Raw genomic sequence first — 111360 nt, forward strand, 5'->3', positions numbered from 1 at the left:
CCGACGGAGGCGGAAATCCGCGCCGGCATCTCCGGCAACATCTGCCGCTGCACCGGCTACCAGAACATCGTCAAGGCGATCCAATACGCCGCCGCCAAGATCAACGGCGTGGAATTCCAGGAGGCCGCGGAATGAACGACCTGACTCCCACGCGGGAACAACGCGAAGCCGCGCTCGAAGGCATGGGCTGCCGGCGCAAGCGCGTCGAGGACATTCGCTTTACCCAGGGCAAGGGCAACTACGTCGACGACGTCAAGCTGCCGGGCACGCTGCACGGCGACTTCGTGCGCTCGCCGCATGCGCATGCGCGGGTGAAGGCGATCCACACCGAGGAGGCGCTGAAAGTGCCCGGCGTGCTCGCGGTCATCACCGCCGAGACGCTGAAGACCGTCAACCTCGCCTGGATGCCGACCTTGGCCGGCGACGTGCAGATGGTGCTCGCCGACGGCAAGGTGCTGTTCCAGAACCAGGAGGTTGCCTTCGTCGTCGCGACCGACCGCTATGCCGCCGATGACGGCGTCTCCAAGGTGGTGGTCGAATACGAGCCGCTGCCGGTGCTGGTCGATCCGTTCAAGGCGATGGACCCGGACGCCCCCGTTCTGCGCGAGGATCTCGCCGGCAAGACCACAGGCGCACACGGCCCGCGCAAGCATCACAACCACATCTTCGAATGGAGTGTCGGTGACAAGGAACTCACCGACGCCGCGTTCAAGAAGGCCGACGTCACCATCAAGGAGATGATCTCGTATCACCGCACCCATCCGTCGCCGCTCGAGACCTGCCAGTGCGTCTGCTCGTTCGACAAGATCAAGGGCGAGCTGACGATCTGGGGCACCTTCCAGGCGCCGCATGTGATCCGCACCGTGGTGTCGCTGATCGCCAAGATCCCCGAGCAGAAGATCCACGTCATCGCGCCGGACATCGGCGGCGGCTTCGGCAACAAGGTCGGCGCCTATCCCGGCTATATCTGCGCCGCGGTGGCCTCGATCGTCACCGGCAAGCCGGTGAAATGGGTCGAGGACCGCATCGAGAACCTGACCGCGACGGCGTTCGCGCGCGACTATCACATGACCACCGAGATCGCGGCGACCAAGGACGGCAAGGTCACCGGCCTGCGCGTCCACGTGCTCGCCGATCATGGCGGCTTCGACGCCTGCGCCGACCCGTCGAAATGGCCGGCCGGCTTCTTCAACATCGTCACCGGCTCCTATGACTTCCCGGTCGCGCATCTCTCCGTCGACGGCGTCTACACCAACAAGGCGCCGGGCGGCGTCGCGTATCGCTGCTCGTTCCGCGTCACCGAGGCGGCCTATTGCATCGAGCGCGGCATGGACATTCTGGCGCAGAAGCTCGGCATGGACCCGGCGGAGCTGCGCCTGAAGAATTTCGTCAAGCCGGAGCAGTTTCCCTATCACTCGGCGCTGGGCTGGGAGTACGATTCCGGCGACTACCACACCGCCATGCGCAAGATGATGGAGAGCGTGGACTACGCCGGTCTCCGCAAGGAGCAGGCCGAGAAGCGCGCGGCGTTCAAGCGCGGCGAGACCCGCGAGATCATGGGCATCGGCGTCTCCTTCTTCACCGAGATCGTCGGCGCCGGTCCGTCGAAGAACTGCGACATCCTGGGGATCGCGATGTTCGATTCCTGCGAGATCCGGCTGCACCCGACCGGCGCCGGCATCGCGCGGATGGGCACCAAGAGCCAGGGCCAGGGGCACGAGACCACCTGGGCCCAGATCATCGCCAGCGAGATCGGCATTCCCGCCGACAACATCATGGTCGAGGAAGGCAACACCGACACCGCGCCTTACGGCTTGGGCACCTACGGCTCGCGCTCGACGCCGGTGGCAGGTGCGGCCATCGCGATGGCGGCGCGCAAGATCAAGGCCAAGGCGCAGATGATCGCGGCCTACAAGCTCGAGGTCCATGAGGACGATCTCGAATGGGACATCGACGGCTTCCGGGTCAAGGGCCTGCCCGAGAAGGTGATGTCGATGAAGGACATCTGCTGGGCGGCCTACAACTCGGTGCCGCCCGGCATGGAGCCGGGGCTGGAGGCGGTGAGCTACTACGATCCGCCCAACATGACCTATCCGTTCGGCGCCTATCTCTGCGTGATGGACATCGATGTGGATACGGGCGTGTACAAGGTCCGACGCTTCTATGCGCTGGATGATTGCGGCACCCGCATCAACCCGATGATCATCGAGGGCCAGATCCATGGCGGCCTCACCGAAGCCTTCGCCATCGCGATGGGCCAGGAGATCCGCTACGACGCCGAGGGCAATGTCGTCACCGGCTCGTTCATGGACTTCTTCATGCCGACCGCGGTGGAGACGCCGCATTGGGAGACCGACTTCACGGTGACGCCTTCGCCGCACCATCCGATCGGCGCCAAGGGCGTCGGCGAAAGCCCCAATGTCGGCGGCGTGCCGGCGTTCTCCAATGCGGTCAATGACGCGTTCTCGTTCCTGGGCGCGACGCACATCCAGATGCCCCACGACTTCTGGCGCAACTGGCAGGCGGCGAAGAACCTGGGCGTGGTGGCGTAGGCTATATCCAAGTGCACCTTCGTCGTTGCGAGGAGCGAAGCGACGACTTGTCCGCCATAGCCCGAAGGGCGACGGCGGAAGCAATCCAGAGTCCCGCCCATCACCCTGGATTGCTTCCGCCTACGCCCTGCGGGCTTCGGCGGACACGTCGCTTCGTTCGCAATGACGCGGAGAGAGTGGAGCTATAACGGCATCGGCAGTGCGCTCCCCTCCCCCTTGCGGGGAGGGATTGGGGGTGGGGGTCTCCGGCGGCGGTGTCGCCTGATGCTACCCCCCACCCTAGCCCTCCCCCACAAGGGGGGGAGGGAGCGTACTGGCTTCGCGGTGAGATCGAGAATCAAACGCTGATGAAAGCCCGCGACGACATCGCACAATCGCTCTCCGCTTGCGGCTATATCGCCGACGGCGAACTGGCGACCGCGATCGCTCTGATGCAGCTCCTCAGGCGGCCGCTGCTGCTGGAAGGCGAGGCCGGGGTCGGCAAGACCGAGGTCGCCAAGGCGCTCGCCTGCGTGCACGGCACCGAGCTGATCCGTCTGCAATGCTATGAGGGTCTCGACCAGAGCTCGGCGCTGTACGAGTGGAACTACCAGCGCCAGCTGCTCGCGATCGAGGCGCATCGCGGCCAGCCGGACACCATCGAGGACCAGATCTTCTCCGAGAAATATCTGCTGGAGCGGCCGCTGCTTGCGGCGATCCGCCGCGCCACGCCGCCGGTGCTGCTGATCGATGAGATCGACCGCGCCGACGACGAATTCGAGGCGTTCCTGCTGGAGCTCCTGTCGGACTTCCAGGTCTCGATTCCCGAGCTCGGCACCATCAAAGCAATCAGCATCCCGCACGTGGTGCTGACCTCCAACGGCACCCGCGAGCTGTCCGACGCGCTGCGCCGGCGCTGCCTCTATCACTACGTCGACTATCCCGACGTCGATCGCGAGGCGCGCATCATCCTGGCGCGGATCGACGGCGCCTCGGCGCAACTGGCCCTGCAGATCGCGCGCCTCATCGACTCCTTGCGCAAGGAGGAACTGCGCAAGGTGCCCGGCGTCGCCGAGACGCTGGACTGGGCGGCGGCACTGGTCGGGCTCGACGTGCGCGATCTCAAGGACCAGCCGGAGATGGTGCATGACACCTTGATGTGCCTGCTCAAGACCCATGAGGACCGCGCGCGGATCACGCGCGAGGTCACGGCGCGGCTGCTGGGGAAGGTCGCATGAGCTGCTGTGGCACCACGCCCGACCACGAGGACATGAACGCGGTCGCGCGGCTGGTCGCGGGACGCCTCGGTGCATTTCTCAAGACGCTGCGCGACAACGGCTTTGCGGTCGGCCTGTCGGAGGGGCAGGACGCGGCGGCCGTGATGAGTGCGGGCTATGCCGATAAGCCCGGCCTGTTGCGCTCCGCCTTCAAGCACCTGCTTTCGGCGCGCAAGAGCGAGTGGGATCGCTTCGACGGCCTGTTCGACGCGTTCTGGCTCGGCAAGCGCGTGCGCTCGCGCTCGCTGGTCGCCGGCGCGACGGCGAGAGCGAACAGCCCGTCGCTGAAGAGTCTGCGGGATGCGAATGCCGGTCAGCCGGAGCCTCACGGCGCGACCGATCAGATTCCCTCTGACGAAACCCCACGCGACGCGGGCGGCGAGGGCCTGCGCGAAGGGGCATCGCGCGTGGAGTCCATCAGCGATACCGACTTCCGCAAGCTCGCAGATCCCGACCAGGTCGCGCTGGCGCACGAGGCCGCGGCGCGGCTCGCCCGGGCGATGCGGACACGGCTGACGCGCCGCGATCAGTTGCGGCGCAAGGGCGAGCGGCTCGACCTGCGCCGCACCATCCACCGCAACATCAGCCATGGCGGCGTGCCGATTGCGCTGGTGCACCGGCGACGCAAGCACAAGCCGCTGCGGCTGGTGGTGCTGCTCGACGCCTCCGGCTCGATGAGCCCCTACACCGCGGTGTTCCTGCGCTTCATCCACGGTGTGCTCGACGCCTTTCATGAGGCCGAAGCGTTCCTGTTTCACACCCGGCTTGCCTATGTCTCGGATGCGATGAAGGAGAAGGATGCCGCGCGGGCGCTCGACCGTCTCTCGATGATGGCGCAGGGCGCCGGCGGCGGGACGCGGATCGGCGAGAGCCTGCAGACCTTCAATCGCTGGCACGCGCCGCGCGTCATTCATTCGCGGACCTGCGTGATGATCGTCTCCGACGGCTACGACACCGGTGACCCAGCCTTGCTCGGCCGCGAGATGGCGCAGCTGTCGCGCCGCTGCCGCCGCATCGTCTGGCTCAATCCGATGCTCGGCTGGGACGGCTATGCGCCGGAAGCGCGCGGCATCAAGGCCGCGCTGCCCTTCGTCGATCTCTACGCGCCCGCGCATACGTTGAGCTCGCTCGCGGCGCTCGAGCCGTATCTGGCGAGGTTGTGAGATGACGAGGGTGAGCCGCTCTGAAGTGTTGTTGACGCAGACTGTCTCGGCATCGGCGGTCGGCTCCCTCCCCCACAAGGGGGGAGGGAACATACCTTCTCTGTCGAAGCAGTGTGCTTCCGACAGTCCGCAGAGGAGGCAATCATGACCGCCTCTTCCGAACTGCTCGATCTCGCCGCTCAGCTCACGGCCAACGACGAGAGCTTCGTGCTCGCGACCGTCGTCCGCACGGTGTCGGTGACCGCCGCGAAGGCCGGCGCCAAGGCGATCATCCGCCCCGACGGCAGCATCGTCGCGGGCTGGATCGGCGGCGGCTGCGCCCGCGGCGCGGTGCTGAAGGCGGCGCGCGAGGCGCTCGCCGACGGCATCCCGCGCATGGTCTCGGTGCAGCCTGAGAACCTGCTCGCCGAGCTCGGCGTCAAGCCGGGCGAAACCAGGGAGGGCGTGCGCTTCGCCGCCAACATGTGCCCGAGCAAGGGCACCATGGACATCTTCGTCGAGCCGGTGCTGCCGCATCCCGCGCTGGTCATCCTCGGCGCGAGCCCGGTCGCGATCGCGCTCGCGGCGCAGGCGCGGCCGCTCGGCTATCACGTGACGCTGGCGGCGCCGGCGTCCGATCTCGTCACGACACCGGAGGCCGATGTGCTGATCGATGGCTTCGCGCTGGATCAACCGGCCGGGAGCAGCCGCTTCGTCGTGGTGTCGACGCAAGGCAAGGGCGACGAGGCGGCCTTGCGCGCCGCGCTCGCCTGCGATGCGGCCTACCATGCCTTCGTCGGCAGTCGCCGCAAGATGGACAGCCTGCGCGACAAGCTGATCAGGGCCGGCATCGACGCCGCGCTGCTCGACAAGGTCAAGGCACCGGCCGGCCTCGATCTCGGCGCCATCACGCCGGAGGAGATCGCGATGTCGATTCTGGCCGAGATCACGCTGACGCGCCGGCGCGGCCAGCGCGGCTGAATTCCGTCATGGCGCGAGCGGCAGGTCGAACGAAACCCTGAGCCCATCCGGCGCGAAGTCGCGCGTGACCTCGCCCTTCAGCGCCGCGCCGAGAATGCGCTCGAACAGCAGCGAGCCGAAGCCGTTGCTCGCAGGTGGTGAGACCTGCGGCCCGCCGTTCTCCTCCCAGGACAGCTTGAGCCGTCCGTCGGCATGGGTCCAGCTCAGCGTCACCCCTCCTGCATCGTTCGACAGCGCGCCGTATTTCACCGCGTTGGTGACGAGCTCGTGCAGCCCCATCGACAGATACAGCGCGACGCCCGGCGGAAGCGGCACGCCAGGACCGTCGACCGTGACACGGTCGCCTTGCAGCGGCGCCAGTTCGGCGCAGACCAGCTCATCGAGCGCGATCGCCTCGCGGCCGCGATCCAGCGCCAGCGCGTGGCTGCGGGTCAGCGCGGCAATGCGGCCGCGCAGCACCTCGCCGAACGCGGCCAGCGCCGAATCGGCGCGGATGCTGAGCGCGATCACGCTGTCGACCAGCGCCAGCGTGTTCTTGACACGGTGATTGAGCTCATGGACGAGCACGCGATGGTGCTGCTCGATCGTGCGCCGCCGTGCATTCTCGGTGCGCAGCGCGATCTCGTCCATCACGATCTCGCTGAGCTCGGTGAGCTGGGCGATGTCGTCGTCGCTCCACGGCCGCGGCTCGTGATCGATGGCGCAGAGCGCGCCGATCACCTCGCCGCTCGGCAGCCGCAGGGGGACGCCGAGATAGGCGATCACGCCGAGAACCGGCACCGCGAGATTGTCCTTCACCAGCGGATGCTCGTTGGCGTCGTTGATCACCAGCGGCTGTGCCGAGGTCACGACGTGCTGGCAGAAGGAGTGGCTGAGCGGCGTCTCGCGCAGCGACGCCCACGGCTCGCACAGGCCGACCGAGCTCTTGAAGAACTGCCGGTCGCGATCGACCAGCGCGATGATCGCCGCCGGGGCCTGCAGCAGCCGCGAGGTCAAGCGGGTGACGCGATCGAAGCCCGGCTCCGGCGGCGAGTCGAGCAGCTCGGTCTGCAACAGGGCAGTCAATCGGTCTGGCGCGGAGGCGTCGCGATCGGACGTCATGCAGCTTTCGTCGGTCGGGCGTTCAGCCAGTGACAGGTTGCAAGACGGACCGGACGGAGCGCAAATCCGGAGCCGGTCGATCGTGCGGCGCAGTGGTATTCGGCTGGAACGAAGCCGGCGCAGAGACGAGATGAAGCCATCAACGCGGCCATCGCCGCGCCTCAGGGGCGGGGCGAATCCCGGTTCCACGCAGGTAACCAAGTGGCAGACTATGGCCTGACCAAGGCAAGCTTGGCATTCCGCCGCAGGTACTCTTTGGTATGCATTATACCCGTCAGCCCCCCTTGACCGCACCCGCCGTCAGGCCGGCCACGATCTGCCGCTGCGCGAACACGGTCAGCAGCAGCACCGGCAGGGTCACGATCAGCGCGGCCGCCGCGAGCGGCCCCCACGAGAGCTGATCGAACGAGATCATGTTGTAGACCGCGACCGGCAAGGTGCGGGTCTCGCGCCCGGCCAGCACGATGCCGAACACGAAATTATTCCAGGAGAAGATCACCGCGAGGATGAAGGCGACCGCCAAGCCCGGCTTCGCCACCGGCAATGCCACGTGACGGAAAACCTGCCAGCGCGTCGCGCCATCGATACGCGCGGCTTCCTCGAGCTCGATCGGCGTGGTCTCGAAATAGCCGATCATGATCCAGATCACGATCGGCACGGTGACGACGAGATGGATGATGATCTGCGGCCATAGCGTGCCGAGCAGGCCGAGCCACTGAAACAAGAGGAACAGCGGAATCAGATAGGACAGGCCCGGCGTGATGCGCGCGATCAGGATCACGATCGCGGACTTGTGCGCGGCCATGCGGGCGATGCCGTAGCCGGCGGGCACGCCGACCAGCATCGCGAGCGCCGTCGCGCCGCCGGTCACCACCAGGCTGTTCTTGAAATAGGTGAAGAAGCGGTTGGACGACAGCACGTCGGCATAGTTCTTCCAGGCGAAATGCTCCGGCCAGAACACCGGCGGATACGCGGCGTTGTCGACCTCGTACTTCACCGACAGCGAGATCATCCAGAGGAAGAACAGGATCGCCGGCGAGACGATGAGGAAGACGCCGAGCGCGAGCCCGAGCCGGCCGAGGATGGTCTGCGCGCTCATGTGTCGCTCCCCAGTGCATTCCACTGTGCGCGGCGGCGCAGCACCAGCAAGAGCGCAGTCAGCGCGATGATCAGCGCGAAGAACACCACCGCGATCGCCGACGCATAGCCGAGGTCATAATAGACGAAGGCGACGCTGTAGAGATAGAGGTTGATGGTCTCCGACGCCGAGCCGGGCCCGCCTTGGGTGATCGCGAAGATGATGTCGAAGCTCTTGATCGCGTCGATGGCGCGGATCATCGCGGCGATGAACAGGAACGGCATGATCAAGGGCAGGGTGATGTAGCGGAACATCTGCCAGGTGCTGGCGCCGTCGATCTGTGCGCTCTCATACGGCTCCGTCGGCAGCGAGGCGATGCCGCCGAGCACGATCAGCATCACCAGCGGCGTCCACTGCCAGGTCTCGACCAGCACCAGCGAGGGGATCACCGTACCCGGATGGAATACCCAGAGCTGCGGCGGCAGGCCGACCAGCGACAGCAGGTAGTTGAGGATGCCGAGCTGCGGATGGAACATCATCGTCCACACCAGGGCGATCGCCACCGGCGTCGCCATCATCGGCATGATGAACAGCGCCCGCAGCAGTCCCCGGCCGGGGAAGCGGGCATGGAAGATCACCGCCGCGAAGGTGCCGAGCACCAGCGGCAGCAGCACTGATAGAGCCGTATAGGACAGCGTGTGCCCGACCGACTCGACGAAGCGGGGATCGGCCGGCAGCCTGAGATAGTTCGACAGCCCGACGAATGTCGTTGGCGAACCGACCTTCCACTCCTGGAAGCTCATCCAGATCGTGAACAGCCAGGGGAAGATGATCACCGCCAGCACGGTGACCAGCGCCGGGATGACGAACGGCCAGTACGACGGCGGCCGCAACGCACGTTCCGGCGCAGCCGCCTCCGCTGCCGCGCCGGCCTGTTCGACGATCGTGCTCACGCTTTCTCGCTGCGCTCCAGGATCGGGCGGAACTGCTCGTGCGCCTTCTTCAGCTCGGTGGCGGGATCGGCGCCCGACAGCGTCGCGGTCAGCGCCGCACCGACGAGATCGCGGAATTCGGCGACCGGGATGATCACGGGCAGACCGAGCTTGGAGATCTTGCCGGAGTCGATCGCCGACTGCAGCCACTCCTTCGGCATCTTCACGCCGCTCTGGACCCCGGGGTCGTTGAGCACCGAGTTGCGGAACGGCACACCGCCGCCGGCCTGCACCAGGCGGGCGCCCTGCGGCTTCGACACCAGCCATTGGCACAGCAGCCAGGCCGCTTCCTTGTTCTTGCTCGCGGCCGCAATGCCGATGCCGTCGCCATAGGTCGCCGAGTACTGCCCCTTCGGTCCCGCGGGCACCACGGTGTAGCCGACCTTGCCGACCACGCGCGAGGCGTTGGGATCCTCCAGCGGCGGCGCCCAGCCGACGCCGTCGATCCACATCGCCGAGCGGCCTTGCGTGAACGAGGCCATCGACTCCATCCAGTTGAAGCCGGCCACGCCCGGAGGCGCGCAGGTCGTCAGCAGCTTCTGATACAGCTTGGTCGCCTCGACGGCCTCCGGGCCGTCGGTCAGGATGTTGCCCTTGGCATCCAGGAACTCGCCGCCATAGTTGAGAAAGAAGTTCGTCCAGAGGGTCATGTTGGCGTTGCGCAGGCCGCGGCCGACGAAGCCGAAGATGCCGTCCTTGGCATCGGTCAGCTTCTGCGCCGCCGTGACCATTTCGTCGAGCGTCTTCGGCACTTCGACGCCCTTCTTCGCGAACAGCTCCTTGTTATAGTAGAGGATGAAGTAGTCGACCGACCATGGCAGCGAGAACATGCGGCCCTTGTCGTTGCTGGCGTAACTGAGGCCGGCGGCGGAGAAATCGCTCTGCACGAGGTCCGGCGCGGTGAGGTTCGGGTCCTTCATGAAGTCGGTGATGTCGGCGAGCCAGCCGGCCTTCTCGAACTGCCGCTTCTGCACGTGATAGCTGAGATGGACGACGTCGAAGCTCGGCTTGCCCGACGACAGTTCGATCACGACCTTCTGTCGCTGCTGCTGCTCCGGGATCTGCTCGGATTCCACCTCGATGCCGGTCAGCGCGGTGAATTCCTTGATGTTCTTCTGCAGATTGTCGCCGCGCGGCCCCTTGGCCAAGATCACCTCGAGCTTGGTACCGGCATATTTCTTCCACTGCGGCTCCGACCAGGCGGGCTGGCCGGTGAGCGCAAGCGCGCCTGCTGCTGCCGTACCCGCAAGCATGTTGCGGCGCGTGATCGCGGTCATCATATCCTCCCAGAAGACTTCTTGTTTGGTCGTGAAGTGTAGCGCGATCCAGCGGCGCTGCAACAGCATGGTGCCCGTTCGACTGGGGATGCGACGACAGCGCGTGGTGCGATGCGGCAATCCGTTATGCGCCCGATGCGGCTGTGAAATCCGTCCGCTCCAGCAGCCACGACAGTGCAAAGCCGGCGACGAGCCCCCAGAACGCGGCGCCGATGTTGAGCAGGGGCACGTCGGCAACGGTGACGAGGAAGGCGATCAGGGCGCCGAGCGAGAAGTTCGTTCTGAACGCGGTCACGAACGCCGTTTGCAGCACGCGCAGCATGGCGAGGCCCGCCAGCGCGGTGATCAATGATTTCGGCGCGATCAGCAGCAGCGTGGTGAAGGTCGGCGCCAGCAGGCCGAAGCCGAGCGCCAGCACGCCCACGACCATCGCCGCGGTATAGTGGCGCTTGCGCTCGCCGCCGGAGACGACGATCGCGTTGGTCGGTCCGGTCAGGCAGGTCGACACGCCGCCCACGACAGCCGCGAGCGCCGAGCCGATGCCGCAGGCGACGGTCACCACATTGACCGGCGGCTTGTGCCCGGCGGCGGTCAGCACCGCAAAGCCCTGGCCGTTCTGCACCACCAGCACGGTGACCGCGAGCGGCACGATCAGCTCGATCATGGCCGCGAGCGACCAGGATGGCGTGGGGATCACCGGATGGATCAGCGCGATCTGCACCGACGCATTCTGATCATACTTGCCGAACAGGAGAGCCGCGAGCGTGCCGATGACGAGCGCGCCGATGATCGGCGGGCAGCGCCGGCCGAGCGCCGGCAGCGCGGTCAGCAGCAGCCAGAGCACGACCATCGGCCCGGCGATGGCAAAGTCGGCGAACACGGCGCGGACGAGATCGAGGCCGAAGCGCAGGAATACGCCGGCGACCATGCCCATCACGATCGGCATCGGCACCAGTTGCATCGCGCGCTTGACCCAGCCGGTGAGCCCGAGCACCAGCATCAACAGCGCCGTGCCGTAGAACGCGCCGACCACTTGCGGGAAGCTCAGATGCGTCAGCGACTGGCCGACCAGGACGGTGCCCGGAATGGTCCAGAACAGCACCAGTGGCTCGCGATAGCGCCACGACAGCGCAAGCGTGATCAGGCCGTTGATGAAGAACACGCCGAAGATCCACGACGCGATCTCCGCCTGCGACAGCCCGCCATTGGCGCCGACCGACAGGATGATGGCGACCGGTCCGGTGATCGCGAACAGCCAGCCGATGAAGCCGTGCGAGGCGTAGAGCGGACCGAAGTCGTCGGCGATCCGGGCGGCGCTGGGCGGCGGGCCCGCGGGGCGTTCGATGGCGCTGAACATGAGGGCGGGGCTCGGGGCTGGGGTTCTTGTTTCCTCGCATCTCCAGGGGATGTTGGCCGAACAGGACGGCCTGTGCAAGGCACGGGGCTGATCGGCGGATTACGCTTCGCTAATCCGCCCTACAGGTTCGAGCGTAGGGCGGATTAGGCGAAGCCGTAATCCGCCGCAAATCTTGAATTCATGCATCCGCTGCGAGTAGGCTTACGTTGGTTTCGACTCGAAGCTCGATCCATGCCCAACTATCGACGCGCATTCGTTCCAGGCGGTTGTTGGTTTTTCACGCTGAATCTGCTCGATCGGCGTCAGAGCTTGCTGATCGATCACATCGACGTCCTGCGCTCCGCGGTCGCCGCCACGAAGCGGCGTTTTCCTTTCGAGATCGATGCCTTCGTGGTGATGCCCGATCATCTTCATGCCGTCTGGACCTTGCCGCCCGATGACGCCGACTTCTCGATGCGCTGGCGGCTGATCAAGAACCGCTTCGCGCGGGCGCTTCCAAGGACAGAAAATCTCAGCCCCACTCGTGTGGTGCGGCAGGAGCGCGGCATCTGGCAGCGCCGATTCTGGGAGCATCTTATCCGCGACGAAGAAGATTATGCCCGTCACGTGGAGTATTGTTACATCAATCCGGTGAAGCATAGCTTCGTCAGCCGCGTCGCGGACTGGCCGCATTCTTCGTTTCATCGCGATGTGCGCGCAGGAATGTTTCCTGCGGACTGGGCGGGTGATGTCGAGGTCAGCGGAACGTTCGGAGAGCGTTGACGGAGTCAAGTTTGTCTCGAAATCCCGTGCTGTGTGGTGGCGGATTACGCTTCGCTAATCCGCCCTACGCTCGACCCGTAGGGCGGATTAGGCGCAGCCGTAATCCGCCGTATGTATCCGCGCTAAAGGGGCAATCTTCTGCCCGTCGACCAAATCACCTCATTGCTGCAAATCCTGTCCACCCCTTCGGATAAAAATAAATCGCTTGACGATTTCGCAAAATCAGCATTATGGTCCCGCTCGTTCCGTTGCGTCGGAGGGGACGTACCGCGGTCGTCATGGACGTCGGCAACGGAATGCGATGGGCGGGTCGGGTCGCAGCGTGATTCAGTTCGCGTCGACGAACGATGCGGCCCGCACGGTCAAGTCGCGCGGTCCTGGCACCCCGAAGCTGGTGTCCCGCGTAACGCGCGCAAGCGCGTTGCGCGCACGGTGGCCAACAAGCCGGCGCACCGGGGAGAACGCGAAGCAGCCGTCAAAACCGTCGCGCAGGGAGGGCCGGGTGTGTTCGGCCAGACCTGTGGTACCTGCCGCCTGCATTTTTTTCAGCAGGCGGGCCACGGGCGCGGCCAGCGCCCGGCCTTCCCTGCGCCCTTCATCTCGTGAGGGCGGCACGATGAGCAAAGCTCGGACGCAAAATGCGTCGCGAGATCGCGGAGCTGCATCGCCAGATGTCGGCAGACAATGTTGCCATGAAAGACACCGCGGGCGTCGTTGCGAGCGCAGCGACTTGTCCGCCGGAACTCGGAGAGCGTAGGCGGAAGCAATCCAGGATCTCTCCGTTGAGGCACCCTGGATTGCTTCGTCGCTGCGCTTCTCGCAATGACGGCGTATGGGGCAAGCTGCCCACCCTCCCCTGGAGGGGGAGGGTCGCCTCACGACGAGCGAAGCGAGACGTGAGGCGAGGTGGGGTGATCTCTCCACTTGCACCAGAGCCTGCGGAGAGATCACCCCACCCCGCTCGCCCGCTTCGCGTGCGATCGACCCTCCCCCTCCAGGGGAGGGTGGGCCAAATCGAGTTCTAGCGCGAGAAGGATGAGGCGACGTTCGCAGACAACCGAGGTCAGTCGAACAGGCTCGACACCGATTCTTCCGCCGCCGTCCGCCCGATCGCCTCGGCGATCAGCGGGGCGATCGCCAGCGTGCGGATGTTGGGGGCGTTGCGGACCGCTTCGGTCGGCATGATGGAGTCGGTGATGACGAGCTCCTTCAGCCGCGACGAGGTGATGCGGGACGCGGCACCGCCGGAGAGCACGCCATGCGTGATGTAGGCGTAGACGTCCTTGGCGCCGTATTTGAGCAGCGCATCCGCCGCGTTCACCAGGGTGCCGCCGGAATCGACGATGTCGTCGATCAGGATGCAGGTGTGGCCGGAGACGTCGCCGATCACGTTCATGACCTCGGACTCGCCGGGACGCTCGCGGCGCTTGTCGACGATGGCGAGCGGCGTGTTGATGCGCTTGGCCAGGCCTCGGGCGCGCGCCACGCCGCCGACGTCCGGCGAGACGACCATGAGGTTGGAGAGATCGAAGCGATCCTTGATGTCGCGCACCATCAGCGGCGAGGCAAAAAGGTTATCGGTCGGGATGTCGAAGAAGCCCTGGATCTGGCCGGCGTGCAGATCCAGCGTCATGACGCGGTCGACGCCCGCATGGGTGATCAGGTTCGCGACGAGCTTGGCCGAGATCGGCGTGCGCGAGTTCGATTTGCGATCCTGCCGCGCATAGCCGAAATAGGGCACCACGGCGGTGATGCGGCGCGCGGAGGCGCGGCGCAGCGCATCGGTGATGATCAGGAGCTCCATCAGCAGGTCGTTCGCCGGATAGGACGTCGATTGAATGATGAAGACGTCGGAGCCGCGGACGTTCTCCTGGATCTCGACGAAGATCTCCATGTCGGCGAAGCGCCGGACCACCGCTTTCGTCAGCGGCAGCCCGAGTTCAGCGGCGATGCCGGCGGCGAGAGCCGGATTGGAGTTGCCGGCGACGAGTTTGATGGAGCCGTTCTTGGCCGACATCGTGAATTCTCCTCGCGTCTCGCTGGAGACCTTGTTCAGCATATCGGGCTATCCATGGAACCGGCAGTTTTGCACGGGCGAGGTGATATCAAGGACACCGCGCGCATGGCAACCCGCCGCGGGTGTTTTTCCCGGCCAAAAACGGCGCAAAATGCGCCTCTTTGCCTAATGGTCGGTGTAGCCGAGGGCCGCGACGCTGGTGCCGCCGGACGCCGGCGACGCGGGCTCGGCCACGGCGACCGCGGGGCCGCGGGTGGCCGGTGCCGCCGGTGGCGCGCCGTCGGCGGGCGCGGTGCCGTTCAGCATGTTCGAAAGTCCGCTGAAGCCGGCCTGCGCGATTTTCCGAAGGACCATGTCGTCGACATTGTTCCACGGATCGCGGCCGCCGCGTCCGACCGGCTCTTCGCCCGACAGCCGCAGCGCGCGCTGCTGATTGCGATCGTAGACGTCGAACACCCAGGCGATCACGCTCTTGCCGCTGACGACCTGGGCGGAGAGATAGGTGCGGACACGATAGGCCGCCGGAGCCTCGCGCGACACGATGGCGAGGCTACGCAGCTTGGACTCGCTGTCGAGCACGCTGACCATGCGGTCGAAGATCTGCGGCGGCGGGCCGTCGATCTGCTCGAAGGCGATCGTGGCGCTATCCGATGCAGGCGCCATCGCATAGGCGTTGGACGCACCACCGCTGCTGGTCGCGCAGCCGCCGAGCGTTGCAGCGGACGTCATCAGCAAAACGGCAACGCAGGCGTGCTGCGCAGCGCGGCTGATCCGTCGAAGTGGTGTCGGCGCTCCCCTCATCGTCGGGAGCGATATCGTTAAAATCGATTAACGTCTAGGTCGCGGCTGCCACAGATTAGGACAGAGTGCACTCAGTTGTACAGAAAGGGTTAAGCAATCCACATGCGGCCACAATGGCGCCCCGCTTCAGCCTTCGAGCATGATGGCATGGACGTGCCGGCCATAGTCCGGCTCCCTGCGATGCACAGAGCGGCGGTAACTGAAGAAGCGCTCATCGGCATAGGTGTCGAGGCCGAGGTCGTCGATCAGCAGCACGCCGGCGTTTTCCAGCCGCATCCGGATGAAGCCGGCGAGGTCGAACATTGCGTGGCCGTCGCGCGTCGAGGGCAGGAAGAAGCGCGCGTGCTCGGCGTCGTCGTCGAGGAAGCGCGTGACGAACTCGGCGCCGACTTCATAGCTCGGCTGGCGGATCAGGGGGCCGACGGCGGCGACGACCTGCCCGCGCTCGGCGCCAAGCTCCTCCATCGCCTGCAGCGTGGCTTCGAGCACGCCGGTGAGCGCGCCTTTCCAGCCGGCATGGGCGGCGCCGATGACGCGCCTCTCGGGGTCGGCGAACAGGATCGGCCCGCAATCGGCCGTGGTGACGCCGATCGCGAGATTCGGCGTTGCGGTCACCAGCGCGTCGGCCTTCGGCCTGACCGGGCTGTCCCAGGGCCCGGTCGCGACCACGACGTCGGGCGAATGGATCTGGTGCAGGCTGAGGAACTGGTCGGGCGCGACGCCGAGATGGGCGGCCATGCGGCGGCGGTTTTCCCGGACGTTCTCCGGCACGTCATTCGATCCGAGCCCGCCATTGAGGCCGGCATAGATGCCGTCGGAGACGCCGCCCTCGCGGGTGAAGAAGGCGTGGCGCAGGCCAGGGATCGCGGACATCACATCCGATGATACCAGCATCACGCGCCTCCCGTGTTCTCGTTGGTGTGTTCGTCGCTGATGCCCGCCAGCACCGGAATGGCCGGATCGGAGATGCCGAGCACCTTGAACAGCGACCCCATTCCGCCGCGGCCGCCGCCGGTCAGGCGCTTCAGCCCGCTCGCGATGTCCTGCGAGACTTCCGGCGACGCCTTCTGCATCAGGGTCAGCGCGCGGGTTTCGATGCCGAGCCGCTGCAGGAACTCGCCCTGCGTGACCGGGCCGTGAACGCGCGCGCCGACGGCTTCCGCGGCCCGCGCCAGCGCGTCGAAATCGACATGGGCGGTGATGTCGGCAAGCCCCGGTGTCTTGAGGGGATCAGCGAAGCTATGACGGGCGATGGCCTGGAAGGTGTCGCCGACGTCGCTGCGCACATGGCCGTAATCGATGATTACGGCGGCGCCGCGCTGGTCGCGGATGCGCCTGGCGATGGCCATCATCTCCATGTTCGGCCGCCATTCGAAGATCGCGCCGGCCGGCGCGGCGCGCACCAGCGGCGGCAGCAGCAGCTCGAAGCCGGGCGTCGGATCGGCGGCCGCGCCGTAGACGAAGTTCTCCTCCTCGTCGAGCTCGACGACGCGCTCGTGCCAGCCGGTCTCGCGCCTGATCATCTGGTGGATCGGCAGCACGTCGAAATACTCGTTGGCGAAGATGACGCTGGGGCCCTCCGGCACCTCGTCGAAGCTCTCGTGCCAGTTGACGTTGCGCAGGCCGGTCAGCGTCGCCTTCTGCTTTTCGCGCAGGACAGGATTGACCTCGACCAGGTGGACCGAGATCGTCTGGTACAGCGGCGGCAGCACGCGCAGCGCCCGCAGCGCATCCGACATCATGGTGCCGCGGCCGGGGCCCAGCTCGATCAGCCGGAATTGCTGCGGCGATCCCGTCGCCTTCCAGATCGAGGCCGCCCACAGCCCGAGCAACTCGCCGAACATCTGGCTCACTTCGGGGGCGGTGGTGAAGTCGCCCTCGCGTCCGAGCGGATCGCGCGAGATGTAGTAGCCGTGCTCCGGATGCATCAGGCACAGCTCCATGTAGCGCCAGACCGGCATCGGGCCGGACGCCTTGATCAGCCGCTTGATCTCGGTGTGGAGCGGAGAGGTTTCGATCACGGATTGGCCTGCAGCGGGGGAGTGGCTTGATGTGTCCCGTGCTTGCGCAGCGCCCGCGCCACCAGGATGGCGCCGATGATCAGCATCGGCACCGACAGCACCATGCCCATGGTCAGGCCACCCCAGAGAAAGCCCAATTGCTTGTCGGGCTCGCGGAACAGCTCGCTGGTGATGCGCGCCGCGCCATAGAGGGTGATGAAGCTGCCGAGGATCAGGCCGGCCCGTTTCAGCGCGCCGAACCGGATCATGATCGCCAGCACGATGAACAGCACGATGCCTTCGAGGCCGGCCTCGTAGAGCTGGCTCGGATGGCGCGGGAGATGGGTCGGATCGCGCGGGAAGATCATCGCCCAGGGCACGCTTGCATCGGCGGCACGGCCCCACAGCTCACCATTGATGAAATTGGCGATGCGGCCGAGCAGCAGGCCGATGGGCGCGACCGCAGTGGTGACGTCGCCGAGCGAGAGGATCGGCAGGCCGTTGCGGCGGGCGAACCAGATCACGGCGAGCACGCAGCCCATGAAGCCGCCATGGAACGACATGCCGCCGTTCCACAGCTCGAAGATCTCGAGCGGATGATCGATGAAGAACGGCAGGTTGTAGAACAGCACGTAGCCGGTGCGGCCGCCGAGGATGATGCCGATCGTGACCCACAGGATGAAGTCGTCGAGCTGGACCAGCGACACCGGCGCCGGGCCGCCCCACAGCCGCTCCTTCTTGAGCAGCGAGCGAGCGTAGAGCCAGCCGATCACGATGCCGCAGATATAGGCCAGCGCGTACCAGCGGATCGCGAACGGGCCGATCGCGATCGCAACCGGATCGAACACGGGGAAATCGATGAGGAGAGGCGTCATTCACTGGCTTTCGTGGACACGGCGTCCCGCTTCCGGAAGCCCCCGGGCGATGCGGGCTTCGAACGAGCCCCGCCACATGAACGGGCGCGGCGCGATGTGATCTCAGGGCTGCTCATACCAGCGCCGCGGGCCGGCGCAACAAGTACGATGACAAGGAAACCAAGGCATGACAAGACGGCCCATCTTGCGGGCGGCGACAGGGATCGCCATTCTGTCTTCCATTATCTTGCTCGTCGCGGGACGCGGAGTTTCTCACATGACCCAGACCAACAACCGGTTTTTCGACGAACTCGGCCGCCTGATGAACGATGCCGCAGGTGCCGCCCAGGGCATGAAGCGGGAGGTCGATTCCGTCATCCGCAACCAGGCGGAGAAGATCCTGAACGACCTGGACATCGTGAAGCGCGAGGAGTTCGAGGCGGTCAAGGACATGGCCCGGCTCGCCCGCGAGGAGAACGAGGCGCTGAAGGCGCGGATCGCGGCGCTGGAAGCCAAGCTGGGTGGTGCGGCCGGCACGCCGCCGGGCGCCGGCAGCGCGGATGGCTGACGCCGCGGCCGGGTCGCCCTGGGACGGGAGGGGCAGGCGGCCCCTTCATTTCCTTGTCATTTCCCGGGTTTGCCGCTAGAACGCCGCCACGTCCGCGGCCCCCGCACCCCTGGAGGCTTGCCGAAGGACGTCCAGCAACGGGCCGCATTGCGGCCTTTAACTTTTTAAAACAAGGACTTAACACGATGGCGACCGTCAGAGAACTGAAGGCGACCGCCCGTCCGTCAGTCGGCAAGGGGGCCGCACGGGCAGAGCGTCGCGCCGGGAGAGTGCCCGGAGTGATTTATGGAGACAACCAGCCCCCGCTGCCGATCTCGGTGGAAGACCGCGAGCTGCGCCAGCGCATCCTCGCAGGCCGGTTTCTGACCACGATCTTCGACGTCACCCTCGACGGCAAGAAGCACCGGGTGATCCCGCGCGACTTCCACCTCGATCCGGTCAAGGACTTCCCGATCCACGTCGACTTCATGCGGCTCGGCCAGGGCGCGACCATTCGCGTCAGCGTGCCGCTGCATGTGGTGGGCTCGGAAGGCGCGCCGGGCGTCAAGCGCGGCGGCACGGTCAACATCGTGACCCACACGCTCGAGCTCGAGTGCCTCGCGGAGAACATTCCGCAGTACATCGAGGCCGATGTCAGCGCGCTCGAGATCAACCACTCGCTGCACATCTCCGATGTCAAGCTGCCGACCGGTGTGAAGACGCTCTCGCGCGACGACGCGACGCTCGTCACCATCGTGCCGCCGTCGGGCTATGGCGAGGAGCAGAAGGCGGCTGCTGGCGCCGCAGCGGCGCCCGCTGCTGCTGCTCCGGCTGCCGCTGCGAAGGCTCCCGCGGCCGCTGCCAAGGCGCCGGCTGGCGGCGACAAGAAGAAGTAAGCCGTTCCGCTTCTGGGAAGCACGGGCGGGTCCCGTGCTTCTCGAAGCGACGGCGGGGGCGGATGCCGCGTCATGCTGCTGTTTGTCGGCCTCGGCAATCCCGGCGCGAAATATGCGCGCAACCGGCACAATATCGGCTTCATGGCCGTTGACGAGATCGCGCGGCGTCACCGCTTTTCGCCGTGGCGACGCAGGTTTCAGGGCGAGACCTCGGAAGGCACGCTCGACTCCGAGCGCGTCATCCTGCTCAAGCCCACGACCTATATGAACGAATCCGGCCGCGCCGTGCAGGAAGCGGCCAGCTTCTTCAAGCTCGGCGTCGGCGACGTCACGGTGTTTCAGGATGAGCTGGAATTGTCGCCGGGCAAGCTGCGCGTGAAGGTCGGCGGCGGCATTGCCGGCCATAACGGGTTGCGCTCGATCTCGGCGCATCTCGGCAACGACTATCGCCGCGTCCGGCTCGGCATCGGTCATCCCGGCGTCAAGGAATTGGTGCACGGCCATGTGCTGTCGGACTTCGCCAAGTCCGACATGCCCTGGGTCGAGGCGCTGTGCGAGGCGGTGGCCGACAATGCGGGTTTGTTGACGGGCAAGCGCGACTCCACCTTCGCCAACAAGGTGCATCTGGCGCTGCAGGCCAAAGGTTTTCTGGACAAGGGCGATGCCGGCGCCGCGTAAGGCGCCCCGGGCCCTCGCCTCAAGAGGATGCGAGACGGATCATGGGATTCAAATGCGGGATCGTCGGCTTGCCCAACGTCGGCAAGTCGACGCTGTTCAACGCGCTGACGGAGACGGCGGCGGCGCAGGCCGCGAACTATCCGTTCTGCACCATCGAGCCGAATGTCGGCGAGGTCGCGGTGCCAGACCCCAGGCTCGAGAAGCTTGCGGCGATCGCCAAGTCGGGCCAGATCATTCCGACGCGGCTGACCTTCGTCGACATCGCCGGCCTGGTGCGCGGCGCCTCCAAGGGTGAAGGCCTCGGCAACCAGTTTCTCGCCAACATCCGCGAGGTCGACGCGATCGCGCATGTCGTGCGCTGCTTCGAGGATTCCGACATCACCCATGTCGAGGGCAAGATCGCCCCGCTCGCCGACATCGAGACCATCGAAACCGAGCTGATGCTGTCCGATCTCGACAGCCTCGAGAAGCGGGTCGACAACCTCGCCAAGAAGGCCAAGGGCGGCGACAAGGACGCCAAGGAGCAGTACGAGCTGGTCACCCGTGCTCTGGTGCTGCTGCGCGACGGCAAGCCCGCGCGGCTGCTGGAGCGCAAGCCGGAGGAGGAGCGCGCCTTCGGCATGCTCGGACTGCTCACCTCCAAGCCCGTGCTCTACGTCTGCAATGTCGAGGAAGGCTCGGCCAAGGACGGCAACAGCTTCTCAAAGGCGGTGTTTGAGCGCGCCAAGGAGGAGGGCGCGGTCGCCGTCGTGATCTCGGCCAAGATCGAGTCCGAGATTGCGACGCTGTCGCGCGAGGAGCGAGTGGATTTCCTGGAGACGCTCGGGCTCGAAGAGGCAGGTCTCGATCGGCTCATCCGCGCCGGCTATCAGCTGCTCGACCTGATCACCTACTTTACGGTCGGTCCGAAGGAAGCGCGCGCCTGGACCATTCACCGCGGCACCAAGGCGCCGGCGGCGGCCGGCGTCATTCACACCGATTTCGAGAAGGGCTTCATCCGCGCCGAAACCATCGCCTATGCCGACTATGTCGCGCTCGGCGGCGAGGCGGGCGCCCGCGAGGGTGGCAAGCTGCGCCTCGAAGGCAAGGAGTATGTCGTCGCCGACGGCGACGTCATGCACTTCCGCTTCAACAACTAAGGCCGTGCGGGGCGGCTACATCCGCCCCTGCTCGCGGATCGCGCCGAGATGCTCGTTGATGCGGAAGACGATCAGCACGAACTCGGCGATGATGCGCGAGAACACCATGCCGACGATGATGCCGGCGAGCGACGACAACAGCATCAGGAAACCGCCGAACGGGCTGATCGCCATTTCGGAGAGGCCCGTGAAAATGCCGCGAATTCCCGACAGGATGATCAGCGCAATCACGAGCCAATAGAACGTCTTGATGATGGTGGGCGTGATGAAGCGGTCCCACTGGAACAAATCGCGAAATTCCAACATCTTGATCCCCCGGCCACGTCCGAATCGGTCGTCAAATCCGTCTTTAAGTCGTGTTCGAATTGCGCGCCAGACGGCATCGGCGGCAGCCGAATTCGTTCCGGTATATGGCGCCTTCTGGCACTCTCTTGCGACTGGACCGGGCGTCAGCCATGCGAGCGGCCCGGTTGTGATTGCTGCAAAGTGCGGCCACAATCGGGCTTCTTTCAGCCATTCCCAACCTCATGACCCTCACCTTCGAAGATTTTCCGCAAGGCCCGTTCGTCAGCTTCGGCCCGCGACACGTCACCCGCGACGAGATCATCGCCTTCGCGTCTGAGTTTGATCCGCAGCCGATGCATCTGGACGAACTGGCTGCCTCGCAGTCGATGCTCAAGGGTCTGTCCGGCTCGGGCTGGCACCTCTGCTCGCTGATGATGCGCATGATGTTCGACGGCTTCATCGGCCGCACCGCTTCGCTCGGCTCGCCGGGCGTCAACGAGGTCCGGTGGCTGTCGCCGCTGCGTCCTGACGATGAGCTGATGCTCGATGTGGAGGTTCTGGAAGCGCGGGTGTCGCGGAGCCGTCCGTCGACCGGGATCGTCACCTTCAAATGCAGCGTGCGCAACAAGGCTGGCATGAGACTTTGCGAGATGGTTTCTCCCATCATCGTCGAGCGCCGTGAGAGCCGCGGGCAGGTGGGCTGATGCGCTTTTTCGAGGATCTTCAGGTCGGCCAGCGCCGCGAGCTCGGCTCCTACACGTTCACTGCCGAAGAGATTAAGCGCTTTGCCATTCAATTCGATCCGCAGCGCTTTCATCTCGACGAGGAAGAGGGCCGCCGGTCGCTGTTCGGCGGGCTCGCGGCATCGGGATGGCACATCGGCTCGGTCTGCATGAAGCTGATCGTCGCGGACAATCAGCGACTGCTGGAGATCGCGCGCACGCGTGGCGAGCCGATCGCTCTCGGAGGTCCTTCTCCCGGCTTCCGTGATCTGCGCTGGCACAAGCCGGTGCTTGCAGGAGATACGATCAGCTTCTCGAGCGAGATTGATTCGCTTCGCGAGTCGGCCTCGCGCCCGGAGTGGGGCATCCTGCAGGCGCGCAATACCGGCATCAATCAGCGCGACGAGCTGGTGTTCTCTGTGCTTGCGTCGGCCTTCGTCCCTCGACGGAACAACGGTTGAGGCGAAAAGGTCACGCTTCGTAGGATTGTCGGCGCGGAACGAACTTCGCGCTAACGCATTCTGAACTCCGACTCTATAAGACAGCCAATCAGGGATCAGGATGTGGGGGATGAGTATGGCAGATCGCGGTGGTCTGAAACTCCTCGGCTTTATCTTTGCCAGCGTGACGCTCGCGGTGATGCTCGCGACGGGAATGGTCGTGAAGGGCTACGCGGACGGATCGTATTCGCTCGAGACGTCAGCGACGATCAACGAGTGACGGTTTAACTACTTGTTAACCAGAACGGACCACGCGGTCCTGTTCGTAGAGGCGATCTAGCGGCTCCAGATGAGCACCATGATCGCCATCGCCACCACCAGCAAACCGACGAAACTGACCATGATGGTCCCGATCCGCTGAGGCTTGGGCCGCAGAGGAATCGGATCGGTGTTGTGCGGCCGGATCGTTTCCATGAGAGCGACATCCCCCTGACGCAACCTGCCCGCCACGAGAGCGGCGGAAGTTGGTCGCGGGAGGGCCGGAGCGCGTTCAAGGACGCGGCGCTGCAAAGACGAAAACCGCCGCGCGATGCCTCGCACGGCGGTCCTCTTCAAGATCCGGCAAGAACGTTCAGCTGCTGCGCAGGCCGTCGGCGGCGCGCTTCCACTGCGTGACGTTCTCGGCGATCGCCCGGGTCGACTTCATCGCCGCCTGGCTGAGCTGCGCATAGCTCGCGATCTCGCGCTGCACCCGCTGGCCCTCGGCATGCAGCAGTTCGCGCAGGCTCTCGAGCTCTCCGATCAGGTTCTCGATCTCCGACAGCGAGGTGCCGGCGACGCGCTGGATCAGCGTGGTGACGCTGTTCACTGCTGCATCGGCATCGATCGAGGCCTCGGCCGTGGCGGCCGCATTGGGGCGGCGCAGATAGGCGATATCGTTACGGACGAAATCACGAATGCCGGCCTCGACTTCGGAGACCGCGGCCAGATCCGTATCCAGCTCGGCTTCAGTTCCATCGATCTTGTCCGGACGAATGACATTCATCGGCTAATTCCTCATTTCGCGTTCAAGCGAGCGCGGTGTCCCCGCACGACGAACTTCTCAAAGCCTATCAGTGCGGCCAAATTGGGCCGCACCGCGGCGAAGCTGCGGCGAACGTTCGATCATTCGTGGCGGGCTGCCGCAATGGTGAACGTCACCAGCTCCGCTTGAAGCCGGCCGAGATGCTCTTGCTGGTGCCGCCCTGCGCGGTCTCGCTGACTGAGCCGGAGATGCTGAGACCATCCGACAGCTTCTGCTCCGCGCCGACCTTGCGCAGCCATTTGTCGTCGCTCGACGACAGGGTCTGGCCGGCGGTGACGCTGGTGCCGGTGTCGCCGATCGAGAGCTTGGCGGACTGCTCGGTGTCGAAGCTGCGGCTGGTGGTCTTCGGCGCCGCGCCGGGAATCGGCACCATGCCCTGCTGGGTGACGTTGTAGCCGTTCTGCAGGGTCAGATTGTAGTGATCGATCGGCACCGCCTTGGTGATGGTGGTGCCGAGCCGGCTGTGATCGGATCCGGGATCGACGCGGGCCTCGATGGCGGTCTTGTCCCAGATCGAGCCGGCCCCCGGCGCGGTGACGGCCGCCCAGGCCGAGCCGCCGGATTCCGGAGCATTGCCGCCGTTCTCGGCCTTCTCCGCCAGCAATTCCGACATCGTGGTCGGCTGCCGCGCGACCGTCATGTCGGCGCCGACGCGGGCGTCCCAGAACGGCGATACCGACTGCTTGACCGACACGCCCGAGGCGAGGCTGCCCTTGTTCTGGTTCGACCAGTCGAGCGCGGCGGCCTTCTCTGCGGCGGCCTTGCGCTTCGCCGCCGCGGCGGCTTCGGGACGGTCGAGGAAGGTGGTGTCGTCGATCGCGAGCTGGCTCCAGTCGAGCTTCTCGACGTCGATGTCCTTCATCGGGTCGGCCGCTGCCTGGTCCTCGGACTTGTCCTCGTCCTCCGGCTCCGGCGCGATCTGCTGCCAGGGTGTGATCTGCAGCGGCTGCGGCGCCTGCATCAGCGTCTGGGCCGGCGCGGCGGACGCAAGAAGGCCGAAGCCGGCCGTGAAAACCGCCAGCGCGCAACCATACGATGTCATGAGAGCAACCCCCGCCGCCCGAACCTGTGTGCCGGAATATGGTGGAATCTTGGCGCAAAATTATGGCTGCGCCAGTCACGATCTGTTGGGTTGCCGGTGAGTGTGACCACAATCCAACACGCCGGCGGGCTCAGGCGAAGCTGCCGATGCGCGGCAGGTCGATGGGGCGGCCGAGCGTCTGCTCGACCAGATCGAACGTATCGATCAGGATCCGCAGCCGCGCGAGCTTGCCGGCGCGGAATTGCATGAATTGCGCGAGCCGCGCCGTGATCGGCTTGTCGGAATCCTGCGCCGTCATCGCGCAGCGGACCATGGTCGCCGCGCTGGTCTCGTCCAGCATCAAGGTCTCGCGCTCCAGCCGGCGGATGCTCACATTGTCCGCGATCTGCCTGACGGCGTCGAGCACGGCGGCGCGGCCGTGCCGCGCGCCGAGGAAGGGAAACATGTCGATCGGGCCGTAGATGGCCCAGTCGATGTCGTCATCGAGAAGCTCGGCGAAATCGTCGAAACGGCGGTCGTTGATCGCGCCATGCAATGCGCGCGACAGACGCCAGAGGCTGTGCTCCGTCATCGGCTCGGGATCCTGAACTGGCTTGCAAGGAGGCGCGCCGGCCTCAAGGCGACGTCGCAACGGACGTCGCGCCGGGGCGCCGAATCTATCTCTCTTGAGCCTCACATAAATCAACCACCTGCGCGCGCAACGGCTGTTTTTGCATTGCACAAATGCGCGCGACCGCCGGTCGCCGCGCCCTAACGCCCTTCATGCTGCATGCGCTGCTGCGCGATCGCGACCTCGTGGTCGCGGAAGGCGGCCATGCCGAACAGGGTGGCGCCGGCGAGGCCGCCGATCAGGGCGCCGAGCGGCATGAAGGTGAAGAACACCAGCATGCCCGCATAGCCTTCGAATTCGCTGGTGTTGAACAGCTCGATCCAGGCCAGTCCAAGCCCTACTCCGATCGTCGCGCCGCCGACGACGCCCATCACCAGTCCGGCCATCGCCAGGAATGCTATTCTCATGTCACCGATGCCCCGTATACCACCGCTCATGGGGTGCGGAGCCCGGGCCACAGGTTCAAGGCGACGAGGCCGCCGGTGGTGACGTTTGCGTGATCGGCTGGTCCAGGCCCTGGTCCGCCACGGCCGTGCCGGCCTCAGGGCCGGGCGGCGCCCGCGATCAGCAGCCGGCTGAGATCGCATTCCAGCACCTGCTGCACCAGGTCGTAGGTGTCCATGATCTCGCGGATGCGGGCGATGCGGCCGTCGCGCAGCGTGTAGAAGGCGGCGAGGTCGTATTGCACGATGCGGTCGTTGTCGCGCTTGCGCAGGAAGATGCGCAGATCCACGGCGACCTGGTCGCCTTCGCAGATCATGGTCTTGATCTCGTGCCGGACCTCGGCATAGCGGCTGCGCGCCGTCTCCCACATCTGCCGCACCTCGGCCTTGCCCCGGCGGCCGCCGAGATGGGGGAAGATGTCGATCGGCGCCGAGGCGAAGTGCTCGAGGTCGTCGGTGCAATGCGCCAGCACGTTGTCGAAATCGCCGGCGGCATGGGCCTCGAGCAGCTTGCGCACGCGCTGCTTGTTGATGTGCTCGATCATCCTGTCTCCACTGACGGGAATGTCCGCGTCGGCGATCTCGTTCTGGAGATGCCGGCGGACGGCCGTCAACCACCTGTGTGACCGTCGGCCGGCTCAATGCGCCGGTACGGTGAACGGAAGCTTGGCGAGTGATCGCGTCACGATCATGTCTCAGCCCACTCTCGGCTCATCTCTCAGCTCATTTCTCAGCTCTTGGGTCATCACCGCGCGCGATAAGGTTCGCGCAATGCGTCATGCCGGTTGCGAGGCGGGAACCGCCCCGCCGCGTCGCCGTTACCTCGCACCATTCTTGCGGAGCTCGATCATGACGATGTCGATCACGAAGACCATGCTGGCCGCCTCCGTCGCAGCGCTGGCGCTGCTGTCGACGCAGGCCGCCGAGGCCAAGGGGTGCATCAAGGGCGCCATCGTCGGCGGCGTGGCCGGCCACTATGCCGGTCATCACGGCGTGCTCGGCGCCGCCGCCGGCTGCCTCTATGGCCGTCACCGCGCCAAGGAGCAGGAGCGTCAGCAGCAGCAGGGCCAGGTGAACGGGCAGGGCCGGACCTAATCGATGCCGCGCGTCGACCGTCCTCGGCGTGCCCTCATCCCAGCCGGCGGCGATGGCCTCGCGTGACGGGGCTCACGGTCCTCCTCCGGCGTGCCGGTTAGACGGGAGCGGTCTGGTCCTCGCCGAGGACCGCCGCAACCGGATGTCCGGGCCATGCTCACCGTCGCCTCTCCCAGCACCTCCGCGCCGAAGGCGCCGCTGCTCAACCTCTTCGAAGGCATGGCGCTGACCGCGCTGTTCCAGGCCATTCCAACCTATGCCGGCGCCGCGCTGATCCTCAAGCTGGCGCACAGCACGGCGCTGCGGCCCGGCATCATCGGCTTCGTCGCGAGCGCGACCATCATCCACGTGCTGATGACTTCCGCTGCGGGGCCGCGCTTTCAGCGCGTGCTCAAGCAGGCCTACGCGGCTGATTTCTACGACGCGACGCTGGGCCTCGCCGACAAGGTGCTGCGCTGGCGCACGCAGCCCGAGGCATCGCTGCAGCTCCTGGGCTCGACCGTGATGCTGGCGCTGCTGTCGGTCGCGGTGCTGGCGATGGGATGAGCCGGCATCGCCTCCTCACGATGGATGGGCGCGGCGCTGTCGCTCGTCGCAGCTTGCCTAGGACGACGGCGGAGGGGAGAACTCATTTACGATTCAAACAGCCGAAGAGAGTCCGGGACATGACGGCGCGGTCTCGCGGCATGGGATGCCCGAGTGATGCGATCCGCGTGGCCCTCGTGAGTGCAGAGGGCGCAGGGAATGCCGGGTGAAGGCCTCACCCATGGCCCGCCTGCGAAAAAAATGCAGGCGGCAGGTACCACAGGCAAAGCCGATTCAACCGGCATTCCCTGCGCGACGGTCTTCACGCTTATACGCAGTCTCCCTGGTGCGCCGGGCTTGTTGGCCACCATCCCCAGCGCCATGCGCTCGCATTGCGCCGGGTTGATACCAGCGTCGGGGTATCAGGACGCTGCGACTTCACGTCCGCAAGCGATCGTTCGTCGGCACCCTCGTCGAAGAGAATGCTGCGATCTCTCGCGGCCATCGCATCCCCGCCTCGCGTGTCGTGACGATCGCGCGCTACGCCCCTCTGCGGTGAGGCGGGATGCGAGGAGATAATCATGATTTCTGATAATTCGCAAGAAGTTTATTTTTTCCGGAATATGCGCGCTTCATCTCTCGCGTTGTCTGGCGGGCCGTCTGATGGATTTCGTGAAGGGCACCCTAATTTGGGTCCGACGCCGCGAGAAATTCTTCCGCTTTGGCTCGGCTCGAGAACCGCCCGAGCTCTTCATAGGACGGCTCGTCCTCGGCGTCATCAGCCGATCGCAGGACGACAAAGCAATCCTCATTTCTCAAAATCAGCTCTGTCAGGTCCTCGCTCCGGGACGGAGACATGTCGCGGGCGCCGCAATGAGGACACTCGTCGTCGCACATGCACGACCATTCATCGGTCCAGGCCTGCGCGCAACGTTCACAGCGATAGAAGTTCAAGAACCAGGCCATTGCCGGACCTCATGTCTTCAAACGATAGCGGCCGCGCGCTACGAACTCCAGGAATCCCTGATCGCGCAGGACCTGGAGCTGCTGGCGGATTTTTGGCCGGACGTTCTGGTTGCCGGGATAGAGCAGGCTGAGATGGCGGTCGAAAGCGTAGACATCATCGAGCGTGAATTCCGGCTTGCCGAGCGACTCGACGCATTTCAGCACCTCGATCAGCCATCCGCGCGCATCCAGGGATTCCTTGCGGAGGAAGAGCGTCCGGCTCCATTCCTGCAGCACTAGCTCCTTGGCGCGGACGACGCCATTCTGCACGATGTGAATCTTGCCCGACTCGGGAACGCGATCGAGAAGAATGTTCGAGCCGACCCACCCCGCGCGCCGCGCGGTCGCCGCGAGCGGCTTGCGCTGCTCGATGATATCGCGGACGAAGAAATGCTTCGGCACGACGAAGAGGTTGATGACCGACCGGGTGTCACGGTCATAGTTCATCAGCAGGAGATTGGGATTGTTGCTGGCGGCCAGCCGCTCGCACTTCGTCCCATAGGCGCCTTCGGCGACCTTGGCGCCGAATGCCTTCTTCTGGCTCTTCAGCTCGAATTCTTCGCTGCAGGCTTTACAGAGAAAATCCGCCAGCGGGCTGTTGTTTGGAAACTGCGTCATGTTCGACTGGCCGCAGTTCGGACAATAGACTTGCGCGCCAACCCACGCCTCGGTCCACGCCCGCGCCTTCTGCGTGCCGCTGGTGTAGGCGGTCTGGGATTCTTCGAAGCCGAGTTTCATGTGAGCAGAGTAGCTCAACATCATATGTATTCCAGTCGAGATCGCGGGACCGGAGGTCATTGCGAGCGAAGCGGCGAAGCGAAGCAATCCAGATCAGGCCAAGTGCATGGACTGGATTGCTTCGTCGTTGTCGCTCCTCGCAATGAGGCGGCGAGAAGGTTTACACCTCACCGCTTCTTCCACCCGCCGCGCTTTCCCGGCGCGCCACCGGTCGAGCGCGGAGCCGGGCCGAATTCGGGGCCGGACTCGCGGGAGTTGGTGGGCTGGATGATCTTGCTGCTGCTGCCGAATGGCTTTGGCGGCAGCTTGGCGTTGGGGCGGTAGGGCAGGGATTCCGGGCCGTGCATCTCGTCGAGATGCGGCTTGTGGACTTTGGAGCCGGTGCTTGGGCCGCCGCTGATGATGTCGTCGAGGGACGGCGCGAGCGGGTCGCGGGGCTTCACCCCACCCCGGCCGCCTTTGGCGGCCGACCCTCCCCCTCCAGGGGAGGGTGAAGAGGAGCCGCCAGCGCGTGCCGCAGCGCCACGGCCCTTCATCGCCGTGGTCGGGAGATTGGCGGCGTCGCCGTATTTCTTGGCGCCGGCGTAGCTGCCCGCCTTGCTCTGCACGGTGCGCTGCTTGGCGGTGGGGTCGTCGACGACGGCGAGCTCGGTGGCGCGGAGGCGCTTGACCTCGTCGCGGAGGCGGGCGGCTTCCTCGAAGTTCAAATCGGCGGCGGCTTCGCGCATCCGGGTTTCGAGATCGGCCAGCACCGCCTCGAAATTGTGGCCGATCGAGATGACGTCGTCGGTGGTGGTGCCGCCGCCGGTCTCGATCAGCACGTGGTCGCGCTCGTAGACCGAGTTGAGGATGTCGCCGATCGACTTCTTGACGCTCTCCGGCGTGATGCCATGGGCCGTGTTGTACTCCACCTGCTTCTCGCGGCGGCGGTTGGTCTCGGCGATGGCGCGCTCCATCGAGCCGGTCATCTGATCGGCGTAGAGGATCACCTTGCCGTCGACGTTGCGCGCGGCGCGGCCGATGGTCTGGATCAGCGACGTCTCGCTGCGCAGAAAACCTTCCTTGTCGGCGTCGAGGATCGCGACCAGCGCGCATTCGGGAATGTCGAGGCCCTCGCGCAGCAGGTTGATGCCGACCAGCGCGTCGAACGCGCCGAGGCGCAAGTCACGGATGATCTCGATGCGCTCGATGGTGTCGATGTCCGAATGCATGTAGCGGACGCGGATGCCCTGCTCGTGCAGATATTCGGTGAGGTCCTCGGCCATGCGCTTGGTCAGCACCGTGATCAGCGAGCGGTAGCCGGCCTGCGCGGTGGCGCGGACCTCGCCGAGCAGATCGTCGACCTGGGTGCGCGCGGGGCGGATGTCGACGGGGGGATCAATCAGTCCGGTCGGGCGGATGACCTGCTCGACGAACACGCCGCCGGCCTCGTTCAGCTCCCAGCCGCCGGGGGTCGCCGACACCGCCACGGTCTGCGGCCGCATCATGTCCCATTCCTCGAAGCGCAGCGGGCGGTTGTCCATGCAGGACGGCAGGCGGAAGCCGTATTCGGCCAGGGTCGCCTTGCGGCGGAAGTCGCCGCGGAACATGCCGCCGATCTGCGGGACCGTGACGTGGCTCTCGTCGGCGAACACCAGCGCATTGTCGGGGACGTATTCGAACAAGGTCGGCGGCGGCTCGCCGGGCAGCCGGCCGGTGAGATAGCGTGAGTAGTTCTCGATGCCGGCGCAACTGCCGGTCGCCTCCATCATCTCCAGATCGAAGGTGGTGCGCTGCTCCAGCCGCTGCGCCTCGAGCAGGCGGCCCTGCGCATGCAGCTGGTCGAGCCGCATCTTCAACTCGGATTTGATCGACTTCATCGCCTGCACCAAAGTCGGGCGCGGCGTTACATAGTGCGAATTGGCGTAGACCTTGATGAACTCCAGTTCGTCCTGCTTGTGGCCGGTGAGCGGATCGAACTCCTCGATGTTCTCCACGGTGTCGCCGAACAGGTTCACGCGCCAGGCGCGGTCCTCATAGTGCGCCGGGAAGATGTCGATGACGTCGCCCCGCACGCGAAAGGTGCCGCGGGTGAAATCGTGCTGGGTGCGCTTGTATTGCAAAGCGACGAGGTCGGCGATGAGCTGGCGCTGGTCGATGCGCTCGCCCTTCTTCAGCGCGAAGGTCATCGCGGTGTAGGTCTCGACCGAGCCGATACCGTAGATGCACGACACCGAGGCGACGATGATGACGTCGTCGCGCTCGAGCAGGGCGCGCGTCGCGGCGTGGCGCATCCGGTCGATCTGCTCGTTGATCGAGGAATCCTTCTCGATGTAGGTGTCGGTGCGCGGGACGTAGGCCTCGGGCTGGTAGTAGTCGTAATAGGAGACGAAATACTCGACCGCGTTGTCGGGGAAGAAGCTCTTGAACTCGCCATAGAGCTGCGCGGCGAGCGTCTTGTTCGGCGCCAGGATGATGGCCGGGCGCTGCGTCGCCTCGATCACCTTCGCCATGGTGTAGGTCTTGCCGGAGCCGGTGACGCCGAGCAGCACCTGGGTGCGGTCGTTGCGCGCGATGCCCTCGACCAGCTCCTTGATCGCCTGCGGCTGGTCGCCCTTCGGCTCATAGGCCGACTTGATCTCGAAGCGGACGCCGCCTTCCGACTTCTCGGGGCGCGGCGGCCGGTGCGGCGTCCACACTTTGACCGAGCCGTCGTCCTTGCGGAACTCGGGACGGCCCTCGCGGATCAGCGACTCCAGCGCTTCCGCCGTGGCCTTGACGCCGAGCGCCTCCATCTTGTTGCGCGGCGGCCGGGCGAGCGCCTCCTCGTCGTCCTCGGCGGTGGGCAGGCCGAGCTGCCGCGCCAGTTCCGGATCGAGCGTCGGGATGGTGGCGGCGGTGCCGTAATTGGCTTGCGGCGCTTCGGCGAGTCCGGAGGCTGAGGCGGCGTCATCCGCCCCGAGGGGGTGATGCTGCGGAGGGAGGCCCCCACCCTGGCCCTCCCCCGCACGCGGGGGAGGGGACGCTAGCGGCGCAGTCTCGGCATCATCGCTGGCGCCGGCACGCGGCGCCTGCCGCCTGGAGCCCTCCCCCGCGTGCGGGGGAGGGTTGGGTGGGGGCGGGCCATGCGACGGATCGTTGTTTGACGATGAACGTCCACCCACCGGCTGCGGATTCGGCCGCAGCGGCATGGACCGCGCCGAGGCATCGCCCGTCGCAACCTCAGCGCTCTTGCCGCGCGTCGACGCCCGCGCGCGGTGCGCGGCGGCCTCGCCGCCGCTGCGGCGGTCCCAGGAATTGTCCGGCGGCGGCTTCAGTCCCGTTGAGGAACCGATGCCGCTCTCGCCGCGGTTGATGGCGGGATTGAGCAGCTCGGCGAGCGCGGGCGCGATCGGCTGCACGTCGGGCCGGTGCGCTTTCGATTTCGGGGTTCGGCCTGGCTTCTTGGGAGTGTCGGGGGTCTTCGCCATGGCCCGAATATGGGACGGATGGCGCCGAGTTGAAAGAGTGATCGGGCGCCGCGCACCAGCCTTGCTGACAGCATGGTGGCAGCAGCAGGCATCGAGACGCACTGCTCCCGAAAGGCCACACGAGATCAGCGGGCGACTCGCGAGCCATGGCGCGCACGATGGCGTTGCCGCGACGCCACGCTGCCGTTCAATGCCGCGTCGGCTGCTCGACGATGTCGAGATGCACGCCGTGGCAGGCGACGCATTGCAGGGCCCAGTACTCGGAACCGCCGCGGCCGTTGATGACGCTCAGGACGCTCAGCTCCGCATCGCAGTCCGGGCATCGCGTACGCACCGAAAAAGCGAGGTGTTTGACGGCAGGCTCAGCCATGAATTGCAGTCCGCATTACGAATACACTCGGCATTTCGAATTGGCGTTTGATGTTGGCTTGGAACCGTCTGGCCGCGCGAGGGGACTCTCGGGGACTTCACTCTCGGAGATTGTTCCACGTCGCGCTATCCGTCTTTTCCCGGGGGTCGGTCGATATCCTCCGTCGCGTGCTTCAAAGTGCTGCGATTCGGTCTGCAGTTGTCAGCGCCACCGCTTGCGAAAGCGGTCGATATGGCTTTTCGCGTCGGCAATCGCCATGTCCGCATCGGACCAGGCGAAGCCGACTTCGAGCGAGGGGAACGAAACGCCATTGATCACCACCGGGGTCATGTCCGCGCGGCGGATCCGCGCGTGCCACAAGCCGCGTCCTGCTTCGAACGGCTCGATGGCGAAGTCCTCGTACAAATACGTCATTGCGCAGTCCTGGATGTCCCGAATGGCAACGACAGCATGAATTGGTCCGGGCATTTGTGAACGGGTTCACACGTCAGCGTCTTTTTTGATGGCGTCCCTGCGCTGGGAATTCCGGGTCGCGGGCTGTGACGCCGCGCGCATGATCCAGCGTCGGAACGCGGCGAAATCACGTTGGCCGGCCTGGAAATGGCGGTAGACAAGATACCAGCGCTCGCCTTTTGGGACGGTCAATGCAAACGGTGCAACCAGGCGTCCCGCCGCGAGGTCGTCGTCGATATAGGGACGGATGCCCATGGCGACGCCGAGCCCGTCGATCGCGGCCTGCAGCGCATGTCCATAGTACTGGAACTCGGTGCCGCGCGCGCTGACGCGCGTGACGCCCGCGGCCTTCAGCCACAACGCCCAGTCCTCGGCGGCATGCGACACCCGCAGCAGGCTCGAGCCCTTGAGATCGGCAGGCTTCTTCAAGGTCGCGGCGAGCCGCGGCGTGCACACCGGCACGAGATCCGCGGCGAACAGCGGCTCGGCGACGAGGCCCGGCCAGGCGCCGTGGCCGAGCTTGATGCCGCAGCTCCAATCGTCGCCGAACGGCACCGCCGCCCCGCCGGTGGTGATGCGGACCTCGATGTCCGGCTGCTCGGTGCTGAAATCGGCCAGACGCGGGATCAGCCATTTCATCGCGAACGTCGGCCCGACGCCGAGCGTCAGCACCCGCATCGATGACGGCGCCATGATCTGCGCGGTCAGGCTCGACAGCGCGTCGAAGATCGGCGTCAGCCCGCTCTGATAGGCGCGGCCGGCGGCGGTGAGCGCCAGGCGGTTGGCCTTGCGCTCGAACAGCACGACGCCCAGCCGCTGCTCGAGCAGATTGACCATGCGGCTGATCGCGGCCGCGGAGACGTTGAGCTCGCTGCCTGCCGCGGCGAAGCTGCCGGTGCGCGCCGCCGCCTCGAACGCCTTGATGCCGTTGAGGAACAGCAGCCGTCTCATCGCGCCCTCAGGAAAACTGATGGAGGGCAAGATAACTCGGTTTGTGCGGATATCGCCAGTGCGACAAATTGCATGGCGAGGAGATCAGCCATGACACCCGCCCTGATTGCAGCGCTCGGATTGCTGATGGTGGCGACGGCGTTCCTGTCGGGCCTGTTCGGCATGGCCGGCGGGCTGATCCTGATCGGCGTGCTGCTGGCGATCATGCCGCTGCCGGCGGCGATGGTGCTGCACGCGGCGACGCAGATGGCGTCCAATGGCTGGCGTGCGGTGCTGTGGCGCCGGCACATCCGCTGGCGGCCGGTCGCGGTGTATCTCGTCGGCTGCGCGCTGGCGCTCGGCCTGTGGGCGCTGGTGCGCTACGTGCCGGACAAGCCGGCGGCGCTCCTGCTGCTCGGCGTCACCCCGTTCATGGCGCGGCTGATGCCGGCCGGCCTCAAGCCCGATCCGGACAGCGTCTGGCAGGGCGCGATCTACGGCACGATCTGCATGGGGCTGATGCTGATGACCGGCGTGTCGGGGCCGCTGCTCGACACGTTCTTTCTCGGCGCGCGGTTCGACCGCCGCGCGATCGTCGCCACCAAGGCGACGTGTCAGGTCGCGAGCCACCTCACCAAGCTGATCTATTTCGGCGGCATCATCGACCAGGCCGCGGGCCTCGATCCGGTGCTCGCGCTCGTCGCCGTCGGCGCGTCGATGCTCGGCACGAGCCTGGCGCGGCGGCTGCTCGAGGCGATGAGCGAGCAGCAGTTCCGCACCTGGGCCAACCGCATCATCACGGCGGTGGCGAGCTACTACATCCTCTATGGCGGCTGGCTGCTGCTGGCCGCGCAGAGCTCGGCGGCGGCAGAGTGAGGCGAGCATGGCCGTATCGGCAGACCCCCTGGTGCTGGACTTCGTCGAATGGGTCGCGCGCGCGCCGCGCAGCCATGCCGAAGTGGTCGCGACCTGGCGAACGAGCTGCCCGCGGCTGACGGTGTGGGAGGACGCCGCCGATCTGGGCTATGTCACGCGCGAGGCGATCGCGGGCGCCGGCCTCTTCATCATCGTCACCGATGACGGTGCGCGGCTGCTGCGCGACAACGGCCGCGTCGTGCGCTAGAACGGTCCGGATTTGGAGGAAGGACCGGGAATGGCCGTGAAACTGTATGAACTCGTCGGGACCGATGCGAGCCGACCGTTCAGTCCCTATTGCTGGCGCACGCGGATGGCGCTGGCGCACAAGGGGCTGAGCGCTGATACGATTCCGTGGCGCTTCACCGAGAAGAGCGCGATCGCGCCGCATGGATCGGAGAAGGTGCCGGTCATGCTCGACGGCGACCGCGCGGTCGCCGATTCCTGGGCGATCGCCAACTACCTCGAGGACACCTATCCGGACCGGCCCTCGCTGTTCGGCGGCGCCGGCGGCCGCGCGATGGCGCGCTTCCTCAATGCCTGGGGCGATATCGCCATCGTCGGCGGCATCTTTCCGCTGATCATCGCCGACATTCCGAAGAACCTCGCCGCCGAGGATGCCGACTATTTCCGCAAATCGCGCGAGGCGCGGTTCGGCAAGAGCCTCGAAGAGGTCATGGCCTCGCGCGACCAGGCGGTCATCGGCTTCCGCAGGTCGCTGGAGCCGCTGCGGCAAACCCTGAAGACGCAGGCCTTCATCGGCGGCGATACGCCTGACTATGCCGACTACATCGTGTTCGGCGGGTTCCAATGGGCGCGCGTGGTGAGCCCGTTCCGGCTGCTCGAGGAGAGCGACAGCGTCCATGCCTGGCGCGAGCGGCTGCTCGATGCATTCGATGGGCTGGCGCGCAAGTCGCCGGGCCATCCGGTCTAGCAACGCGGCGGCCGGCGCTCGCGCCAGGCCGCCAGCCCATCGGTGAGATCGCGGCTGCCGACCAGGCTCGCGAACTGTTCGCTCTCGACCTGTAGCCCTTCGCCGATCGCCATGTTGAGCCCGCGCGTCGCGGCGGTGATGATGCCGGCGACGGTGTCCGGCCCGTGGCGGATGATGCGCTGTGCCAGCGCGCGCGCCGCCGGCAACAGCTCGTCGTGCGGCACGACGGCGTTGACGAGGCCGATCTCCAGCGCGCGCTGTGCCGGGAAAGAATCGCCGGTCAGCAGCAGCTCGAGTCCGCGCTTGCGGCCGACCAGCCGCGGCAGCCGCTGCGTGCCGCCGAAGGTCGGCGGCATGCCGAGCCTGATCTCGGGCTTGGCGAAGCTGGCGCGCTCGCTCGCGACCGCAAGATGCACGGCCTCGGTGATCTCGCAGCCGCCGCCGAAGGCGAGCCCGTTGACGGCGGCGATGACCGGCTTGCGGAACGCCTCCAGCCGCGCCGTCATCGCCTGGCCGCGCCGAACGAAGTCGCGCAGCGCGGCAGCGCGCCCCTGGCGGACGCTTGCGGTGAATTCGTCGATGTCGGCGCCGGCCGAGAAGGCGCGTTGTCCCGCGCCGGTGAGGATCACGGCCCTGACGCCGGCATCGGTCTCGATGCGGTCGAGCGCGCCCATCAATCGATCGATCAGCGCGTAGCTGAGCGCGTTCAGCCGCTGCGGCCGGTTCAGCGTGATCACGGCGATGCGGTCGGAGATGTCGAGCAGGATGAGGTCGGTCATGGTGTCTCGCAGGCTGGCGGTTGGAGCAGGTGAAGACTAGGCGCCGCGGCAGCCGAAGTATATTCACTGGTCAGTATACATTGACCGAGCGCCGCCATGCCCCGTTCCTCCGATCCCACGCCCGCCCGCATCATCGCCGCCGCGAGCAGGCTGTTCTATGCCGAGGGCATCCGCGCCGTCAGCGTCGACGCGGTGGCGGAGAAGGCCGGGGTTACCAAGAAGACGCTGTACTATCATTTCCGCAGCAAGGACGATCTGGTCGCGGCCTATCTCGCCGCGCGCGACCAGCCGAACCTGACGCTGTTCAAGCGCTGGTTCGACGAGACCGAGGGCGGGCTGCCCGACAAGATCGCCGGGATCTTCAACCAGCTCGCGCGCGCTGCGCGACATCCGAAATGGCGCGGCTGCGGCTTCTTGCGCACCACCGCGGAGCTCGCCAATCTGCCCGGCCATCCCGCGATCAGGATCGGCGCCGCCCACAAGAAGAAGTTCGAGGCCTGGCTCCAGGCGGTCTTCGAAGAGCAGGGAATTGCCGAAGCCGGCGGGCTCGCGCGGCAGATGCTGCTGCTGCTCGACGGCGCCTTCGCGGTCGTGCTGCTGCATCGGGACGCCAGCTACATGGAAACCGCGGGCGCGGCGGCGCGGACGCTGGTCGCGGCGGCGCTGCCAAAGGGAAGGCGATATGCTTCCCGCAGGACCGTCAGCCGGCGCAGCCGCGTCCCCTGACCTGCTCGCCGCGAACGATCGTTGCGACCATCCGGCTCGCCATGCCGTCGAAATCGGATGGCTTGATGTAGCCGGCGGCGTAGGCTTCCTGGGTGAGCCGTTCGATCCTTCGATCCTCGGCGGTGGTCCATACGCCCGCGATATAGGCGGCGCCGGCCGGACCATAGGTCTCGGGATAGCGCTCGTTCTGGTTCTGCCGGTGATAGTAGTAGTGGTTGAGGCCGCTGATGAAGCTGTCGCGCTTGGCGCCGCAGCGGTCGCTCCAGGCGAGGTCGAGCGACTTCAGCGCGTCTTCGCGCTGCGAACGCCGGGCGTCCTCGGTGTATTTCTCGTGGTCCTGAAACTCCGCGCCGGTGACGGGCGGAAACGCCGCCGCGGTCGGCGCTTCGGTCAGGAACAGGCGTCCGCCAACCTGCCAGACGACGATGGCCGCAATGATGAAGATCAGCCGGTTCATGGCAGCGCTCGTTTGCTATCGCCGGTCCCGTTGCGCCTGCCGCGTCCGGCACACCGCCGACTCGTCGGACCAGAAGGCGGGTCCGGCGAATTGCGGGACCTCCTCGCGCACATCGGCCGGAAAGTCCGCCTTGGTGATCCCCTTCTCCTCGAAGGCTTCGAACAACGCCTCCTTCACGCGCTGATCGAGCGGCGTGCCGACGCTGTCGGCCGCCTCCTGCAGCGATTTGTCGGTGCAGATCTTTGCGCCCCAGAACTGCCGCTTGCAATCCAGCTTGGCAACATAGGCGCGGGTGTAGGCCGTCAGTGCGTCCACCAGGTTCTGCTTCATGGTCTTGTCGCACGGCGACAGCTTGTAGGCTGTCGCGGCCTGCAACGCGTCCATCCGCAACGCGTCGAGCTTGGGATTCTTGTCGCTCTGCGAGGTGTGCTGCGCGAGCCACGCCTTGCGGTCGAACTCCTTTGCCTCCGGGCCGCCGAAGGTCATGTCGACCGTCGGGGATAGGGGAGCCACGACAGCCACGCCCCCCGGCGCCGGCGCAGCAAGGTTTGAGACCGTTTCAATCGAAGCTGTCCGCATCATGCCCCGCCACGGTCCATCCGGAAGCGGAAATCCCCTGACCGCCCAACTCACTCCTGCGAACGCAGCCAAAAATGCCGCACCTGCGGCGCCAATGAATCGCAACATGAAATAAGCCCATCCGCCAACGCCTGCACGGTAGTGCGTGCGGGTTAATGCATCCGATAGGCCGCCGGCGGCGCGCAACGACGTGAACCGATCGTGACCGTGTTCGGCCGCGTTTGAAGAAAATGGCTCATGAGAAGGCTGCACGGCGATTCACAGCCTGCCGAGGTGACGTCACGTCCTGAGGGGCAACACCGAACGGCGCGCGAGCAGCGCGATGGCGGCATCGAGATCCGGCAGCACGGCCGCCGCATTCGCCCGCGAATGATCGTTCGGCGGCACGATGTCCGGCACCATCAAGGTGATCGCGCCGGCGGCGTGCGCGGAGGCGACGCCGGGATTGGAATCCTCGATCGCGACGCAGGCCGGCGCGTGCGTCCGCAGCCGTTCCGCGGCAAGCAGATAGAGGTCCGGATGCGGTTTGGCGCGGGCCACGTCGTCGCGCGTCAGGACCGCATCGAAGCGGTGATCGATGCGGGCGAGGCGGAGATGCTCCGCGGCCGTGCGGCGCGAGGACGAGGTGACGACGGCCTTGGGCAGGCCGACCGCGTCGATCGCATCGAGCAGCGCGATGACGCCAGGCTTCAGCGGCATGCCCGCCTGCAGGATCTCGACCGTCTTGGCCGCGAACAGGCGGTTGACTTCGGCCAGCGGAAAATCGTCGCCGAAATGGTCGCGCAGGGTCTGCTCGTTGTCGGGTCCGGGAATGCCGATCATCGCGTGACAGAGCTCGACGACGCCGTCGCTGTAGCCGAGCGCATTCAGCGCCGCGATCGCAGCTTCGAGATAGACCTTCTCGGTGTCGAGCAGCGTGCCATCCATGTCGAGCAGGACGGCTTCGACGTGCCAGCGCGTCACGAGCCCGGCTCCGGTTTGCCGGCCAGTCTCTTGAGGCAGTTGGCGCACAGGCAGTCCTTGAAATTGCTTTGTCCGGTCTTGGGCAGCGGCAGGCGCACGGTCTCGTCGAAGCACCAGCAGGAGCCGCCCGGATCGCAGCTGAACGCCGTGCCGCACGACTCGCAGATGAGTTGCCGCGCGGTCATGTCCGCTAAACGATTTGTCACCTTCGGAACCACGTCCGACCAGCCCTTTTCATGTCCGGTTCATCTGCAGGGGCAAGTATAGTGCGTGACAATCTGCCGCGCCATCGCAGTCTGCGGTCGCGGCAACACAGCGTTTCGGGAGCTCCCGCGATGACGGGCTCGAGGATGTGGCATGGCGCGTGATGCTCGAGCGGCTCTTGTCGCATTGAATCGCTTCGGCTTCGGCGCGCGTGGCGGTGCCTCGGGCGATCTCGTCAATGCGGCGTCGGACCCGCGCGGCTTCGTCAACGCCGAGCTCGGCCGTCCCGATGGAGCGCTGCTGGAGGCGCCGGGTCTGCAGCCGACGGCAGCACTCGCCGCTGCCGTCTTCACCTATCAGGACGAGGTCAAGCGGGCCCGCGAGGCCGCGAAGCCGGAGGCTGCGCCGCAGGATCCGTCCAGCCCCACGCGCGGCCTGTCCACGAACGGCGCGGACAAAGCCATGGCCGCAACGCCCTCGGCGGCCCCAGCGGCCGGTGCCGACCCCGCATCCGCGATGCAGGGAGCGCCGGCAAAGCCCGCGCAAGCCCAGCAGCCGCCCAACGTCGTCCAGAAGACCTTCCGTGCCGAAGCGCTGGCGCGGCTGCAGCGCGCCGTGCTCGCCGATTGCGGCTTCACCGAGCGGCTGGTGGCGTTCTGGTCGAATCATTTCTGCATCTCCGCCGGCAAGGGCGAGTTGGCGCGGATGTGGGCCGGCGCGTTCGAGCGCGAGGCGATCCGGCCGCACGTGCTCGGGCGCTTCGTCGACATGCTGAAGGCGGTCGAGCAGCATCCGGCGATGCTGTTCTTTCTCGACAACCAGGAATCGCTCGGACCGGACTCGCGTGCCGGCCAGAACCGCAAGCGCGGCCTCAACGAGAATCTCGCGCGCGAGATCATGGAGCTGCACACGCTGGGTGTCGGCGGCGGCTACAGCCAGGAGGACGTGACCTCGCTGGCGCGCATCATCACCGGCTGGAGCTTCGCCGGCCGCAACACCCGCAACGCGGCGCCCGGCAGCTTCGTGTTCAATGCCAATGCGCATCAGCCGGGGCCGCAGACGTTGCTCGGCAGGGTCTATGCGGATGATGGCCTCGCCCAGGGCGAAGCTGCGCTCGCCGACATCGCACGGCATCCGTCGACCGCGAAGTTCATCGCCGCCAAGCTCGCACGTCATTTCATTGCCGACGATCCGCCGCCCGCGCTCGTCGCGCGACTCGAAGCCGTGTTCAGGAGGAGCGATGGCGACCTCAAGGCGCTGACCTTGGCGCTGGTGGACTCCGACGATGCCTGGTCGGCGCCGCTCACCAAGATCCGCTCGCCCTATGAGTTCCTGGTCGCCGGCGGCCGGCTGCTGGCGCGCGTGCCGGAGGATCCCGGCTTCTATCTCACTTCCCTGAACACGCTGGGCCAGCCGTTGTGGACGCCCGCGGGACCAAACGGATTCGCTGATACCAATGCGGTGTGGGCCGCGCCGGAAGGCATGAAGCTGCGGCTGGACATCTCGTCGCAGCTCGGCGGCCGACTCGGCAACAATCTCGATCCGCGCGAGCTGCTCGAGCTCGTCGCCGGCGATGCTGCGTCGACCGAGACACGCCGCACGATCGAGCGCGCGGAGTCGCGCCAGCAGGCGCTGGCGCTGCTGTTGATGTCGCCGGAATTCCAGAGGAGATGACGATGGACCGGATCGCGACCTCGCTGTTGACCTCGCGACGCCACTTGCTGCTGGCAGGCGCGTCCTTCGCCGCGTGGGGCTATTTGCCGAAATTCGCCCGCGCCGCCGACCAGCGCGATCCGCGGCTGATCGTCGTAATCCTGCGCGGCGCGCTCGATGGCCTCGCCACCGTCGCGCCGGTCGGGGATCCCGACTACGCCGGACTGCATGGCGCGATCGCGCTGACGACGGCGGGACCAACTCCGGCGCTGCCGCTCGACTCGTTCTTTGCGCTGCATCCGTCGATGCCGGAATTCGCGCGCATGTATCGCGACAAGCAGGCTGCCGTGGTTCACGCGGTCGCGACACCGTATCGCGAGCGCTCGCATTTCGATGGCCAGGACGTACTCGAAAGCGGCTTCGCCGGTCCCGGCCGCGTGCAATCGGGCTGGCTGAACCGCGCAGTCGAGGCGCTGCCGCGCGGCCCCCGCGTCACGGGCGCGCTCGCGGTCGGTCCGACGGCACCGCTGGTGCTGCGCGGCGCAGCGCCCACCGTCGGCTGGGCGCCGGTAACCTTGCCGCAGGCCGATGACGACACCGCGACGCGGCTGGTCGACCTCTATGCGCATCGCGATCCCGCATTGGCGGCTGCGCTGTCGCAAGGGCTGAAGCTCGAGAAGGTCGCGTTCGGTGACGACATGAAGCCCAAGCCGGGCGGCAACCAGATCGCGGCGATGCGCCAGGTCGCGCGCGGCGCGGCGAAGCTGATCGCGGCGGATGATGGTCCGCGCATCGCGGCGCTGGCCTTCGACGGCTGGGATACGCATGCCAATGAAGGCGGCGCAATCGGCCGGCTGGCGCAGCTGTTGTCGGGTCTCGACGGCGCGCTCGCCGAGTTCGAGAGCGGTCTTGGCCCGCGCTGGCGGGATACGGTCGTGGTGGTCGCAACCGAGTTCGGGCGCACGGCGAAGATCAACGGTACCCAGGGGACCGATCATGGCACCGGGACGATTGCGCTGCTCGCCGGCGGCGCGGTGAAGGGCGGGCGGGTGATCGCCGACTGGCCGACGCTGAAGATGGCGAGCCTCTACCAGGGACGCGATCTTGCGCCGACGACGGATCTGCGCGCGGTGTTCAAGGGCGTACTCGCCGATCATCTCGGCGTCGGCGAGCACGCGCTCGGCGGCGCGGTGTTTCCGGACAGCGCGGCCGTGAAGCCGATCAAGGGGCTCGTGGCCTAGGGCTCGCTTGCGCCCTGTCCTGATCGGGGCTCTGAAGCATTCCACATCGCGGCATCAGCGGCCACCGCCGCTGGCGCATTGCACCGCGAAGTCTGCTACTCCTCGACCTGCGGCATTCACCCCTCAGGAGATCAGCATGTTCATCGCCATGAATCGTTTTCGCGTCGCCAAGGGCTCGGAGGCCGCCTTCGAGCAGGTCTGGCTGTCGCGCGACAGCCATCTCGACAAGGTGCCGGGCTTCGTCGAGTTTCACTTGTTGAAGGGACCGGAAGCGGAGGACCATACGCTGTATGCCTCGCACACGATCTGGGCGTCGAAAGCTGCGTTCGAGGACTGGACCAGGTCCGAAGCCTTCCGCGCCGCGCACCATCGGGCCGGCGACACCAAGGTGCACTATCTCGGCCCGCCGCAGTTCGAGGGGTTCGAGGTCCGCCAAACGGTGGGCAGCAAGACGTAGGACAAGGACAGAGTCCACCATTCAGACGAGATCCGTCTCCGCGGCCCGTCTTGGCTGAGCACGGCCGAGCGGACGCTTGATTTGCGCTGAACGACACGGCGGCCGACAGGACCCGGACGGTCGCCGGTCGTGCGCCCTCGGAAGCTGCTCGCGCCGGGCCTCGCCGGGCAAGCCGTACCGCCGAACCTGCTGACATCAACAAGGACGACGCCCCAGTGAAGCTCCGGCTGAGTCGCGGAGATGCGACGGTGTGCCGACGCTGACCAGTCGTCGCCGTCGGCAGACGCGCATGCGACCTCAGGCGCTCTCGGGAACTGGAGCCTCACGAGGCTGTTATCGCGTGTCTGAAACAGGAAGCCGAATGTCCGGCAGGGCGGGCAGCGCCAGCCAGCGCCCTCGGTCGTTCTGTTCTAGCGAAGGCCCGGATGGTTGCTCGGATCGAGGACGAACCTTCCGGCATATGACCACCGGCGCCGGCGACATCGTCAGAAGCTTCCCTCCGTTGCAACGCGCCACCTTCGTCGACGTTGACAGCCTGACCGCTTGAGCGACGCGCGCCGCCCTTCCTCGTTCGGAGAGAGATTCGATGATCATCAGACAGCCGCTCAAGGTCCGCACCCCAGAGGAAGTTCTCGGGCTGATCAGCGCGCTGGCCGTCGCCATTTTTGCGGTCATCATCATCGCGCTGCTGTATTTCGGTCGCGATATCCTGGTCCCCGTGGCCCTGGCCATCCTGCTCAGCTTCGTATTGGCGCCATTGGTCGCGCAACTGCAGCGGCTTCGTGCCCCGCGCGGACTGGCCGTCGTCAGCGTGGTCGTTCTCGCATTCGTCGTGATCTTTACACTGGGCAGCCTGCTCGCCACCCAGCTCACCCAGCTTGCCAGTGAGCTGCCGAACTATCAATCGACGATGAGCAACAAGATCCAGTCGTTCCGCGACACCAAAGCCGGCAGAGGGACGCTCGAGCGTGCATCGGACATGCTCAAGGATCTGGGCAAGGAACTCGACAAACCGAATGAGCCGGAAGCGGCTCGGCCGCCGAGCGGACTGCGAACGAATTCCTCAGTCCCTGTGACCCCGATCCCGGTGGAGGTCCGGCAGCCCGATCCCGGAGCGCTAGACAGTCTCCGCACGCTGATTTCGCCGCTCATTCATCCGCTGGCGACGACCGGCATCATCATCATCTTCGTGATCTTCATATTGCTTCAACGCGAGGACCTGCGGAATCGGCTCATTCGCCTTGCGGGCTCATCCGACCTGCAGCGCACCACGGCGGCGCTCGATGATGCGGCTTACAGGCTCAGCCGGCTGTTCCTCACCCAGCTCGCCCTGAACGGCGGATTCGGCGTCGTGATCGGCGTCGGCTTGTGGTTCATCGGCATCCCCAGCGCCCTCCTTTGGGGGATCCTCGCCGCAGCGCTTCGGTTCGTGCCCTATATCGGCGCCGTCATCGCCGCGGCGTTTCCGCTTGCTCTGGCGGCAGCGGTCGACCCTGGCTGGTCGATGCTGATTTGGACCTTGGCCCTGTTTCTCGTGGTCGAGCCGTTGCTCGGCCACGTCATCGAACCGATGGTCTATGGGCGCAGCACGGGCCTGTCCCCCGTGGCGGTGGTCGTTTCAGCCGCGTTCTGGACCGCGCTGTGGGGCCCAATCGGGTTGGTGCTCGCGACGCCGCTGACGGTCTGCCTGGTCGTCATCGGACGACATGTGGAGCGCCTGGAGTTCCTCGACGTCATGTTCGGTGATCGTCCAGCGCTGTCTCCTCCCGAGATCTTCTACCAGCGCATGCTTGCGAACGATCCGACGGAAGCGGCCGAGAAGGCAGAGGAGTTCTTGAAGGAGCGCTCGTTGATTGCCTATTGCGACGAGGTCGCGGTGAAGGGACTGCAATTGGCCCAAGCCGACGCCGACCGAGGGGCGCTCGCCTATGATCGCCTTGCAACGATCCGTGACGCCGTCGCCGAGTTGACCGCCGATCTTTCCGATCAAAATGATGGTCCGCTGGCGAAACGCGAGACCACCAGCGATCCGGAAGCTGCATCGGCCGTCGACAGCTCGGCCAGCAGTGGGGCAATCGACACGATACCCATCCTCAGCAAGGACAATCTCGCCGAAGGATGGCGGAGCGAGCAGCCGGTCCTGTGCGTGGCCGGGCGAACCCCGATCGACGAAGCGGCGGCGGTGATTCTCGCGCAACTGTCGTCGGTGCACGGGTTGGGCGCGAAGGTCTCAGGAGCGGAGGCGCTCTCGACGGCGAACGTCATCAAGCTCGAGCCCGCAGGTGTTGCGATTGCCTGCCTGATCTATATCGGCAATTCCGGCGTTGCACATATGCGCTACTCCGTTCGTCGCTTGAAGCGACGACTCCCCAAGGCAAGAGTGATGTTGGTCTGCTGCGCGGCCGACGTCGATCAGGAGGCCGCGAAGGTGCTGCAGGAAGCCACCAAGGCCGATCTGGTCGCGGCGAGCATGGGTGAGGCTGTCAGAATGTGCGTCGAAGTCGCGCAGGCGAAGGCTTCTCAGCAGGTCCCATTGAAGCAGCAGAACACGACGACCAACGTAGCGTGAGACGCGCCACGTCCAACGACCAAGGCCAGACAAAAAAATGCGGCCCCGGTCAGAGACGGCGACTGACGGGGACCGCTGAAACGCGTGACCGGTGACGGGGGATGATCAGGCGCTCGATGGAGCGTAGGCCTGCCCCGTGACGGCGGCGTGACACCGCCCGTTCACAGCGCCTTGCGGTAGACGATGAAGCCCGAGCGCTCGGCGATCTTGTTGTAGAGCACCTGTGCCGTGGTGTTGGTCTCGTGCGTCTGCCAATAGACCCGCGGCGCACCGGCCTGACGCGCTTCGCGGTAGACCGCCTCGATCAGCGCCCGTCCGACGCCCTTGCCGCGGGCGGCCTCGCTCGTGAACAGGTCGTTGAGATAGCAGAGCGGCCCGATCGTGGTGGTGGCGCGATGAAACAGGTAGTGCGCCAAGCCGATCAACTCGCCACCGCTCTCGGCGACCAGGGCATGGACCGGCTCGTCGGCATCGAAGAAGCGCGACCATGTCATCGCGGTCACCTCGGCCGGCAGCGCCGTCGGCCCCGAACGGCCGTAGAAGGCATTGTAGCCGTCCCAGAGCGGCAGCCAGTGATCATGGTCGTCGCGCGCGATGGCGCGCACAGTGAGTGCTTCGTGCATGAAGGCTTCGCCGTCCGTTTGAATCTCGACGGACCTTCGATACGCGCAGCCGCGTTGGCGATCAATCCGGGACGGGCTGCACCGGTTCGGCGGCGGGCGGCCGTACCAGCTCGACCTAGACGGACCGATCTTCCTCGGTCAGCGGCGAGAGCGAGAGCTCGCCCCGCCGCTCGATCAGGATCAGCAGTGACGCCGCCAGCAGGATCGCGAGTGCCAGGGTCACGGCAACGATTACGACCGTTGATTTCATCGCCATTTTGTGCGCGAGACAATCATCGCCTGTTGTCGCGAAAACCGCGAAGGGTTGTCAAAATGGCTTCCTGTTAAGCGGGCATCGACAAGACGGCGCGGATCGACACCACCGCGATGGTGACGCTGACACCCAACGAGAGCGTGCTGGCCGCGATCGTTGCGACCACGGCGGTGGTCAGGCTGGGCGAAAGGGTGAGCGTTGCGTGGTCGTGAAAGCCGCTGACGGGCGTACGGAGCCCTCTACGGTGGTTCGACTCCTGCGGCGACGCATGGCCGCGGACCCAACTGAACCTCGGAACGGAAGCAAGACGCCACCCGGACATGAAGTCGAAATCCCTTACCCATACATCCGCGAGCGAATCACTCGCAGAGGTAAATTCTAAGGTCGCGCTGGGCAGGATTGCGGCGGCAAATCGGAAAAAAAGGCAGGAACATGGCGCTGGCGGTGTTTGTTCCCGCCGATGCGTGTATTTTCCCCGCTGTTCTACGGACAGCCAGTAGTTTTACGGTGAATGCCTCACCCGTAGTCGGCGGCGATGCCGGCTGAATCGATCAGTGCCGGCTGCCAATCCATCGCGACGAAACCGGGTGTCTGTTCGACGCGGCGCAGCCAGTTGCGGATCTTCGGGAAGGTCGACAGATCGAAGTCGCAGCGATCGGCGACGTGGGTGTAGCCGTAGAGCGCGATGTCTGCGACCGTCAGCTGCTTCGCGGCAAAGTAGTCGTTGCTCTTGAGATGATTCTCCATCACCTGGAGCGCGGCGTAGCCGCGCTCCATCCAGTCCTCGAGCGCATGTGTCTGCAGGTCGCGCCCGCCCTTGACCAGCAGCAGCCAGAAATAGGCGGCGCCGATGTTCGGCTCCAGCGCATGCTGCTCGAAGAACATCCACTGCAGCGCTTCGGCGCGCTCGATGCGCTGCTCCGGCACCAGCGGCGTGCCGCCGGCGACATACCAGAGGATCGCGTTCGATTCGGCGATGAAGCGGTCCTCGCCGACCTCCAGCAGCGGCACCTGGCCGCTGGGATTCTTGGCGAGAAAATCCGGCGTGCGGCTCTCGCCGCGCAGGATGTCGATCTCGATCGCCTGATAGGGCGCGTTCAGAAGCGCGAGCGCAAGGCGGACCTTGTAGCTGTTGCCTGACCGCTGCATCGAATAGAGCTTGTACATCCGGCCGATTTCGAGTTCGAGGAATCAAAGGTTGGACGCATCGCACATCCAGACGCCAGATCGTCCCGCAATGCGGCCAGACAATGATGCCGATGGGCGCAGGCTGCAAGAGCCGGCGGATGGAAAAAGTCGAAATGCGCTACTGCACTGCACTCTCGAATAACAACTTTCCAATAGATTCAAACAATCGAGATCACGCCTGCGCGATGCGCGCGTGTCCACCGATCTCGACGGCGCGATCGGTGAGTGCGCGGCGCAGGGTCAGCGCGAACAGGGCCATCAGAACGATGAGGCCCAGCGGTATCGTCGTCAGCCCGGCGACGCTGCGCGAGAGCAGCGGCACGATCCAGGCGGCCGCGAGCACGCTGAGCTCGTAGTCGCGAAAGCCGTTCGCGAGGCCGTGCCGGACGAAGAAGATGATCGCGACCGCGACGACGACGAGGTCGTAGTCGAGCACATAGGGCGTCGCCAGCAGGCTCGCGCTCGCCAGTGCCGAAGCCTTGAGATCGAACGCGGCCTCGCTCTGCCACAGCCATGCAAGTCCGGCCGCGAGCGACAGCGCCAGCAGGCTCTGCAGCGCATAGGCGGACCTGATATCGGCGCCCCAATGACGCGCGGCCGAGAACACCGACTGGATCTTCTCCCAGCCGGTGCCGCCTTGCTCGAGCACGACGCTCTGTGTGAAGGTCATCGACTGGAAGAAGGCGTGCCAGACGTCGCTGCCGAGCGCGACGAAGCTGATCGCGACCAGCGCGGCCACCGTGGCGGCTGCCGCAGCAATCGTCGGCCAGCGCGTGCCTGCGAGCAGCGCCACGGGAATGAGCACGCCGAATTGCGGCTTGTAGGCGAGCAGGCCGATCAGGACGCCGGCCGCCCACGGCCGGCCGCGCTCCATCAGCAACAGCGCGCCGCCGAGCAGCGCCGCGGTGAAGAACGCGTTCTGGCCGTGACCGATGTTGACGAAGACGGCGGGAAAGGCGATCGCGACCAGCAGCGTCTCGGAACGCGGCAGGATCGCGCGCATGACCGCGAGGTATGCGAGCAGGCTCGACACGACCCAGAGCGCGAGCCCTCCGGCATAGGGCAGCAGGGCGGTGATGGCGGCGATCGCGAAGAAGAAGGGCGGGTAGTGCCAGCCGAAGAACGGCACGTCGCGGCCGTCGAACACGGCCTTTTCCGTCGCATGCTGCAGCGGCGGATCATAGGCATCGGCCGCCTTGCCCTGAAGGGTCAGCACGCCTGCCGCATAGACGTTGGAGAAGTCGGTGCCGATCGGCTTGCCGTTGCGGTCGACCAGGCCATCGGACAGCGCGATCCAGCCGGCGATTGCCGCGATCGTGACCGCGAGCAGCATCCAGCTGTAGGACTTGATCCGCGTGGCCGTCAGCCAGTCGCCGGATCGCAGGGCGTACCCGATAGTGGTCATTTCGGCCTGAGACTCTGGACAATCGTCGGTCCACGCTAGCGGGGCGGCTTTAACGTTCTCTAAAGTCTTGGGAGCCATGTGCCCAAGCTTCTTGCGATGCAGCGCTGGGGGCCCTACAAATGGGCGTTTCCCTGACATGACTGGTCGTGGCCCCGAGGGGGTGATCCACGACGCCTGCATAGGAGCTGATGATGTCCTTTCTCGCCGCTGCGCTCGACCGTGTGAAGCCGTCCGCGACCATCGCGGTCACGGATAAAGCGCGCGTCCTCAAAGCGGCGGGCCGCAATGTCATCGGCCTCGGCGCTGGCGAGCCGGATTTCGACACGCCGGACAACATCAAGCAGGCCGCGATCAAGGCGATCCAGGACGGCAAGACCAAGTATACCGCGGTGGACGGCATTCCCGAGCTGAAGGAAGCCATCATCGGCAAGTTCCAGCGCGAGAACGGCCTCACCTATAAGCCGAACCAGGTGATCGTCGGCGTCGGCGGCAAGCAGGTGCTGTACAATGCGCTGATGGCGACCATCAATCCCGGCGACCAGGTGATCATCCCGGCGCCGTACTGGGTCAGCTATCCCGAGATGGTGGCGCTCGCCGGCGGCGAGCCGGTGCCGGTGGTCTGCACCGCCGCCCACGGCTTCAAGCTGCAGCCGGAGGCGCTGGAGAAGGCGATCACGCCGAAGACCAAGTGGCTGATCCTGTGCTCGCCGTCGAACCCGACCGGCGCGGCCTACACCAAGGCCGAGCTGAAGGCGCTCACCGAGGTGCTGGTCAAGCATCCGCATGTCTGGATCATGACCGACGACATGTACGAGCACCTCGTCTATGACGACTTCGTGTTCACCACGCCGGCGCAGGTCGAGCCCTCGCTGTTCGACCGCACGCTGACCGTGAACGGCGTCTCCAAGGCCTATTGCATGACCGGCTGGCGCATCGGCTATGCCGGCGGCCCGGCGCACCTGATCAAGGCGATGGCGACGATCCAGTCGCAGTCGACCTCGAACCCGTGCTCGATCGCGCAATGGGCGGCGGTGGAGGCCTTGAACGGTCCGCAGGACTTCATCCCGGCCAACAACAAGGTGTTCAAGGAGCGCCGCGACCTCGTGGTGTCGATGCTGAACCAGGCGAATGGCATCGAATGCCCGCGGCCGGAAGGCGCGTTCTACGTCTATCCGTCCTGCGCCGGGACGATCGGCAAGACCGCGCCGTCGGGCAAGGTGATCGACAATGACGAGGCCTTCGTCACCGAGCTGCTGGAGACCGAGGGCGTCGCCGTGGTGCAGGGCTCGGCCTTCGGCCTCGGCCCGGCCTTCCGCATCTCCTACGCGACCAAGACCTCCGACCTCGAGGACGCCTGCAAGCGCATCCAGCGCTTCTGCGGCAATCTGAGGTAATCGGGCAACATCCCTCTCGAAACACCAGAAGCCAATTTCCAGGCCGAAAGGCGCCATGTTTTGAACATGGCGCCTTTCTTTTGTCGGCCGACAAGTCTGGTGGCGTAGGGTTGGAGTTCGATGCGGCTGCTTCTGCTGTCGATCGCGTTGATGGTGATGATCGTGCCGCTCGCGCAGGCCCATCAGGGGCGGCCGATGCGCGCCGGCGTGCTCGAATGCGAGGGACGAAAGACCTCCGGCAAGCTCGTGATGTCCCAGTCCCGCCTGCGCTGCGTGTTTCGCAGTCAGGGCCGCCAGCCGGAGCGCTATGTCGCCAGGGTCCGGCGTTACGGCCTCGATCTCGGCCTGACGGATGTGACCAGGATGGCGTGGGCGGTCAGCGCACCGGTCAACGATTTCGGCCGCAGCGAGCTGCGCGGGCGCTATGGCGGATTGTCCGCCAATGCCGCGGCTCTGGTCGGCTTCGGCGGCAGCTTCCTGGTGCGCGACACCGATCGCGCCGCGGCGCTGCAGCCGATCAGCCTGCAGGGGCAGACCGGCTTGAACCTCGCTGCCGGAATCACCGAGGTCGAGCTGGTGCCGCTGCTGCCGATCCACCCGAGCCCGAGCCGTTCATCGTCCTACTTCTCGCGTTTCTATCGCTGAGGCGCTCGATCGGAGAGACTCGGACACGTTCAGGCGAACGCGTCGCAATCGCTGCCTGCGTCGGCGCGCCGGCTCGTGCCGACGGCGCGCCGAATCTGGTGCGACTGTAAGGCTTGTGGCATAGATGTGGTGCCCTGTGATCGTGCGTCCGATCGACGGGTCTGCATCACACGTTCATTTCAGCCGGAGTTTTATTCATGCGCTCGACCATCCTCGCCGGGCTCGCCGCTGCGGTCGTCCTCTGCACCGGCACCGGCGCTGCCCAGGCGCAAGATCGCGTGCGGGTCGGTGTCCTCGAATGCCGCGGCGGCGCCAGTGTCGGCTTCATCGTCGGCTCGGTGACCCATCTCGGCTGCGTGCTGCGCGCCGACGGCCTGCCCGAGGACCGCTACGTCGCGACCATCCGCAAGGTCGGCCTCGATCTCGGCATCACCCAGGAATCGCTGCTGGCCTGGGTGGTCTATGCACCGGTCGCGCGGCTCGGGCCGGGCGATCTCTCCGGCGACTATGCCGGCGCCCAGGGCTCGGCCGCGGTCGGCGTCGGTGTCGGCGGCAACGTGCTGGTCGGCGGCTCCGCCAACTCGATCGCGCTGCAGCCGCTCAGCGTCCAGGGCCAGGTCGGCCTCAGCGTCTCGGCTGGGTTGCAAAGCCTCGAATTGCGCCCGGGGCGGTGATCTTCCCTTTGCCGTGAACAGCGCTCTTCCCGCCATCGAGCGGGAAGACGGCGCGATCCCCCGCACTGCAGCAACGTTTTTCGCAGGCCGCCTGCTTGCCAAAGCGGCAGCCGAGGCAGAGCATTCGGCTTTGCCGACCCAATCAAGGGCCGAGCTCCACAACGAGGAGGCGGCGAATGGGACAAGACCTGAGAAGTCCCCGAGGTCCACGGTGCATCGCGCTGGTGGGCCCTTTCCAAAGCGGTAAAACCACTCTCTTGGAGGCGATCCTGGCGCGGACCGGCGCGATCCCGCGCGCGGGCAGCGTCGACGCCGGCACCTCCGTCGGCGATGCCAGCCCGGAGGCGCGTCAGCACAAGATGAGCGTCGCCATGACGGCGGCGACCACGACCTTCATGGGCGACAGCTACACCTTCCTCGACTGTCCTGGCTCGATCGAGTTCATCCACGACATGCGCGCCGCGCTGCCGGCGGTCGATGCCGCCATCGTGGTCTGCGAGGCCGACGAGAAGAAGCTGCCGCAATTGCAGATCATCCTGCGCGAGCTCGAGGAGCTGCGCATTCCGCGCTTCCTGTTTCTCAACAAGATCGACCGCGCCAATGCGCGGATCAGGGAGACGCTTGCCACATTGCAGCCGGCCTCGCGCGTGCCCCTGGTGCTGCGCCAGATCCCGATCTGGAACGGCGAATTGATCGAAGGGTTCGTCGACCTCGCGCTGGAGCGCGCCTTCATCTATCGCGAGCACAAGGCGTCGGAAGTCATCGCGCTCGAAGGCGGCGATCTCGACCGCGAGAAGGAGGCGCGCTTCTCGATGCTGGAGAAGCTCGCCGATCACGACGATTCGCTGATGGAGCAGCTGCTGGAGGACATCCCGCCGCCGCGCGACGCCGTGTTCGACGATCTGGCGCGCGAATTGCGCGAGGGATTGATCTGCCCGGTGCTGCTCGGATCGGCGTTGCGCGAGAACGGCGTGCTGCGGCTGATGAAGGCGCTGCGCCACGAGGCGCCCGGAATCGCCGAGACCGCGCAGCGGCTCGGTGTGAAGGACACCAAGGAGGCGCTCGGCTATGTCTTCAAGACGCTGCATCTGCAGCATGGTGGCAAGCTGTCATTGACGAGGGTGCTGTCCGGCCATCTCGACGACGGCGCGACGCTGCATGCCGCCTCGGGCGAGGCGGCGCGCGTATCCGGCATCCTGGCTGCCACCGGCGCCTATGACAGCAAGCGCGCGGGCGCCCAGGCCGGGGACACGGTGGCGCTCGGCAAGCTCGATGCGGTCAAGACCGGCGATACGGTTGCGACCGGCAAGACGGCACCACCGCCGCTGGCAAAGGTGGAGGCGTGCCCGCCGGTGCTGGCGCTCTCGATCGCCGCCGTGGACCGCAAGGACGACGTCAAGCTCGGCCAGGCCTTGCAGCGGCTCCACGAGGAGGATCCGTCGCTGACCATGGTGCAGAACCCGCGCACCCACGACACGGTGCTGTGGGGGCAGGGCGAGATGCATCTGCGCGTCGCGCTGGAGCGGCTGCGCGACCGTTTCGGCGTCAACGTCAAATCGCACCAGCCCGCGATCGGCTACCAGGAGACCATCCGCAAGCCGATCACGCAGCGCGGCCGCCACAAGAAGCAGTCCGGCGGGCACGGCCAGTTCGGCGACGTGGTGCTCGACATCAGGCCGCTGCCGCGCGGCGAAGGCTTCCGCTTTGCCGAGAAGGTGGTCGGCGGCGCGGTGCCGCGCAACTACATCCCGGCGGTGGAGGAGGGCGTCGTCGACGCAATGGCCCGCGGCCCCCTGGGCTTTCCGGTGATCGACGTCGAGGTGACGCTCACCGACGGCTCCTATCACAGCGTGGATTCGTCCGACCTCGCGTTCCGCACCGCGGCGCGGGTCGGCGTCGGCGAGGGGCTGCCGCAATGCCAGCCGGTGCTGCTGGAGCCGATTCACACCGTCGAGATCGTCTGCCCGACGGAGGCGACCGCCAGGATCAATGCGATCCTCTCGGCGCGGCGCGGCCAGATCCTGTCCTTCGATACCCGTGACGGCTGGCCGGGCTGGGACTGCGTCCGGGCGATGATGCCGGAGGCGGAGATCGGCGAGTTGATCGTCGAATTGCGTTCGGCGACGGCCGGCGCCGGCAGCTTCACCCGCCAATTCGACCACATGGCCGAGGTGACCGGCCGCGCCGCCGACCACATCATCGCCTCCCATCGCGACGCCGCCTGAGCCGAACGCTCCGCGCCGAACAGCGCCGGCCCGTCATCCTCTCTCGGGATGGCGGGCCGGATCGCGTCGGGACCTTTGCTCGCGCGCGCAGGGAACAAACGGCGAGGGCCGGGTTCCAGCTTGCGTCCGAGATCAGTTTGTGATGTATTTTACATCATTGTCTTTGTCTCAGACATCATTTATGGTGTCTGCCACGTGAGGCCAGCGTGATCACGTCGTTCCAGATGCGGGCAGCGCGAGCGCTGCTCGGGATAGATCAGAGAACCTTGGCCGAGCTGGCCGGCGTGTCGCTGCCGACGATCCAGCGGATGGAAGCCTCCACGGGCAACGTCCGCGGCGTGGTGGACTCGCTGACCAAGGTCGTCGATGCGCTCAATCGCGCGGGCGTGGATCTGATCGGTGAGCATTCCCGCAGCGAGAACGGCGGGCGTGGTGTTCGCCTGAAGGACCCGGGGCCGCCCCGCCGCATGGGCCGTCAAACTGACATCGCGCGCGATGACGCAAGCTAGGCTCATCGCGCGGGCACGGGGCCCCTGGGCGCTTCGTGTGGGACGCATCGTCGGCTGCGCCGCGGCCCGATGAGGCGACGGGAGCGTGATGGGCATGAGCATCGCAAACGAACACCGTTCGCACGGGCGGGTCGGACATCATGAGCCGACCTTCGCCGAGCTTTATTCCCCCAAACTCCTGACGGTCTTGCGCGAGGGCTACGGCCTCAGCGACTTTCGCGCCGACGCGCTGGCGGGCCTGACGGTGGCGATCGTGGCGCTGCCGCTGTCGATGGCGATCGCGATCGCCTCCGGTGTCTCGCCGGGGCGTGGTCTCTACACCGCCGTGATCGGCGGCTTCCTGGTCTCGCTGCTCGGCGGCAGCCGCTTTCAGATCGGCGGTCCCGCGGGTGCCTTCATCGTGCTGGTCGCTGCGACGGTCGATCGCCAGGGTCTCGATGGCCTGCTGATCGCGACGATGATGTCCGGCGTGATGCTGGTGATCGCCGGATATCTGCGGCTCGGCACCTACATCAAGTTCATTCCCTATCCGGTCACAGTCGGCTTCACCGCGGGCATCGCCGTCATCATCTTTGCCAGCCAGCTGAAGGATCTGTTCGGTATCACGCTTGCGGGCAAGGAGCCGGGCGAGCTGCTTCCGAAGCTCACGGCGCTCGCGCATGGCGCGCCGACCGCGAGCATGTCTGCGGTCGTGACGGCCGCGCTGTCGATCGCGATCATCATCGGCCTCAAGCATCTGCGGCCGACCTGGCCCGGCATCCTGATCGCGGTGGTGGTCGCGGCCATCATCACCTTCGCGCTGCAGCTTCCGGTCGAGACCATTGGGACGAAATTCGGCGGTATCCCGCGCGAGCTGCCGGCGCCGGCGTTGCCGGCGTTCTCGCTCGCCAAGGTCCAGGCGGTGTTCCCCGACGCGATCGCCTTCGCACTGCTCGGAGCCATCGAATCGCTGCTGTCGGCCGTCGTCGCCGACGGCATGACCGGCCGTCGCCATCGCTCCAACTGCGAGCTGGTGGCGCAGGGCTTTGCCAATGTCGGCTCGGCCTTGTTCGGCGGCATCTGCGTCACCGGCACCATCGCGCGCACCGCCACCAATGTTCGCGCCGGCGCCCGCGGACCGGTGTCGGGCATGCTGCATTCGCTGTTTCTTTTGGTGTTCATGCTGATCGCGGCGCCGCTGGCGAGCTACATCCCGCTGTCGGCGCTCGCCGCGGTGCTCGTCGTTGTCGCCTGGAACATGGCCGAGAAGCACGAGTTCGCCACCCTGATCCGATCGTCCTGGGGCGATGCCACGGTGCTGCTCGCGACCTTCGGGCTGACGGTCTTCCGCGATCTCACCGAGGGCATCCTGGTCGGCTTTGCGCTCGGCGCCGTGCTGTTCATCAACCGGATGGCGCAGATGACCGGCGTCGAGGACGGGTCGCCTCTGGTCGCAAAGGACCGCGCCGACTTCGAGGATGAGGCGCGGGTGCCGTACAATCCGAAGCTCAGCGCCGACAAGGACGTGCTGGTCTATCGCATCACCGGTGCGTTCTTCTTCGGCGCCGCCTCGACCGTCGGCACCGTGCTCGACTCGATCGCCGACCGCCGCAAGGCCTTCGTGGTCGATTTCGCAGCGGTGCCGTTCCTGGATTCGACGGCCGCCAACGCCATGAGCCGCGTTGCCGCCAAGGCCAAGCGCCAGGGCATCCGCCTGTTCATCACCGGGGCGTCGCCGACCGTGCGTCGGGCGCTGCTGACCCATGGCGTGCGGCCGCCGCTGGTGCGCTACCGCGAGACCATCGAGCGCGCGGTGGCCGACATCAAGGGCAAGGAGACGGCACCGGCGGACGTCGCCGATGGGCTCGCCGCGAGCTGACACGCGACCTCAACGCCGCGTCGCCGTTTGGGCCATGGCGCCTGGGGGCGACTGCCGAGCCCCAGCATTGACTCCAGCCGGAGCTTGTCCGATGTCACGGCCATGACCCTTGCCGCCAAACCCCGCGCTGCGTGCCTGATCGGCTGGCCTGCCGCGCATTCACGCTCGCCCTTGATCCATCATCATTGGCTGCACGAGCTCGGCATTGCCGGCGGCTACACCATCGAGGCGGTGCCGCCGGAAGAGCTGGCGGACTTCGTCATGCATCTCGACCGTCGCGGCTTCGTCGGCGCCAACGTCACGATCCCGCACAAGGAGCGCGTGCTGGAGCTGAGCGAGCCGGACGCGCGTGCCCGCGCCGTCGGCGCGGCCAACACGCTCTGGTACGAGGACCGCATCCTGCGGGCCACCAACACCGACGTCGAAGGCTTCATCGGCAATCTGGACGCCGCTGCCCCAGGCTGGGACCGCACCGACGAGGCGCTGGTGCTCGGCTCCGGCGGCTCGGCGCGGGCCGTCGTGTTCGGCCTGCTCGAGCGCGGCATCGGCCGCGTCCACATCATCAACCGCACCGCGGCGCGCGCACAAGCCCTGGCTGATCAGTTCGGCAGCCATGTCGTTGCCGAAGGCTGGGACCGCGTCGGCGCGCTGCTGCCGCGCGCGGGCCTGTTCGTGAACACCACCTCGCTCGGCATGCACGGTCAGCCGCCGCTCGAGCTCGACGTCGAGCTGTTGCCGCAGCAGGCCGTCGTCGCCGACATCGTCTACGTGCCGCTGGAGACGCAGTTGCTCGCGGCGGCGCGGGCGAGGGGGCTGCGCACTGCCGATGGACTCGGCATGCTGCTGCACCAGGCCGTGCGTGGCTTCGAATTGTGGTTCGGCCGCCGTCCGCAGGTCACGCCCGAGTTGCGCGCGCTGGTCGAGGCCGATCTCACAAGGGCTTGAGCGCGGAATAAGCGCAGATGGTCGGCGTCTCATTGATCGAGCGTCCGCGTAGCCCCGCATTGGACGCGGATGATCTTCTCTCGCCCTCGGAGCCATGCATGTCCGCTCGTCTCATCCTGTTCCGTTCCGTCGCTTCACTCGCCATGGTTGCGACTGTATCCGCGCTCGCCATCGCCCAGCAGGCGCCGGTGCCGACGCGCGTGCGCGGCGCCATCGAAAGCGTCGACGCCAATACGATGACGGTGAAAGCCCGCAGCGGCGAGATCTTCAAGCTGCGCATGGCCGGTGATCTGCGCGTCTCGGGTGTCGTCAAGGCGCAGCTTTCCGACATCAAGCTGGGCTCGTTCATCGGCGCCACCACGGTGCCCGGCCCGGATGGCGCGCCGAAGGCGGTCGAGATCCACATTTTTCCCGAGGACATGCGCGGAACGGGCGAAGGCTCGCGGTCGTGGGACCTGAAGCCGAACTCGAGCATGACCAACGCCACCGTGTCCGAAAGCTCGGTCTCGACCGACGGTCACTCGCTGCTCGTCAAGTACAAGGGGGGCGAAAAGCGCGTCGACATTACGCCGGACACGCCGATCGTCACCTTCGTGCCCGGCGACGAGTCCGAGCTGAAAGCCGGCGCCAAGGTGATCGCCACCGTCAAGCAATTGCCTGACGGTTCGCTCGAGACCAGCCGCGTCAGCGTCGGCCGCGATGGGCTGACGCCGCCGATGTGACCTGCCTTTCTCTGTGTGCTCAACTGCGTCTCCGTTGCCGGTGTCGTCCCTGCGAACGCAGGGACCCATACCCCCAGGGAGGAGTTTAGGGCGCAGTGGCAATTGGGCTTTTGCCCAACACGACGGCCGCGGAGTATGGGTCCCGGATCAGCGCCGCGCCGCGCTGACGCGCGTCACGGCTTGTCCGGGACGACAGCTTTTGCATGGTGGAAGTCGGGGGCGCGTAAGCTGATTAGTCCGAGCACCTTGCTCGCCGATTCTCGAGCTAATCCGCCAGCACCTTCCGGTCGATCTCGGCCACCGTGTTGACGCCGCACAGGCCCATCGTCGTCAAGAGCTCGTTGCGGATGATGTCGATGGCCTTGGCGACGCCGGCCTGGCCGCCGGCGCCGAGGCCGTAGGCATAGGCGCGGCCGAGCATGCAGGATTTGGCACCGAGCGCGAGCGCGCGCATCACGTCCTGGCCGGAGCGGATGCCGCCATCGAACATGATCTCGATCTTGTCGCCGACCGCCTCCGCGATGCCGGGCAGCACGTGGATCGAGGACGGCGCGCCGTCGAGCTGGCGGCCGCCGTGGTTGGACACGACCATTGCCTGCGCGCCGGTCGCGGCCGCGAGCTTGGCGTCCTCGATGTCGTGGATGCCCTTGATGATCAGCTTGCCCGGCCAGATCGAGCGGATCCAGTCGACGTCCTTCCAGTTCAGCGAGGTGTCGAACTGCGCGGCGGTCCAGGCCGAGAGCTTGGTGAGATCCTCGGTGTTCTTCACGTGGCCGGCGATGTTGCCGAAGGTGCGGCGCTTGCCCTGCAGCACGCCCTGCACCCAGGCCGGCCTGATCGCGAAGTCGAACAGCTTCGACAGCGTCCATTCCGGCGGCACGCTCATGCCGTTCTTGATGTCCTGGTGGCGCTGGCCGATCACCTGCAGGTCGACGGTCAGGCATAGTGCGCTGCACTTCGCAGCGATCGCGCGCTCGACCAGGGCCTTGATGAAGCCGCGGTCCTTCATGACGTAGAGCTGGAACCAGAACGGCTTCTCGACGCTGCCCGCGATGTCCTCGATCGAGCAGATCGACATCGTGCTCTGCGTGAACGGGATGCCGGCGGCCTGCGCCGCGCGGCAGGCGTGAATCTCGCCGTCGCCGTGCTGCATGCCCAGGAGGCCGACCGGCGCCAGGATCAGCGGCATCGACGAGGGCTCGCCGAGGATCGTCGTCGACAGATCGCGCTTGGAGACGTCGACCAGGATGCGCTGGCGGAACTTGATCTTCTGCAGATCCTCGCGATTGGCGCGCAGCGTCTCCTCGGCATAGGAGCCACGATCGGCGTAGTCGAAGAAGGCTTTGGGCACGCGGCGCTTGTGCAGCAGGCGCAGGTCTTCAATGCAGGTGACGTGTTTCATCGCGGTCTTCGGCTCCCCACCGGCGTCTCGTTTCTTAGGGCTGGGGCAGTCATCTAGCATCTTTGCGGCGGCTGCCAAATCCAACTTGGGAACCGCCACGGCGTCTGGGCAAAGCAGGGCGAACTGCGAGCGTCCCGCAACAACATGACGTCAGGGCTGCCGGAGCGAGCACCTTCCTGCTGCGGCGGGGCTCCGACGGGTGAGCCCTCCAGAGCCGTCAGGTCGAATGAAAAATTAGTCTTAACAACGGCTTACAGAGGTCATGGCGGTTTCGTGGTAATGATTCATCACATTTTTTGAAGCCATCTTAGCCTTAAGGCGACTATAACCCGCGGGCTGACCGGCAGGGCGGGTCCTGTGATTCGCGCCCGCCGGTAACGAAATCCAGAAGCCGTTGCTGGGGGTCATATGAGCCGTAACTATTTCGGGACCGATGGGATTCGTGGCCGCGCCAACGGCCTGATCACGCCGGAACTCGCGCTCAAGGTCGGGCAGGCCGCAGGTCTTCTGTTCCAGCGCGGCGAGCATCGCCACCGGGTGGTGATCGGCAAGGATACACGCCTTTCCGGGTACATGATCGAATACGCCATGGTGGCCGGCTTCACCTCCGTCGGCATGGACGTGCTGCTGGTCGGCCCGATGCCGACGCCCGCGGTCGCCATGCTCACCAAGTCGATGCGCGCCGATCTCGGCGTCATGATCTCGGCCTCACACAATCTGTTCGAGGACAACGGCATCAAGCTGTTCGGGCCGCAGGGTTTCAAGCTGTCCGACGATGTCGAGAGGCAGATCGAGCAACTGCTCGATGAATCGCTCGACAAGAAGCTGGCGCAGAGCGCGAGCCTCGGCCGCGCCCGCCGCATCGACGGCGTGCACGATCGCTACATCGAATTCGCCAAGCGCACCCTGCCGCGGGATCTCTCGCTCGACGGTCTTCGCGTCGTGGTCGATTGCGCCAACGGCGCGGCCTACAAGGTCGTGCCCGAGGCGCTGTGGGAGCTCGGCGCCGACGTGATCTCGATCGGCGTGGAGCCGGACGGCTTCAACATCAACAAGGAATGCGGCTCGACCTCGCCGGAGGCGCTGTGCCGGAAGGTACGGGAAATGCGCGCCGACATCGGCATCGCGCTCGACGGCGACGCGGATCGCGTGATCCTGGTCGATGAGCGCGGCCACATCGTCGATGGCGACCAGCTGCTTGCGGTCATCGCGCAGAGCTGGAAGGAGGACGGCCGCCTGGCGCGCGCCGGTATCGTCGCGACCGTGATGTCCAATCTCGGTCTCGAGCGCTTCCTGCAGGGGCAAGGCCTCGAACTGGTGCGCACGCCGGTCGGCGACCGCTACGTTCTCGAGCGCATGCTGGCCGACGGCTACAATCTCGGCGGCGAGCAGTCGGGCCATATCATTCTCTCGGACTACGCGACCACGGGCGACGGCTTCGTCGCCGCGCTGCAGGTGCTGGCGACGGTGCAGAGACTGCGCCGTCCGGTGTCCGAGGTCTGCCACCGCTTCGATCCGCTGCCGCAGATCCTCAAGAACGTGCGCTATCGCAGCGGCAAGCCGCTCGACGCGGACGAGGTGAAGTCAGCGATCGACACCGGACAGAAGCGCCTCAACGGTCATGGCCGACTGCTCGTGCGCTCCTCCGGCACCGAGCCGGTGATCCGCGTGATGGGCGAGGGCGACGACCGTGAGCTGGTCGAGGAGGTCGTCGACGAGATCGTGGCCGCGGTGGGCAACGCGGCCGCTGCCGCAGCCTGATCACCAGCGATCATATTTTCGATTGTGGCCTGTCATCGTCAGATGACAGGCCTTTTTGTTGGCTCACCATCTTCTCGCGTCCGAGCGCGTCGCCAGGATGCATATGATCGCGTCGTTCAACGACTTCGTGCGGCGGGTCGGAATTTGGAGGGCATGACTTTGTCATGAGCCGGGTCGGTCGACTAATTAGTTCGTGTTGCCCGCATCGCCCGGCGCAGCCGCTAACGATTTGTTAGGATGAGTTGTCCGGTCATTAACGGTTCATGCGTGCTCATGGAATGTCAACCTTAATTATTAGGGTTAAGCGCTGCTTAAGCATTTGGTGCGATTGTTCGGCCGTCAGTTGTGATGTGGGGCCAGGTTCTCGATTGCCTCACCGGCCAAAGGGACGAAGCCAATGCGTAGCGTTATGTCTTTGATCGCCGCCGGAGCGGCCTCTCTGTTTTCCACTCTCGCCTTTGCGGCCGACATGCCCATCATGCCGCCTCCGGTCTACGCGCCGCCGCCGGCGGCCGATTTCGGTGGCTGGTATCTGCGCGGCGACATCGGTTTCAGCAATCAGAAGGTCAAGGACGTCCATTATTCGCGCGAATCCGCCTACACGCCGATGACGTCCTTCAACCAGACCTCGGCGTTCGACACCGCGGGCATCTACGGCGTCGGCGTCGGCTATCGCTTCAACAGCTGGTTCCGCGCCGACGTCACCGGCCAGTATCGCGGCAATTCGAACTTCAAGGCCACCGACCGCTTCAACGCGACGGCGGGCGGCGTGCCCTATAGCGGCATCGACAATTACAGCGGCAGCAAGTCGGAATGGCTGGTGCTCGCCAACGCCTATGTCGATCTCGGCACCTGGTGGTGCGTGACGCCATTCATCGGCGCGGGCGTCGGCGGCGCGCGGGTGACGGTCTCGAACTTCACCGACACGGGCATCAACAACCTGCCGTTCACGACCACGAGTTTCGCGACGGCGCCGACCTCCTCGAAATGGAATTTCGCATGGGCGGCCCATGCCGGTCTGGCTTACAACGTCAATCCGAACCTGGTGCTGGAGCTGGCCTACAGCTACGTCGATCTCGGTCAGGGGCAGACCGGTGTTCTGTCCGACTACGTCGGCAACACCACCGGCAACGTCTTCAAGTTCAAGGACATCACCTCGCACGACCTGAAGCTCGGCGTGCGCTGGAATTTCGACAATCCTCCGCCGCCGCCGATGCCGGCGCTGATCCGCAAGGGCTGAATCGAGCGCTCGCCCTCACCGCAAATCGAACGAACGGCGCGGGCCTCCCGCGCCGTTTCGCGTTTCGGATCGAGCGAAGCGCGCGCGTCTTCGCTGAAAGAATTTCCATGCAGAGCGCTGCGACAACGAATGATTAAGGTTAACGCGCGATGATCGGAACAGAGAGTCAAGTGCTGATTGGAGCGTGCGATGCGTAGCCTTGTGGTGGCGGTTTCGGTGTGCGGCATGATCTCCGCGGCCCAGGCCGCGGACTTGTCCGACCTTCCGATCCTGCGCGGCGGCCTGACCGAGGGCCTGAACAATTCGCGGGTCAACTGGGACGGCTACTATGTGGGCGTCCAGGGCGGCTACGGCTCGTCCGATGAGAATTTCAACGGCTCGACCAAGAACATGACGGCGGCGGTGCTGGCCAACACGCTGATCGAGAGCCAGATGCAGGTATCGTCCTGGAACCCGAATCTGGGCAAGCAATCCTCGCGCGCATCGGGCTTCGGCGCCTTCGTCGGCTACAACAGTCAGTGGGACGACGTCGTGCTCGGCGTCGAGGCGAGCTATCTGCACGGCAAATACGGCGGCATGGCCTCTTCGAGCCGCACGCTCGTCAGCACGGCTGCACTGACCGACGGCAACTTCCACGCCGTGACGTCGACGCAGTCCTCGCAGATCTCGATCACCGACATGGCGACGATCCGCGGTCGTGCCGGCTATGCGATGGGTTGCTTCCTGCCCTACGCATTTTTCGGCCTTGCACTCGGCAACGCAGATATCGGCCAGTCCGTGACGGTTCAGGACCGGGTCAGCACGACATTTCTCGGCACCTACACGCCGCTTGCGCCGCTCAGCGCCAACAACCTTCAGCACAATCACCTGATCTACGGCTACAGCGCCGGTCTCGGCGTCGACGTCAATCTGGTCGGCGGCCTGTTTGCGCGGGCCGAATACGAATACGTCCGCTTCACCTCGACGGTCGACACCAGCATCAATACGGTGCGCGCGGGCCTCGGCTACAAGTTCTGAGCTGATTGCAAGCCTGTCCTGTATGCCGATGTCCGTCAGCATCCGTCCTGCGCAGCGCGACGACGTCGCTGCCATTGTCGCCATGCTCGCCGACGATCATCTCGGCCGGGCGCGCGAGCGCCTCGAGCAGCCGTTGCCGCAGTCCTACTACGACGCGTTCGAGACGATCGCGCGGGATGGGAACATCACCCTGATCGTTGCCGAGGAGGCGGGCCGGGTGGTCGGCTGCCTGCAACTCTGCATCCTGCCCGGGCTCAGCTCGCAAGGCGCGTCGCGCGCGCTGGTCGAGGATGTTCGGGTCGCCACCGACCGCCGCAGCCGCGGCATCGGCGAGCAGCTGCTGCAATGGGCGATCGCCGAGGCGCGCAAGCAGCGCTGCAATCTGGTCGAGCTGATGACGCATCAAAGCCGCACCGACGCGCAACGCTTCTACGGGCGGCTCGGCTTCGCCAAGAGCCATTTCGGCATGGTGATGCGGTTCTGATCAGCGCGGCAGGCGGTAGGCCGCGACGGCGTTCGGGCCGAACGCCTTGTCGCGGATGTCCGAGCCGAGCTGTGTCAGGCAGCGCTCGAGCGCCTGCTTGATTTCACGGTAGCTGCCGGCGAGCAGGCAGACCGGCCAGTCCGAGCCGAAGATCAGCCTGTCGGCGCCGAAGCAGCGCGCCACATGTGTCACGTACGGCTGCAGCCGCTCCGCGTCCCAGTCGGTCCAGACGGCTTCCGTGGCGAGCCCCGACACCTTGCACCAGACATTGCTGCAAGCCGCGAGCTCGGCGATGCGATCGGCCCAGTCCTGATCGAAGCCGGTTGCGATCGGCGGCTTGGCGGCGTGGTCCAGCACGAAGCGCGCTCTTGGAAAGGCGCGCACCGTCGCAATCGCCGCTGGCAGCTCTCGCGTGCGCACCAGCAGATCGTACGTCAGGTCGTGCGCGAACACGCTGTCGAGGCCGCGCCTGACGTCGCCGCGAAAGATCCACGCCGGATCGGCCTCGTCATGGACCTGGTGGCGGATGCCGACCAGCCTGTCGCCGCCGGGCAGGCCGCGCAGCCGGTCGATCGTCGACCCTACCGACGGATCGCTCAGGTCGACCCAGCCGACGACCCCGCCGACGAATGGCGTCGCATGGGCGATGCGCAGGAATTCCTCGGTCTCGTCGAGCGACGAGCGGGTCTGCACCAGGATGCTGGCGTCGAGAGCGTTCTCGGCCAGCAGCGGGGCGAGGTCGGCGGGACCGAACGGACGGCGGATCGGCGCCAGCGCGTCGCCGGCCATCCACGGATAGTCGGCGCGACCGGGATCCCAGAAGTGCTGATGCGCATCGATGACACGGCTCATGGCGCGTCTCCCGGCAGCGGCGCCCGGGCATCGACGAGATTGCTGGCACGCAGGTCGCGCCAGAAGGCGGGCGGGATCGGAGCTTGCGCCATCGCGATGTTATCGGCCGCCTCCTGCGCATTGCGGGCGCCCTGCAGGCCGACGGTCACGGCGGGATGGGCCAGGCAGAACTGGATCGCGGCAGCCTTGAGCTCGGTGCCGTGCTGTCTGCACAGCGCATCGAGCTGGCGCGCCCGCGCCACCAGCGCGGCATCGGCATCTTCGTAGTTGAACTTCGCCGGCCCGTGAGGGTTGGCGAGAATGCCGCTGTTGTAGATGCCGCCGAGAATGATGGCGATGTTGTTCTCGCGGCAGATCGGAAAGAGCGTCGTCAGCGCGCCCTGGTCGAGCAGCGTGTAACGGCCCGCCAGGAGAAAGCAGTCGACCGGAACGGCCTGCGCAAAGCGCGTCAGCATCTCCGACTGGTTCATGCCGGCGCCGATCGCCCGGATGCTGCCGTCGTCGCGCAGCCGCTGCAGCGCGCGAAAGGCGCCGGCCACGGCCTCGTCATAGTGATCGTCGGGATCGTGCACGAGCAGGATGTCGATGCGATCGAGGCCGAGCCGGACCAGGCTCTCCTCGACCGAACGCATCACGCCGTCATAGGAGTAATCGAACCGCGGCCGCAGCGGCGGCGTGCCCTTGTAGTGCGGATCGTCGCCCGAGGCGGTCGGGTCCGGCCGCAGCAGCCGGCCGACCTTGGTCGAGATCACATAGCTGTCGCGCGGCTGCCGGCGCAGAAATGCACCGAGCCTCTGCTCGGCGAGGCCGAAGCCGTAGAGCGGCGCGGTGTCGTAGAAGCGCACGCCGCGCGCCCACGCCGCGGCGATCGTGGCTTCGGCATCGCCGTCGCTGACCGGTTCGAAAAGACCGCCGAGCGGCGCCGTCCCGAGACCGAGTCGGGTGATGTCGAGCGGGCTCCTCCCGAGACGGACGCGTTCCATTCTTCTATCCTTGTTGTTCGGCGCGTGCAGATCGCGTCATTGTGCATGGATGCGTTCGACGAAACAATGACGTCGCATGGTGCAGTACAACGAGGAGGAGGGGACGATGTCGGCGATCAATCCACTGACGGCCTTCGGTGTCGTGCTGGCGACGGCAGCCACCGACGCGGTCTACGTCATGTTCACGTCGGCGGTCGTTGCCAAGCGACGGCTGTCAGCGGCGACCTGGAGCTCGATCTGGTACATGCTGTCGTCATTCGCGGTGATCAGCTACACGGAGAACTGGATCTACGTCGCATTCGCGGCGGTCGGCTCCTGGATCGGCGCCTACGGCTCGATGACCTTCCTGCATCGTCCGCCGGCCGGTCAGGCACCGGTCGGCGCCGCGCCGGAATGAATTGCATTCGCTTGCATGCCAGCACGACCGCGTGAACGCAGACAGGCGGCGCGCGAAGTTCCTTGACGCGGAACGACCCTTCCCGTATTCACGCCAGCGGGACACCTCCCCCCAACGGGAGGCTTACTATCTGGAAGGATAGACGATGACTGCAGCGAAACCATCGCAGCGGCCTGCCGTGCCGCACTTCTCCTCCGGCCCCTGCGCCAAGCGCCCCGGATGGACCTCCGAAAACCTCAAAGACGCTCCCCTCGGCCGCTCGCATCGCGCGAAGATTGGCAAGGCGAAGCTCAAGCAGGCCATCGAGCTGACGCGCGACGTCCTCGAAGTGCCCGCCGACTACAAGATCGGCATCGTGCCCGCGTCCGACACCGGCGCGGTCGAGATGGCGCTGTGGTCGCTGCTCGGTGCGCGGCCTGTCACCACGATCGCCTGGGAATCCTTCGGTGAGGGCTGGGTCAGCGACATCGTCAAGGAGCTCAAGCTCAAGGATGTCACCAAGCTGCACGCCGGCTATGGCGAGATCCCGGATCTGTCCAAGGTCGATCCGGCCAGTGACGTCGTCTTCACCTGGAACGGCACCACGTCAGGCGTGCGCGTGCCGAATGCCGACTGGATCAGCGCGAGCCGGGAAGGCCTGACGATCTGCGACGCCACCTCGGCCGCATTCGCGCAAGCCCTCGATTGGCCGAAGCTCGACGTCGTCACGTTCTCCTGGCAGAAGGCGCTCGGCGGCGAGGCCGCGCATGGCATGCTCATCCTCTCGCCGCGCGCGGTGGCGCGTCTCGAGACCTACAAGCCAGCCTGGCCGCTGCCGAAGATCTTCCGCCTCACCAAGGGCGGCAAGCTCAACGCCGGCATTTTCGAGGGCGAGACCATCAACACGCCCTCGATGCTGTGCGTCGAGGACTATCTGGACGCGCTGAACTGGGGCAAGTCGATCGGCGGCCTCAGGGCGCTGATCGCCCGCGCCGACGCCAACACCAAGGTCCTCGCCGACTGGAAGGCGCGGACGCCGTGGATCGACTTTCTCGCCCAGGATCCCGCCATCCGCTCCAACACCTCGGTGTGCCTCAAGGTCGTCGATCCCGCGATCACATCGCTTTCGGCCGATGCCCAGGCGGAGTTCGCCAAGAAGCTGGTGTCGCTGGTCGAGAAGGAGAACGCCGGCTTCGACTTCGCGCACTATCGTGATGCACCGGCGGGGCTGCGCATCTGGTGCGGCGCGACGGTGGAAGCCAACGACGTCGCGCTGCTGACGCAGTGGATCGACTGGGCGTTCGCCGAAGCCAAGGCCGCGCTGCCGAAGGCGGCGTGACGCACGCTCTTCGTGCCGTCATTGCGAGCGCAGCGAAGCAATCCAGGGCCACGAAGAAAGTCTGGATTGCTTCGTCGCTCCGCTCCTCGCAATGACGAAATTCAAGACGCGTAGGGTGGGCAAAGGCGCGAAGCGCCGTGCCCACCATCAACGTCAACCGACGCGAAAGACCGGTGGGCACGCTGCGCTTGGCCCACCCTACGATTCGATTGCTTCCACCCATTCCGGCGCCGATGCGCTGTCCCTCTCTCGCGAGAGGCGTGAAGGAACATCGTCATGTCCAAACCCAAAGTTCTCATTTCCGACGCACTTTCCCCGGCTGCCGTGCAGATCTTCAAGGATCGCGGCATCGAGGTCGACTTCCAGCCCAATCTCGGCAAGGACAAGGACAAGCTCGCCGACATCATCGGCGACTATGACGGCCTTGCGATCCGCTCCGCGACCAAGGCCACGGCCAAGATCATCGAGCGTGCCAAGCGGCTCAAGGTGATCGGCCGCGCCGGCATCGGGGTCGACAATGTCGAAATCCCCGCGGCGACCGCCAAGGGCATCATCGTGATGAATACGCCGTTCGGCAATTCGATCACGACCGCCGAGCACGCGATCACGATGATGCTGTCGCTGGCGCGCGAGATTCCGCAGGCGGACGCCTCGACCCAGGCCGGCAAGTGGGAGAAGAACCGCTTCATGGGCGTCGAGATCACCGGCAAGACGCTGGGCGTGATCGGCTGCGGCAATATCGGCTCGATCGTCTGCGACCGCGCGCAGGGCCTGCGCATGAAGGTGATCGGCTTCGATCCGTTCCTCACCGAGGAGCGCGCCCTCGATCTCGGCGTCGAGAAGGTCGAGCTCGAGGAGCTGCTGAAGCGCGCCGACTTCATCACGTTGCATACGCCGCTCACCGACAAGACCCGCAACATCATCGATGCCGCGGCGATCGCCAAGATGAAGCAGGGCGTGCGCATCATCAATTGCGCGCGCGGCGGCCTGGTCGACGAGCAGGCGCTGCTCGAGGCCCTCAACAGCAAGCATGTCGCGGGCGCGGCCCTCGACGTGTTCGCCGAGGAGCCGGCGACCAGCAATCCGCTGTTCGGCCATGCCAACGTGATCTGCACGCCGCATCTCGGCGCCTCGACCACGGAAGCGCAGGAGAACGTCGCGCTGCAGATCGCCGAGCAGATGTCGGACTACCTGCTCACCGGCGCGATCTCGAACGCGATCAACTTCCCGTCGATCACCGCGGAAGAAGCGCCCAAGCTGACGCCGTTCATCGCGCTCGCCGAGAAACTCGGCTCGTTCGCGGGCCAGCTCACCGAAAGCAGCATCACCAAGATCCAGATCACCTATGAAGGCCACGTCGCCGAGATGAAGACCCGGGCGCTGACCTCGGCGGTGCTGGCCGGGCTGCTGCGGCCGATGCTGGGCGAGGTCAACGTCGTGTCGGCGCCGGTGATCGCCAAGGAGCGCGGCATGATCGTCGACGAGGTGCTGCGCGCCGGCGAGAGCGACTATGAGAGCCTGATCACGGTCGCGGTCACCACCGAGCATCAGGAGCGCGCGGTGTCGGGCACGGTCTACGCCGACGGCAAGCCGCGCCTCGTCGACATCAAGGGGATCCGTGTCGACGCCGAGTTCGGCAAGTCGATGATCTACGTCACCAACGAGGATAAGCCGGGCTTCATCGGCAAGTTCGCAAGCCTCCTAGGCGACGCGAAGATCAACATCGCGACCTTCCATCTCGGCCGTGTCGCGCCGGGAAGCGACGCGATCGCGCTGGTCGAGGTCGACGGTGCGGTGCCGGCGGATCTGCTCGCCAAGATCCAGGCATTGCCGCAGGTCAAGCAGGCCAAGGCGCTGGCGTTCTGATTGCCTGGCCGTATCGGCCGAGCAAAGAAGGCAACGCGGCGTTCCGGCCGCGCTGCCTTTTTGCATTCTCGACTGCATTCGAATGATCGCCTTTCCCCGGGGGCTTCAATTGAACCGGGCTATCTCTCGTCGCGTCTAAAGCCGGGCAAGGGACCGGCTGGTCCGGTCCTGCGGGTGCTGGAAGTGCGGAGGGAGCGATGACGATGCGAACAATATGTCTGGCGACCACGGGGCTCGTTCTAGGCGCGGCCCTGACGGCAGCCCCCGGCCATGCCGCAAACCTGGATGCGAGCTCGACCGTCGATGCCGTCACCGTCTATCCGGACGGCGCGACCGTAACCCGCATCATCTCGCTCGATCTTCCCGCCGGTGACACGACGGCGATCGCCAGGGACTTTCCGCTCGGGCTCGATGTCGCCTCGCTGCGGGTGGAGGGCGAGGCCGGGGCCAAGCTCATGATCGGCTCCGTCGATGCCAAGCCGCCGCGTGCGGTGCCGCCGGGCAACCTGCCCGAGATCGACCGGCGCATCGAGGCCTTGAAGGACGAGCGCGCCAACATCGACGGCGCGATTGCCGCGGCGCTCGCCCGCAAGAAATTCGTCGAGCGGTTTGCGGACGGATCGACCGCGGCGTTGCGGGACAAGGGCGAAGCACGCCCGATTGCGGAATGGCGCACCGCGTTCGCGGCCGTCGGCGAAGAGGTCGGCCAGGCCGATGCGACCATTCGCGAAGCCGAGCGCAAGCAGCGCGACCTGGATCGCGAGATCGCCCGCCTGCAAGCCGATCGCGCGGCTAAGCCGCCGAGCCGGCTGGAAGTCCAGGTCGAGCTGTCGGCTGCGGTCGCAACCAGGGCGACCTTGCGCGTGACCTACGTCGTCCGCAACGCCCGCTGGGTGCCGGTGTACGACGCCCGTCTCGATACCTCGGCAAAGGATCGCAAGTCCGCATTGGAGCTGGTGCGTCGTGCGGAGATTCAGCAGAGCACGGGTGAGGACTGGTCGGACGTCGCCCTCGCGGTCTCGACGGTCCGCACCGATCGCGGCAGCAGCGCGCCGGAACTCAGGACGATGATCGCGCAATATCCGCCGACGGTGCAACTCGGGACATTGTCCGACAGGGCCATGAGGCGCGTGGCCGAACTGCCGGCACCGGCACCGGAGGCTGCAAAGCGCGCCGAGGAGCGTGAGACGACGGTCGAGATCAGCGCCTTCCAGACCGTCTTCCGCGTGCCCGGACGCGTCAGCGTCGCCGCCAATGAGGGCGCGAAGAGCCTGCGCATCTCGACGGCGACGATCACGCCGGAGCTCGTCATTCGTACGGCCCCGGTCGTCGATCCCACCGCCTATATCGAGGCGAGCTTCGTGCTGGGCGATGACGCTCCGCTGCTGCCGGGCAAGGTCTCGATCTATCGCGACGGCATGTTCGTCGGCACTAGCAGATTGGCGTCGGCCGGCAAGGACGAGGTCGTTCATGTCGGCTTCGGGGCCGACGACAAGGTCAAAGTCGAGCGCAGTGTCGTCAAACGGAACGAAGGTTCGGCCGGTCTGATCGTGACGACGGCGAAGATCGACGAGCGCGCCTTCAAAACCACGGTCCGCAACGCGCATGATTTCCCGATCAAGGTCGCGATCCAGGATCAACTGCCGGTCAGCGAGAACGAGGAGATCACGGTTGAGATGCTTCCCGCGACCACGCCGCCGGCCTCGACCAACGTCCGCGACCGGCGTGGTGTCGTCGAATGGGTGATCGACGCCAGACCCGGCGAGGCCAAGGATATCGCCTTCGCCTGGCGTGTGCGCTGGCCGAAGGACAAGTCGATCGTGTTGCAGCCGTCGGGCTGATTGCCCGGCGTGGGATCGGCGCCGTTTGATCCATGACAAGCCGCCCGGTCCCGGCCCTGTTATGCGCGAGTGGGACCCCGTTCGATCACGTCCTGTCCGGCCGTGATCGATCTCGACCGAGAGCGCCGACATGGAATCCGACCCGAACACCCGCAAGCAGGCCGTCGCCGTCGGCTACATCTTCCTCGCCGGCGTCGGCATGCTGCTGCTGCAATGGCTTCTGACGACCTACAACACGGTCGAGACGATTCCCTATAGCCAGTTCGAGCAGCTGATCGAGCAGGGCAAGATCTCCGAGGTGTCGGTCAGCCAGGACACCATCCAGGGCAAGTTCAAGGACAAGCAGTCCGACGGCAAGACGTCGTTCATCACCGCGCGCGTCGATCCGCCGCTGGCCGCGAAGCTTGCCGCAAAGGGCGTGACGGTGACTGGTGTGCCCTCGGGCGGGCTGATTCAGGCGCTGCTGTCCTGGGTCGTGCCGGCGCTGATGTTCTATCTCATCTGGGTGTTCCTCGGCCGCAAGGTGATGGATCGCCAGGGCTTCGGCGGTCTGATGTCGATCGGCAAGTCGCGCGCCAAGGTCTATGTCGAGACCGACACCAAGGTCACCTTTGCCGATGTCGCCGGTGTCGACGAGGCCAAGTTCGAGCTGCAGGAGGTGGTGCAGTTCCTGAAGGATCCGAAGAGCTATGGCCGGCTCGGCGCACACGTGCCCAAGGGCATCCTGCTGGTTGGCCCGCCCGGCACCGGCAAGACCCTGCTCGCCCGCGCGGTAGCGGGCGAAGCGGGTGTGGCGTTCTTCTCGATCTCCGGATCCGAGTTCGTGGAGATGTTCGTCGGCGTCGGCGCTGCCCGCGTGCGCGATTTGTTCGAGCAGGCCCGCAAGGCCGCGCCTTGCATCATCTTCATCGATGAGCTCGACGCGCTTGGCCGCAGCCGAAGCGTCGGCGGCCAGTTTGGCGGCTACGACGAGAAGGAGCAGACGCTCAATCAATTGCTGGCGGAGCTCGACGGCTTCGACCCAAGCTCCGGCGTCATCCTGCTCGCCGCGACAAACCGGCCGGAGATCCTCGATCCCGCGCTCATGCGCGCCGGCCGCTTCGATCGCCAGGTGCTGGTCGACCGCCCTGACAGGGGCGGGCGGCTCGCAATCCTCAAGGTGCATGTCCGCAAGATCACGGTCGCCGACAGCGTCGATCTCGACAAGGTCGCGGCACTGACGACCGGCTTCACCGGCGCCGACCTCGCCAACCTGATCAACGAGGCCGCGATCGCGGCGACCCGCCGCAAGGGCCACGAGGTGACGTTCGACGATTTCACGATGGCGATCGAGCGCATCGTCGCCGGCATCGAGAAGAAGAGCCGCGTGCTCAGTCCCGCCGAGCGCCGCCGTGTCGCCTATCACGAGATGGGTCACGCGCTGGTCGCGGCCAATCTCGTCGGCGTCGATCCGGTGCAGAAGGTCTCGATCATTCCGCGCGGCGTCGGCGCGCTCGGCTACACGATGCAGCGCCCGACCGAGGATCGCTTCCTGCTCGCGGTCAGCGAGTTGAAGAACCGCATCGCCGTGCTGATGGGCGGACGGGCTTCCGAGCAGTTGATCTTCGATGGCGATGTCTCGACCGGCGCCGCCGACGATCTGCAGCGCGCGACCGAGATCGCGATCGAGATGGTCACCAAATACGGGATGGATGCGACCGTCGGGCAGCGCACCTACGCGCCGCGTCCACAGGTGTCGTTCCTGCAGCCACAGGATCAGATCGTGTCGGCCGCGGAGGAGACCGGGCGCGAGATCGACCTCGCCGTCCGGGATCTGATTGCAGACGGCGATGCCCGTGCCAGGGCGATTCTCGAAAGCCATCGCCCGGACCTCGAGCGCGGCGTCGCGCTCCTGATTGCCAAGGAGACGCTGACCGCCGATGAGTTCGCGCCGTTGCGGCCGGCCTCCGCTGCGGTCCCGGTCCGGGATGCCGTTGCCCCGAGCTGATCCGGGATTCTACGGAGGGCGTTCGCAACCGAACTCTAACCATCGCCTGATCAGTTAACCAGCGGCTCACCTTGACAGATCGAGGTCGTCGATCGGGGACCGGGCGGAGTTCGTTGCGTGCTGCTGAACAACCTGAAGATTGCCCCCAAGCTCGCCATCGTCGTCGGCGTGGCGATGCTGGGCCTTGCCGCGGCCGGTACGTTTGCCGGCACTCTGATGCAAAAGGAGATGGTCAATGCCCGCATCGAACAGTGCCGGGCGATCGTCGAGACCGCGCGTAACATGGCCCTCGGCCTCATCAAGGATGTCGAAGCCGGCAAATTGACGAAGGAGGCCGCGCTCGACGAGTTCGTCAATCGCGGGAGAACGATGACCTTCGACAAGGGCACGGGCTATCTGTTCGCCTATACGATGGACGGCAATGTGGTGCTGTCCCAGGATCCGAAGCAGCGCGGCTCGAACGTGATCGATTTCGAGCTCAACGGCCGTAAGCTCGTCGTCGAGCTGCGCGACGGCGTTGCCAAGGATGGCGAAGTCACCTTGCACTACGAATACCTGCGCCCCGGCCAGGAGCAGCCGACCCGCAAGATCTCCTATGCCGTGATGATTCCCGGTTGGAATACGTTCGTGGGCACCGGCGTCTATGTTGACGATCTCGACGCGAAGATGAAGCCGCTGAAGTGGCTGATCTGGGTGGCCTGCGCAGGCATCGCGGTCGTCGCCGGCGGGATCGCCTGGCTGATCAGCCGCAGCATCAGCGTGCCGCTCGATCGTCTCGGCGTCCGCATGCGCGAGATCGCCGATGGCCGGCTCGAGGGCGAGATTCCCGGTGTCGGCCGCGGCGACGAGATCGGCGGGATGGCCTCCACTGTCCAGATCTTCAAGGACAACGCGCTGCGGATGCGCGAGCTCGAGCAGGCCGAGGCCGCCACCCAGCAGCGTGCGGCCGCCGAACGGACCGCGGCCATGCAGAATTTGGCCGCCGACTTCGAGCGCAGCGTCAACGGCATCGTCCGCTCGGTGGCGTCGGCGGCCGAGGGCATGCAGCACACCGCGCAATCGATGACCTCGACCGCGAGCGATGCCAGCTCGCGCGCCTCGACCGTCAGCGCCGCCACCCAGAGCGCCAATGACAATGTCGGCACGGTCGCGGCCGCGGCCGAAGAGCTGTCGAGCTCGGTCAATGAGATTTCGCGCCAGGTCGCCCGTTCCAGCGAGATTGCGAGCAAAGCCGTGGGCGATGCGGAGCGCACCAATGCCACCGTTCAGGTGCTGTCGACCGGCGCCGAGAAGATCGGCGAGGTCGTCAAGCTGATCCACTCGATCGCGGCGCAGACCAACCTGCTGGCGCTGAACGCCACCATCGAAGCCGCGCGCGCCGGCGAGTCCGGCAAGGGCTTTGCCGTCGTCGCCTCGGAGGTGAAGGCACTCGCCAACCAGACGGCGAAGGCGACCGAGGAGATTTCGGCGCAGGTCGCGGCGATGCAGACCTCGACCCAGGATGCGGTCACCGCCATCAGCGGCATCACCCAGACCATTGCGCAGATGAGCGAGATCACCAATTCGATCTCGACCTCGATCGCCCAGCAGGGCGACGCGACGCGCGAGATCGCGCGCAACATCCAGTCGGTCGCCGCCGGCTCGAACGAGATCAGCGCGCACATCGGCGGCGTGACCAAGGCGGCGGAAGCGACAGGCATGGCTGCCGCCGAAGTGCTGTCGAGCGCACGTGAGCTCGACAGCCAGTCGAGCCTGCTGCAGCGGGCCGTCGATGGCTTCATGGCGAAGGTGCGCACGGCCTAGTCGCAGCGGTGATGGACCGGGCCTGGCCTTGAAAGCACGGCGTGAGCTTGCAGGCGCTCACGCGACCTTGGTGCGGCCGGTGCGGGAGGCGATGATCACGCCGGCGATGACCAGCGCGTAGCCGATCAGATGAAACGGCTTCAGCTCCTCGCCGAGCAGCAGGATCGCCAGCACCGAGCCGAACAGCGGCACCAGATGCAGAAACGGCGCGGCGCGGTTCGGCCCGATCAGGCCGATGCCGCGATTGAAGAACAGATAGGCGAGCGTCGAGGCGAACACCACGACGTAGCCGAGGGTCAGGAGCGATAACAGATCGAGCTGCAGCACGAAGCCGGACGCGTATTCCCACGCGGCCAGCGGCAGCAGCAGCAGGGCGCCCAAGGCCGTGCAGCACGAGATCAGCGACAGCTGGTGCACGGCCGGCCGCCGCGTCATGACCGCCGAGTAGATCCCGAACACCAGCAGCGCCCCGGCGAACATCAAGTCACCGCGGTTGAACTGAATGGCGGCCAATGCGCCGAGGTCTCCGCGCAGCAAAATGACCAGCACGCCGGTCAAGGATATCGCGATGCCGGCGAACTGCGCCGCCGTCAGCCTGACCCCGAACAGCACGAGCGACCATAGCGCTACGAACAGGGGGGCCGAGGATTGGATCAGCAGCCCGTTGAGCGCCTGGGTGTACTGCATCGCCCAGTAGGACAGCGCATTGTTGATGGCGAAGCCGGTCAGCGCCAGCACCAGCAGCAGCGGCCAGCTGGCCAGCAAGGTACGCCAGTCGCGTACGAGATGCGTCCGCGCGAACGGCCACAGCATCAGGAAAGTTCCGATCCAGCGGATGCAGGACAGGGTCAGCGGCGGCACGTGCCCGGCGACATAGCGCGCCAGCACGATGTTGCCGGCCCAGAACAGCGAGGCCAGCGTCAGAAGCAGATAGGGCTGGTTGTTGAGCCAGGCCAGCGGCGAGGTCGGATGCGATGCGGTGGGCAAGGAATCGGCTTCTCTTGTTGACCGGAGCTTGTGCCCGAAATGGCGGGCGGGACAAGAGCGCCGGGCGGAAGGCCGCCATGTCGAAACACCAATGGGCCTCCTTTACAAAACGAATATTCGTTTTGTATGCTCGTCGCAGACGGGAACGCCATCGAGCCGACAGCCGCAACCCTGCAACGGCTCGGCAGGAGCTGCACATGCCGAAACTCAAGCCCGAGACGATGGCCGCGCGCCGGGACGAGATCCTGCAGGCCGCCGAGGCCTGCTTTGCCCGGCAGGGATTCCATCAGACCACGATCGCCGATGTCATTGCGCAATCTGGTTTGAGCGCGGGCTGCATCTACGGCCATTTCGCCAGCAAGGAAGAGCTCATTCAGGCGATCGGCGAGCATCGCCATGCCCGTGATGCCGCCCTGTTGGCCACGGCGCGTGAGATTTCTGATCCGTTGGAAGCGTTGCGCGCCATTGCGCGCGCCTTGTTGGCAGACATGCAAAAGGAAGAGGGCCTGCGCCACCGGCGCATCGCGCTGCAGCTCTGGGCCGAGGCGCTGCGGGACGATGATATCCGCGCGCAGGTGACGGACGGTGTGCGCAAGCCGGCCGTCTTGATCACCGAGCTGCTGCAGCGGGGCCAGCGGCTCGGCGTCATCGACCGCTCCGTTCATCCACGCAGCATGGCCCGCACGATCGTCGCGATGTTCCAGGGGTTCGTGCTGCAGCGATTGTGGGGCGAGCCGTTCTCGTCATCCGAAGCGATGGCCGCATTCGAGACGCTGCTGACGGGACTCGCGGCGCGGCGATGACCTGAAGCGACTGCCTCTCCAACCGTACCGGGCGGGTCTCAATGATGAGCGTTCCTGATCTCATTGGCGGTCTCGGCACCGGGCTGGTCGGCGGCTTCACTTCGGGGCTGCTCGGCGTCACTCCCGGCGGTGGGCTCGTCGTGTTCGCGGTCATGCTGCTCGGCGCCGAGCAGCATGCCGCGCAAGGGCTCTCGCTGGTCGCGCAGATCCCGCCGACCAGTGCGGCCGGCATCAGGCGCTATTGGGATAGCGGCAATCGGGTGACCGCGGCGGTGTTGCTCTGGCTCGGCCTGGGATTCCTGGTCGGCGGCATCGTCGGCGCACTGATCGCGAACTGGACGACGGCGGCGGTCCTGCAATGGGCCTATGTGATCTACCTATTCTTGCTCGATGCGCTGCTGCTGCGCAGGCGACGGGCGAAGGAATCCGCCGAAGCAACCGGCGCCGCGCCGGATCCACATCGAGCAGCGCTCCTTGCAGTTGGCTGCGCGGCCGGCGTGTCCTCAGGCTTTCTTGGGATCGGCGGCGGGCTCGCCACGGTGGTTGGCTTGAGCGCGGTGCTGGGCATGGCACAGCACCGCGCCCAGATGATCAGCCTGGCGCTGACGCTGGTGCCCGCGACGCTTCCATCCGCCTGGATCTACTGGCGGCACGGCGCCATGCCGGCCTGGCCCACCCTCGTCGCGGTGATCGTCGGCCTCGCGGTCGGCACCGATGTCGGCGCGCGTCTCGCGAACCGCGTTCCGCCGGAACGGTTGCGCGTCCTGCTGGTGGGCTTCGTGTCGCTGATGGCCCTCTGCATGACGCTCAAGGCGCTCGGATGAACCATTCGCCTCACGTCGCCTGCTTGCGCGAGGCCGCGTAGACGCCGCTCAGGACCAGGGCGAAGCCGATCACGTGGAAGATCTGCGGCCGCTCGCCGAGGAAGACGAACGCCATGATCGAGCCGAACACCGGCACCACGTGGAAGAACGGCGCGGCGCGGTTGGCACCGATCAGAAGAACGCCGCGGTTGAAGCACAGATAGGCGATGGTCGAGGGAAAGATCGCGACGTAGAGCAGTGACAGCAGGTTCTGGGTGTCGAGCGCCATCACCGGGCGCGTGTTGAGCTCCCAGATCAACAGCGGGATCAGGCTCGCGGCTCCGCAGCCGAAGGTGAAGGCGACCATCGACAGGCCATGGATCTGCGGCCGCTTGATCGTCAGCACCGAATAGAAGCCGAACACCGCCATCGCGACCAGGAAGATCAGGTCGCCCTTGTTGAAGCTGATGTCGGTGAGCGCGGCCGGATGGCCGCGCGTGAGGATCAGCAGCACGCCGACCATCGACAGCACGATGCCGATGGCCTGCGCCAAAGTGAGATGCACGCGCAGCAGCAGCATCGACCAGAGCGCCACGATCAGCGGGCCGCCGGATTGCAGCAGCAGCGTGTTGAGCGCCTGGGTGTATTCGAGCGACCAGTACTGCAGCGTGTTGAAGGCGCCGATGCCGGTCACCGACAGCGCGATCATGACGCCGAGCTTGGAGCGGATTGCCGGCCAGTCCTGGCGAAGCTGCTTCCAGGCCAGCGGCAGAATGATCAGGAACGCCAGCGACCAACGCAGGAACGACAGGGTGACAGGCGGAATGTGCCCGGCAGCCAACCGGCCGACGATCGCGTTGCCGGCCCAGCACAGCGCGGTGATGCTGAGCAGCACATAGGGTTGGTTGGCGATCCAGGCGCGCGCGGGCGCGGCGGACGCGGTGGGATCGGCGGCAGACATGCGGCGGTGTTGGCCCCGGTTCGTGCGCCGCGGCATCCGGCCCGGTCATCCCGGCCGCTGGTCCTCCCCGGCCTCGTCGACAGACACCAATTGCAGCTGCCTATCAAGAGGGCAGATGCATCGCGACTATGCAGCGGCGCTGGTCATGAACCGCGGTGGTGATGCCGCCAGTGAGTTCGCAAGGTCGTGGACTGTACGGCGACCGATTTGAGACCTTCGGCGCAGACCAGATAGGCGATAACGAGAGCCGCGATGGTGGCCAGCACGGCGATCGGCGGCACCACGAAGCCGAACCAGGCGCCGGCCGGGGTGAAGGGCACGACGAGCGCGACGGCGAGCCCGGTCAGTGACGACGCAGTCAGCATCGGATCGGCGCGGTTGCTCCATGGCCGTCCGTTGGTCCGGATGATGAAGATGACGAGGATCTGGGTCGCCATCGATTCGAGGAACCAGGCGGTCCGGAACTCGTCGGGCGTCGCATGGAACAAATAGAGCAGGGCGCCGAAAGTGAGAAAATCGAACAGCGACGACAGCGGGCCCATGATCGCGGCAAAGCGCAGCAGCCGCTTCATGTCCCAGCGCTGCGGCCGCGCGGTGGCCTGCGGACTCACACGATCGAACGGGATGCCGAGTTCGGAGAGATCATAGAGCAGGTTGTTGAGCAGGATCTGCGTCGGCAGCATCGGCAGGAAGGGCAGTATGATCGAAGCGACCGCCATGGACAGCATGTTGCCGAAATTCGAGCTCGCGCCCATTCGCACGTATTTCAGGATGTTGGCGAAGGTGCGCCGCCCTTCCTCCACACCGTCGGCGACAACCTCGAGATCGGAGGCGAGCAGGATGATGTCGGCGGCGGATTGCGCCACGGCGGTGGCGCCGTCGACCGACAGGCCGATGTCGGCCACCTTCAGCGCCGGCGCGTCGTTGATGCCGTCACCCAGGAAGCCGACGACGTGGCCCGAGGCCTGCAGCGCTTTGACGATGCGCGATTTCTGATCGGGGGCGAGCCGGCCAAACGCGTCGGCCGAGCGCACCTGCACCGCGAGCGCGTCATCGCTGAGTTCGGCGATGTCGCTGCCGGACAGCACGCGATCCGCCCTCAGTCCGACCAGCCCGGCCAGTCGCTTGACTACGACCGGATCGTCGCCGGAAAGGATCTTCAGCGCGATGCCGGCGCGCGCAAGCTGCGCGATGGCCGCGGCTGCGGTCGGCTTGGGCGGATCGGCGAACGCGCACAGACCCTCGAAGATCAGTTCCTGCTCGTCATCGGTCTCGATCTCGCGCGGCGCGCCGGTCCAGGGCCGTGACGCGATTGCGACCGTGCGCAGGCCCTCGCGCGCCAGCGCGTGAACGCGCGCGCACATCTCGTTGCGGCCGCTGGCGTCGATCGGCGTAGTCGCGCTGCCCTGCCGTTGCTGCGTGCAGAGCTCGATCACCGCCTCTGGCGCGCCCTTCACGATCAGGATCTGATCTGCCCCGCGGATCGCCAGCACCGAGCCGAGCCGGCGCGAGAAGTCGAAGGTCTGCTGTCCGCCCAGGGTCCATCCTGCTGCCGCACGGTCCGCGCCGGCGATGAGCGCGGTGTCGAGCGAGCCCCGATCGCCGCCGAGCGCGGCAGCGATCGCGCCGAGCTCCGCGGCTCGCGGGTCGTCGCTGCCGTCGGGCGCGATGCTTCGGGCGAGCGTGATCTCTGCTGAGGTCAATGTTCCCGTCTTGTCGGTGCACAGCACCGACATCGCGCCGAGATCATGGATCGCCGCGAGCCGCTTCACGATCACCTTGCGGTTGGCCATGCGAAGCGCGCCGCGCGACAGGGTCACGGTGGTGATCATCGGCAGCAGCTCGGGCGTCAGTCCGACGGCCAGCGCCACCGAGAACAACAGCGAGTCGAGCACATCACGGCCGAACACGACGCGCACCGCGAGCACGATCACGACCAGCGCCAGCGTCAGCCGCGCGATGACGAGGCCGAACTCGTGCAGGTCGCGCTCGAACGGCGTGCGGGCCTGCGCTTCGGCCAGCGCCGAGGCGGCAGCGCCGAACATCGTGTTCGGCCCGGTGTTGACGACGAGCGCGACGGCCTCTCCGGTCTGAGCCACGGAGCCACGAAACAGCGCATTCGACGTGTCGTTCTCATCGCTGGGAATACCGGCCTGTTTCGTCACGGGATAGGGCTCTCCCGTCAGCGCCGCCTCGCCGGCAGTGAAGGCCTTGCTTTCGATGATCAGCGCATCGGCAGGAACGATGTCGCCCGCGCGGACGCGCAGGATGTCTCCGGGAACGACGGCGTCGACGTCGATCTCGCGATAGGCGCCGTCCCGCTTGACCTCGGCCTTCAGGGCCACGGAGCGGCGGAGCTCCTCGGCCGCCTTGACGGCATGCCCCTCCTGAACCGTATCGAGTCCGATCGACAGCGTGAGGATGAGGACGATGATGGCGCCGCCGATCACGTCGCCCGTCACCATCGAGATGATGCCGGCCACCAGCAGGATCAGCGATAGCGGCTCGAGCAGGCGGCGGAGCACGGCGCGCATCGGCCCCACGACATGCGATGGGGAGTCGGCATTCCGGCCGTAGCGTTGCAGCCGCTGCTCGGCGTCGGCTCTGCCGAGGCCGTCCAGGTCGCAGCCCAGCGCTGCGCCTGCCTGCGCAGGCGACAGGCGCCAGAACCGGTGCAGGCTGGGGGTCGTATCAGTGCTCACATGCGTCCGTTCATGTTCGTGGATGATTGGTAATGGTCATCATGCCTGATTTGCATGAACGATCGTCCGCCGGTTGACCTAGCGCAACATCCTGCTGTCGCGATCCCCTAGCTTTGTGTGCAATGCGCCGCGGGCTGACGGCCGCACTCAAGGAATGGATGGCGCGCCACTGGGCATCATCCGCATTGACGAGTTTGTGTTGACGACCATGGCCGATCATGCCGCAGCTCTCCCGTCCCCTACGAAAGCCGCCGTTGGTCCGACCGTCCTAGCGGCGGTCTGGGCGCATCGCTGGTTCGCTCTCGCCATCATCGTGCTGCTCGGCCTTGGCGGCTGGCAAAGCGTCCGGGTCATGCTTGGGCCTGCCATCGTGGTCGATCAGGTCCGGCGCGGCGACCTCGTCGAGACCGTCGTTGCCAGCGGTCACGTCGAGACGCCGTTCCGCGTCGAGATCGGCAGCCAGATCACCGGCACCGTCGAGGAGGTGCTGGTGCTGGAAGGCCAGCACGTCACCAAGGGCCAGCCGCTGATCTCGCTGGAGTCGCGCGAGCTGAAGGCTGCGGTGGTGCAGGCACAAGGGCAGGTGGCGCAGGCCGAGGCGCGGATGCGCCAGCTCGCCGAGCTGACCTTGCCGTCGGCGAAGGAGGCTTTGCGCCAGGTGCAGGCGACCTTGCTCAATGCTCAGCAGACCTATGACCGGACGTCGCAGCTGACCGGCAACGGCTATGCCACGCGCGCGGCGCTCGACGAGGCCCAGAAGACGCTCGACGTTGCGCTGGCCCAGAAGCGTGCCGCCGAATTCCAGGTCTTCACGGCGAGCCCCGGCGGCAGCGACTACGTCATGGCCGAGACGCAGCTGAACCAGGCGCGCGCCAATCTCGACACGGCGCAGTCTCGTCTCGGCTATGCGACGATCTCGGCGCCGCGCGACGGCGTGCTGATCACGCGCAGTGTCGAGCGCGGCACCGTGGCGCAGCCCGGCAAGACGCTGCTCGTCCTGGCGCCTGCCGGCGATCTCCAGCTCGTCCTGCAGATCGACGAGCGCAATCTCGGCAAGCTGGCGCTCGGCCAGACGGCGCTCGCGTCGGCCGATGCCTATCCCGACAGGCGCTTCCCCGCTGTGGTCAGCTACATCAACCCCGGCATCGATATTTCCCGCGCGTCCGTCCAGGTCAAGCTGATCGTCAAGGACCCGCCCGACTATCTGCGCCAGGACATGACGGTGTCTGTCGACATCGAGGTCGCCTCCCGCAAGGATACGCTGGAGCTGCCGGTGCGCTCGGTTCACGATATCACCTCGGGACAGCCCTGGGTGCTCGGGGTGAAGGACGGCCGCGCCGCCAAGCAGCCGGTGCGCGTCGGCATCCGCGGCAACAGCCATGTCGAGATCGTCGACGGCCTGAACGCCGGTGACATCGCCGTGCCCCAGAGTTCCGGCATCCTGACCGGCCAGCGCTTCCGCCCGGTGCTGCCGTGAACCGCTGGCTGCCCTTCGAGTGGATCGCGGCGGTGCGTTTCCTGCGCGAGGGCCGGCTGCAGACCTTGTTCATCATCGGCGGCATCGCGATCGGCGTCGGCGTCATCGTGTTCATGTCGGCGATGCTGGCCGGCCTCGAGGCCAATTTCATCAAGCGGGTGCTGACCTCGCAGCCGCAGATCCAACTGCTGACGCCGGATCAGGTTGCGCGTCCCCTGCGCAACGACAGTGGCGTGATTGAGGATGCCATCGTGCAGCGTCCGAGCCAGCGCGTGATCTCGATCGATCAATGGCCGAAGATCCGCAATCAGATGCTGGCGATGCCGGAGATATCGGCGGTGTCGCCGACCATCTCCGGCTCCGCCCTCGCCATTCGCGGCGACGCCAGCCGCGCCGTGACGCTGTCCGGCATCGAGCCGGAGAGCTACTTCACAATCGTGCGCGTGCCGGACTACATCGTCGCCGGCGAGCCGCGGCTGACCAGCGAGGACATCATCATAGGTACCGAGCTCGCCAGGGATCTCGGCGCGATCGTCGGCGACAAGCTCAATGTTCAGGCGGCATCCGGCGCCAACCGCGTGCTGATCGTGACTGGTCTCGTCGATCTCGGCAGCAAGGGCGCCAATCAGCGCTCCGCCTATGTCGCGCTGCGCACGGCGCAGTCGCTGCTCGGCATGGTCGGCGGCGTCACCACGATCGACATCACCGTACGGGACATCTATGCCGCTGAGGACATTGCGCAGCGCATCCAGGCCGCCAATCGCGTCAAGGCCGACAGTTGGATCAAGACCAACGCGCAGTTCTTCACGGCGGTGCGCGCGCAGGCGACATCCAACACGCTGATCCGCGTCTTCGTCGCGCTCTCGGTCGCGTTCGGCATCGCGGCCGTGCTGATCGTCTCGGTGATCCAGCGCTCCAAGGAGATCGGGATCCTGCGTGCGATGGGCACCTCGCGCGGACAGATCTTGCGCGTGTTCCTGCTGCAGGGCGGGCTGCTCGGCTTCGTCGGCTCGCTGTTCGGCGCGGCAATGGGCGCGGGTGCGCTGATCTATTGGCATGCGGTGCAGCGCCAGGCCGATGGCTCGGAGTTGTTTCCGTTGATCCTCGAACGCCGATTGTTTCTCATCACGGCCCTGCTCGCGACGGTGACGGGCCTGCTCGCCGCGACCGCGCCGGCGCTGCGCGCGGCCAAGCTCGATCCGGTGGTGGCGATCCGTGGCTGAGGTCCTGCTGCGACTGGAGAAGGTCTGCAAGGCCTACAATGTCGGGCAGCCGACCGAGACCGAGGTGCTGCACGACATCGACATCGAGGTCGACCGCGGCGAGTTCGTCGCGCTGATCGGTCCGTCCGGCTCCGGCAAGAGCACTCTGCTGAACATCGTCGGTCTCTTGGACCGGCCGACCTCCGGCCGGTTAACGATCAAGGGCCAGGATACTGCGTCGCTCAGTGATACCGAGCTCACCCATCTGCGCGGCCATACCATCGGTTTCATCTTTCAGTCTCATCTCCTGATCTCTGCCTTCACGGCCAAGGAGAACGTGATGATGCCGCTGCTGGTCGATCGCGGCTTCCCGGGCCCCGAGATCGAGGCGCAGGCGTCGAAGCTGCTCGACCAGGTTGGGCTGGCGAAATTCGCCGACCATCTCGCGAGCAACATGTCGGGCGGCCAGCAGCAGCGGGTCGCGGTGGCGCGGGCGCTGGCGATGAACCCCGATCTGGTCCTGGCGGACGAGCCGACCGGCAACCTCGACACCAAGTCTGCCGAGGCGGTCTTTGGCCTGATGCGCGACGTCAATCGGGAGGTCGGCACGAGCTTCCTGCTCGTCACCCACAACCTTGATCTGGCCCGGCGCTGCGATCGCATCATCGAGGTTGTCGACGGCCGCATCCAGAGCTGAGGGCGGGCCGCTTCGATCGTAGATTCGCCGCCGTTCGGGGGCTCAATGGAACTGCCCGGGTCGATGCGCCGCCAGAAGCGCACGGCCGGGTCGCCCGATCCGCAGCCGGGGCGGCTTGAAATTTTGGGGCTTATCAAAGGCTTGGTGGCGCTCTTGTGTGCTCCGAAGGCCCGTTCTCGCTTGCCTAGCCCGGCGGCTTCCTTTATCCGGTGGGTCGCCTCGCAAGCGAGCGGTCCTGGCCGCGATTTGGGCTGGGCGCATGGTTGGCCAGGCTGGCCCCTCATCGGAAGCGATTTCGTCCGAACCGATCGTGCTGTTTTGGATCTTGGCAGAGGAAAGAGCTGCGAATGGCTAACGTCGTCGTCGTCGGCGCCCAATGGGGTGACGAGGGGAAGGGCAAGATCGTCGACTGGCTGTCGGAGCAGGCCGACATCGTCGTTCGCTTCCAGGGCGGCCACAACGCCGGTCATACGCTTGTCATCAACGGCGCGACGTACAAGCTGGCGCTGCTGCCGTCGGGCGTGCTGCGCACCGGCAAGCTGTCGGTGATCGGCAATGGCGTCGTGTTCGATCCGCAGGCCTTCCTGGACGAGGTCGGCAAGCTCCAGTCGCAGGGCGTCGCCATCAGCCCGGACAATCTGCGCGTTGCCGAGAACGTCACGCTGATCCTGCCGCTGCACCGTGAACTCGACGCGCTGCGGGAATCCGCGAGCGCGGCGACCGCGATCGGCACCACCCGCCGCGGCATCGGCCCGGCCTATGAGGACAAGGTCGGCCGGCGCGCGATCCGGCTGATGGACCTCGCCGATCTCGATACGCTGCCGCACAAGATCGACCGCCTGCTCGCGCACCATAATGCGCTCCGCCGCGGCCTCGGCCTCGAGCCGATCGACGGCCAGCAGATCCTGCGCGAGCTGACCGCCTTCGCGCCGAAGCTGCTGCCCTATGCGGAGACGGTCTGGCGGCTGCTCGACATCAAGCGCCGCGAAGGCAAGCGCATGCTGTTCGAGGGCGCGCAGGGTGCGCTGCTCGACGTGGACCACGGCACCTATCCCTACGTGACCTCGTCCAACACGGTGGCGGCGCAGGCGGCCACCGGCGCCGGCCTCGGGCCGGGCGCGATCGGCTACGTGCTCGGCCTGTGCAAGGCCTACACGACCCGGGTCGGGCAGGGGCCGTTTCCGACCGAGCAGGACAACGAGACCGGCCGCAAGATCGGCGAGCGTGGCCGCGAATTCGGAACGAATACCGGCCGGCCGCGTCGTTGCGGCTGGTTCGATGCGGTCCTGGTCCGTCAGGCGGTCCGGACCTGCGGCATTAACGGTCTTGCGCTGACCAAGCTGGACATTCTCGATGGTTTCGACACCATCGATGTCTGCACCGGCTACAGGCTGGACGGCAAGGAGATCGATCATTTCCCGGCAGGTGAGGGCGCGCAGTCCAGGGTCGAACCGATCTACGAGACGATCGAAGGCTGGAAACAGCCGACGGCGAACGCGCGCTCCTGGGCCGATCTGCCGGCACAGGCCATCAAATACGTCCGGCGCATCGAGGAACTGGTGGGTTGCCCGATCGCGCTGCTTTCCACCAGCCCCGAACGCGAGGATACTATTCTGGTCCAGAATCCCTTCGAGGCGTGACGGGACCCGACAGCTGAGCGCGCGAATTGAGTTGATATGGCCGACTACTACCCGCTGATAGCCCGTGCCATTGCCGGATTGGACCCCAACGCTCCCGGGGAAAGCCGGCGTGCGCTTTACGAGCGGGCCCGGGCGGCGTTGATCGCACAGTTGCGCAGCGTCCAGCCGCCGCTCAGCGAGTCCGAGATCACGCGCGAGCGGCTGTCGCTCGAGGAGGCCGTTCGCAAGGTCGAGGCGGAAGCAGCCCAGCGTGCCCGCGAGGCGCAGCGGGCGTCCAGTGGCGCTGCCCGCCCAGGCGATGCCCTCCGGCGGGCCGGTGCGCGCAATTCGGATGCTCCGGCAGCCCCCTCGGCTCAGCCCACTCCGACTCCAGACCAGGCCGCCACTGCCGCCCCCCGGCCACGACCGGCGGGCCCGGCTGCTGCCCGGGCCGAGCGGCCGCCGCTCGGCGCCGAGACGGCCGAGCTGCGTCCGGCGCGCAATCCGCGACCGGAAGCGCCGCCGGCTGCCGCTGGCGCACCAGCTGTGCCACCGCGGCCCCAGCCGCCTCAAACGCCTCCACAGGATGGGGCGGCGCCTCCCGTGCGCGAACGTCCGGCTGCCGCCCGCCGCGGTGCTCAGGACAACGGCAATCCGGCAACGCCGCCCGCCATGCGCGGCTTCCGCGACATCACCGCTGATGTCGACGATCTCGGCAAGGCCACCGCGCAGGCCAACCGCGCGGCGCGCAAGACCTACGCCAACGTTCCGGCCACCGATCTCGATCGGCTCGAGGGCGACGACGATGACCGGCCGCCGCTGCCCGAGGCGCCGTACTCCTATGACGAGTCGGTCCAGGAGGCCGAGCGCTACGCGCTGCCGGCCACCTCGACCCGCCAGCGTGGCGCCGCTCCGGATCGCGAGGGCAAGAAGAAGCCGGAGCGCAGCGGCTCGACCTTTCCGTTCAAGGCCGCCATCGCCGCCGGGATCGTGCTGATCCTGATCGGCGCCGGAATTCTGTGGGGCCGGCCGCTGGTCGGGATGGTCAACGGCCTGTTCAAATCGTCCTCGACGGTCGAGGCGCCCAAGGACACCGGCGCGCCGCTGAGCAAGCCGAAGATCACCGACCGCGTCGGCCAGTCGCCGTCCTCGGACCAGATCGCGCCGGTCGCACAGCGCGTCGTGCTGTATGACGAGGATCCCGCCGATCCGAAGGGCAAGCAGTACATCGGCTCGGTGGTCTGGCGTACCGAGCAGATCAAGGCGACGGGCACGCAGAAGGCCGATATCGCGGTGCGCGCCGACATCGAGATTCCCGATCGCAAGTTCAAGATGACGATGTCGTTCCGCCGCAACACCGACACGTCGCTGCCGGCGAGCCACACCGCCGAGCTCACCTTCATCCTGCCGCAGGACTTCTCGGGCGGCGGCGTCGGCAACGTGCCGGGCATCCTGATGAAGTCCAACGAACAGTCACGCGGAACGCCGCTGGCGGGCCTTGCGGTGAAGGTCACCGACGGCTTCTTCCTGGTCGGCCTGTCCAACGTCGACGCCGACCGGACCCGCAACGTGCAGCTCCTGAAGGAGCGCTCCTGGTTCGACGTTCCCTTGGTCTACACCAATCAGCGCCGGGCCATCATCGCGATCGAGAAGGGCGCGCCGGGCGAGCGCGCGTTCAACGACGCCTTCGCGCTGTGGGGTGACTGAGCAGGCCGCACGCGCCTCGCGCGTTCGGCGAATCGCCGAGGCAGGAGATTGGGCATGAAGCGATATCTCATCTTCGTTGCCGTAGGCCCGGCGCTGGGCGGCTTCGCGCTGCTCCTGGTCACGACCTACATGTCCGGTTATTGGACCAACACCAATCCGGGCGAAGTGGCCAAGCTGTTCAAGGTCTTCGTCACCTCGCTGCAATACAGCTACCTGTTCGGCTTCTTGCCGGCGCTGATGATGTGCGCGATCGACGACATCCTGTTCCACGTCAGGCGCATCGGGCCGACGTTGCGGATGCTGCTGGTGGGCGGCATCGCCTTCCTGCTCGCGGCCTTCAACTACGCCTCGCATGGCTCCGAATACGGCATCGTGCAGTGGATCCTGTACGGGCTGGTCGGCTTCATCCCGGCGACGGTGTCATCGTGGCTGGTGCACAGATTCGTTGAGGAGCCGCAGCCGGCGGTCGTTACTGAGCCGCCGACTGCGTAAGCCGATCGCACGAGCCGATCAGCCCTACCTGCCGTTGCCGCGGCAGCGGCCGCCGGGGCCGATGTGAAAGCCGCGCGGGCAGGCGTGCGCCGCCGGATTGGCGTAGTTGCGCAGGCATCCGCCATAGGGACCGCGGTGCCAGCCCGGGCCGCAGCCGCCGGCGACCTGGATCACCTCAGGCTTGGATCCGGCGTCGATCGGAGCCAGCGGCATCGCAGATGCGCCGACGGTGAGAACTCCCAACAGGAGCGCGCTGGTGAGGATGGTTCGCATCGATGGTCTCCCTGGTGTGATTTGCGAAAGGGTCAGCCGCCGGCAGCGAAGGCGATGCCGGCACGCACCTCGGTGATGGCCTGATCGATCAGCCCCAGCGCGCGCTCGCGATGGCCGCCCTTGTTCGGTGTCGCCTGAGCCAGCTCGGCCCGCGCCGATTGCAGCATGGTGATAGTCGCGGTCATGTGCGGCTGCGCGCCGAGCGCGTAGCCGATCCCGATGCAACCCGCGAGGGCGGCGCCGAGGCAGAGCTTGCGGGCCGCGGAAGACATGGTCATTTCAATCTCTCCTCGTACTCATGGCTGTTCGACTTGAAGGGTGCAGGCCGCAACGCATGTCCGCGTGCGTCCATCGGCATCGCTAGTTGAACCCGTTGCCGCTGTCTTGGACTCATCGGCATGAACGGTCGCGCGACTTGGACTGATCGGCGCTCCCGATCCCGTCTCGATGAGCTCTGCCGACTTCAGCGGCCGTTCATCCCGCCGCTGCCACATTGATCGCGTTGCTTCGGAAATTCCTTTGCCTCGGGTCCGATTTCGATGACCATCGTCAGGAAAATGCTGTCGACCGACATGCTGCCGAAAGGGCTCGACGACAGGCAGCGCTTCTTGTGCTTTGCGGAATTGTTCGAGCACTTCTCCAACACGGGTGAGCTCGATCCGGCCGAGGACGTGCCGTTTCGCGCCGCAATGAACGCGATCCACATCGGGACCACCCTGCTCGGGCGCTGCGACGGCACCTTCACCCGTGTCAGGCGCGAACGGCGCCAAGTGCTCGCGACCAATGACGACCGCTATTGCCTGGCGCGCAACGCCGGCAGCCGCGAGGCGATGGTCGTCCATCGCGGACGCGAGTTCGTTCTGCGCCCCGGCGCAATGGTGCTGCTCAAGCTCGATGAGCCTTTCTTCAGCGCCGACGGCGCCAGCCACAAGCGCTTCGTCAACGTGCATCTGCCGATGATGACGCTGCGCTCGATGGTCTCCGGTGTCGATGATCTGGTCGGACGCGAATTGGCGCCGGGCGGCGCGCTGTCGCTGGCGATGGATTACAGCGAGCTGCTGCTCGCCCATCCCGCCGCGGCCGACGAGGCCGGCCCGGCGATCGCGCAGCATCTGCTCGATCTGGTGGCGCTCGGGCTCGGTGTGCGCGGCGACGCGATGCGCAAGGCCGGCCGCGGCGGCCTGCGCAGCGTTCGCCTGGCGGGGCTGCTGACCATTCTGAACAGCCGCTTCACCGAGCCGGATTTTTCGGCGCAGAAGCTCGCCGTCGCGGCCGGGCTGTCCGAGCGCTACGTCAATGACCTGCTGCATGAGGCCGGCGCCGGCTTCTCGGCCCGGCTGAACGAGCTGCGCCTGCGCAAGGCCATGGACCTGCTGGCCGGCGGCGGACGCCGCATCAGCGACATCGCGTTTGCCTGCGGCTTCAACGACCTGTCCTATTTCAACCGCTGCTTCCGGCGCCGCTTCGGGCTGACGCCGACCGGCGCCCGGGGCCGCTAGGCGAGACAAGGCGACGGTTCGACGCAACTTGTGCCGAGCCCCGCGCGTTGCCATCTCATGGGTATGCAAGACCACATGGCTCCCTCGCCCCGCCGCGGACGCGCCTCGCAGGCGCACTTCGACGCCAATGAGGCGCGCGGACCGATCATCGACCAGGACGGACGTGAGATCCCGCAGGGCTCCTTCCGGTCCTCGTTCAACGGCGCCTTCGTCGGTCCGGACGGTGTGCGCTTCGATTTCAACACCGCCAATCCCTTCGGCAATCTGACCCGTGAGCAGCGCATCGCGCGGCTGGAGGCCGTGGCGAAGCTGCTCGACGTCGCCTTCGTCCTGCCCGGCACCAACATCCGTTATGGCATCGACGGCATCATCGGCCTGATCCCGGTGGTCGGCGACCTCATCGCGACCGCGCTGTCGCTGTGGCTGGTGCGCGAGGCCCGTGCGCTGGGCGCGCCCTGGCACGTCATTACGCGGATGCTGGGCAATGTCGCGGTCGAGGGGGTGATCGGCATGGTCCCCGTCGCGGGCGACGCCTTCGACGTGCTGTTCCGCGCCAACATGCGCAACGCCAAGATCCTGCGGCGGTGGCTGGATACCCAGTCGCGTTGAGGCGCTGCGAGACCGGGCCAAAACCTCGCAAACCGACCCCCATAAAAAAACTGCCCCGCGCGAGGCGGGGCAGGGTGTTGAAGACTGGTCTGGCAGCCGTCAGGCCGCATCGGCGTCCTGCGCCTTGTCGACCCCCCGGCGCGGCAACGGAAACGCCTCGCTCTCATACAAGGTGCGGATGCCGTTCTGGTCGAAGCGGGCTTCCTCGACCTGCAGGTAGGCGCCATTCAGCGAATCCGCAGGCAACTCCTCCATGGCGAAGCGCACGGCTTCAGCCGCGGTGCCGAACCGCCGGTAGGCGAAGCCCGCCCGCTTCTTCTTGCGGATGGCGGCGGGAAACAGTTCGGCAGAGGTGTTGAAGTTGAACGGACGCAGTGGACGCATGGTCTGAGACCTCTTCTTGTCGGCTGGAAGCGCTGACGCGAGCTTTCAAAACATTCAGCTTGGCAATGACGCCAGCGATTGCGGGGGTGGAGGGCGGGATTTGCCGCTCCAGGCGGCCCGGCCCTGCATAGTCAGTTACGGTCTCTAATATAGGCCGATTTGGCAGAAATGCGAATCCTGCACGCTCACATCGTAAATCCGGCCTGGTTCGGGGCCTACTGAAATATCCTATTTTTTCAATGGTTTAATCGATCCACAACTTGTGAATGCAGGAGAGCCCGATCTGCACGGCTAAAATCTCGCCCCTGGTGGCCGGTTTTGGCCCCCGGCGCCGCGCCGGCCGCCAGCCCAGCGGCCCCGATTACCGTCCGTGACGGAACCGGGGCCGATGGAGACGTCACCGCGGCTTCAGCTTCAGGGCCGCCGAGTTGATGCAATAGCGCAGGCCGGTCGGCCCCGGGCCGTCGGGAAAGACATGGCCGAGATGGCCGGAGCATTTCGAGCACAGCACCTCGGTGCGGACCATGCCGTGGGTATGGTCGGTCTCCTCGTCGATGTGGCTCTCCGTCGCCGGCTGGGTGAAGCTCGGCCAGCCGCAGCCGGAGTCGAATTTGGCGTCGGACTCGAACAGGGTCTGGCCGCAGCCGGCGCACACATAGGTCCCGGCGCGATGCTCATGCTCGTATTCGCCCGAGAACGGGCGCTCGGTCGCCTTCTCGCGCAGCACGGCGTACTGCATCGGCGTCAGCTCCTCGCGCCATTCCGCCTCGCTCTTGATGACCTTGTCGCTCGTCTTGGTGTCGCTCATCCCGTTGTCCTCCGGGCGGACCGAACTGGTCCGCTCCCTGTCATTGCGCTGATCGGCCTCGGTCGCGGCCGCAGGTCGTCGCCTCAGTTCGTTACCCAGTTAGTTCGTCGCCTCAGTTCGTTGCCTTGGCCTCGCCGACCAGCGTCGGCTTCTCGACATAGTTCTCCGCGAAGATCTTCTTCAGATTCTCGATCTTCGGCAGGTCGTTATAGGCAATATAGGGCTGGCTCGGGTGCAGCGTCAGGTAGTCCTGATGATAGGCCTCGGCCGGATAGAACGCGTCGAGCTTGCCGATCTTGGTGACGATCGGCTTGCCGAACACCTTGGCCTTGTCGAGCTGGGCGACATAGGCCTCCGCGACCTTCCTCTGCGCCTCCGAGGTGGTGAAGATCGCCGAGCGATATTGCGGTCCCGAGTCCGGGCCCTGTCGGTTCAACTGGGTCGGATCGTGCACGACCGAAAAGAAGATCTGCAGAATCTTGCCATAGGAGATCTTCTTCGGGTCGTACTTGATCTGGACCGATTCCGCGTGGCCCGTCGTGCCGCTCGAGACCGTGCGGTAGTCGGCCGTGGCCTTGGTGCCGCCGGCATAGCCGGACACGGCGCTGACCACGCCGGCCGTGTGCTGGTAGACGCCCTGGACGCCCCAGAAGCAGCCGCCGGCGACGACAGCGGTTTCCAGCGCGTCTGAGGCCGGCTGATCCTGGGCCGGCGGCGGGATCACAACGGCCTGCTCGGCGGCGTGCAGCGGCTGCCAGGCCAGGACGCCGGCCGCCATCGCACCGAGCACGGCTGTCTTGACGAAAAGGGAGCGGGTGAGGCGCATCTTCGGATCCTCGTGAGGGGTGGCTTATCTCGTCTCGCCGGCCGGAAACACTGGCCCGGTCCGGCCTCTGCTGCAAGATACGTCGGTGCCCGGCCGGCGTTACGGGGGACGTGACACGACTGCGTGAACAGGCGGGTGGCGCGAGGCATAAGCAATCGCCCAATGGGTGCCGGGACGACGCTGGAGTTGTGGCGAGACCGTTCCAGGCATGACGATGTGTTCTCGCGGCCCGAATTGCCCGAGGGATGCCGGTTCATTGGCCCTCCGAAAGCGGAGGGCGCAGGGAAGGCCGGACCTCGACTGAGGCCCGTGGCCCGCCTGCGGAAAAAATGCAGGCGGCAGGTACCACAGGTTCAGCCGGACAGATCCGGCCCTCCCTGCGCGATGGTTTTAACGCTTATACGTGCTCTCCCCGGGGACCGGCTGTCTTGCCCCCGTCGCCGGCGGATCATCACCGCCAGCTTGGCCTCAGCGTCGGGAGGCCAGGACCACACGCTTTCGCCGTCCGCGCCATGCCGTTCGTCCGCAGGCGCTTCGCCCGCTGCAACATGTCGCATCCATCGCATTTCGCTGCCAACGTCCGTGACGATCGCGATACGTCCCCTGCCGTGCAACGAAACGCAGGCATCATAAGCCTGATTTGGGCACGGCGCGAAATGATTTATGTTTTTCAGAAGACATTGACAGCTTTTGTCGTCGCCGGCCGATTTGCCCGACGGGCCGAACGGCGCTGCCGCATGCGAGGAAGGTGCAGTGATTCATGCATGGGTGGGCAGCTACGAGATTCACCATAGTCGATATCGTCGACGGCGCGACGCGCGACGTCCAACCCGCCAGGTCACGATCCCATCACGCTTCGCCGATCCTCGAACCATGATGTCATTCCATTGTCGCGGTCGTGATGCCGGCGCGGCGGGACGCCGCGAATATTTCCTCCATCCGATGGTCAATACAGAGGCGGTCGCGCCTCGACCGGCAGGGCCCTGACCAGGGCATCGATCAATCGAGTGCGCGTTCTCCGCCCCTTGAGAACCTGGAGAACAATCATGACAATGTGGAAATCGAAGGCGGCAGCCGTGCTGCTGTCGATGGCGACTGCCGCGCCTGCATCGGCGCAGGGTTGGTTCTACGGCGAGCAGGAGCCGGGGGCGTTTCAGGCGATGTATCCCGATCGCGACGTGCTCAACGGCGGCGCACTGACGCCGGCGGGACGAATGGGCCTGGTGCGCGCCTCCGGCGCGGTGCTCGTGTTTCCGCCGCCGGCTCATCTCCGCCCGTATGATCGGCTGCCGCAGCGGCGATGACGCGTCGCCCGGAAGGCGCCCCTATGATCTGCTGCCCGGACAGCGGCTGCCGCGCTACGTCTGAGCGATGGGCGCGATCACGAACGGCCGTCGGCTCGCGCGGTCGTGATTGGGATGCCGCTTTCGCCTGCCTACATCATCGCCTGCGCGAACTGGTGCGCAACAGGGAAGACCAATCATGATCGCATTCAGGAGCCTGGCGGCAGCTCTGCTGATGTCGACGCTGGCGGCCACCGCGGCATCGGCCCAATTCTCCGAGCCGGCGGCCTATGCGGCCATGCATCCCGAACGCGACGTGCTCAATGGCGGCGCGCTGACGCCGGCGGCGCGGGCGGAACTGGCCCGCCGTGGCACGTCGGCCTTTCCGAATGCAAATGCAGCGATGCCTCCGGCCGATCGCGTGGGGCCGCATCGACGTCATCGGCGCTGAGCGCGTCGCCTCAGTTGGCGTGCTCCTCGCGCTCGTGGATGACGCTGGCGCGGCCGACGATGAGATCGTCGACCTGGCCGATGCGTGAGACGTCCTTGCCGGCATAGGGCAGCGAATGCAGCACGCAGCGCATCGCGTTCAGCCGCGCCCGCTTCTTGTCGTCCGACTTGATCACGGTCCACGGGCAGTCGGCGGTGTCGGTGGAGAAGAACATCGCCTCCTTGGCGCGGGTGTAGTCGTCCCATTTGTCGAGCGAGGCGGTGTCGATCGGTGACAGCTTCCACTGCTTCAGCGGATGCGCCTCGCGCTCCTTGAAGCGGCGGCGCTGCTCCTCGCGGCTGACCGAGAACCAGAACTTGATCAGGTGCATGCCGCTGCGTACGAGGTTGCGTTCGAACTCCGGCACCTGGCGCAGGAACTCGTCATATTCGGCCTGCGAGCAGAAGCCCATCACGCGCTCGACGCCAGCGCGGTTGTACCAGGAGCGGTCGAACAGCACGATCTCGCCGGCGGTCGGCAGGTGCTCGACATAGCGCTGGAAGTACCATTGGCCGCGCTCGACGTCGCTCGGCTTGTCCAGCGCGACGACGCGGGCGCCGCGCGGATTGAGATGCTCCATGAAGCGCTTGATGGTGCCGCCCTTGCCGGCGGCATCGCGGCCCTCGAACAGAAGCACCAGGCGTTGCCGCGCATCCTTCATCCAGTTCTGCAGCTTGAGCAGCTCGGTCTGCAGGATGAATTTCTGCTCCTCGTAGTCCTTGCGATACATCCGGTATTTGTAGGGGTAGCCGCCCTGGCGCCAATTGTCGGCGAGCTCGTCGGAGGTGTGGCGCCTGTCGCGCTTGGCTTGTTTGCCTTCGATCAGCGCCTTCATCAGCTTGGCATCGTCGGGTGCTGCGCCGTCCAGCATGGCCCTGATCGGTGCGCTGTCGGCGTCGAGCGCCGGCGGTCCGTTCAGCACGGTCTCGAACGCCGACAGCCCGGTGATCTGCGCAGCCTGCATCTGTTCGTCGACCAGCGACTGGGCGATCGGATCGAGCCCCGCAGCCGATTGCAGGCGCGGGGCGTGCACGGTGGCGGCTGCGCGCTTCATGCGTCGGCCATTGGAGGCCTTGGCTTTCGTGGTCTTGGACTTTGCCATGCGATTCCGCTGCCTGCTGTTGGTTTAACAGAGATGTGAATCGATTTTTATCCGCCAAGGACCCTGCGTCAGGTTGACGTGGATCAACCGGCCGCAGGTGGGTACCAGCGAGGCGAGCGAAATCGTCTCGCGCGGTAAAGCCGGCGTTACACCACGATCGACAGCCGCTTCGCGGCCCGTGTGATTCCGGTGTAGAGCCAGCGGGCGCGGCTCTCCTGGAAGGCAAAGCTCTCGTCGAACAGCACCACGTCGTCCCATTGCGAGCCCTGCGACTTGTGCACGGTCAGCACGTAGCCGTAGTCGAACTCGTCGTAAGGCTTGCGCTGCTCCCACGGGATGTCCTCGATGCCGCCGCCGAAGCATTCGCCGCGCACCGAGACTTTCGTCACCTTGCGTCCGAGATCCTCGTCGGGCGCAACCCGCATCGTCACGATCTTGGATTTCGAGGTCGCGCGCGACTTCACCCGCCATAGCCCGCCATTGAACAGGCCCTTCTTGCGGTTGTTGCGCAGGCAGACCAGCTTGTCGCCGGCGACGGGGAGGGCGTCCTCGATGTCGAGGCGCTGTCGAAAGCGGTTGTTGTAGGCGCGGCGGGTGGCGTTGCGGCCGACCAGCACCTGGTCGGCCTCCATCACGCGCGACGGATCGAGCTCGCGGCGCTCCACCACCTCGCTCTCGCCGTAGCGGCCGATGTCGAGCGTGTTGCCTTCGCGCACGTCCATCGACATCCGCACGATCGGATCGTCCTTGGCCTGGCGATGCACCTCGGTGAGCATCACGTCGGGCTCGCTCTCGGTGAAGAAGCCGCCGCCCTTGACCGGCGGCAGCTGCGCGGGATCGCCGAGCACCAGCAACGGGCAGTCGAAGGACAGGAGATCACGGCCGAGATCGGCGTCGACCATCGAGCATTCGTCGATGATGATCAGCTTGGCCTTGGACGCCGGCGCGTCGTCCCACAATTCGAAGTTCGGCTGCTCCTCGCCGCTCTCCTGCGCGCGATAGATCAGCGAGTGGATGGTGGAGGCATTGTCGCAGCCCTTGCTGCGCATCACCAGCGCCGCCTTGCCGGTGAAGGCCGCGAACTTGACCTCGCCGTCGACGTCTTCGGCGATGTGGCGGGCCAGCGTGGTCTTGCCGGTTCCGGCATAGCCGAACAGCCGGAACACCTGCGGCGTGCCGTTCTTGCCTGGCTTGGCTTTCAGCCAGTCGCCGACGGCCTTGAGGGCGGAATCCTGATGCGGGGAGAAGGTGGTCATGGCTCAACGAAATGGAGCCGCGAGGCGACTCGGGGACATTCCGTGAACCTAAGGGCTGACGGGGAGAGATCAAGCGCTCGATGTGAATGGGTCCACGCCTCCCCCGCTTGCGGGGGAGGTCGCATCGCATCGGAAGATGCGAAGCGGGTGGGGGAACGCTCCGGCGGGACTGCCCGTGTGGCGCCCCCCACCCCCAGCCCTCCCCCGCAAGCGGGGGAGGGGGCACAGCGTGCCTGCGGCGATCGCTCGTTCCCCTCCAGAGGAAGCCTACTGCCAGCCCGGCACGCCGCGCATGTCCGGCAGGTGATGCGCGATGCCCTTGTGGCAGTCGATGCAGGTCTTCTCGCCGGTGAAGAGGAAGCGCTGGTGGGCTTCGACGGCGCGCGGCGACTGCTTGGTGATGTCCATCGACTGCGCGCTGTGGCAGTTGCGGCATTCGAGCGAGTCGTTCGCCTTGAAGCGCGCCCATTCGTGCAACGCCAGTTCCAGCCTTCGGTCGGTGAACTTCTCGCGGGTGTCGATCGAGCCGAACAGATGGCCCCAGACCTCCTTGGAGGCCTGCATCTTGCGCGCGATCTTGTCGGTCCAGTTGTGCGGCACATGGCAGTCCGGGCAGCTGGCGCGCACACCGGAGCGGTTGGAGAAGTGGACGGTCGTCTTCAGCTCGGCGAACACGTTGTCGCGCATCTCGTGACAGCTGGTACAGAACTTCTCGGTGTTGGTGATCTCCAGCGCGGTGTTGAAGCCGCCCCAGAAGATGACGCCGGCGAGGAAGCCGGCGAGCACCAGCACGCCGAGCCCGAACACGGAGCTCGGCTTCAGCAGCACGTCGATGAGGTCGAGAATGAACTGCCAGGCGCGGCCGGAAAGGCCGAGCCGCTTTTCGGGGACGGGCGCTTTGGCGCCCTCCGGGATGTCGGCGCTGCTCATCGCTTGCCCCCCGGCCTGTCGTGCGCCAGCAGCGTGTCGATGTCGACGAAGTCGTTGCTGACCGGCGGATTGGCGACGCTCTGCGGCACGTGGCACTGGGTGCAGAAGTAGCGCCGCGGCGACACCGACGCCAGGAACTGGCCGTCGCGATCCATGAAGTGGGTGATCGACAGCATCGGCGCCTTCGACTCCGCCGTGCGCGCCCGGGCGTGGCAGGACAGGCATTTGTTGCCCTGCATGTCGACCTGATAGCCGTCGATGGCATGCGGAATCACCGGTGGCTGCTCCGGATAGTTGCGCACCTCCTTCTCGGCGGTGTTCTTCATCGGCTGCATCGGCGGCGCAGGACCCTCGTCGTTGAGCGGTGCAGGACCGCGCAGCGAGGACGAGACGCTCTGGGCGAGCAGGGCGCTCGATCCGGCCGCAACGCTGGCCGCGATCAGCATGACAGCGATTTTTCTCATCATGATGGTCACACCCGCTCGATGCGCACGGCGCATTTCTTGTAGTCGGTCTGCAGCGAGATCGGATCGGTGGCGTCGAGCGTCACCTTGTTGATCAGCTTCGACTCGTCGAACCACGGCACGAAGACGAGGCCGCGCGGCGGCTTGTCGCGGCCGCGGGTCTCGACGCGGGCGCGGATGAAGCCGCGGCGCGAGGCGACCTTGACCTCGTCACCGCGCCTCAAGTTCGCGGCCTCGGCATCGTCCGGATGCATGAAGCAGACGGCTTCGGGGAACGCCTTGTAGAGCTCGGGCACGCGGCGCGTCATCGTGCCGGAATGCCAATGCTCGACCACGCGTCCCGTCGACAGCCAGAACGGATAGTCCTTGTCGGGCGATTCCGCCGGCGGCTCGTAGGGCAAAGCGAAGATGCGCGCCTTGCCGTCGGGGAAGCCGTAGAACTGCACGCCGGTGCCGGCCTTGACGTAAGGATCAGAGCCCTCGCGAAACCGCCAGCGCGTCTCCTTGCCGTCGACCACCGGCCAGCGCAGGCCGCGCTCCCGGTGATAGGCCTCGAACGGCGCCAGGTCATGGCCATGGCCGCGGCCGAACGAGGCGTATTCCTCGAACAGGCCCTTGTGGACGTAGAAGCCGAACGCCTTGGACTCGTCGTTGGCATAGCCCGGCTCGATCTGGTCGAGCGGAAACTTGTCGACCTGGCCGTTCCTGTAGAGCACGTCGAACAGCGTCTTGCCGCGCACGTCGGGCTTCTTGGCGATCAGCTCCTCGGGCCAGACCTCCTCGATCTTGAAGCGCTTGGAGAACTCCATCAACTGCCAGAGATCCGAGCGTGCCTCGCCCGGTGCCGACACGAGCTGGTGCCAGAACTGGGTGCGGCGCTCGGCATTGCCATAGGCGCCTTCCTTTTCCACCCACATTGCCGTCGGCAAAATGAGATCGGCGGCGAGCGCGGTGACCGACGGATAGGCGTCGGAGACGACGATGAAATTGTCCGGATTGCGGAAGCCCGGATAGGTCTCTTCGTTCGCGTTGGGGCCGGCCTGGAGGTTGTTGTTGACCTGCACCCAATAGGCGTTGAGCAGGCCGTCCTTCAGCATCCGGCTCTGCAGCACGGCGTGATAGCCCGGCTTGTCGGGGATCGTGCCTTCCGGCAACTGCCAGATGTGCTCGGCCTTGGCGCGGTGCTCCTTGTTGGTGACCACCATGTCGGCGGGCAGGCGGTGCGAGAAGGTGCCGACCTCGCGCGCGGTGCCGCAGGCCGAGGGCTGGCCGGTCAGCGAGAACGGGCTGTTGCCGGGCTCGCTGATCTTCCCGGTCAGGAGATGGATGTTGTAGACGAGGTTGTTGCACCAGACACCGCGGGTGTGCTGGTTGAAGCCCATGGTCCAGAACGAGACCACCTTGGTCTTCGGATCGGCATAGAGCTCGGCCAGCGCCTCGAGCCGATTCAGCGGCACGCCGGACACCTCGGCGGCCTTCTCCAGCGTATAGTCGGAGACGAACTTGGCATACTCGTCGAACGAGATGTCGGTGGCGTCGTTGGCCTTGGCTGCGCCGGTGGCCTTCTTCTGCAGCGGATGCTCCGGGCGCAGGCCGTAGCCGATGTCGGTCTGGCCCTTCTTGAACACCGTATGCGCCTGGACGAACTCCTTGTTGACGCGGCCGGTCTTGATGATGTGGTTGGCGATCGCGTTGAGGAGATAGAGATCGGTCTGCGGCTTGAACACCATGCCGATGTCGGCGAGGTCGAACGAGCGATGCTCGAAGGTCGAGAGCACAGCGACCTTGACATGCGGCGCCGACAGGCGCCGGTCGGTGACGCGGCTCCACAGGATCGGATGCATCTCCGCCATGTTGGAGCCCCACAGCACGAACGCATCGGTGGCCTCGATGTCGTCGTAGCAGCCGGCCGGCTCGTCGATGCCGAAGGTGCGCATCATGCCGGCGACGGCCGAGGCCATGCAGTGCCGCGCATTCGGATCGATGTTGTTGGAGCGGAAGCCGGCCTTGAACAGCTTTGACGCAGCGTAGCCTTCCCAGATCGTCCACTGTCCCGAGCCGAACATGCCGACGCCGGAGGGACCGCGCTTCTTCAGCGCGTCTTTGTACTTCGCGGCCATGACGTCGAACGCTTCGTCCCAGGAGACGGGGGTGAACTCGCCGTTCTTGTCGTACTTGCCGTTCGTCTTGCGCAGCATCGGATGCGTCAGGCGGTCATGGCCGTACATGATCTTCGAGAGGAAGTAGCCCTTGACGCAGTTGAGGCCGCGATTGACCTCGGCCTTGATGTCGCCATGCGTGGCGACGACGCGGTTGTCCTTGGTCGCGACCATCACGCTGCAGCCGGTGCCGCAGAAGCGGCAGGCGGCCTTGTCCCATTTCAGCTCGCTGGCTTCGCGCTCGGTGACGAGGTTCGCCGCAAGCGAGCTGCCGGGGATGCCGGCGGCGGCCGCGGCAATCGCGGCGGCTTCCAGCTTCAGCATCTGGCGACGATCGATCTTCATGTCGGTCATTGGTGTCTCGTGTGATTAGCCGGCGTCGATGGCGTGGAAGACGAGGCAGGCGGAGTGCACGTGCGGCAGCAGTCCGATCCGGTTCATGGTGGCGCCGAGCGCGCCGGCATCGGGCGCATCGACGACGACGATCAGCTTGCCGCGTGCGTCGCGGCCGTGAATCTCGCAGCCGGACAGCGCGAGGATGTCGGCTTCGACGCGGTCGAGCTGCTCGGGCCGGGTCTGCACGATGATGCTGGCGATCTCGCCCTTGGCCGGTGCGACGACGGGATCGGCGGTGAGGACTCGGCCGGTGATCAGAGCACGGCGGTCGAGGGAGGTGCGGTGTGAGAGCATGGCGGGGTCCTTCCGATCAGTGCGCCGCGGGCGGCCCGGGTGGCCCGGCCATCATCTGGTAAACCCAGACCGTGAGCCCGTAGGAGCCGACGGTGGCGACCGCGAGCGCGGGCATCAGCACAGCGGTGAGAAACAGGAAGGCAACAATTTCCATGCGTCTGCGACGCGCACGCGCGTTCGCATCGCCGCCAACGAGCGACATGAGAGAATTCTCTGCTAGGGGAGGTTCAGTTCAGGAGGGATTGCGGCATCCGGGCCGCGCCTGATCTTATGTTTAAGAAGGCTCCGGAAACCGGCGTTGACCTGGATCAAGCGGGCGGAACCCCGCGCACACCGGCGCACCGCCAGAGCGGAGTCGCGCCGGTCCCCACTGAGCTCTTGGTTGACGGGCTGTGAAGACGCGTGATCGCAGCTTTGCTTGCGAGAAATTCTCGCTGCTCTGCGCCGCGGTCTCGATACGAACATCCCCTCCGGCCGTAAGCCGATAGGACCCGCATCGCTATTTTTCCGGGACGCTCGACACGCGTTGCGCCTGCCACCATCATTCTGTGCATTGCATCAATGCGGATGCAGTCTTGGTCGGAGAGGGCAATGAAGCGTCGTGATTTTCTGAAATTGTCGTTGGCATCGGCTGCGGTGATGGCCTCAGCGGCGCCGCTGCGCGCCGAGGACAAGCCGAAGGAGATCCGCATCGGCACCCAGAAGGGCGGCTTCTTCCCGGCGGTGAAGGCGCGCCGCACCATCGAGGATACGTTCAAGCCTGTCGGCATCGACATCGTCTGGGTCGACTTCCAGTTCGGCCCGCCGCTGCTGGAGGCCATCAATGTCGGCAGCGTCGATTTCGGCTATGTCGGCGACGCGCCGCCGATCTTCGCGCAGGCCGCCGGTGCCAAGATCCGCTACGCGGCGGCCGTCAAGCAGAACGGCAGCAGCCAGGCGATCATCGTGCCCAAGGACTCGCCGATCAAGTCGCTCGCCGATCTCAAAGGCAAGCGGGTCGCCTTTGGCAAGGGCTCGAGCGCGCACAATCTCCTGGTCGCCGCGCTGGAGAAGGCGGGCCTGTCCTGGACCGACATCACGCCGGCGCCGCTCGCGCCCGCCGATGCCACCGCCGCCTTCGTCAAAGGCTCGGTCGATGCCTGGTCGATCTGGGATCCGTATCTCGCGCTTGCCGAGCTCAAGGAGAATGCGCGCGTGATCGTGTGGGACAAGGATGTCCACAAGCCGAACTCATTCTACATCGTCGGCTCCGACTTCGTCGAAAAGTATCCGGCCGTCGTCGCCAGGCTGAACGCGGCTTTCGCCGCCGAAGGCGTGTGGGCCAACAGCCATCACGACGAGGTCGCCAAGGCGCAGGCCGAGGCCACCGGCGTCGATCTTGAGGCGGTCAAGCGCTTCGTCGACCGCTCGGTCTATAGCGTCGTGCCGATCGACGACGAAGTGATCAAGAGCCAGCAGGCCGTCGCCGACCGCTTCGCCCGTGTCGGCCTCATTCCCAAAGCCGTCAACGTCGCCGACATCGTCTGGAAATGGACGCCGTCCACCTGACGGCTGTCCCGCCACTCAAATCCGAAAGAGAACGACATGAGCAACGCTTCGTCGAAGCCCAATGTGCTTTGGTTCCTGCCGACCCATGGCGACGGCCGCTATCTCGGCACCTCGCAAGGCGGCCGCGAGGTCAACTTCAACTATCTGCGCCAGGTGGCGCAGGCCGCCGATCAGCTCGGCTATTACGGCGTGCTGATCCCGACGGGACGCAGCTGCGAGGATTCCTGGATCGTGGCGTCGGCCGTGGCGCCATTCACCGAGAAGCTGCGGTATCTCGTCGCGGTGCGTCCGGGTCTGCAATCGCCGGCCGTGGCCGCGCGCATGACCGCGACACTCGACCGCGTCACCAACGGTCGCCTGCTGGTCAACGTCGTCACCGGCGGCGATCCGGTCGAGAACAAGGGCGACGGCATCTTCCTGTCGCATGAGGAGCGCTACGAGGTCACCCGCGAGTTTCTCACCGTCTACAACGCGCTGCTCGAAGGCGAATCCGTCGACTTCGCCGGCAAGCACATCAAGGTCGAGGATGGCCGGCTGCTGTTCCCACCGGTGCAGTCGCCACGCCCGCCGCTGTTCTTCGGAGGCTCGTCGGATGCCGGCATCGACGTCGCCGTCGATACGGTCGAGAAGTATCTTACCTGGGGCGAGCCGCCGGCAGATGTCGCGGCGAAGATCGCCAAGGTGAGAGCAGTCGCCGACAGCCGTGGCCGCAGGCTGTCGTTCGGCATCCGCCTGCATGTGATCGTGCGCGAGACCAACGCGGAGGCGTGGGTCGCCGCCGACGACCTCATCAAGCACGTCACCGACGACACCATCGCCTCGGCACAGAAGATTTTTGCGCGGATGGATTCGGTCGGCCAGCAGCGCATGTCGCAGCTGCACGGCGGCCGGCGCGACAAGCTCGAGATCAGCCCGAATCTGTGGGCCGGCGTGGGCCTCGTCCGCGGCGGCGCCGGCACCGCGCTGGTCGGCGATCCCGACACGGTCGCGGCGCGCATCCGCGAGTACCAGGAGCTCGGCATCGACACCTTCATCCTGTCCGGCTACCCGCATCTCGAAGAAGCCTACCGCTTCGCCGAGCTGGTGTTTCCCAAGCTTGGGCTGAAGGTGTCCGAGCAGGCCGGCAACGTGACCAAACTGCGCACCAACACCGGCCCATTCGGTGAGACCATCGCCAACGAGCATCGTCCGTTGCAGAGAGCCTCGCAGTCATGAGCCTGATCGAAAGTCTTCCCAAGGTCCGCAAGCTCGTGGTGCCGCGCGCGGATGCGCTGATCCCCTGGCTGGTGCCGCTCGCGATCATCCTGATCTGGCAGGCGGCCTCGGTCGCCGGCCTGGTGTCGCCGCGGGTACTGCCGGCGCCGACCGACGTCGCACGCGCCGGATGGAAGCTGCTGCTATCAGGCGAACTCGGCCGTAACGTCTGGGTCAGCTTCTGGCGCGCCTCGATCGGCTTCTTGATCGGTGGCGGCATCGGCTTCGCCTTCGGGCTCGCCAATGGCCTGTCGCAGCTGTCGGCGAAGCTGACGGACACCACGCTGCAGATGGTGCGCAACGTGCCACATCTGGCGCTGATCCCGCTGGTCATCCTGTGGTTCGGCATCGACGAGAGCGCAAAACTGTTCCTGGTGGCCCTCGGCGTGTTCTTCCCCGTCTACCTCAACACGCTGCACGGGATTCGCACCGTCGATCCGCAACTCATTGAAATGGGCCGCGTCTACGGCATGACCGACGGCGAACTGTTTCGCCGCGTGATCTTCCCCGGTGCGTTGCCGTCGATCTTCGTCGGTCTGCGCTTCGCGCTCGGCATCATGTGGCTCACCTTGATTGTCGCCGAGACGATCGCGGCTTCTTCGGGCCTCGGCTACATGGCGATGCAGGCGCGCGAGTTCATGCAGATCGACGTCGTCGTGCTTTCCATCCTGATCTACGCCCTGCTGGGCAAGGTCGCCGACAGCGCTTCGCGGGTGCTGGAACGGATGACGCTGTCCTGGCATCCGGCCTTCAGCAAACATTGAGGTTCGTAAATGCAGCAAGCGCTCCGAATTCCCGTGTCCGGCGTCGAGGCGATCGACGGCACTGACGTGATCGGGCATGCCGAGGCCTTCCGCCACGCGAGGAAGGCCGGCGTGACCCCGGCCAAACCCGCGACGCGCGGCCTGCCGCTGGTGATCCGCGACCTTCGCAAGGCGTTCGGCGACAACGAGGTGCTGCGCGGCATCGATCTCGAGATTCCGGGCGGTCAGTTCGTGGCGATCGTCGGTCAGAGTGGCTGCGGCAAGAGCACGCTGCTCCGCCTGATCGCAGGTCTGGACAAGCCGACGTCGGGCAGCATCAGCTTCGGTGAAGCCGCGGCGCGGCCCGAGGACGTCCGCGTCATGTTCCAGGAACCGCGGCTGCTGCCGTGGGCGCGGGTGCTCGGCAACGTCGAGGTCGGCCTCGGCCGCGAGCGCAAGGCCGCCGGCGCGCATGAGCGCGCGCGGCAGGCGCTGGAGGAAGTGGGTCTCGCCGACAAGCGCGACCAATGGCCGGCGGTGCTGTCCGGCGGCCAGAAGCAGCGCGTCGCGCTGGCGCGCGCGCTCGTCAGCGGTCCGCGCCTGCTGGCGTTCGACGAGCCGCTCGGCGCCCTCGATGCGCTGACGCGGATCGCGATGCAGCGGCTGCTGGAGCGGGTCTGGGCCGATCAAACCTTCACCGCAATCCTGGTCACCCATGACGTGGCGGAAGCCGTGGCCCTGGCCGACCGGGTTCTGGTCATCGAGAATGGCCGGATCGCCGAGGATATCATGGTCGATCTGCCGCGCCCGCGCCAGCGTGGCTCTGCGGAGCTTGCGGCGCAGGAAGGCTCGATCCTGGGCCAGTTGCTTGGACCGGGCACGGCGGGTTAGGAGAGAATATCGCAATGAACTCCATCGTCCGCCACATGCCCGACGCCACCGCGCTTCAGCCCGATTTCCGCTCCGCGATGCGCCAGCTGGTCGGGGGCGTGAGCGTGATCACCGTCGGGCGCGGCGATGAGGTCACCGGCATGACGGTGAGTTCGCTGTCATCGCTCTCCATCGAGCCGGCGTCCGTGATCGTGAGCCTCAATCGGAACGCCTCGTCTTGGCCGATCCTGCAGCGGGAGCGTGTTTTCGGCGCCAATCTGCTCGCCGCGGACCAGGTCGGCGTGGCCGAGCGGTTCTCGGGTAAAGGCGGTCTCAGAGGCGCCGAGCGGTTCGCCGGCGCGGAGTGGCGCAAGCACGTGACCGGCGTGCCGCTCCTGGTCGGGGCACTCGCCGCGCTGGACTGCGAGGTCGAGGAGATCATCGAGCGGCACTCTCATGGCATCGTGATCGGCCGCGTGGTGCATGTCGAGGTGGCGCCGCAATCGGCAGCCCTGGCATATTGGCATGGCGGCTATGTGCACGTCGACCGCGACGAGGACGTGGCCCGGCTCGCCCCCCTCGGCGGGCCCGATCCGCAGGACGAGCCCTAGGCGGTGAGCGGCGGTTGGCCGCAGGGTGGCGTCCCGAAGCTGGACGCCGTAAAAGCACCGCGGCCTTGAGGCGGTGTTTGCGGCGGAGCTGATGAAACGGATCGGGACCTGGGCGCTCTATGTGATCGGCACGGCCGCGATCCTGTATCTCGCGCTCTATGCCTATGCCGTGCTGACGCAACGCGAGTTCACGCCCGGCGATCCCATTCACATCTTCCGCAATCCCGAGGCGCCGAACTATTCGTGAGGCTGTACCCGGCGACGACGCGCCGGCGTATTCTCGCGAACCCACGGATCCGGGGACTGTTCACAGTCCTGTAGCTGCATCCAATCGTCGGTCAGAAACTGCACGCGGCAGCGGCGCCACACTTTGATGTGTCCGCCATCCGGCGACGTCTCGACATCGGATAGCGACAGGGTGGGCGGCCGCCAGCGATAGCTGCGTTCGTTGTCCCAACCGTCGCAGCCATCCCTGCCACAGGCAACCGTTCGCGAGATCAGCTTGCCCTTGCCTGCGAAGCACCAGCTCCGGGCGCCCCATTCCTGACCCGACGACGGATTGACGAGCGGTGCGTGCGACGTCTGCTCCCAGCAGCCTGACAGCACGCCGCGCGTTGCGGCATCAGCCGGCGAAACGGCAAGCGGCGCGCCGAGGGCCAGCGCGCCGCCGAGAACGAACCGGATGGGCAGATTATACGGGGCTCGGCATGCGCGGCGTGTCGCCGGAGCCCGGCGGCGGGATCGGCACGCCGCCGTCGGCATATTCGTTGAGCTTGTTGCGCAACGTGCGGATCGAGATGCCCAAGATATTGGCCGCATGTGTCCGATTGCCCAGGCAGTGCTTCAGGGTCTCCAGGATCAGGTCACGTTCGACATCGGCGACCGTGCGGCCGACCAAGGCGCGCGTGACCTGCTCCGCCGCCATCGTAGCATGCGCTACGGCGGGTTGGGTCTTGCCGATGTCGAGGCGGGTACCGTCGGGCGTGAGGATGGCATCCGGCCCGATCTCGTCGCCCTGCGCCATCAGCACCGCGCGATGCATCGTGTTCTCCAGCTCGCGCACGTTGCCCGGCCAGCGGTTGGTGGTGAGGACGCGCTTGGCCTCCGCCGAGATCGGCCGCAGCGGTACGGCATTGGCCTCGGAATATTTGCGCGCGAAATGCTGCGCCAGCTCGAGAATGTCGGCGGGGCGCTCGCGCAGGGGAGGGATCTTCAGGTTCACGACGTTGAGCCGGAACAAGAGGTCCTCGCGGAACGAGCCCTCGCGCACGGCGTCGGCAAGGTTGCGGTTGGAGGTCGCGATGATGCGGATGTCGACGGGGACGGGGCGGGTGCCGCCGACGCGGTCGATCACGCGCTCCTGGATGGCGCGCAAGAGCTTCGACTGCAGCCGCACGTCCATTTCCGAGATTTCGTCCAGCAGGAGCGTGCCGCCATTGGCCTCCTCGAACTTGCCGATGCGGCGGGCGACGGCCCCGGTGAAGGCGCCCTTCTCATGGCCGAACAGCTCGGACTCCAGGAGGTGCTCAGGGATTGCGGCGCAGTTGATCGAGATGAAGGGACGCTTGGCGCGGGCCGAGCGGGTGTGGACGTAGCGCGCCAGCACCTCCTTGCCGGTGCCGGACTCGCCGGTGATCATCACCGAGGCGTCGGAGCCGGCGATCTGCTGGGCGAGCTTGATCACCTTCGCCATCGCCTCGTCGCGATAGACGAGGTCGCGGCTGTCATTGGCGACGGCGGCGAGCACGGCGGCGATCAGCTCGGGATCCGGCGGCAGCGGAATGTATTCCTTGGCGCCGGCATGGATGGCGGCGACCGCGGCGCGGGCATCGCTGGTGATGCCGCAGGCGACGATCGGCACGTGGATGTGCTCTGCATCGAGCCGCATCACCAGGTCGCGGATGTCGAGCGCGACGTCGACGAGGAGCAGGTCGGCGCCCTTGCCGCCGCGCAGCACCCGCATCGCCTGCTCGTTGTCCTCGGCATGGGTGACGGTGGCGCCGTTCTCCATGGCGATCTTGGTGGCTGTCGTCAGCTGGCCCTTCAGCGTTCCGACGATGAGAAGCCGCATGTTGGTCTCCTATTCGGTCGTGCCGCTCTCGATCGGCACGCAGGTCATGTCTGTCAGTTGCGGTCGGACTTGATGATTTCGGTCATCGTCACGCCGAGCTTGTCTTCGACCAGAACCACCTCGCCGCGTGCCACGAGCCGGTTGTTGACGTAGATGTCGATCGCCTCGCCGACCTTGCGGTCGAGCTCGAGCACGGTGCCGGGCCCGAGCTTCAGGAGCTCGCCGACATCCATCTTGGAGCGGCCGAGCACGGCCGAGACCTGAACCGGGACGTCGAACACCGCCTCGAGGTCGGCCGCGATGCGCGCGGCATGCTCTTCTTCATTGTAGCCGACGTCCCCGCCCAGCGGAGGCGCGTCCGCCGCATTGAGGTCGGGAAGCGGGATCTCGTTGTCGCTCATGACTTAAACTCCCTCGGCCACCACAGCGGCCTAGTTCTTCTTGGACGCCATGTAGCGTCCGACCAGCTCGTTGATCTTGGCGTCGATCGCAGCGCGCTCCAGCACGACGCCGCCATCCGCCCATTCGATACGGCAGTCGCCGGTCGCGATCTCCGGCTCGGCGAGGATCACGAGGCGCCCCTCGAAGCCGCTCTGCTTGGCGAGCTTCTCGATCTTCTCGCGGGCGAGCTCGTACAGCGTCTCGTTGATGCGCAGCACGAGGTGCGGCGTGGCGACCAAATGCGCGAAGCAGTCGTGCACGAGTCCGATGATCTCGCCGAGCGGCTCCGCCTCGACCAGCGCCGCGCACAGCTTGCGGGCGACGGCGACCGCGACATCGACCGCCTCGGTTTCCATCCGCTGCTCGATGCCTTCGAAGCGGGCGGAGATGCCCTGCAATTGGATGTTGATCTGCTCCAGCGCCGAGGCGACGCGGCGGTCGGCCTCGACCTTGGCTTCGCGCTGCGCCGCCTCGTAGCCGTTGCGATAGGCGGCGGCTTCGGCGGCCGCGACCTTCTGTGCGATTTCCGCGGACGTGGCCGCACGCTCCCGCGTCGTCTTCTCCGGCGCGGCGAAGTCGGTATCGAACAGGAATTTCGCAGGCTGAGCCATCAATACACCAGTTCGTCGTCGGCGCGGTTCTTGCTGAGCATGATCTCGCCCTTGGCGGCGAGGTCCTTGGCGAGATTGACGAGCAGGGCCTGCGCCTCGTCGACGTCGCGCAACCGTACCGGCCCCATGGCGGCCATGTCGTCCTGCAGCATCTTGGCGGCGCGCGACGACATGTTGCCGAAGAAGAAGTTGCGGACCTCCTCGTTGGCGCTCTTGAGCGCCACGCCGAGCTTGTCCTTGTCGACATTGCGCAGCAGGGTCTGCGCCGAGGCGGAATCGAGCTTGATCAGGTCGTCGAAGGTGAACATCAGCGCCTTGATGCGCTCGGCCGATTCGCGGTTCTCTTCTTCGAGCGACGTGATGAAGCGGGTCTCGGTCTGGCGGTCGAAATTGTTGAAGATTTCGGCCATCACCTCGTGGGCGTCGCGGCGGCGGGTCTGCGACAGGTTCGACATGAACTCGACGCGCAGGGTCTGCTCGACGCGCTCGATGACCTCCTTCTGCACCGCTTCCATGCGCAGCATGCGGCCGATGACGTCGAGCGCCATGTCCTCGGGCAGGATCGCGAGCACGCGAGCGGCATGCTCCGGCTTCAGCTTGGACAGCACGACCGCGATGGTCTGCGGATATTCGTTCTTGAGGTAGTTGGCGAGCACCTCTTCCTGGACGTTGGAGAGCTTCTCCCACATGTTGCGGCCGGCGGGGCCGCGGATCTCGTCCATGATGCCGTTGACGCGTTCCGGCGGCAGGTATTGCTGCAGCAGGCGCTCGGTGGCGTCGAAATTGCCCATCAGCGCGCCGGAGGCCGACATGCGCGAGACGAATTCGAGCATCAGGTCCTCGACCACGTCGGCTTCGATGGTTCCCAGCGTCGACATCGCCAGCGACAGTTCACGTACCTCGTCGTCATCGAGCTGCTGCCAGATCTTGCCGCCATACTGCTCGCCGAGCGCGAGCATCATCACGGCGGCGCGCCGCGGGCCGCTCAAGGGCTCGGTCTTCTCGCGCTGCGCCTGGCGGCTCGCCAAGGTCGCGATGACCGTGGAAATGTCGTTGTTGTTGGCGTTGGCGTTCTGGGTCTGCGGCAGCGACATGGCGTCTACGTTCTTTTCAGTTCAGGCGGTTCACGTCGATCGGGTCAGCTCTGCGGCTCGGCGAGCCACTGGCGGATGATGGCGGCGGCTTCGCCCGGGTTGCGGTCGGCCAGCTCGCCCACCCGGTGGACGGACTGAGCGTGGACCTGGCCCTGGACCTGGGCGACGTCGATCATGTTGGCGGTCTGCTGGGCGTGAGCGGCTGCCTGGATGGTTTCGTCGGTGAGGGCCGGCAGGCCGCCGCCCGGGGCGGCGATCTCCTCGCTGGCGATGATCTTCTTCACCAGCGGCCGCACCACCATGAACACGACCACGATGCCGAGCAGCATCATCACCGCGAGCTCGATGACGTACATGACGTCATCCTTGGTGAAGTGGAGCATGCCGAGGAAGCCGGTGGGCTC

At 66.2% G+C, this 111360-nt stretch carries 115 protein-coding genes (2 of these 115 only partly in view); 59 read left to right on the plus strand and 56 right to left on the minus strand.

Annotation, left to right across the window (positions count from 1 at the left end; all coding sequences use genetic code 11):
* The 5 genes from QX041_RS21480 to QX041_RS21500 all read left to right on the plus strand — a co-directional run.
* Positions 1–135, plus strand: partial view of a (2Fe-2S)-binding protein gene (locus QX041_RS21480; RefSeq protein ID WP_315714063.1) — the final stretch only. Its footprint begins 366 nt before the window's first position; the window shows 135 of its 501 coding nt (coding positions 367–501); the start codon falls outside the window, past its left edge; the stop codon is at positions 133–135.
* Positions 132–2552 carry an aerobic carbon-monoxide dehydrogenase large subunit gene (locus QX041_RS21485; protein WP_316166497.1) on the plus strand — a complete coding sequence of 807 codons (2421 nt, stop codon included), beginning with the start codon at positions 132–134 and terminating at the stop codon, positions 2550–2552. The genes QX041_RS21480 and QX041_RS21485 overlap by 4 nt, the downstream gene beginning before the upstream one ends.
* A 347-nt stretch (positions 2553–2899) precedes the next feature.
* The gene (locus QX041_RS21490; RefSeq protein WP_316166498.1) at positions 2900–3769 is read left to right on the plus strand and encodes a MoxR family ATPase; all 870 of its coding nucleotides are present in this window, start codon (positions 2900–2902) and stop codon (positions 3767–3769) included.
* Positions 3766–4971, plus strand: a complete 1206-nt coding sequence (locus tag QX041_RS21495) for a VWA domain-containing protein (RefSeq protein WP_315826173.1) — start codon at positions 3766–3768, stop codon at positions 4969–4971. Before QX041_RS21490 ends, QX041_RS21495 begins: the two co-directional genes overlap by 4 nt.
* A 144-nt stretch (positions 4972–5115) precedes the next feature.
* Complete coding sequence (locus QX041_RS21500; RefSeq protein WP_316166499.1) at positions 5116–5931, plus strand: XdhC/CoxI family protein; 816 nt, start codon at positions 5116–5118, stop codon at positions 5929–5931.
* Between the two features lie 6 nt (positions 5932–5937).
* Here the strand turns inward: QX041_RS21500 and QX041_RS21505 are convergent, their stop codons facing one another.
* The 5 genes from QX041_RS21505 to QX041_RS21525 form a co-directional block, all read right to left on the minus strand.
* Positions 5938–7032, minus strand: coding sequence for an HWE histidine kinase domain-containing protein (locus tag QX041_RS21505; protein ID WP_316166500.1), 1095 nt, complete (start codon positions 7030–7032; stop codon positions 5938–5940).
* A gap of 274 nt (positions 7033–7306) precedes the next feature.
* Positions 7307–8131, minus strand: coding sequence for a carbohydrate ABC transporter permease (locus tag QX041_RS21510; protein WP_315714069.1), 825 nt, complete (start codon positions 8129–8131; stop codon positions 7307–7309).
* The gene (locus QX041_RS21515) at positions 8128–9063 is read right to left on the minus strand and encodes a sugar ABC transporter permease (protein ID WP_315714070.1); all 936 of its coding nucleotides are present in this window, start codon (positions 9061–9063) and stop codon (positions 8128–8130) included. The genes QX041_RS21510 and QX041_RS21515 overlap by 4 nt, the downstream gene beginning before the upstream one ends.
* The gene (locus tag QX041_RS21520) at positions 9060–10379 is read right to left on the minus strand and encodes a sugar ABC transporter substrate-binding protein (RefSeq protein ID WP_316166502.1); all 1320 of its coding nucleotides are present in this window, start codon (positions 10377–10379) and stop codon (positions 9060–9062) included. Before QX041_RS21520 ends, QX041_RS21515 begins: the two co-directional genes overlap by 4 nt.
* Before the next feature lie 124 nt (positions 10380–10503).
* Positions 10504–11736 carry a benzoate/H(+) symporter BenE family transporter gene (locus QX041_RS21525; RefSeq protein ID WP_316166503.1) on the minus strand — a complete coding sequence of 411 codons (1233 nt, stop codon included), beginning with the start codon at positions 11734–11736 and terminating at the stop codon, positions 10504–10506.
* 231 nt (positions 11737–11967) lie between these two features.
* On the opposite strand from QX041_RS21525, the gene QX041_RS21530 reads away from it, so the two are divergent.
* Positions 11968–12498, plus strand: a complete 531-nt coding sequence (locus QX041_RS21530; RefSeq protein ID WP_315714073.1) for an REP-associated tyrosine transposase — start codon at positions 11968–11970, stop codon at positions 12496–12498.
* Positions 12499–12825: 327 nt separating this feature from the next.
* Here the strand turns inward: QX041_RS21530 and QX041_RS21535 are convergent, their stop codons facing one another.
* The 6 genes from QX041_RS21535 to lgt all read right to left on the minus strand — a co-directional run bounded on the left by QX041_RS21535 (position 12826) and on the right by lgt (position 18191).
* On the minus strand, positions 12826–13059 hold the full coding sequence (locus QX041_RS21535) for a hypothetical protein (protein WP_315714074.1): 234 nt from the start codon (positions 13057–13059) through the stop codon (positions 12826–12828).
* Between the two features lie 502 nt (positions 13060–13561).
* Positions 13562–14515: a ribose-phosphate pyrophosphokinase gene (locus QX041_RS21540; RefSeq protein WP_315714378.1), complete on the minus strand. Its 954-nt coding sequence runs from the start codon at positions 14513–14515 to the stop codon at positions 13562–13564.
* A 165-nt stretch (positions 14516–14680) separates the two neighbouring features.
* Positions 14681–15244 carry a hypothetical protein gene (locus tag QX041_RS21545; protein WP_315826177.1) on the minus strand — a complete coding sequence of 188 codons (564 nt, stop codon included), beginning with the start codon at positions 15242–15244 and terminating at the stop codon, positions 14681–14683.
* A gap of 198 nt (positions 15245–15442) precedes the next feature.
* Positions 15443–16189: a peptidoglycan editing factor PgeF gene (pgeF, locus tag QX041_RS21550; protein ID WP_409977924.1), complete on the minus strand. Its 747-nt coding sequence runs from the start codon at positions 16187–16189 to the stop codon at positions 15443–15445.
* A gap of 20 nt (positions 16190–16209) precedes the next feature.
* Positions 16210–17337, minus strand: a complete 1128-nt coding sequence (locus QX041_RS21555) for a class I SAM-dependent methyltransferase (RefSeq protein WP_315714077.1) — start codon at positions 17335–17337, stop codon at positions 16210–16212.
* Entirely contained in the window at positions 17334–18191 is an 858-nt protein-coding gene (gene lgt / locus QX041_RS21560) for a prolipoprotein diacylglyceryl transferase (protein ID WP_315714078.1), read from the minus strand. The genes QX041_RS21555 and lgt overlap by 4 nt, the downstream gene beginning before the upstream one ends.
* Before the next feature lie 256 nt (positions 18192–18447).
* On the opposite strand from lgt, the gene QX041_RS21565 reads away from it, so the two are divergent.
* From QX041_RS21565 to ychF, 4 genes are all read left to right on the plus strand, one after another.
* Positions 18448–18738: an accessory factor UbiK family protein gene (locus QX041_RS21565; RefSeq protein ID WP_315714079.1), complete on the plus strand. Its 291-nt coding sequence runs from the start codon at positions 18448–18450 to the stop codon at positions 18736–18738.
* A gap of 185 nt (positions 18739–18923) precedes the next feature.
* A complete protein-coding gene (locus QX041_RS21570) occupies positions 18924–19613 on the plus strand; it encodes a 50S ribosomal protein L25/general stress protein Ctc (RefSeq protein ID WP_315714080.1) in 690 nt (229 codons plus the stop codon).
* A 72-nt stretch (positions 19614–19685) separates the two neighbouring features.
* Positions 19686–20291: an aminoacyl-tRNA hydrolase gene (pth, locus tag QX041_RS21575; protein ID WP_315714081.1), complete on the plus strand. Its 606-nt coding sequence runs from the start codon at positions 19686–19688 to the stop codon at positions 20289–20291.
* Positions 20292–20332: 41 nt separating this feature from the next.
* A complete protein-coding gene (ychF, locus tag QX041_RS21580; protein ID WP_315714082.1) occupies positions 20333–21430 on the plus strand; it encodes a redox-regulated ATPase YchF in 1098 nt (365 codons plus the stop codon).
* A gap of 15 nt (positions 21431–21445) precedes the next feature.
* Here ychF and QX041_RS21585 read toward each other — a convergent pair whose 3' ends face one another.
* Complete coding sequence (locus QX041_RS21585) at positions 21446–21736, minus strand: DUF4282 domain-containing protein (RefSeq protein WP_315714083.1); 291 nt, start codon at positions 21734–21736, stop codon at positions 21446–21448.
* A gap of 221 nt (positions 21737–21957) precedes the next feature.
* Here QX041_RS21585 and QX041_RS21590 point away from each other — a divergent pair, with 221 nt between their 5' ends.
* The 3 genes from QX041_RS21590 (at position 21958) to QX041_RS21600 (ending at position 23157) form a co-directional block, all read left to right on the plus strand.
* On the plus strand, positions 21958–22419 hold the full coding sequence (locus tag QX041_RS21590; protein WP_316166657.1) for a MaoC family dehydratase: 462 nt from the start codon (positions 21958–21960) through the stop codon (positions 22417–22419).
* A complete protein-coding gene (locus QX041_RS21595) occupies positions 22419–22898 on the plus strand; it encodes a MaoC family dehydratase (protein ID WP_315826178.1) in 480 nt (159 codons plus the stop codon). Before QX041_RS21590 ends, QX041_RS21595 begins: the two co-directional genes overlap by 1 nt.
* Positions 22899–23007: 109 nt before the next feature.
* Positions 23008–23157 (plus strand): hypothetical protein, encoded by a 150-nt coding sequence (locus QX041_RS21600; protein WP_315714401.1) that lies wholly within the window; start codon positions 23008–23010, stop codon positions 23155–23157.
* A gap of 56 nt (positions 23158–23213) precedes the next feature.
* Here QX041_RS21600 and QX041_RS21605 read toward each other — a convergent pair whose 3' ends face one another.
* From QX041_RS21605 to QX041_RS21630, 6 genes are all read right to left on the minus strand, one after another.
* Positions 23214–23351 carry a hypothetical protein gene (locus QX041_RS21605; protein ID WP_315714085.1) on the minus strand — a complete coding sequence of 46 codons (138 nt, stop codon included), beginning with the start codon at positions 23349–23351 and terminating at the stop codon, positions 23214–23216.
* A 157-nt stretch (positions 23352–23508) separates the two neighbouring features.
* Positions 23509–23922: a hypothetical protein gene (locus tag QX041_RS21610; RefSeq protein WP_315714086.1), complete on the minus strand. Its 414-nt coding sequence runs from the start codon at positions 23920–23922 to the stop codon at positions 23509–23511.
* 151 nt (positions 23923–24073) lie between these two features.
* On the minus strand, positions 24074–25003 hold the full coding sequence (locus QX041_RS21615; protein WP_315714087.1) for a hypothetical protein: 930 nt from the start codon (positions 25001–25003) through the stop codon (positions 24074–24076).
* A 130-nt stretch (positions 25004–25133) separates the two neighbouring features.
* The gene (locus tag QX041_RS21620; protein WP_315714088.1) at positions 25134–25574 is read right to left on the minus strand and encodes a nuclear transport factor 2 family protein; all 441 of its coding nucleotides are present in this window, start codon (positions 25572–25574) and stop codon (positions 25134–25136) included.
* Between the two features lie 179 nt (positions 25575–25753).
* A complete protein-coding gene (locus QX041_RS21625; protein ID WP_315714089.1) occupies positions 25754–26020 on the minus strand; it encodes a hypothetical protein in 267 nt (88 codons plus the stop codon).
* A 134-nt stretch (positions 26021–26154) separates the two neighbouring features.
* Positions 26155–26601 (minus strand): nuclear transport factor 2 family protein, encoded by a 447-nt coding sequence (locus QX041_RS21630; protein ID WP_315714090.1) that lies wholly within the window; start codon positions 26599–26601, stop codon positions 26155–26157.
* A 328-nt stretch (positions 26602–26929) separates the two neighbouring features.
* On the opposite strand from QX041_RS21630, the gene QX041_RS21635 reads away from it, so the two are divergent.
* On the plus strand, positions 26930–27151 hold the full coding sequence (locus QX041_RS21635; protein WP_315714380.1) for a hypothetical protein: 222 nt from the start codon (positions 26930–26932) through the stop codon (positions 27149–27151).
* Between the two features lie 153 nt (positions 27152–27304).
* Positions 27305–27697: a hypothetical protein gene (locus QX041_RS21640; RefSeq protein WP_315714091.1), complete on the plus strand. Its 393-nt coding sequence runs from the start codon at positions 27305–27307 to the stop codon at positions 27695–27697.
* Positions 27698–28360: 663 nt separating this feature from the next.
* On the opposite strand, the gene QX041_RS21645 is transcribed toward QX041_RS21640, so the two are convergent.
* The 6 genes from QX041_RS21645 to QX041_RS21670 form a co-directional block, all read right to left on the minus strand.
* Positions 28361–28642, minus strand: a complete 282-nt coding sequence (locus QX041_RS21645) for a hypothetical protein (RefSeq protein WP_315714092.1) — start codon at positions 28640–28642, stop codon at positions 28361–28363.
* Positions 28643–28651: 9 nt separating this feature from the next.
* A complete protein-coding gene (locus tag QX041_RS21650) occupies positions 28652–29440 on the minus strand; it encodes a DpnI domain-containing protein (RefSeq protein WP_316166505.1) in 789 nt (262 codons plus the stop codon).
* 146 nt (positions 29441–29586) lie between these two features.
* Entirely contained in the window at positions 29587–32868 is a 3282-nt protein-coding gene (gene uvrB / locus QX041_RS21655; protein ID WP_316166506.1) for an excinuclease ABC subunit UvrB, read from the minus strand.
* 187 nt (positions 32869–33055) lie between these two features.
* Positions 33056–33238: a hypothetical protein gene (locus QX041_RS21660; protein ID WP_315714095.1), complete on the minus strand. Its 183-nt coding sequence runs from the start codon at positions 33236–33238 to the stop codon at positions 33056–33058.
* A gap of 201 nt (positions 33239–33439) precedes the next feature.
* Positions 33440–33652, minus strand: coding sequence for a hypothetical protein (locus QX041_RS21665; RefSeq protein WP_035655128.1), 213 nt, complete (start codon positions 33650–33652; stop codon positions 33440–33442).
* A gap of 66 nt (positions 33653–33718) precedes the next feature.
* Positions 33719–34642, minus strand: coding sequence for a LysR substrate-binding domain-containing protein (locus QX041_RS21670; protein ID WP_315714096.1), 924 nt, complete (start codon positions 34640–34642; stop codon positions 33719–33721).
* 90 nt (positions 34643–34732) lie between these two features.
* On the opposite strand from QX041_RS21670, the gene QX041_RS21675 reads away from it, so the two are divergent.
* From QX041_RS21675 to QX041_RS21685, 3 genes are read left to right on the plus strand one after another with little or no spacing between them, the layout of a single operon-like run.
* Positions 34733–35497 carry a sulfite exporter TauE/SafE family protein gene (locus tag QX041_RS21675; protein WP_316166507.1) on the plus strand — a complete coding sequence of 255 codons (765 nt, stop codon included), beginning with the start codon at positions 34733–34735 and terminating at the stop codon, positions 35495–35497.
* Between the two features lie 7 nt (positions 35498–35504).
* Complete coding sequence (locus QX041_RS21680) at positions 35505–35744, plus strand: hypothetical protein (protein ID WP_316166508.1); 240 nt, start codon at positions 35505–35507, stop codon at positions 35742–35744.
* A 30-nt stretch (positions 35745–35774) separates the two neighbouring features.
* Complete coding sequence (locus QX041_RS21685; protein WP_316166509.1) at positions 35775–36470, plus strand: glutathione S-transferase family protein; 696 nt, start codon at positions 35775–35777, stop codon at positions 36468–36470.
* Here QX041_RS21685 and QX041_RS21690 read toward each other — a convergent pair.
* Positions 36467–37249: a crotonase/enoyl-CoA hydratase family protein gene (locus QX041_RS21690; RefSeq protein WP_316166510.1), complete on the minus strand. Its 783-nt coding sequence runs from the start codon at positions 37247–37249 to the stop codon at positions 36467–36469. The genes QX041_RS21685 and QX041_RS21690 overlap by 4 nt on opposite strands.
* A gap of 96 nt (positions 37250–37345) precedes the next feature.
* Here QX041_RS21690 and QX041_RS21695 point away from each other — a divergent pair, with 96 nt between their 5' ends.
* Complete coding sequence (locus QX041_RS21695; RefSeq protein ID WP_315750056.1) at positions 37346–37975, plus strand: helix-turn-helix domain-containing protein; 630 nt, start codon at positions 37346–37348, stop codon at positions 37973–37975.
* Here the strand turns inward: QX041_RS21695 and QX041_RS21700 are convergent.
* The 4 genes from QX041_RS21700 to QX041_RS21715 all read right to left on the minus strand — a co-directional run bounded on the left by QX041_RS21700 (position 37950) and on the right by QX041_RS21715 (position 40192).
* Positions 37950–38432, minus strand: coding sequence for a hypothetical protein (locus QX041_RS21700; RefSeq protein ID WP_315750057.1), 483 nt, complete (start codon positions 38430–38432; stop codon positions 37950–37952). The two genes, QX041_RS21695 and QX041_RS21700, sit on opposite strands and share 26 nt — an antisense overlap.
* A 15-nt stretch (positions 38433–38447) precedes the next feature.
* Positions 38448–38945 (minus strand): hypothetical protein, encoded by a 498-nt coding sequence (locus tag QX041_RS21705; protein ID WP_315714103.1) that lies wholly within the window; start codon positions 38943–38945, stop codon positions 38448–38450.
* A gap of 345 nt (positions 38946–39290) precedes the next feature.
* Complete coding sequence (locus QX041_RS21710; protein WP_316166511.1) at positions 39291–39974, minus strand: HAD family phosphatase; 684 nt, start codon at positions 39972–39974, stop codon at positions 39291–39293.
* On the minus strand, positions 39971–40192 hold the full coding sequence (locus QX041_RS21715) for a cysteine-rich CWC family protein (RefSeq protein WP_315714381.1): 222 nt from the start codon (positions 40190–40192) through the stop codon (positions 39971–39973). The genes QX041_RS21710 and QX041_RS21715 overlap by 4 nt, the downstream gene beginning before the upstream one ends.
* A 139-nt stretch (positions 40193–40331) precedes the next feature.
* On the opposite strand from QX041_RS21715, the gene QX041_RS21720 reads away from it, so the two are divergent.
* From QX041_RS21720 to QX041_RS21735, 4 genes are all read left to right on the plus strand, one after another.
* Complete coding sequence (locus QX041_RS21720; RefSeq protein ID WP_316166512.1) at positions 40332–41852, plus strand: DUF1800 family protein; 1521 nt, start codon at positions 40332–40334, stop codon at positions 41850–41852.
* A complete protein-coding gene (locus QX041_RS21725; protein WP_316166513.1) occupies positions 41849–43072 on the plus strand; it encodes a DUF1501 domain-containing protein in 1224 nt (407 codons plus the stop codon). Before QX041_RS21720 ends, QX041_RS21725 begins: the two co-directional genes overlap by 4 nt.
* Before the next feature lie 136 nt (positions 43073–43208).
* Positions 43209–43529: an antibiotic biosynthesis monooxygenase gene (locus tag QX041_RS21730; RefSeq protein ID WP_315714107.1), complete on the plus strand. Its 321-nt coding sequence runs from the start codon at positions 43209–43211 to the stop codon at positions 43527–43529.
* A 586-nt stretch (positions 43530–44115) separates the two neighbouring features.
* The gene (locus tag QX041_RS21735) at positions 44116–46098 is read left to right on the plus strand and encodes an AI-2E family transporter (protein WP_315750063.1); all 1983 of its coding nucleotides are present in this window, start codon (positions 44116–44118) and stop codon (positions 46096–46098) included.
* A gap of 161 nt (positions 46099–46259) precedes the next feature.
* Here the strand turns inward: QX041_RS21735 and QX041_RS21740 are convergent, their stop codons facing one another.
* The 4 genes from QX041_RS21740 to QX041_RS21755 all read right to left on the minus strand — a co-directional run bounded on the left by QX041_RS21740 (position 46260) and on the right by QX041_RS21755 (position 49567).
* Positions 46260–46721: a GNAT family N-acetyltransferase gene (locus QX041_RS21740; RefSeq protein WP_316166514.1), complete on the minus strand. Its 462-nt coding sequence runs from the start codon at positions 46719–46721 to the stop codon at positions 46260–46262.
* A gap of 115 nt (positions 46722–46836) precedes the next feature.
* A complete protein-coding gene (locus QX041_RS21745) occupies positions 46837–46971 on the minus strand; it encodes a hypothetical protein (protein ID WP_316166663.1) in 135 nt (44 codons plus the stop codon).
* 519 nt (positions 46972–47490) lie between these two features.
* Positions 47491–48141: a glutathione S-transferase family protein gene (locus tag QX041_RS21750; protein WP_315714112.1), complete on the minus strand. Its 651-nt coding sequence runs from the start codon at positions 48139–48141 to the stop codon at positions 47491–47493.
* A 193-nt stretch (positions 48142–48334) separates the two neighbouring features.
* On the minus strand, positions 48335–49567 hold the full coding sequence (locus tag QX041_RS21755; RefSeq protein WP_316166515.1) for a glycosyltransferase family 87 protein: 1233 nt from the start codon (positions 49565–49567) through the stop codon (positions 48335–48337).
* A 191-nt stretch (positions 49568–49758) separates the two neighbouring features.
* Between QX041_RS21755 and QX041_RS21760 the strand changes: the two genes are divergently transcribed.
* The 8 genes from QX041_RS21760 (at position 49759) to QX041_RS21795 (ending at position 58539) form a co-directional block, all read left to right on the plus strand.
* Positions 49759–50961 carry a pyridoxal phosphate-dependent aminotransferase gene (locus QX041_RS21760; RefSeq protein WP_315714114.1) on the plus strand — a complete coding sequence of 401 codons (1203 nt, stop codon included), beginning with the start codon at positions 49759–49761 and terminating at the stop codon, positions 50959–50961.
* Positions 50962–51081: 120 nt separating this feature from the next.
* The gene (locus tag QX041_RS21765; RefSeq protein WP_316166516.1) at positions 51082–51606 is read left to right on the plus strand and encodes a DUF992 domain-containing protein; all 525 of its coding nucleotides are present in this window, start codon (positions 51082–51084) and stop codon (positions 51604–51606) included.
* 197 nt (positions 51607–51803) lie between these two features.
* Entirely contained in the window at positions 51804–52280 is a 477-nt protein-coding gene (locus tag QX041_RS21770; RefSeq protein ID WP_315714116.1) for a DUF992 domain-containing protein, read from the plus strand.
* 176 nt (positions 52281–52456) lie between these two features.
* Positions 52457–54505: an elongation factor G gene (locus QX041_RS21775; protein WP_315750067.1), complete on the plus strand. Its 2049-nt coding sequence runs from the start codon at positions 52457–52459 to the stop codon at positions 54503–54505.
* 206 nt (positions 54506–54711) lie between these two features.
* A complete protein-coding gene (locus QX041_RS21780) occupies positions 54712–55014 on the plus strand; it encodes a helix-turn-helix transcriptional regulator (RefSeq protein WP_315714118.1) in 303 nt (100 codons plus the stop codon).
* A 94-nt stretch (positions 55015–55108) separates the two neighbouring features.
* Positions 55109–56872, plus strand: coding sequence for a SulP family inorganic anion transporter (locus QX041_RS21785; RefSeq protein ID WP_315714119.1), 1764 nt, complete (start codon positions 55109–55111; stop codon positions 56870–56872).
* A gap of 102 nt (positions 56873–56974) precedes the next feature.
* On the plus strand, positions 56975–57817 hold the full coding sequence (locus QX041_RS21790) for a shikimate dehydrogenase (protein WP_315714120.1): 843 nt from the start codon (positions 56975–56977) through the stop codon (positions 57815–57817).
* 143 nt (positions 57818–57960) lie between these two features.
* Entirely contained in the window at positions 57961–58539 is a 579-nt protein-coding gene (locus QX041_RS21795) for a hypothetical protein (protein WP_410051253.1), read from the plus strand.
* A 265-nt stretch (positions 58540–58804) separates the two neighbouring features.
* Here the strand turns inward: QX041_RS21795 and QX041_RS21800 are convergent, their stop codons facing one another.
* Positions 58805–59941 (minus strand): alpha-hydroxy acid oxidase, encoded by a 1137-nt coding sequence (locus tag QX041_RS21800; RefSeq protein ID WP_316166518.1) that lies wholly within the window; start codon positions 59939–59941, stop codon positions 58805–58807.
* 408 nt (positions 59942–60349) lie between these two features.
* Here QX041_RS21800 and glmM point away from each other — a divergent pair, with 408 nt between their 5' ends.
* From glmM to QX041_RS21820, 4 genes are all read left to right on the plus strand, one after another.
* On the plus strand, positions 60350–61702 hold the full coding sequence (gene glmM, locus QX041_RS21805) for a phosphoglucosamine mutase (protein ID WP_316166519.1): 1353 nt from the start codon (positions 60350–60352) through the stop codon (positions 61700–61702).
* A 397-nt stretch (positions 61703–62099) separates the two neighbouring features.
* A complete protein-coding gene (locus QX041_RS21810) occupies positions 62100–62942 on the plus strand; it encodes an outer membrane protein (RefSeq protein ID WP_315803318.1) in 843 nt (280 codons plus the stop codon).
* Positions 62943–63131: 189 nt separating this feature from the next.
* Positions 63132–63959 carry an outer membrane protein gene (locus QX041_RS21815; protein ID WP_315803319.1) on the plus strand — a complete coding sequence of 276 codons (828 nt, stop codon included), beginning with the start codon at positions 63132–63134 and terminating at the stop codon, positions 63957–63959.
* A 28-nt stretch (positions 63960–63987) separates the two neighbouring features.
* Positions 63988–64443 carry a GNAT family N-acetyltransferase gene (locus QX041_RS21820; protein ID WP_315714125.1) on the plus strand — a complete coding sequence of 152 codons (456 nt, stop codon included), beginning with the start codon at positions 63988–63990 and terminating at the stop codon, positions 64441–64443.
* Here QX041_RS21820 and QX041_RS21825 read toward each other — a convergent pair whose 3' ends face one another.
* Both QX041_RS21825 and QX041_RS21830 read right to left on the minus strand, forming a co-directional pair.
* Complete coding sequence (locus QX041_RS21825; RefSeq protein ID WP_315714126.1) at positions 64444–65295, minus strand: amidohydrolase family protein; 852 nt, start codon at positions 65293–65295, stop codon at positions 64444–64446.
* Positions 65292–66278 carry an aldo/keto reductase gene (locus QX041_RS21830; protein ID WP_315714127.1) on the minus strand — a complete coding sequence of 329 codons (987 nt, stop codon included), beginning with the start codon at positions 66276–66278 and terminating at the stop codon, positions 65292–65294. Before QX041_RS21830 ends, QX041_RS21825 begins: the two co-directional genes overlap by 4 nt.
* A 106-nt stretch (positions 66279–66384) precedes the next feature.
* Here QX041_RS21830 and QX041_RS21835 point away from each other — a divergent pair, with 106 nt between their 5' ends.
* From QX041_RS21835 to QX041_RS21860, 6 genes are all read left to right on the plus strand, one after another.
* A complete protein-coding gene (locus QX041_RS21835) occupies positions 66385–66675 on the plus strand; it encodes a hypothetical protein (RefSeq protein ID WP_315714383.1) in 291 nt (96 codons plus the stop codon).
* Positions 66676–66820: 145 nt separating this feature from the next.
* Positions 66821–67993, plus strand: coding sequence for a phosphoserine transaminase (locus QX041_RS21840; RefSeq protein WP_315714128.1), 1173 nt, complete (start codon positions 66821–66823; stop codon positions 67991–67993).
* A 276-nt stretch (positions 67994–68269) separates the two neighbouring features.
* Positions 68270–69859: a phosphoglycerate dehydrogenase gene (gene serA / locus QX041_RS21845; RefSeq protein WP_316166520.1), complete on the plus strand. Its 1590-nt coding sequence runs from the start codon at positions 68270–68272 to the stop codon at positions 69857–69859.
* Positions 69860–70056: 197 nt separating this feature from the next.
* Entirely contained in the window at positions 70057–71700 is a 1644-nt protein-coding gene (locus QX041_RS21850) for a mucoidy inhibitor MuiA family protein (RefSeq protein ID WP_316166522.1), read from the plus strand.
* 130 nt (positions 71701–71830) lie between these two features.
* Positions 71831–73687, plus strand: coding sequence for an ATP-dependent zinc metalloprotease FtsH (gene ftsH, locus QX041_RS21855; RefSeq protein WP_315714130.1), 1857 nt, complete (start codon positions 71831–71833; stop codon positions 73685–73687).
* Positions 73688–73804: 117 nt separating this feature from the next.
* Positions 73805–75490: a methyl-accepting chemotaxis protein gene (locus QX041_RS21860; RefSeq protein ID WP_316166523.1), complete on the plus strand. Its 1686-nt coding sequence runs from the start codon at positions 73805–73807 to the stop codon at positions 75488–75490.
* Between the two features lie 57 nt (positions 75491–75547).
* On the opposite strand, the gene QX041_RS21865 is transcribed toward QX041_RS21860, so the two are convergent.
* Positions 75548–76477: a DMT family transporter gene (locus QX041_RS21865; RefSeq protein WP_315750076.1), complete on the minus strand. Its 930-nt coding sequence runs from the start codon at positions 76475–76477 to the stop codon at positions 75548–75550.
* Between the two features lie 77 nt (positions 76478–76554).
* On the opposite strand from QX041_RS21865, the gene QX041_RS21870 reads away from it, so the two are divergent.
* Both QX041_RS21870 and QX041_RS21875 read left to right on the plus strand, forming a co-directional pair.
* On the plus strand, positions 76555–77280 hold the full coding sequence (locus tag QX041_RS21870; protein ID WP_316166524.1) for a TetR/AcrR family transcriptional regulator: 726 nt from the start codon (positions 76555–76557) through the stop codon (positions 77278–77280).
* Between the two features lie 44 nt (positions 77281–77324).
* A complete protein-coding gene (locus QX041_RS21875; RefSeq protein ID WP_316166658.1) occupies positions 77325–78104 on the plus strand; it encodes a sulfite exporter TauE/SafE family protein in 780 nt (259 codons plus the stop codon).
* A 10-nt stretch (positions 78105–78114) separates the two neighbouring features.
* Here QX041_RS21875 and QX041_RS21880 read toward each other — a convergent pair whose 3' ends face one another.
* Positions 78115–79044 (minus strand): DMT family transporter, encoded by a 930-nt coding sequence (locus tag QX041_RS21880; RefSeq protein ID WP_315827652.1) that lies wholly within the window; start codon positions 79042–79044, stop codon positions 78115–78117.
* A gap of 143 nt (positions 79045–79187) precedes the next feature.
* Positions 79188–81746 carry a magnesium-translocating P-type ATPase gene (gene mgtA / locus QX041_RS21885; RefSeq protein WP_316166525.1) on the minus strand — a complete coding sequence of 853 codons (2559 nt, stop codon included), beginning with the start codon at positions 81744–81746 and terminating at the stop codon, positions 79188–79190.
* Positions 81747–81954: 208 nt separating this feature from the next.
* Between mgtA and QX041_RS21890 the strand changes: the two genes are divergently transcribed.
* The 6 genes from QX041_RS21890 to QX041_RS21915 all read left to right on the plus strand — a co-directional run bounded on the left by QX041_RS21890 (position 81955) and on the right by QX041_RS21915 (position 88940).
* Positions 81955–83223, plus strand: coding sequence for an efflux RND transporter periplasmic adaptor subunit (locus QX041_RS21890; protein ID WP_315827747.1), 1269 nt, complete (start codon positions 81955–81957; stop codon positions 83221–83223).
* Positions 83220–84446, plus strand: coding sequence for an ABC transporter permease (locus QX041_RS21895; RefSeq protein WP_316166526.1), 1227 nt, complete (start codon positions 83220–83222; stop codon positions 84444–84446). Before QX041_RS21890 ends, QX041_RS21895 begins: the two co-directional genes overlap by 4 nt.
* On the plus strand, positions 84439–85122 hold the full coding sequence (locus QX041_RS21900; RefSeq protein ID WP_316166527.1) for an ABC transporter ATP-binding protein: 684 nt from the start codon (positions 84439–84441) through the stop codon (positions 85120–85122). Before QX041_RS21895 ends, QX041_RS21900 begins: the two co-directional genes overlap by 8 nt.
* Positions 85123–85469: 347 nt before the next feature.
* Positions 85470–86762, plus strand: coding sequence for an adenylosuccinate synthase (locus QX041_RS21905; protein WP_315714139.1), 1293 nt, complete (start codon positions 85470–85472; stop codon positions 86760–86762).
* 36 nt (positions 86763–86798) lie between these two features.
* On the plus strand, positions 86799–88448 hold the full coding sequence (locus tag QX041_RS21910) for a hypothetical protein (protein WP_315714140.1): 1650 nt from the start codon (positions 86799–86801) through the stop codon (positions 88446–88448).
* 54 nt (positions 88449–88502) lie between these two features.
* On the plus strand, positions 88503–88940 hold the full coding sequence (locus tag QX041_RS21915) for a DUF5413 family protein (protein ID WP_315714141.1): 438 nt from the start codon (positions 88503–88505) through the stop codon (positions 88938–88940).
* A 24-nt stretch (positions 88941–88964) separates the two neighbouring features.
* Here QX041_RS21915 and QX041_RS21920 read toward each other — a convergent pair whose 3' ends face one another.
* The gene (locus tag QX041_RS21920) at positions 88965–89213 is read right to left on the minus strand and encodes a GCG_CRPN prefix-to-repeats domain-containing protein (RefSeq protein WP_315714142.1); all 249 of its coding nucleotides are present in this window, start codon (positions 89211–89213) and stop codon (positions 88965–88967) included.
* 32 nt (positions 89214–89245) lie between these two features.
* A complete protein-coding gene (locus tag QX041_RS21925) occupies positions 89246–89491 on the minus strand; it encodes a hypothetical protein (protein WP_315714143.1) in 246 nt (81 codons plus the stop codon).
* Positions 89492–89752: 261 nt separating this feature from the next.
* On the opposite strand from QX041_RS21925, the gene QX041_RS21930 reads away from it, so the two are divergent.
* Both QX041_RS21930 and QX041_RS21935 read left to right on the plus strand, forming a co-directional pair.
* The gene (locus tag QX041_RS21930; RefSeq protein WP_315714144.1) at positions 89753–90712 is read left to right on the plus strand and encodes an AraC family transcriptional regulator; all 960 of its coding nucleotides are present in this window, start codon (positions 89753–89755) and stop codon (positions 90710–90712) included.
* 75 nt (positions 90713–90787) lie between these two features.
* Complete coding sequence (locus tag QX041_RS21935) at positions 90788–91321, plus strand: DUF4112 domain-containing protein (RefSeq protein ID WP_315750086.1); 534 nt, start codon at positions 90788–90790, stop codon at positions 91319–91321.
* A gap of 99 nt (positions 91322–91420) precedes the next feature.
* On the opposite strand, the gene QX041_RS21940 is transcribed toward QX041_RS21935, so the two are convergent.
* From QX041_RS21940 to msrA, 3 genes are all read right to left on the minus strand, one after another.
* Positions 91421–91705 (minus strand): hypothetical protein, encoded by a 285-nt coding sequence (locus QX041_RS21940; protein WP_315714146.1) that lies wholly within the window; start codon positions 91703–91705, stop codon positions 91421–91423.
* Positions 91706–92102: 397 nt separating this feature from the next.
* On the minus strand, positions 92103–92513 hold the full coding sequence (gene msrB / locus QX041_RS21945) for a peptide-methionine (R)-S-oxide reductase MsrB (protein ID WP_315750087.1): 411 nt from the start codon (positions 92511–92513) through the stop codon (positions 92103–92105).
* Positions 92514–92625: 112 nt separating this feature from the next.
* On the minus strand, positions 92626–93339 hold the full coding sequence (gene msrA, locus QX041_RS21950) for a peptide-methionine (S)-S-oxide reductase MsrA (protein ID WP_316166528.1): 714 nt from the start codon (positions 93337–93339) through the stop codon (positions 92626–92628).
* Positions 93340–94385: 1046 nt separating this feature from the next.
* Here msrA and QX041_RS21955 point away from each other — a divergent pair.
* Together QX041_RS21955 and QX041_RS21960 are read left to right on the plus strand one after the other, a co-directional pair.
* Positions 94386–94643, plus strand: a complete 258-nt coding sequence (locus QX041_RS21955) for a hypothetical protein (RefSeq protein WP_315750089.1) — start codon at positions 94386–94388, stop codon at positions 94641–94643.
* 178 nt (positions 94644–94821) lie between these two features.
* Entirely contained in the window at positions 94822–95073 is a 252-nt protein-coding gene (locus QX041_RS21960) for a hypothetical protein (protein WP_316166529.1), read from the plus strand.
* A 10-nt stretch (positions 95074–95083) separates the two neighbouring features.
* Here QX041_RS21960 and ppk2 read toward each other — a convergent pair whose 3' ends face one another.
* The 7 genes from ppk2 to napE form a co-directional block, all read right to left on the minus strand.
* Complete coding sequence (gene ppk2 / locus QX041_RS21965; protein WP_315714151.1) at positions 95084–96214, minus strand: polyphosphate kinase 2; 1131 nt, start codon at positions 96212–96214, stop codon at positions 95084–95086.
* 146 nt (positions 96215–96360) lie between these two features.
* Complete coding sequence (locus QX041_RS21970) at positions 96361–97470, minus strand: ATP-dependent RecD-like DNA helicase (protein WP_315733892.1); 1110 nt, start codon at positions 97468–97470, stop codon at positions 96361–96363.
* Between the two features lie 267 nt (positions 97471–97737).
* Positions 97738–98400 (minus strand): NapC/NirT family cytochrome c, encoded by a 663-nt coding sequence (locus QX041_RS21975; RefSeq protein ID WP_316166530.1) that lies wholly within the window; start codon positions 98398–98400, stop codon positions 97738–97740.
* Positions 98397–98867 carry a nitrate reductase cytochrome c-type subunit gene (locus tag QX041_RS21980; RefSeq protein ID WP_315714155.1) on the minus strand — a complete coding sequence of 157 codons (471 nt, stop codon included), beginning with the start codon at positions 98865–98867 and terminating at the stop codon, positions 98397–98399. The genes QX041_RS21975 and QX041_RS21980 overlap by 4 nt, the downstream gene beginning before the upstream one ends.
* A 5-nt stretch (positions 98868–98872) precedes the next feature.
* Positions 98873–101377, minus strand: a complete 2505-nt coding sequence (napA, locus tag QX041_RS21985; protein ID WP_316166531.1) for a nitrate reductase catalytic subunit NapA — start codon at positions 101375–101377, stop codon at positions 98873–98875.
* A 15-nt stretch (positions 101378–101392) separates the two neighbouring features.
* Positions 101393–101713, minus strand: coding sequence for a chaperone NapD (locus QX041_RS21990; RefSeq protein ID WP_315750094.1), 321 nt, complete (start codon positions 101711–101713; stop codon positions 101393–101395).
* Positions 101714–101729: 16 nt separating this feature from the next.
* On the minus strand, positions 101730–101915 hold the full coding sequence (gene napE / locus QX041_RS21995) for a periplasmic nitrate reductase, NapE protein (protein ID WP_315714158.1): 186 nt from the start codon (positions 101913–101915) through the stop codon (positions 101730–101732).
* A gap of 389 nt (positions 101916–102304) precedes the next feature.
* On the opposite strand from napE, the gene QX041_RS22000 reads away from it, so the two are divergent.
* The 6 genes from QX041_RS22000 to QX041_RS22025 all read left to right on the plus strand — a co-directional run bounded on the left by QX041_RS22000 (position 102305) and on the right by QX041_RS22025 (position 106986).
* Positions 102305–103261 (plus strand): aliphatic sulfonate ABC transporter substrate-binding protein, encoded by a 957-nt coding sequence (locus tag QX041_RS22000; protein ID WP_316166532.1) that lies wholly within the window; start codon positions 102305–102307, stop codon positions 103259–103261.
* A 36-nt stretch (positions 103262–103297) separates the two neighbouring features.
* On the plus strand, positions 103298–104476 hold the full coding sequence (gene ssuD, locus QX041_RS22005; RefSeq protein WP_316166533.1) for an FMNH2-dependent alkanesulfonate monooxygenase: 1179 nt from the start codon (positions 103298–103300) through the stop codon (positions 104474–104476).
* Positions 104473–105279 (plus strand): ABC transporter permease subunit, encoded by an 807-nt coding sequence (locus tag QX041_RS22010; protein WP_316166534.1) that lies wholly within the window; start codon positions 104473–104475, stop codon positions 105277–105279. Before ssuD ends, QX041_RS22010 begins: the two co-directional genes overlap by 4 nt.
* A gap of 9 nt (positions 105280–105288) precedes the next feature.
* The gene (locus QX041_RS22015; protein ID WP_315714162.1) at positions 105289–106149 is read left to right on the plus strand and encodes an ATP-binding cassette domain-containing protein; all 861 of its coding nucleotides are present in this window, start codon (positions 105289–105291) and stop codon (positions 106147–106149) included.
* Positions 106150–106163: 14 nt separating this feature from the next.
* Positions 106164–106739, plus strand: a complete 576-nt coding sequence (locus QX041_RS22020) for a flavin reductase family protein (RefSeq protein ID WP_315714163.1) — start codon at positions 106164–106166, stop codon at positions 106737–106739.
* Between the two features lie 91 nt (positions 106740–106830).
* The gene (locus tag QX041_RS22025) at positions 106831–106986 is read left to right on the plus strand and encodes a hypothetical protein (RefSeq protein WP_315714164.1); all 156 of its coding nucleotides are present in this window, start codon (positions 106831–106833) and stop codon (positions 106984–106986) included.
* 444 nt (positions 106987–107430) lie between these two features.
* On the opposite strand, the gene QX041_RS22030 is transcribed toward QX041_RS22025, so the two are convergent.
* The 5 genes in view from QX041_RS22030 to fliF are tightly spaced (at most 53 nt apart) and all read right to left on the minus strand, a layout consistent with a single transcriptional unit that may run on beyond the window.
* The gene (locus QX041_RS22030) at positions 107431–108810 is read right to left on the minus strand and encodes a sigma-54 dependent transcriptional regulator (protein WP_316166535.1); all 1380 of its coding nucleotides are present in this window, start codon (positions 108808–108810) and stop codon (positions 107431–107433) included.
* A gap of 53 nt (positions 108811–108863) precedes the next feature.
* On the minus strand, positions 108864–109211 hold the full coding sequence (gene fliN / locus QX041_RS22035; RefSeq protein ID WP_015669138.1) for a flagellar motor switch protein FliN: 348 nt from the start codon (positions 109209–109211) through the stop codon (positions 108864–108866).
* A 30-nt stretch (positions 109212–109241) separates the two neighbouring features.
* A complete protein-coding gene (locus QX041_RS22040; RefSeq protein ID WP_315714166.1) occupies positions 109242–109862 on the minus strand; it encodes a FliH/SctL family protein in 621 nt (206 codons plus the stop codon).
* On the minus strand, positions 109862–110956 hold the full coding sequence (gene fliG / locus QX041_RS22045; protein WP_315714167.1) for a flagellar motor switch protein FliG: 1095 nt from the start codon (positions 110954–110956) through the stop codon (positions 109862–109864). The genes QX041_RS22040 and fliG overlap by 1 nt, the downstream gene beginning before the upstream one ends.
* Positions 110957–111000: 44 nt before the next feature.
* Positions 111001–111360 carry the final stretch of a flagellar basal-body MS-ring/collar protein FliF gene (gene fliF, locus QX041_RS22050; RefSeq protein ID WP_315714168.1) on the minus strand. Its footprint extends 1239 nt past the window's final position, so 360 of the gene's 1599 nt are visible here — the last part of the coding sequence; its start codon lies beyond the right edge, outside the window; it ends in the stop codon at positions 111001–111003.

Origin of the sequence: Bradyrhizobium sp. SZCCHNRI2009, assembly GCF_032485115.1 — a bacterium.
Lineage (GTDB): Bacteria > Pseudomonadota > Alphaproteobacteria > Rhizobiales > Xanthobacteraceae > Bradyrhizobium.

Bases quoted from the DNA above. Each gene is read 5' to 3' on its own strand.
- QX041_RS21485 (WP_316166497.1), top strand. From the start codon at position 132: ATGAACGACCTGACTCCCACGCGGGAACAACGCGAAGCCGCGCTCGAA.
- QX041_RS21490 (WP_316166498.1), top strand. From the start codon at position 2,900: ATGAAAGCCCGCGACGACATCGCACAATCGCTCTCCGCTTGCGGCTAT.
- QX041_RS21495 (WP_315826173.1), top strand. From the start codon at position 3,766: ATGAGCTGCTGTGGCACCACGCCCGACCACGAGGACATGAACGCGGTC.
- QX041_RS21500 (WP_316166499.1), top strand. From the start codon at position 5,116: ATGACCGCCTCTTCCGAACTGCTCGATCTCGCCGCTCAGCTCACGGCC.
- QX041_RS21505 (WP_316166500.1), bottom strand. From the start codon at position 7,032: ATGACGTCCGATCGCGACGCCTCCGCGCCAGACCGATTGACTGCCCTG.
- QX041_RS21510 (WP_315714069.1), bottom strand. From the start codon at position 8,131: ATGAGCGCGCAGACCATCCTCGGCCGGCTCGGGCTCGCGCTCGGCGTC.
- QX041_RS21520 (WP_316166502.1), bottom strand. From the start codon at position 10,379: ATGACCGCGATCACGCGCCGCAACATGCTTGCGGGTACGGCAGCAGCA.
- QX041_RS21525 (WP_316166503.1), bottom strand. From the start codon at position 11,736: ATGTTCAGCGCCATCGAACGCCCCGCGGGCCCGCCGCCCAGCGCCGCC.
- QX041_RS21530 (WP_315714073.1), top strand. From the start codon at position 11,968: ATGCCCAACTATCGACGCGCATTCGTTCCAGGCGGTTGTTGGTTTTTC.
- QX041_RS21540 (WP_315714378.1), bottom strand. From the start codon at position 14,515: ATGTCGGCCAAGAACGGCTCCATCAAACTCGTCGCCGGCAACTCCAAT.
- QX041_RS21545 (WP_315826177.1), bottom strand. From the start codon at position 15,244: ATGACGTCCGCTGCAACGCTCGGCGGCTGCGCGACCAGCAGCGGTGGT.
- pgeF (WP_409977924.1), bottom strand. From the start codon at position 16,189: ATGTCCGCGATCCCTGGCCTGCGCCACGCCTTCTTCACCCGCGAGGGC.
- lgt (WP_315714078.1), bottom strand. From the start codon at position 18,191: ATGACGCCTCTCCTCATCGATTTCCCCGTGTTCGATCCGGTTGCGATC.
- QX041_RS21565 (WP_315714079.1), top strand. From the start codon at position 18,448: ATGACCCAGACCAACAACCGGTTTTTCGACGAACTCGGCCGCCTGATG.
- QX041_RS21570 (WP_315714080.1), top strand. From the start codon at position 18,924: ATGGCGACCGTCAGAGAACTGAAGGCGACCGCCCGTCCGTCAGTCGGC.
- pth (WP_315714081.1), top strand. From the start codon at position 19,686: ATGCTGCTGTTTGTCGGCCTCGGCAATCCCGGCGCGAAATATGCGCGC.
- ychF (WP_315714082.1), top strand. From the start codon at position 20,333: ATGGGATTCAAATGCGGGATCGTCGGCTTGCCCAACGTCGGCAAGTCG.
- QX041_RS21585 (WP_315714083.1), bottom strand. From the start codon at position 21,736: ATGTTGGAATTTCGCGATTTGTTCCAGTGGGACCGCTTCATCACGCCC.
- QX041_RS21590 (WP_316166657.1), top strand. From the start codon at position 21,958: ATGACCCTCACCTTCGAAGATTTTCCGCAAGGCCCGTTCGTCAGCTTC.
- QX041_RS21595 (WP_315826178.1), top strand. From the start codon at position 22,419: ATGCGCTTTTTCGAGGATCTTCAGGTCGGCCAGCGCCGCGAGCTCGGC.
- QX041_RS21600 (WP_315714401.1), top strand. From the start codon at position 23,008: ATGAGTATGGCAGATCGCGGTGGTCTGAAACTCCTCGGCTTTATCTTT.
- QX041_RS21605 (WP_315714085.1), bottom strand. From the start codon at position 23,351: ATGGAAACGATCCGGCCGCACAACACCGATCCGATTCCTCTGCGGCCC.
- QX041_RS21610 (WP_315714086.1), bottom strand. From the start codon at position 23,922: ATGAATGTCATTCGTCCGGACAAGATCGATGGAACTGAAGCCGAGCTG.
- QX041_RS21615 (WP_315714087.1), bottom strand. From the start codon at position 25,003: ATGACATCGTATGGTTGCGCGCTGGCGGTTTTCACGGCCGGCTTCGGC.
- QX041_RS21620 (WP_315714088.1), bottom strand. From the start codon at position 25,574: ATGACGGAGCACAGCCTCTGGCGTCTGTCGCGCGCATTGCATGGCGCG.
- QX041_RS21625 (WP_315714089.1), bottom strand. From the start codon at position 26,020: ATGAGAATAGCATTCCTGGCGATGGCCGGACTGGTGATGGGCGTCGTC.
- QX041_RS21630 (WP_315714090.1), bottom strand. From the start codon at position 26,601: ATGATCGAGCACATCAACAAGCAGCGCGTGCGCAAGCTGCTCGAGGCC.
- QX041_RS21635 (WP_315714380.1), top strand. From the start codon at position 26,930: ATGCTGGCCGCCTCCGTCGCAGCGCTGGCGCTGCTGTCGACGCAGGCC.
- QX041_RS21640 (WP_315714091.1), top strand. From the start codon at position 27,305: ATGCTCACCGTCGCCTCTCCCAGCACCTCCGCGCCGAAGGCGCCGCTG.
- QX041_RS21645 (WP_315714092.1), bottom strand. From the start codon at position 28,642: ATGGCCTGGTTCTTGAACTTCTATCGCTGTGAACGTTGCGCGCAGGCC.
- QX041_RS21650 (WP_316166505.1), bottom strand. From the start codon at position 29,440: ATGTTGAGCTACTCTGCTCACATGAAACTCGGCTTCGAAGAATCCCAG.
- uvrB (WP_316166506.1), bottom strand. From the start codon at position 32,868: ATGGCGAAGACCCCCGACACTCCCAAGAAGCCAGGCCGAACCCCGAAA.
- QX041_RS21660 (WP_315714095.1), bottom strand. From the start codon at position 33,238: ATGGCTGAGCCTGCCGTCAAACACCTCGCTTTTTCGGTGCGTACGCGA.
- QX041_RS21665 (WP_035655128.1), bottom strand. From the start codon at position 33,652: ATGACGTATTTGTACGAGGACTTCGCCATCGAGCCGTTCGAAGCAGGA.
- QX041_RS21670 (WP_315714096.1), bottom strand. From the start codon at position 34,642: ATGAGACGGCTGCTGTTCCTCAACGGCATCAAGGCGTTCGAGGCGGCG.
- QX041_RS21675 (WP_316166507.1), top strand. From the start codon at position 34,733: ATGACACCCGCCCTGATTGCAGCGCTCGGATTGCTGATGGTGGCGACG.
- QX041_RS21680 (WP_316166508.1), top strand. From the start codon at position 35,505: ATGGCCGTATCGGCAGACCCCCTGGTGCTGGACTTCGTCGAATGGGTC.
- QX041_RS21685 (WP_316166509.1), top strand. From the start codon at position 35,775: ATGGCCGTGAAACTGTATGAACTCGTCGGGACCGATGCGAGCCGACCG.
- QX041_RS21690 (WP_316166510.1), bottom strand. From the start codon at position 37,249: ATGACCGACCTCATCCTGCTCGACATCTCCGACCGCATCGCCGTGATC.
- QX041_RS21695 (WP_315750056.1), top strand. From the start codon at position 37,346: ATGCCCCGTTCCTCCGATCCCACGCCCGCCCGCATCATCGCCGCCGCG.
- QX041_RS21700 (WP_315750057.1), bottom strand. From the start codon at position 38,432: ATGAACCGGCTGATCTTCATCATTGCGGCCATCGTCGTCTGGCAGGTT.
- QX041_RS21720 (WP_316166512.1), top strand. From the start codon at position 40,332: ATGGCGCGTGATGCTCGAGCGGCTCTTGTCGCATTGAATCGCTTCGGC.
- QX041_RS21725 (WP_316166513.1), top strand. From the start codon at position 41,849: ATGACGATGGACCGGATCGCGACCTCGCTGTTGACCTCGCGACGCCAC.
- QX041_RS21730 (WP_315714107.1), top strand. From the start codon at position 43,209: ATGTTCATCGCCATGAATCGTTTTCGCGTCGCCAAGGGCTCGGAGGCC.
- QX041_RS21735 (WP_315750063.1), top strand. From the start codon at position 44,116: ATGATCATCAGACAGCCGCTCAAGGTCCGCACCCCAGAGGAAGTTCTC.
- QX041_RS21740 (WP_316166514.1), bottom strand. From the start codon at position 46,721: ATGCACGAAGCACTCACTGTGCGCGCCATCGCGCGCGACGACCATGAT.
- QX041_RS21745 (WP_316166663.1), bottom strand. From the start codon at position 46,971: ATGAAATCAACGGTCGTAATCGTTGCCGTGACCCTGGCACTCGCGATC.
- QX041_RS21750 (WP_315714112.1), bottom strand. From the start codon at position 48,141: ATGTACAAGCTCTATTCGATGCAGCGGTCAGGCAACAGCTACAAGGTC.
- QX041_RS21755 (WP_316166515.1), bottom strand. From the start codon at position 49,567: ATGACCACTATCGGGTACGCCCTGCGATCCGGCGACTGGCTGACGGCC.
- QX041_RS21760 (WP_315714114.1), top strand. From the start codon at position 49,759: ATGTCCTTTCTCGCCGCTGCGCTCGACCGTGTGAAGCCGTCCGCGACC.
- QX041_RS21765 (WP_316166516.1), top strand. From the start codon at position 51,082: ATGCGGCTGCTTCTGCTGTCGATCGCGTTGATGGTGATGATCGTGCCG.
- QX041_RS21770 (WP_315714116.1), top strand. From the start codon at position 51,804: ATGCGCTCGACCATCCTCGCCGGGCTCGCCGCTGCGGTCGTCCTCTGC.
- QX041_RS21775 (WP_315750067.1), top strand. From the start codon at position 52,457: ATGGGACAAGACCTGAGAAGTCCCCGAGGTCCACGGTGCATCGCGCTG.
- QX041_RS21785 (WP_315714119.1), top strand. From the start codon at position 55,109: ATGAGCATCGCAAACGAACACCGTTCGCACGGGCGGGTCGGACATCAT.
- QX041_RS21790 (WP_315714120.1), top strand. From the start codon at position 56,975: ATGACCCTTGCCGCCAAACCCCGCGCTGCGTGCCTGATCGGCTGGCCT.
- QX041_RS21795 (WP_410051253.1), top strand. From the start codon at position 57,961: ATGGTTGCGACTGTATCCGCGCTCGCCATCGCCCAGCAGGCGCCGGTG.
- QX041_RS21800 (WP_316166518.1), bottom strand. From the start codon at position 59,941: ATGAAACACGTCACCTGCATTGAAGACCTGCGCCTGCTGCACAAGCGC.
- glmM (WP_316166519.1), top strand. From the start codon at position 60,350: ATGAGCCGTAACTATTTCGGGACCGATGGGATTCGTGGCCGCGCCAAC.
- QX041_RS21810 (WP_315803318.1), top strand. From the start codon at position 62,100: ATGCGTAGCGTTATGTCTTTGATCGCCGCCGGAGCGGCCTCTCTGTTT.
- QX041_RS21815 (WP_315803319.1), top strand. From the start codon at position 63,132: ATGCGTAGCCTTGTGGTGGCGGTTTCGGTGTGCGGCATGATCTCCGCG.
- QX041_RS21820 (WP_315714125.1), top strand. From the start codon at position 63,988: ATGTCCGTCAGCATCCGTCCTGCGCAGCGCGACGACGTCGCTGCCATT.
- QX041_RS21825 (WP_315714126.1), bottom strand. From the start codon at position 65,295: ATGAGCCGTGTCATCGATGCGCATCAGCACTTCTGGGATCCCGGTCGC.
- QX041_RS21830 (WP_315714127.1), bottom strand. From the start codon at position 66,278: ATGGAACGCGTCCGTCTCGGGAGGAGCCCGCTCGACATCACCCGACTC.
- QX041_RS21835 (WP_315714383.1), top strand. From the start codon at position 66,385: ATGTCGGCGATCAATCCACTGACGGCCTTCGGTGTCGTGCTGGCGACG.
- QX041_RS21840 (WP_315714128.1), top strand. From the start codon at position 66,821: ATGACTGCAGCGAAACCATCGCAGCGGCCTGCCGTGCCGCACTTCTCC.
- serA (WP_316166520.1), top strand. From the start codon at position 68,270: ATGTCCAAACCCAAAGTTCTCATTTCCGACGCACTTTCCCCGGCTGCC.
- QX041_RS21850 (WP_316166522.1), top strand. From the start codon at position 70,057: ATGACGATGCGAACAATATGTCTGGCGACCACGGGGCTCGTTCTAGGC.
- ftsH (WP_315714130.1), top strand. From the start codon at position 71,831: ATGGAATCCGACCCGAACACCCGCAAGCAGGCCGTCGCCGTCGGCTAC.
- QX041_RS21870 (WP_316166524.1), top strand. From the start codon at position 76,555: ATGTCGAAACACCAATGGGCCTCCTTTACAAAACGAATATTCGTTTTG.
- QX041_RS21875 (WP_316166658.1), top strand. From the start codon at position 77,325: ATGAGCGTTCCTGATCTCATTGGCGGTCTCGGCACCGGGCTGGTCGGC.
- QX041_RS21880 (WP_315827652.1), bottom strand. From the start codon at position 79,044: ATGTCTGCCGCCGATCCCACCGCGTCCGCCGCGCCCGCGCGCGCCTGG.
- QX041_RS21890 (WP_315827747.1), top strand. From the start codon at position 81,955: ATGGCCGATCATGCCGCAGCTCTCCCGTCCCCTACGAAAGCCGCCGTT.
- QX041_RS21905 (WP_315714139.1), top strand. From the start codon at position 85,470: ATGGCTAACGTCGTCGTCGTCGGCGCCCAATGGGGTGACGAGGGGAAG.
- QX041_RS21910 (WP_315714140.1), top strand. From the start codon at position 86,799: ATGGCCGACTACTACCCGCTGATAGCCCGTGCCATTGCCGGATTGGAC.
- QX041_RS21915 (WP_315714141.1), top strand. From the start codon at position 88,503: ATGAAGCGATATCTCATCTTCGTTGCCGTAGGCCCGGCGCTGGGCGGC.
- QX041_RS21920 (WP_315714142.1), bottom strand. From the start codon at position 89,213: ATGCGAACCATCCTCACCAGCGCGCTCCTGTTGGGAGTTCTCACCGTC.
- QX041_RS21925 (WP_315714143.1), bottom strand. From the start codon at position 89,491: ATGACCATGTCTTCCGCGGCCCGCAAGCTCTGCCTCGGCGCCGCCCTC.
- QX041_RS21930 (WP_315714144.1), top strand. From the start codon at position 89,753: ATGACCATCGTCAGGAAAATGCTGTCGACCGACATGCTGCCGAAAGGG.
- QX041_RS21935 (WP_315750086.1), top strand. From the start codon at position 90,788: ATGGCTCCCTCGCCCCGCCGCGGACGCGCCTCGCAGGCGCACTTCGAC.
- QX041_RS21940 (WP_315714146.1), bottom strand. From the start codon at position 91,705: ATGCGTCCACTGCGTCCGTTCAACTTCAACACCTCTGCCGAACTGTTT.
- msrB (WP_315750087.1), bottom strand. From the start codon at position 92,513: ATGAGCGACACCAAGACGAGCGACAAGGTCATCAAGAGCGAGGCGGAA.
- msrA (WP_316166528.1), bottom strand. From the start codon at position 93,339: ATGCGCCTCACCCGCTCCCTTTTCGTCAAGACAGCCGTGCTCGGTGCG.
- QX041_RS21955 (WP_315750089.1), top strand. From the start codon at position 94,386: ATGACAATGTGGAAATCGAAGGCGGCAGCCGTGCTGCTGTCGATGGCG.
- QX041_RS21960 (WP_316166529.1), top strand. From the start codon at position 94,822: ATGATCGCATTCAGGAGCCTGGCGGCAGCTCTGCTGATGTCGACGCTG.
- ppk2 (WP_315714151.1), bottom strand. From the start codon at position 96,214: ATGGCAAAGTCCAAGACCACGAAAGCCAAGGCCTCCAATGGCCGACGC.
- QX041_RS21970 (WP_315733892.1), bottom strand. From the start codon at position 97,470: ATGACCACCTTCTCCCCGCATCAGGATTCCGCCCTCAAGGCCGTCGGC.
- QX041_RS21975 (WP_316166530.1), bottom strand. From the start codon at position 98,400: ATGAGCAGCGCCGACATCCCGGAGGGCGCCAAAGCGCCCGTCCCCGAA.
- QX041_RS21980 (WP_315714155.1), bottom strand. From the start codon at position 98,867: ATGATGAGAAAAATCGCTGTCATGCTGATCGCGGCCAGCGTTGCGGCC.
- napA (WP_316166531.1), bottom strand. From the start codon at position 101,377: ATGACCGACATGAAGATCGATCGTCGCCAGATGCTGAAGCTGGAAGCC.
- QX041_RS21990 (WP_315750094.1), bottom strand. From the start codon at position 101,713: ATGCTCTCACACCGCACCTCCCTCGACCGCCGTGCTCTGATCACCGGC.
- napE (WP_315714158.1), bottom strand. From the start codon at position 101,915: ATGTCGCTCGTTGGCGGCGATGCGAACGCGCGTGCGCGTCGCAGACGC.
- QX041_RS22000 (WP_316166532.1), top strand. From the start codon at position 102,305: ATGAAGCGTCGTGATTTTCTGAAATTGTCGTTGGCATCGGCTGCGGTG.
- ssuD (WP_316166533.1), top strand. From the start codon at position 103,298: ATGAGCAACGCTTCGTCGAAGCCCAATGTGCTTTGGTTCCTGCCGACC.
- QX041_RS22010 (WP_316166534.1), top strand. From the start codon at position 104,473: ATGAGCCTGATCGAAAGTCTTCCCAAGGTCCGCAAGCTCGTGGTGCCG.
- QX041_RS22015 (WP_315714162.1), top strand. From the start codon at position 105,289: ATGCAGCAAGCGCTCCGAATTCCCGTGTCCGGCGTCGAGGCGATCGAC.
- QX041_RS22020 (WP_315714163.1), top strand. From the start codon at position 106,164: ATGAACTCCATCGTCCGCCACATGCCCGACGCCACCGCGCTTCAGCCC.
- QX041_RS22025 (WP_315714164.1), top strand. From the start codon at position 106,831: ATGAAACGGATCGGGACCTGGGCGCTCTATGTGATCGGCACGGCCGCG.
- QX041_RS22030 (WP_316166535.1), bottom strand. From the start codon at position 108,810: ATGCGGCTTCTCATCGTCGGAACGCTGAAGGGCCAGCTGACGACAGCC.
- fliN (WP_015669138.1), bottom strand. From the start codon at position 109,211: ATGAGCGACAACGAGATCCCGCTTCCCGACCTCAATGCGGCGGACGCG.
- QX041_RS22040 (WP_315714166.1), bottom strand. From the start codon at position 109,862: ATGGCTCAGCCTGCGAAATTCCTGTTCGATACCGACTTCGCCGCGCCG.
- fliG (WP_315714167.1), bottom strand. From the start codon at position 110,956: ATGTCGCTGCCGCAGACCCAGAACGCCAACGCCAACAACAACGACATT.